At 70.7% G+C, this 107,371-nt stretch carries 80 protein-coding genes, 2 tRNA genes and 3 pseudogenes (1 of these 85 running past the window's edge); 30 read left to right on the top strand and 55 right to left on the bottom strand.

The features are described 5' to 3' along the window. Nucleotides 1-124 precede the first annotated feature (124 nt). Nucleotides 125-994 carry a GntR family transcriptional regulator gene (locus tag ACH4ZA_RS28335; protein WP_398432198.1) on the bottom strand — a complete coding sequence of 290 codons (870 nt, stop codon included), beginning with the start codon at nucleotides 992-994 and terminating at the stop codon, nucleotides 125-127. Nucleotides 995-1,172: 178 nt separating this feature from the next. Here ACH4ZA_RS28335 and ACH4ZA_RS28330 point away from each other — a divergent pair, with 178 nt between their 5' ends. The 6 genes from ACH4ZA_RS28330 (at nucleotide 1,173) to ACH4ZA_RS28305 (ending at nucleotide 6,844) form a co-directional block, all read left to right on the top strand. Beyond that, nucleotides 1,173-1,526 (top strand): hypothetical protein, encoded by a 354-nt coding sequence (locus tag ACH4ZA_RS28330; RefSeq protein WP_398432197.1) that lies wholly within the window; start codon nucleotides 1,173-1,175, stop codon nucleotides 1,524-1,526. Next, nucleotides 1,523-2,929 (top strand): cell division protein FtsK, encoded by a 1,407-nt coding sequence (locus ACH4ZA_RS28325; protein ID WP_398432196.1) that lies wholly within the window; start codon nucleotides 1,523-1,525, stop codon nucleotides 2,927-2,929. The genes ACH4ZA_RS28330 and ACH4ZA_RS28325 overlap by 4 nt, the downstream gene beginning before the upstream one ends. Before the next feature lie 36 nt (nucleotides 2,930-2,965). Beyond that, nucleotides 2,966-3,727: a DUF2637 domain-containing protein gene (locus tag ACH4ZA_RS28320; RefSeq protein ID WP_398432195.1), complete on the top strand. Its 762-nt coding sequence runs from the start codon at nucleotides 2,966-2,968 to the stop codon at nucleotides 3,725-3,727. Between the two features lie 152 nt (nucleotides 3,728-3,879). Next, nucleotides 3,880-5,325 carry a replication initiator gene (locus tag ACH4ZA_RS28315; RefSeq protein WP_398432194.1) on the top strand — a complete coding sequence of 482 codons (1,446 nt, stop codon included), beginning with the start codon at nucleotides 3,880-3,882 and terminating at the stop codon, nucleotides 5,323-5,325. Next, nucleotides 5,325-5,537: a helix-turn-helix domain-containing protein gene (locus ACH4ZA_RS28310; RefSeq protein ID WP_398432193.1), complete on the top strand. Its 213-nt coding sequence runs from the start codon at nucleotides 5,325-5,327 to the stop codon at nucleotides 5,535-5,537. The genes ACH4ZA_RS28315 and ACH4ZA_RS28310 overlap by 1 nt, the downstream gene beginning before the upstream one ends. Beyond that, entirely contained in the window at nucleotides 5,537-6,844 is a 1,308-nt protein-coding gene (locus tag ACH4ZA_RS28305) for a tyrosine-type recombinase/integrase (RefSeq protein WP_398432192.1), read from the top strand. The genes ACH4ZA_RS28310 and ACH4ZA_RS28305 overlap by 1 nt, the downstream gene beginning before the upstream one ends. Nucleotides 6,845-6,996: 152 nt before the next feature. On the opposite strand, the gene ACH4ZA_RS28300 is transcribed toward ACH4ZA_RS28305, so the two are convergent. The 8 genes and pseudogenes from ACH4ZA_RS28300 to ACH4ZA_RS28265 all read right to left on the bottom strand — a co-directional run bounded on the left by ACH4ZA_RS28300 (nucleotide 6,997) and on the right by ACH4ZA_RS28265 (nucleotide 21,332). After that, on the bottom strand, nucleotides 6,997-7,335 hold the full coding sequence (locus ACH4ZA_RS28300; protein WP_398432191.1) for a hypothetical protein: 339 nt from the start codon (nucleotides 7,333-7,335) through the stop codon (nucleotides 6,997-6,999). A gap of 92 nt (nucleotides 7,336-7,427) precedes the next feature. Continuing rightward, nucleotides 7,428-14,363 (bottom strand): polymorphic toxin-type HINT domain-containing protein, encoded by a 6,936-nt coding sequence (locus tag ACH4ZA_RS28295; protein ID WP_398432190.1) that lies wholly within the window; start codon nucleotides 14,361-14,363, stop codon nucleotides 7,428-7,430. A 92-nt stretch (nucleotides 14,364-14,455) separates the two neighbouring features. Next, entirely contained in the window at nucleotides 14,456-15,619 is a 1,164-nt protein-coding gene (locus ACH4ZA_RS28290; RefSeq protein WP_398432189.1) for a LamG domain-containing protein, read from the bottom strand. Continuing rightward, the gene (locus ACH4ZA_RS28285; protein WP_398432188.1) at nucleotides 15,544-17,364 is read right to left on the bottom strand and encodes a hypothetical protein; all 1,821 of its coding nucleotides are present in this window, start codon (nucleotides 17,362-17,364) and stop codon (nucleotides 15,544-15,546) included. Before ACH4ZA_RS28285 ends, ACH4ZA_RS28290 begins: the two co-directional genes overlap by 76 nt. A 36-nt stretch (nucleotides 17,365-17,400) precedes the next feature. Beyond that, the gene (locus ACH4ZA_RS28280; protein WP_398432187.1) at nucleotides 17,401-18,021 is read right to left on the bottom strand and encodes a hypothetical protein; all 621 of its coding nucleotides are present in this window, start codon (nucleotides 18,019-18,021) and stop codon (nucleotides 17,401-17,403) included. A gap of 143 nt (nucleotides 18,022-18,164) precedes the next feature. After that, entirely contained in the window at nucleotides 18,165-18,602 is a 438-nt protein-coding gene (locus ACH4ZA_RS28275; RefSeq protein ID WP_398432186.1) for a hypothetical protein, read from the bottom strand. 21 nt (nucleotides 18,603-18,623) lie between these two features. Then, on the bottom strand, nucleotides 18,624-19,667 hold the full coding sequence (locus ACH4ZA_RS28270) for a hypothetical protein (protein ID WP_398432185.1): 1,044 nt from the start codon (nucleotides 19,665-19,667) through the stop codon (nucleotides 18,624-18,626). Nucleotides 19,668-20,113: 446 nt separating this feature from the next. Beyond that, nucleotides 20,114-21,332, bottom strand: a pseudogene (locus tag ACH4ZA_RS28265) (RNA-guided endonuclease InsQ/TnpB family protein). Between the two features lie 16 nt (nucleotides 21,333-21,348). On the opposite strand from ACH4ZA_RS28265, the gene ACH4ZA_RS28260 reads away from it, so the two are divergent. Both ACH4ZA_RS28260 and ACH4ZA_RS28255 read left to right on the top strand, forming a co-directional pair. Further along, a complete protein-coding gene (locus ACH4ZA_RS28260) occupies nucleotides 21,349-21,507 on the top strand; it encodes an Arc family DNA-binding protein (RefSeq protein WP_319278740.1) in 159 nt (52 codons plus the stop codon). Between the two features lie 111 nt (nucleotides 21,508-21,618). Then, a complete protein-coding gene (locus ACH4ZA_RS28255) occupies nucleotides 21,619-22,218 on the top strand; it encodes an acyltransferase (RefSeq protein WP_319278739.1) in 600 nt (199 codons plus the stop codon). 97 nt (nucleotides 22,219-22,315) lie between these two features. On the opposite strand, the gene ACH4ZA_RS28250 is transcribed toward ACH4ZA_RS28255, so the two are convergent. The 22 genes from ACH4ZA_RS28250 to ACH4ZA_RS28145 form a co-directional block, all read right to left on the bottom strand. Beyond that, nucleotides 22,316-23,467 (bottom strand): acyltransferase, encoded by a 1,152-nt coding sequence (locus ACH4ZA_RS28250; protein ID WP_319278738.1) that lies wholly within the window; start codon nucleotides 23,465-23,467, stop codon nucleotides 22,316-22,318. 253 nt (nucleotides 23,468-23,720) lie between these two features. Continuing rightward, nucleotides 23,721-25,004: a nucleotide sugar dehydrogenase gene (locus ACH4ZA_RS28245; protein ID WP_398432184.1), complete on the bottom strand. Its 1,284-nt coding sequence runs from the start codon at nucleotides 25,002-25,004 to the stop codon at nucleotides 23,721-23,723. A gap of 9 nt (nucleotides 25,005-25,013) precedes the next feature. Continuing rightward, nucleotides 25,014-26,660 carry a glycosyltransferase family 2 protein gene (locus ACH4ZA_RS28240; protein WP_398432183.1) on the bottom strand — a complete coding sequence of 549 codons (1,647 nt, stop codon included), beginning with the start codon at nucleotides 26,658-26,660 and terminating at the stop codon, nucleotides 25,014-25,016. Further along, nucleotides 26,657-28,240, bottom strand: a complete 1,584-nt coding sequence (locus ACH4ZA_RS28235; RefSeq protein ID WP_398432182.1) for a glycosyltransferase family 4 protein — start codon at nucleotides 28,238-28,240, stop codon at nucleotides 26,657-26,659. Before ACH4ZA_RS28235 ends, ACH4ZA_RS28240 begins: the two co-directional genes overlap by 4 nt. Nucleotides 28,241-28,260: 20 nt before the next feature. Further along, nucleotides 28,261-30,849 (bottom strand): glycosyltransferase, encoded by a 2,589-nt coding sequence (locus ACH4ZA_RS28230; RefSeq protein WP_319278730.1) that lies wholly within the window; start codon nucleotides 30,847-30,849, stop codon nucleotides 28,261-28,263. A 103-nt stretch (nucleotides 30,850-30,952) separates the two neighbouring features. Continuing rightward, on the bottom strand, nucleotides 30,953-31,924 hold the full coding sequence (locus ACH4ZA_RS28225; protein ID WP_398432201.1) for a Gfo/Idh/MocA family protein: 972 nt from the start codon (nucleotides 31,922-31,924) through the stop codon (nucleotides 30,953-30,955). A 44-nt stretch (nucleotides 31,925-31,968) separates the two neighbouring features. Beyond that, complete coding sequence (locus tag ACH4ZA_RS28220) at nucleotides 31,969-33,084, bottom strand: DegT/DnrJ/EryC1/StrS family aminotransferase (RefSeq protein WP_319278816.1); 1,116 nt, start codon at nucleotides 33,082-33,084, stop codon at nucleotides 31,969-31,971. Nucleotides 33,085-33,518: 434 nt separating this feature from the next. Continuing rightward, nucleotides 33,519-37,727, bottom strand: a complete 4,209-nt coding sequence (locus tag ACH4ZA_RS28215; protein WP_398432181.1) for an Rne/Rng family ribonuclease — start codon at nucleotides 37,725-37,727, stop codon at nucleotides 33,519-33,521. Between the two features lie 277 nt (nucleotides 37,728-38,004). Next, the gene (locus ACH4ZA_RS28210) at nucleotides 38,005-38,769 is read right to left on the bottom strand and encodes a TIGR03936 family radical SAM-associated protein (protein ID WP_319279236.1); all 765 of its coding nucleotides are present in this window, start codon (nucleotides 38,767-38,769) and stop codon (nucleotides 38,005-38,007) included. A 48-nt stretch (nucleotides 38,770-38,817) separates the two neighbouring features. Beyond that, nucleotides 38,818-39,969 (bottom strand): hypothetical protein, encoded by a 1,152-nt coding sequence (locus ACH4ZA_RS28205; RefSeq protein WP_398432180.1) that lies wholly within the window; start codon nucleotides 39,967-39,969, stop codon nucleotides 38,818-38,820. A 113-nt stretch (nucleotides 39,970-40,082) separates the two neighbouring features. Then, nucleotides 40,083-41,234 carry a glycosyltransferase gene (locus ACH4ZA_RS28200; protein ID WP_398432179.1) on the bottom strand — a complete coding sequence of 384 codons (1,152 nt, stop codon included), beginning with the start codon at nucleotides 41,232-41,234 and terminating at the stop codon, nucleotides 40,083-40,085. A 245-nt stretch (nucleotides 41,235-41,479) separates the two neighbouring features. Then, a complete protein-coding gene (locus tag ACH4ZA_RS28195) occupies nucleotides 41,480-43,420 on the bottom strand; it encodes a TIGR03960 family B12-binding radical SAM protein (protein WP_398432178.1) in 1,941 nt (646 codons plus the stop codon). A 129-nt stretch (nucleotides 43,421-43,549) separates the two neighbouring features. Then, nucleotides 43,550-45,097: a CHAD domain-containing protein gene (locus tag ACH4ZA_RS28190; RefSeq protein ID WP_398432177.1), complete on the bottom strand. Its 1,548-nt coding sequence runs from the start codon at nucleotides 45,095-45,097 to the stop codon at nucleotides 43,550-43,552. A gap of 91 nt (nucleotides 45,098-45,188) precedes the next feature. Then, nucleotides 45,189-46,388, bottom strand: a complete 1,200-nt coding sequence (gene rodA, locus ACH4ZA_RS28185; RefSeq protein ID WP_398432176.1) for a rod shape-determining protein RodA — start codon at nucleotides 46,386-46,388, stop codon at nucleotides 45,189-45,191. Continuing rightward, complete coding sequence (mrdA, locus tag ACH4ZA_RS28180; RefSeq protein ID WP_398432175.1) at nucleotides 46,385-48,634, bottom strand: penicillin-binding protein 2; 2,250 nt, start codon at nucleotides 48,632-48,634, stop codon at nucleotides 46,385-46,387. The genes rodA and mrdA overlap by 4 nt, the downstream gene beginning before the upstream one ends. A gap of 142 nt (nucleotides 48,635-48,776) precedes the next feature. Then, nucleotides 48,777-49,448 (bottom strand): rod shape-determining protein MreD, encoded by a 672-nt coding sequence (gene mreD, locus ACH4ZA_RS28175; RefSeq protein WP_319279228.1) that lies wholly within the window; start codon nucleotides 49,446-49,448, stop codon nucleotides 48,777-48,779. 15 nt (nucleotides 49,449-49,463) lie between these two features. After that, nucleotides 49,464-50,402 (bottom strand): rod shape-determining protein MreC, encoded by a 939-nt coding sequence (gene mreC, locus ACH4ZA_RS28170; RefSeq protein ID WP_319279227.1) that lies wholly within the window; start codon nucleotides 50,400-50,402, stop codon nucleotides 49,464-49,466. Between the two features lie 205 nt (nucleotides 50,403-50,607). After that, nucleotides 50,608-51,627: a rod shape-determining protein gene (locus ACH4ZA_RS28165; RefSeq protein WP_020127820.1), complete on the bottom strand. Its 1,020-nt coding sequence runs from the start codon at nucleotides 51,625-51,627 to the stop codon at nucleotides 50,608-50,610. A gap of 230 nt (nucleotides 51,628-51,857) precedes the next feature. Further along, nucleotides 51,858-52,271: a nucleoside-diphosphate kinase gene (gene ndk / locus ACH4ZA_RS28160; protein WP_107443950.1), complete on the bottom strand. Its 414-nt coding sequence runs from the start codon at nucleotides 52,269-52,271 to the stop codon at nucleotides 51,858-51,860. Nucleotides 52,272-52,377: 106 nt separating this feature from the next. Further along, the gene (locus ACH4ZA_RS28155; protein WP_319279225.1) at nucleotides 52,378-52,743 is read right to left on the bottom strand and encodes a DUF4233 domain-containing protein; all 366 of its coding nucleotides are present in this window, start codon (nucleotides 52,741-52,743) and stop codon (nucleotides 52,378-52,380) included. Nucleotides 52,744-52,751: 8 nt separating this feature from the next. Next, nucleotides 52,752-54,284, bottom strand: coding sequence for a bifunctional folylpolyglutamate synthase/dihydrofolate synthase (locus tag ACH4ZA_RS28150; protein ID WP_398432174.1), 1,533 nt, complete (start codon nucleotides 54,282-54,284; stop codon nucleotides 52,752-52,754). 100 nt (nucleotides 54,285-54,384) lie between these two features. Continuing rightward, nucleotides 54,385-57,009 carry a valine--tRNA ligase gene (locus ACH4ZA_RS28145; RefSeq protein WP_398432173.1) on the bottom strand — a complete coding sequence of 875 codons (2,625 nt, stop codon included), beginning with the start codon at nucleotides 57,007-57,009 and terminating at the stop codon, nucleotides 54,385-54,387. A gap of 136 nt (nucleotides 57,010-57,145) precedes the next feature. Between ACH4ZA_RS28145 and ACH4ZA_RS28140 the strand changes: the two genes are divergently transcribed. Then, nucleotides 57,146-58,159, top strand: a complete 1,014-nt coding sequence (locus tag ACH4ZA_RS28140) for a hypothetical protein (RefSeq protein ID WP_319279220.1) — start codon at nucleotides 57,146-57,148, stop codon at nucleotides 58,157-58,159. A gap of 79 nt (nucleotides 58,160-58,238) precedes the next feature. Here ACH4ZA_RS28140 and clpX read toward each other — a convergent pair whose 3' ends face one another. From clpX to ACH4ZA_RS28115, 5 genes are all read right to left on the bottom strand, one after another. Beyond that, a complete protein-coding gene (gene clpX, locus ACH4ZA_RS28135) occupies nucleotides 58,239-59,528 on the bottom strand; it encodes an ATP-dependent Clp protease ATP-binding subunit ClpX (RefSeq protein ID WP_057574661.1) in 1,290 nt (429 codons plus the stop codon). 181 nt (nucleotides 59,529-59,709) lie between these two features. Further along, a complete protein-coding gene (locus ACH4ZA_RS28130; protein WP_319279219.1) occupies nucleotides 59,710-60,390 on the bottom strand; it encodes an ATP-dependent Clp protease proteolytic subunit in 681 nt (226 codons plus the stop codon). A gap of 234 nt (nucleotides 60,391-60,624) precedes the next feature. Further along, the gene (locus ACH4ZA_RS28125) at nucleotides 60,625-61,233 is read right to left on the bottom strand and encodes an ATP-dependent Clp protease proteolytic subunit (RefSeq protein WP_057574659.1); all 609 of its coding nucleotides are present in this window, start codon (nucleotides 61,231-61,233) and stop codon (nucleotides 60,625-60,627) included. Nucleotides 61,234-61,551: 318 nt separating this feature from the next. After that, nucleotides 61,552-62,946 (bottom strand): trigger factor, encoded by a 1,395-nt coding sequence (gene tig, locus ACH4ZA_RS28120; RefSeq protein ID WP_319279218.1) that lies wholly within the window; start codon nucleotides 62,944-62,946, stop codon nucleotides 61,552-61,554. Nucleotides 62,947-63,146: 200 nt separating this feature from the next. Beyond that, a tRNA-Pro gene (locus ACH4ZA_RS28115) sits at nucleotides 63,147-63,223 on the bottom strand. Between the two features lie 166 nt (nucleotides 63,224-63,389). On the opposite strand from ACH4ZA_RS28115, the gene ACH4ZA_RS28110 reads away from it, so the two are divergent. After that, nucleotides 63,390-63,460 (top strand) — tRNA-Gly (locus ACH4ZA_RS28110). Nucleotides 63,461-63,558: 98 nt separating this feature from the next. Here the strand turns inward: ACH4ZA_RS28110 and ACH4ZA_RS28105 are convergent. Then, the gene (locus ACH4ZA_RS28105; RefSeq protein WP_030779494.1) at nucleotides 63,559-63,753 is read right to left on the bottom strand and encodes a hypothetical protein; all 195 of its coding nucleotides are present in this window, start codon (nucleotides 63,751-63,753) and stop codon (nucleotides 63,559-63,561) included. Between the two features lie 411 nt (nucleotides 63,754-64,164). On the opposite strand from ACH4ZA_RS28105, the gene ACH4ZA_RS28100 reads away from it, so the two are divergent. Then, a complete protein-coding gene (locus tag ACH4ZA_RS28100) occupies nucleotides 64,165-65,424 on the top strand; it encodes an acyltransferase family protein (protein WP_398432171.1) in 1,260 nt (419 codons plus the stop codon). Nucleotides 65,425-65,484: 60 nt separating this feature from the next. On the opposite strand, the gene ACH4ZA_RS28095 is transcribed toward ACH4ZA_RS28100, so the two are convergent. Beyond that, the gene (locus ACH4ZA_RS28095) at nucleotides 65,485-65,961 is read right to left on the bottom strand and encodes an HD domain-containing protein (protein WP_319279216.1); all 477 of its coding nucleotides are present in this window, start codon (nucleotides 65,959-65,961) and stop codon (nucleotides 65,485-65,487) included. Nucleotides 65,962-66,009: 48 nt separating this feature from the next. Then, nucleotides 66,010-67,194, bottom strand: a complete 1,185-nt coding sequence (locus tag ACH4ZA_RS28090; protein WP_398432170.1) for a PP2C family protein-serine/threonine phosphatase — start codon at nucleotides 67,192-67,194, stop codon at nucleotides 66,010-66,012. 163 nt (nucleotides 67,195-67,357) lie between these two features. On the opposite strand from ACH4ZA_RS28090, the gene ACH4ZA_RS28085 reads away from it, so the two are divergent. Then, nucleotides 67,358-68,626: a GNAT family N-acetyltransferase gene (locus ACH4ZA_RS28085; protein ID WP_319279212.1), complete on the top strand. Its 1,269-nt coding sequence runs from the start codon at nucleotides 67,358-67,360 to the stop codon at nucleotides 68,624-68,626. A gap of 22 nt (nucleotides 68,627-68,648) precedes the next feature. On the opposite strand, the gene ACH4ZA_RS28080 is transcribed toward ACH4ZA_RS28085, so the two are convergent. Continuing rightward, entirely contained in the window at nucleotides 68,649-69,455 is an 807-nt protein-coding gene (locus ACH4ZA_RS28080) for a DNA-formamidopyrimidine glycosylase family protein (protein WP_319279210.1), read from the bottom strand. A gap of 96 nt (nucleotides 69,456-69,551) precedes the next feature. After that, a complete protein-coding gene (locus tag ACH4ZA_RS28075) occupies nucleotides 69,552-70,037 on the bottom strand; it encodes a ribose-5-phosphate isomerase (protein WP_319279209.1) in 486 nt (161 codons plus the stop codon). A gap of 217 nt (nucleotides 70,038-70,254) precedes the next feature. Between ACH4ZA_RS28075 and ACH4ZA_RS28070 the strand changes: the two genes are divergently transcribed. After that, the gene (locus ACH4ZA_RS28070) at nucleotides 70,255-71,754 is read left to right on the top strand and encodes an amino acid permease (RefSeq protein ID WP_319279208.1); all 1,500 of its coding nucleotides are present in this window, start codon (nucleotides 70,255-70,257) and stop codon (nucleotides 71,752-71,754) included. A gap of 158 nt (nucleotides 71,755-71,912) precedes the next feature. Here the strand turns inward: ACH4ZA_RS28070 and ACH4ZA_RS28065 are convergent, their stop codons facing one another. Then, the gene (locus tag ACH4ZA_RS28065; protein ID WP_398432169.1) at nucleotides 71,913-73,736 is read right to left on the bottom strand and encodes a serine/threonine-protein kinase; all 1,824 of its coding nucleotides are present in this window, start codon (nucleotides 73,734-73,736) and stop codon (nucleotides 71,913-71,915) included. Between the two features lie 265 nt (nucleotides 73,737-74,001). Between ACH4ZA_RS28065 and ACH4ZA_RS28060 the strand changes: the two genes are divergently transcribed. After that, on the top strand, nucleotides 74,002-74,724 hold the full coding sequence (locus ACH4ZA_RS28060; protein ID WP_398432168.1) for a hypothetical protein: 723 nt from the start codon (nucleotides 74,002-74,004) through the stop codon (nucleotides 74,722-74,724). 111 nt (nucleotides 74,725-74,835) lie between these two features. Here ACH4ZA_RS28060 and ACH4ZA_RS28055 read toward each other — a convergent pair whose 3' ends face one another. Beyond that, a complete protein-coding gene (locus ACH4ZA_RS28055; protein WP_319279205.1) occupies nucleotides 74,836-75,414 on the bottom strand; it encodes a biotin transporter BioY in 579 nt (192 codons plus the stop codon). Between the two features lie 429 nt (nucleotides 75,415-75,843). Here ACH4ZA_RS28055 and ACH4ZA_RS28050 point away from each other — a divergent pair. The 8 genes and pseudogenes from ACH4ZA_RS28050 (at nucleotide 75,844) to ACH4ZA_RS28015 (ending at nucleotide 83,002) form a co-directional block, all read left to right on the top strand. Then, nucleotides 75,844-76,536 (top strand): annotated as a pseudogene (locus ACH4ZA_RS28050) (hypothetical protein). Nucleotides 76,537-76,801: 265 nt separating this feature from the next. Continuing rightward, a complete protein-coding gene (locus ACH4ZA_RS28045) occupies nucleotides 76,802-77,857 on the top strand; it encodes an ABC transporter substrate-binding protein (RefSeq protein WP_319279204.1) in 1,056 nt (351 codons plus the stop codon). Nucleotides 77,858-77,862: 5 nt separating this feature from the next. Continuing rightward, nucleotides 77,863-78,705, top strand: coding sequence for an ABC transporter permease (locus ACH4ZA_RS28040; protein WP_319279202.1), 843 nt, complete (start codon nucleotides 77,863-77,865; stop codon nucleotides 78,703-78,705). Further along, nucleotides 78,681-79,418: an ABC transporter ATP-binding protein gene (locus tag ACH4ZA_RS28035; RefSeq protein ID WP_398432167.1), complete on the top strand. Its 738-nt coding sequence runs from the start codon at nucleotides 78,681-78,683 to the stop codon at nucleotides 79,416-79,418. Before ACH4ZA_RS28040 ends, ACH4ZA_RS28035 begins: the two co-directional genes overlap by 25 nt. A gap of 149 nt (nucleotides 79,419-79,567) precedes the next feature. Beyond that, complete coding sequence (locus ACH4ZA_RS28030) at nucleotides 79,568-80,908, top strand: LLM class flavin-dependent oxidoreductase (protein WP_319279200.1); 1,341 nt, start codon at nucleotides 79,568-79,570, stop codon at nucleotides 80,906-80,908. A gap of 14 nt (nucleotides 80,909-80,922) precedes the next feature. Continuing rightward, on the top strand, nucleotides 80,923-81,813 hold the full coding sequence (locus ACH4ZA_RS28025) for a TauD/TfdA dioxygenase family protein (RefSeq protein WP_398432166.1): 891 nt from the start codon (nucleotides 80,923-80,925) through the stop codon (nucleotides 81,811-81,813). A gap of 145 nt (nucleotides 81,814-81,958) precedes the next feature. Further along, a complete protein-coding gene (locus ACH4ZA_RS28020) occupies nucleotides 81,959-82,600 on the top strand; it encodes a superoxide dismutase (RefSeq protein WP_319279198.1) in 642 nt (213 codons plus the stop codon). 168 nt (nucleotides 82,601-82,768) lie between these two features. After that, nucleotides 82,769-83,002 (top strand): hypothetical protein, encoded by a 234-nt coding sequence (locus ACH4ZA_RS28015; RefSeq protein ID WP_319279197.1) that lies wholly within the window; start codon nucleotides 82,769-82,771, stop codon nucleotides 83,000-83,002. 53 nt (nucleotides 83,003-83,055) lie between these two features. Here ACH4ZA_RS28015 and ACH4ZA_RS28010 read toward each other — a convergent pair whose 3' ends face one another. Continuing rightward, nucleotides 83,056-83,700 (bottom strand): DsbA family protein, encoded by a 645-nt coding sequence (locus ACH4ZA_RS28010; protein WP_319279196.1) that lies wholly within the window; start codon nucleotides 83,698-83,700, stop codon nucleotides 83,056-83,058. A 151-nt stretch (nucleotides 83,701-83,851) separates the two neighbouring features. Here ACH4ZA_RS28010 and pepN (ACH4ZA_RS28005) point away from each other — a divergent pair, with 151 nt between their 5' ends. Both pepN (ACH4ZA_RS28005) and ACH4ZA_RS28000 read left to right on the top strand, forming a co-directional pair. Then, complete coding sequence (pepN, locus tag ACH4ZA_RS28005) at nucleotides 83,852-86,443, top strand: aminopeptidase N (RefSeq protein WP_319279194.1); 2,592 nt, start codon at nucleotides 83,852-83,854, stop codon at nucleotides 86,441-86,443. A 233-nt stretch (nucleotides 86,444-86,676) separates the two neighbouring features. Continuing rightward, the gene (locus ACH4ZA_RS28000; protein WP_319279193.1) at nucleotides 86,677-87,735 is read left to right on the top strand and encodes a hypothetical protein; all 1,059 of its coding nucleotides are present in this window, start codon (nucleotides 86,677-86,679) and stop codon (nucleotides 87,733-87,735) included. 93 nt (nucleotides 87,736-87,828) lie between these two features. Here ACH4ZA_RS28000 and ACH4ZA_RS27995 read toward each other — a convergent pair whose 3' ends face one another. Together ACH4ZA_RS27995 and ACH4ZA_RS27990 are read right to left on the bottom strand one after the other, a co-directional pair. Continuing rightward, a complete protein-coding gene (locus ACH4ZA_RS27995) occupies nucleotides 87,829-88,050 on the bottom strand; it encodes a hypothetical protein (RefSeq protein WP_398432165.1) in 222 nt (73 codons plus the stop codon). Between the two features lie 321 nt (nucleotides 88,051-88,371). After that, a pseudogene (locus ACH4ZA_RS27990) lies at nucleotides 88,372-88,812 on the bottom strand (NUDIX hydrolase); the annotation flags it as partial. Nucleotides 88,813-89,063: 251 nt separating this feature from the next. Between ACH4ZA_RS27990 and ACH4ZA_RS27985 the strand changes: the two are divergent. Beyond that, nucleotides 89,064-92,378, top strand: coding sequence for a S8 family serine peptidase (locus ACH4ZA_RS27985; RefSeq protein WP_319279192.1), 3,315 nt, complete (start codon nucleotides 89,064-89,066; stop codon nucleotides 92,376-92,378). 75 nt (nucleotides 92,379-92,453) lie between these two features. Here the strand turns inward: ACH4ZA_RS27985 and ACH4ZA_RS27980 are convergent, their stop codons facing one another. Together ACH4ZA_RS27980 and ACH4ZA_RS27975 are read right to left on the bottom strand one after the other, a co-directional pair. Further along, nucleotides 92,454-93,305: a hypothetical protein gene (locus ACH4ZA_RS27980; protein ID WP_398432164.1), complete on the bottom strand. Its 852-nt coding sequence runs from the start codon at nucleotides 93,303-93,305 to the stop codon at nucleotides 92,454-92,456. A 1-nt stretch (nucleotide 93,306) separates the two neighbouring features. Further along, nucleotides 93,307-93,849: a sigma-70 family RNA polymerase sigma factor gene (locus ACH4ZA_RS27975; protein WP_307042973.1), complete on the bottom strand. Its 543-nt coding sequence runs from the start codon at nucleotides 93,847-93,849 to the stop codon at nucleotides 93,307-93,309. Between the two features lie 316 nt (nucleotides 93,850-94,165). Between ACH4ZA_RS27975 and ACH4ZA_RS27970 the strand changes: the two genes are divergently transcribed. Next, nucleotides 94,166-95,182 carry an aspartate-semialdehyde dehydrogenase gene (locus ACH4ZA_RS27970; protein ID WP_319279190.1) on the top strand — a complete coding sequence of 339 codons (1,017 nt, stop codon included), beginning with the start codon at nucleotides 94,166-94,168 and terminating at the stop codon, nucleotides 95,180-95,182. A 61-nt stretch (nucleotides 95,183-95,243) separates the two neighbouring features. Here ACH4ZA_RS27970 and ACH4ZA_RS27965 read toward each other — a convergent pair whose 3' ends face one another. Next, on the bottom strand, nucleotides 95,244-95,591 hold the full coding sequence (locus tag ACH4ZA_RS27965) for a type II toxin-antitoxin system PemK/MazF family toxin (RefSeq protein WP_398432163.1): 348 nt from the start codon (nucleotides 95,589-95,591) through the stop codon (nucleotides 95,244-95,246). Then, nucleotides 95,578-95,808 (bottom strand): ribbon-helix-helix domain-containing protein, encoded by a 231-nt coding sequence (locus tag ACH4ZA_RS27960; RefSeq protein WP_319279188.1) that lies wholly within the window; start codon nucleotides 95,806-95,808, stop codon nucleotides 95,578-95,580. Before ACH4ZA_RS27960 ends, ACH4ZA_RS27965 begins: the two co-directional genes overlap by 14 nt. Before the next feature lie 100 nt (nucleotides 95,809-95,908). Here ACH4ZA_RS27960 and pepN (ACH4ZA_RS27955) point away from each other — a divergent pair, with 100 nt between their 5' ends. Then, entirely contained in the window at nucleotides 95,909-98,476 is a 2,568-nt protein-coding gene (gene pepN, locus ACH4ZA_RS27955; protein ID WP_398432162.1) for an aminopeptidase N, read from the top strand. Between the two features lie 168 nt (nucleotides 98,477-98,644). Here pepN (ACH4ZA_RS27955) and ACH4ZA_RS27950 read toward each other — a convergent pair whose 3' ends face one another. Further along, nucleotides 98,645-99,589: an EamA family transporter gene (locus ACH4ZA_RS27950; RefSeq protein ID WP_319279186.1), complete on the bottom strand. Its 945-nt coding sequence runs from the start codon at nucleotides 99,587-99,589 to the stop codon at nucleotides 98,645-98,647. Nucleotides 99,590-99,698: 109 nt separating this feature from the next. Between ACH4ZA_RS27950 and ACH4ZA_RS27945 the strand changes: the two genes are divergently transcribed. Next, on the top strand, nucleotides 99,699-100,265 hold the full coding sequence (locus ACH4ZA_RS27945) for a MarR family winged helix-turn-helix transcriptional regulator (RefSeq protein WP_398432161.1): 567 nt from the start codon (nucleotides 99,699-99,701) through the stop codon (nucleotides 100,263-100,265). 15 nt (nucleotides 100,266-100,280) lie between these two features. On the opposite strand, the gene ACH4ZA_RS27940 is transcribed toward ACH4ZA_RS27945, so the two are convergent. The 4 genes from ACH4ZA_RS27940 to ACH4ZA_RS27925 form a co-directional block, all read right to left on the bottom strand. Continuing rightward, nucleotides 100,281-102,167: a hypothetical protein gene (locus ACH4ZA_RS27940; protein WP_398432160.1), complete on the bottom strand. Its 1,887-nt coding sequence runs from the start codon at nucleotides 102,165-102,167 to the stop codon at nucleotides 100,281-100,283. A gap of 344 nt (nucleotides 102,168-102,511) precedes the next feature. Next, nucleotides 102,512-102,796, bottom strand: a complete 285-nt coding sequence (locus ACH4ZA_RS27935) for a hypothetical protein (RefSeq protein WP_319279183.1) — start codon at nucleotides 102,794-102,796, stop codon at nucleotides 102,512-102,514. A gap of 68 nt (nucleotides 102,797-102,864) precedes the next feature. Then, complete coding sequence (malQ, locus tag ACH4ZA_RS27930; RefSeq protein WP_398432159.1) at nucleotides 102,865-105,033, bottom strand: 4-alpha-glucanotransferase; 2,169 nt, start codon at nucleotides 105,031-105,033, stop codon at nucleotides 102,865-102,867. Further along, nucleotides 105,034-105,255 (bottom strand): hypothetical protein, encoded by a 222-nt coding sequence (locus ACH4ZA_RS27925; RefSeq protein WP_319279181.1) that lies wholly within the window; start codon nucleotides 105,253-105,255, stop codon nucleotides 105,034-105,036. 430 nt (nucleotides 105,256-105,685) lie between these two features. Here ACH4ZA_RS27925 and ACH4ZA_RS27920 point away from each other — a divergent pair, with 430 nt between their 5' ends. Together ACH4ZA_RS27920 and ACH4ZA_RS27915 are read left to right on the top strand one after the other, a co-directional pair. Further along, nucleotides 105,686-106,111 carry a hypothetical protein gene (locus tag ACH4ZA_RS27920; RefSeq protein ID WP_319279179.1) on the top strand — a complete coding sequence of 142 codons (426 nt, stop codon included), beginning with the start codon at nucleotides 105,686-105,688 and terminating at the stop codon, nucleotides 106,109-106,111. A 315-nt stretch (nucleotides 106,112-106,426) separates the two neighbouring features. Then, on the top strand, nucleotides 106,427-107,371 hold the 5' portion of the coding sequence (locus tag ACH4ZA_RS27915; RefSeq protein WP_398432158.1) for a hypothetical protein. 99 nt of this gene lie beyond the right edge of the window; 945 of the gene's 1,044 nt are visible here — the first part of the coding sequence; the start codon lies at nucleotides 106,427-106,429; its stop codon lies beyond the right edge, outside the window.

The following is a 107,371-nucleotide window of genomic DNA, read 5'->3' as shown; positions in this document are numbered from 1 at the left end:
AAGCCAACAAGCCCCGTGAAGTCTTCGATGTTGTCTAGGCCCACCGTCAAGCATCATCTGGGATCAGAACGTCAGGCATCACCTGGGACCCGACAACCCACTCGTCCATCTGTCAGACTGTGGATCAGGGGCGCTGCTGCCGGCGCTTCCTCGACTCGGCCAGTGCGGCCTCCAGCTTCTGGCTCGGCGACACGTCTGATTCGGTGTCATCGTCATGGAGGGGTGGCAGGAACAGGCCGCGTCGGCTCTTCTCGCGTTTGACCTTCCGGCGCTCGTTGAAGACTCGCTGGTGTTCCTCGCGGATCGTGACCCATCGCCGGTCCAGGTCCGCTTCCCGTTCCAGCAGCTCGTCATCAGTGAGGTCGGCGAACTCGGCGGCAGCCGCACGGGCCTCGCGGGCGATTTCGTCTCGCAGCAGGTAGTTCGTGATCGGCCCGTGGTGCTTGCCTGGCTCCGGGGCCTCGCGCACGAAGACACCACGCCCCTTGACCGCGTACACGAGTCCAGCCTGCTTGAGATGCCGGTAGGCGTTCTGCGCGGTGGAGTTGGCGACCTTGAACCGCTCCTGGATCTCACGGGCCGGGGGGAGCTGGGAGCCCGGAGGGTAGGTGCCTTCCGTGATCTCGCGGCGGAGGATGTCGGCAACCTGGGCGTATGGAGGGCGGCCGTCGTCGTTGCGGATGACGTCGAGCGGCCAGTCCGGGCCTTCGGACTCGGTATCGCCGTAGTCGTCGTCAGCTGAGCCGGCGTTCTGGCCGGCTGAGGCGCTGACGTAGCTGCCTCGCCCGAGCTGGGAGTAGACGAGCCCTTCCTGCTTGAGCACGCGCAAGGCGTTCTGGACGGTGGAGCTGGAGACACCGAACCGCTCCCGCAGCACATTGGCTGAAGGCAGGCGCTCGCCGGGGCGGAACTCGCCGTTCAGGATCGCGTCCCGCAGAGCCTCGGCGGCCTGGAGGTACGGCGGCCGGGAGTCCTCGTCCAAGGGCAGGGTCATGGCCCCACGGTATCGCCAGCAAGCCGTAGCGCTACAGGCACATCCGCGCGTTCCCCACCTGACCGCCTACCAACCTGATCGATCTCACGACCTAATCGACCTTGCAAGTTGAGCGATCATCTCCTTATGCTCCTTGCGAGTCGATCAAGCGGCTCCATCGATCCAGGGATGTGATGGCATGGCCATGTCTCGAATCCGTGTTGCTCTGCTGCCGTCGGCGGTGTGCATCGCGGGCACCGAGCCGGTGCTGAAGATCAAGGATCAGCAGACCGGGGAGGTCGCCACCGACCGGGAGACCGGGCAGTCGCTGTACACGGTGACCGTGATGCTCATGGAGGACGGCCGGGCCGAGGTCCTGAAGATCACGGTTCCGGAGTCGGGCCTGGCGGCTGGGCTGAAGCCGGGCGTGATGGTGCGGCCGGTGGAGCTGTTCGCGACCCCGTGGGCGCGGATCTTCAACGGTCAGCTCTCCGACGGCGTCGCCTACCGCGCCGCCCGCCTGGAGCTGGTCACGGCGGAGGCGGCCCAGTGACCGGCCTCGACGCGGGGAGCCTGACCGGTCACGCGCCGCAGGTGCTGCTGGTCGCGGCCGTGCTGGTCAGCGTGTGGCTGCTGTGGAGGGTGGTGCGCTACGTGCGGGCCGACCGGGGCACGCGGGTCAGCATGCGGCAGGCCGTCCGAGTCCGCTGGGGCTGGGTACGGCTGGCTCGGATGGCCGGGCTGACGGTCACCGACAAGACCCCGAGTCTGCTCGCTCAGATCACCGCGCAGAAGGACGGCCCCGCCCCCGCGCCGCGAGTGCTGACTCCGAAGATCAAGGTCACGCCGGACCGGTTCGGCGTGATCGTTCGGGCCCGCACCCTGCCACGGGTCGGGCTGGAGGAGTACCAGAACGCGGCGCGGTTCCTGGCCGACGCCTGGCGGTGCACGCGAGTCTCCGTGCTGCCGGACGGCCCCGGCAAGGTGGTGATCCGGGGCGTGCGCTCCGACCCGCTGACCACACCTACCGAGCACCGCCCGAGCGGCCGCCCGCCTACGGACCTGACGCGCTGGGAACTGGGCGTGGACGATTACGCCGCCCAGGTGTGCGTGTCCCTGGCCAACGTTCCCGGCGTGACCATGGCCGGCACCCCAGGTGCGGGCAAGACCTCGGCGGTCAACAAGTTCGTCTGTGACTTCGCGCCGTCCCCGTCCGTGCAGATCGCGACTGCGGACGGCAAGGTGTCGCGGGCCTCGGAGGGCGACTACGCCGACCTGGTCAAGCGGATGTTCGCGTTCTGCGGGGACGACCTCGACGAGGCCAACGCGCTGTTCAAGCGCCTGGTGGAGCTGCGTCGGCGGCGTTCATCGGTGATACGTGACGTGCTGGGCGTGAAGAACATGTGGCACGTCGGCCCCTCACCACAGTGGCCGCTCACGGTCCTGATCATCGATGAGGCGCACACGTTCTTCCGCGAGTACAAGGGCAGCGACGCCGAGACGAAACGTTTGGCCGCGCTGACGGCGGAGAACGCCCGACTGATGGAAGACCTGGTCAAGAAGGGCCGCAGCGTCGGCATCCTGGTGATCCTGATCAGCCAGAAGACCACCGGCGACGCCATCCCGACCTTCATCCGCGACGTGTGCCCCATCGGGCTGTCCTTCGCGCAGAAGACCGTAGAGGCCGCGGTGGCCGCACTCGGTGACGACATTCGCAACTGGCCCGACGCCAGCCCGGTGACCTTGCAGGACCCCGCCTACGTCGGCGTTGCGGTGATGGCGATGCAGGGCCGCCCCGGCTACACCCGCATCCGCACCCCCTACGTCTCGGATGCCGACGCCGCCCGCGTCGCGGACGCCACTTCGCACCTGCCCGCTGACCCGGACCTCTGCCTGGACGCCCTCCTGCGCTCGACCGGCCGGACGACACCGCCCGCGCCCTCACTCACCAAGTGATCCCGAAAAACCCACACCAGAAGGGAGGTTGAGATCATGGCGGAGGAACGGTTCACCCGGCGCACCGTGACCGTGGTCATGACGGTCATCGCGGCCCTGGCCTTCGTCTTCTCTTTCGGCAACGTCTGGGCGCTCGCCCTGCGGCTCGGTGTTCCCCGTCCGATCGCGCCGCTGATCGCCCCCATGGTGGACCTGTCGGTCGTCGGGCTCCTGGTCGCGCTGCGGTTCCTGGCTCTGCGCGGGGTGTCCAAGGCGGAGTTGCGGGCCGGTACCAGGCTGCTGCACCTGTGCGGGCTGCTCACCCTCGCGCTGAACACCGCCGAACCGCTGCTGACCGGAAGCTACGGACGGGCCTGCCTGGACACCGTCGCCCCGCTCCTGCTCCTGGGCTGGGGCCACGTCGGCCCCACCTTCCTCGCCCACTTCCACACCGCCGCACACCAGGAGGACGCCACCACAACCACCCCAGCCCCCGCGCCCATCGCCGAGCCGGTGCCCACTACCGCGCCCGCTCCCGAGACCGCGCCCCTGGCCCCTGAACCGGTCCCCACCGCGACACCTGCGCAACCTTTGGCCGAAGCACCCGCCGTGATGGAGGCGCCCGGCTCCGCCCCGGCCGTCGCCAAGGCCCCTGCCACCGGCCCTCGCCCGACCCTGCCCGCCGCACTGCTGAGTGCGGCCCGGCGCATCGCGGACACCCACCACGCCGAGCACGGAACACCGGTCACCGCCGCCCAGCTCGCAACCCGCATGGGCATCGCCCTGCCGGTGGCCACCGCCGCCCTCGGTCAGCTCTGAGCCACCCCGGCCACCGGCCGGATCACCCCTCCCTGAAATCCACGCCCACCCCATGGGCCTGGTTCGTCATGCCCCGAGCAGCACCAACACGCCTCCTCGCCTGCTTGGTTGCTGCTCGGGGGCACCCACCCGACAGAAGGGACACGCCCCGAATGGTCACCCTGGACCTGCGCCACGTGGCAAGCCCCGCCGTGCGGGACCTGCTCCACCTCGTCAACCACCCCGACTTCGACCGCACCCAGCAGCAGATCGAACGCCTCGGGGGCTGCACCGAACCCGTCCGCCTGACGGGGCAGAGCACCACCGTCAACACCGCGACCGGTGAGGTCCTGCGCTCCTACACGACGACGGAGGAGCCCACGGGCAGCCTGCTCACCGCGTGCGGGAACCGCCGCGCCTCCCGCTGCCCGGCCTGCTCCCGCCTCTACGCCGCTGACACCTACCACCTCATCCGCGCCGGCCTCTCCGGCGGCAAGAACGTCCCCGACACCGTCCGCACCCACCCCCGCGTCTTCGTCACCCTCACCCCACCGTCCTTCGGCCCCGTCCACAACCGCCCCACCAGCCCCGGCGGCGACATCCGCCCCTGCCGCTGCCGCAAGCTCCACGAACCCACGGACCCCCTGCTCGGCACGCCGCTGAACCCAGCGACGTACGACTACGCGGGCGCGGTCCTCTTCAACGCCCACGCCGGAGCCCTGTGGGCCCGCTTCACCACCTACCTGCGCCGCGAGCTCGCCGCCCGGCTCGGCATGACCCAGAAGGCCGCCCACGCGGTTCTGCGGATCTCCTTCGCCAAGGTCGCCGAGTACCAGCAGCGCGGCCTGGTCCACTTCCACGCCGTGATCCGACTCGACGGCCCGGACGGCACCAGCCAGCCCCCGCCGCCGTACGCCACCGTCGCCGTGCTCACCGATGCCGTACGCGCCGCCGCCGCACGGGTCCGCGTCACGGTCGCGTCGGACGCGGTCGGGGAACGCGAACTCGCCTGGGGCGAACAGCTCGACGTAAGCGAGATCACGGCCTTTGGCGCTGACACCAAATTCACCGACCAGGCCGTGGCTGCCTACGTGGCCAAGTACGCCACCAAGTCCGCCGACGCCTCCGGCGCCCTCGACCGCGCATTGTTCTGCCGCCCCTGCCAGGGACGCGGCGCCACCCTCCTGCCCCACGGAACACCGCTCCCCTGCACCGCCTGCGACGGCACCGGACAGGCCCACCCACTGCCACGGCTCGCCGTCGCCCGACACGTGCGGCAGATGATCCGCACCTGCTGGGAACTGGGCAAGCTGCCCGAGTTCGCCCACCTCAAGCTCTGGAAGTGGGCACACATGCTCGGCTTCCGCGGCCACTTCTCCACCAAGTCCCGCTCCTACTCCACCACCCTCGGCGCGCTGCGCGCCGCCCGCCGCGCCTGGCGCACCGAACAGGCCCGCGCCCACGCCGGCCTGCCCGCCTCCGACCCGGACACCACCCTCGTCATCGGCCACTGGGACTACCTCGGCACCGGCTACAGCCCCGGCGCCGCACTCCTCGCCGCCGCCGTCTGGCACCGCAGAGAACTCGCACGGCAGTTCATCGCGGAAGGGGGCTGCTGATGACCGCACATGACCCGGTCGCGCCCTGCGAGGAGGAGATGCTGACGGTTCCCCAGGTCATGGCCCGCCTCCAGCTCGGCCGCTCCGCCGTCTACGACCTGCTCCGCACCCGCCAGCTCGCCTCGATCACCCTCGGCCGCGCCCGCCGCATCCCCACCCACGCCCTGACCGACTTCATCCGCACCCGCCTCGACCAGGAAGCCGTCGCCTGATGACCACACCCCGCGACAACCCCGCCTCCCGCCGCAGCCGTGCGAACGGCGACGGAACCGTTTACCAGCGCAAGGACAGCCGTTGGGAGGCCGCTGGATACGTCCTCGCCCCCGGTAACACTCGCAAGCGCGTCCGCGTCTACGGCAGCACCCGCAAGGAAGCGCTGGCCAAGCTCACCGAGAAGATCGCTGCCAGCAACCGCGGACTCCCCGTCCCCTCCGCGCAGGGCAGCCTGGCTGCGTACCTGACGTACTGGTTGGGGAACGTCGCCGTACACCACCTCCGCGAGAACACCCACACCCGCTACACAACCTGCGTCAACCGCTACCTCATCCCCGGCCTCGGCAAGAAGAAGCTCACCAAGCTCACCGCCAAGGACGTCCGCACCTGGCTCAACCAGCTCCGTGCCACATGCCAGTGCTGTGCGCGAGGCATCGATGCGGGGCGTGATGAGCCCCGTTGCTGTGCCGTCGGATCGTGCTGCCGCAAGCTGCTCTCCCCGCTGACGCTCACCTACATCCACTCCGTGCTCAAGTCCGCCCTGGAGCACGCCGTGTGCGAGGAGGAGAACCCTCGCAACGTGGCTCGTAATGTCAGCACCGGCACCCCACGGCCCCGGCGCTTCGAACCCCTCACCGCCGACGAAGCCCGCCGATTCCTCACAGCCGCGCGTGGACACCGGCTCCATGCCCTGTTCGAACTCGCGCTCCACACCGGACTCCGCAAAGGCGAACTCCTCGGCCTCCTCTGGGAAGACCTCGACCTCGACCGGAGCACGGCTGCCATCCGCCGCACCTTGCAGCGCACCAGCACAGGCGGACTCACCACGCTGCCCACCAAGACCCGGGCCTCCGAGCGCCGCATCGCCCTCCCCGCCGGCTGCCTCCAGTCGCTGAAGCACCATCATGAGGAGCAGCAGCGCGACCGTCATATGGCAGGCGCCGAGTGGCAGCACAGCGGGTACGTGTTCACCACACCGCAGGGCAGGCCGATCGACCCGACCAACCTCACCCGCACCTTCACTACGCTCCTCTGCAAGGCTGGCCTCCGCCGCATCCGCTTCCACGACCTCAGACACTCCACCGCCACCCTGCTCCTGGAACAGGGCGTCGAACTCGTCGTGATCAAGGAACTCCTCGGCCACGCCCACATCGGCGTCACCGCTACCGTCTACGCCCACGTCCGCCTCCGACTCCAGCGAGACGCCATCGACACCCTCAGCACCGCGCTCAGCAGTGGTGGGATCACCGATACGGCCAGCTCCGAGGGCGACGAACCGCCGCCTTGCACCGTCCTCGTCCACTGACGTTGCCGTCAACTACTGCCGTCAGGCGGTCTCACTGGGCACCACCCACCAAGTGGCGATTCGCGAGTGAAATCAAGGTCGCGGGCTATAGGAAGAGGGGGCAGGTCATCAACCTGCCCCCTCTCGTGATTTACCGCACCCGGCCGCGGAGGTTATTCACCCACCGCGAATCGCCAATCCCACAGAGGTTCCCTCTGGAACCGCGCTAGAACCTCTCCATATTCGATGAGTTCGCCGTAATTCGTATCCAGCAAGCCCGATAGCCCCTGGATTACTTCACCCAGGAGATCGCGAATGCAAGACACTCCCGAGTACTCAAGCGTGATCGCCTGAAACTCGCCGATCTTCTGGCGAATCTCATCCACTTCTTCCTGATCGAATTCGTCGAGGACATCCCCGGACGCGTCTACGCCGAAGCTGCATTCTCCTCGATCTAGCCGATCAAAGATTTCACCCTCACTGTACGCGCCAGCCTGCTGCAGACGGGCCACGATGCGCTGATGACTCCCTTGGGGACTGAGGAGAACGATGGTAGGCCGCATGGATCTTCCTGTCGTGACGGGCGCTTATGTCGCATCTTGGACTACGGAGCCAAGACATCCAGCAGGACATTCTTGTCGCGAGTGACCATGATGCCGGCCTGCTCAAGACTCTTGATCACACTTCCTCGCCCTTGCGGGAGGTAAACGATGACCGGGTAATCCGTCAGACTCTGAGTTCTCAAAGCCTGTTTCAGCGCTCCCTTACCCGAGCCCGTCTTGACCTGAACCACGGCGTTCCTGGTCACGATGTCGAAATCCGTGAGCACTTGGCCGTCTGCGCCCACGATGTCGACTCCCTGCGCCCGGACATGCCCCGGATAACGTGCGTTGATGTCGTCAACCAGTTCGGGAACGAGGGGATCGTCTCCCTTTCCGATCACGTGCGTCGGACACCCATTACTGTTGTGAACGAGTACTGGGGTAGCCCCCGCCAGCACATAGTACGTATGCACGTCGCTGACCGTGAGGTCGTGCGTGCGCTGGCGCTTGCCGAAGGCGCGGACGTCCGTGAGGTCGACCGACTCGCCCTGCACCGTGTGCAGTCGCATGCCGGGCTTGAGGTCGCCGGCCTCGATCCACGCCTTCTCGGAGTCCACCCAGAAGGGGTGGGTTGTAGTGGAGACCAGGGCTTCGGCCTTACCGGACTTGCCCTTGATCGTCAGGTCGACGAAGTGCTTGTCGTCCTCGGTGACGATCGTGCCGACGACCTCGCGAACGGTCGTCACGCCCGACTTCGGGTCGGTTGCCTTGATCTTGTCGCCGAGCTTGACCTTCTCGATCGGCTTGGTCTTGCCGCTGGCCAGCAGGACTTTGGTGCCGGGCAGGAAGCTGTGGGGTACCTCGCAGGAGCCCTTGTTCCTCCGAAGAGCCGCTGCTGCTTTCTTCCGCGCCTCAGCCAGTTTCTCCGTCGCCTTGGCCAGGCCCAGCCTCGCATTGCCCAGTGCCTTGTTGGCCTTGAAGAGGCCCTTCACGCCGCCGATCAGGTCCTCGACGAGGCCTGCCACGCGTTTGACGAGCCTGAGGCCCTTGGCCCATTTCCACGGGGCGCCGTACCTCGCGAGGATCTTGCCCGCGAGGCCTCCCGCGAAGCTGCCCGCGACGTTCAGAAGGGTTTCGCCGCATGCTCCGACGTCGCCGCTGGAAATGCAGTCCAGGGCCGCGTCCACACCCAGGATGTCCCGGGCGATCTTGACCAGCGCCTTGCCGGCGGACTGGATGCGCTTCTTGGCCGCGGACTGCTCGTTCTGCGCGGCCGACAGGTTCCTGCCAGCCTGATCCTGCTCCTGCGCCGCGTTGTTGACGGCGTTGTCTGCGACAGGCCGGCCGCCGCTGCACCTGACCACGCGGTCCAGGCACTCCTGGAGGATCAGGCCGCTGGGGTCAGCGTTCGTGACCGGCGAGTTGTTGGCGTAGGCGTAGCCGTTGATCTGCTGGGGTTGGGTGTAGTCGATGATCGGGTCGACGGATATGAACTTGCCGATCTCGGCGTCGTACTCGCGCGCGCCGAGGTGGGTCAGGCCGGTCGAGGCGTCGATCGTGCCGCCGACGTAGCCTCTCTCTCCCGGCCAGGGGCCGAACTTCTCGCCCCGCTCGACGCCGTAGGGGTCGAAGCGTCGCTGGGAGATCGCCCCGGTGGCAGAGTCGATCGCCAACTCGCCCGTTCCGTGGTGGTCGGCGGCCACGAAGGAGAGCTTCGCGGCTGTGCGGACCGCGACGGTCTGGCCCGCGAACTCGTAGTAGCGGGTGGCTGACTTCTTGGTGCCGTCGGCCGACAGCTTCAGTTCGGTGCCCGGCAGGTAGAGGGTCGTGCCGGAGGGGTCCTTGCGTACGAGACGGTTTCCGTCGGCGTCGTACACGTAGCTGGTCTTCGAGCCGTTGGCCTCGGTGACCTCGTTGACCTTGCCGGAGTCGGTCCAGGTCAAGGACTGGGCGTTGCCGCCGATGGTGCGCTTGGTGGTGTTGCCGGAGTCGTCGTACTCATACGCGGACTGCTTGTCCCCGGTGGGGGTCTTCTCCGTGATTTTGGTGACCTGGTGCGGACCGTCTCCCAGAGTGCCCGCGCCGCCGTACTCGTAGGTGCGGGTGATGTCGTTCGCCGCGTTCCGGCCGGTGTCGTGGTTGGTCTCCGAGACGCGGTTGCCGATGGCGTCCGTCTCGTACGACTTCCAGTACGGGGCCGGCCCGCCGAGCGCGCCCGAACCGGCGGCGGTGTCACAGGCGGTGGGTCCGGTGCCGTCCAACGGTGTGGTGGAGCCCCGGGTCCCGGAGCCCGCCGCGGTCGTCGCGACGGCCGAGGGGGTCCAGGCGTTCTGCAGGCGCCGGCGGCCGTCGTAGGCGAAGCACTGCACGTCCGGGGAGGTGGCGTTCGCCGTGTCCGCGATGGACAGGATGTTGCCCGCCTGGTCGTAGGAGTACCGCGCGTCCCTTGCCGGAACGGCCACGCCCAGGACGTCGACCACGGAACGGGTCAGCCGGTCGGTGCCCTTCTCGTAGAAGAAGGTCTGCTGGACCTTCTTGCCCCCTGAGGACAGTTCCAGTTGCTGGAGCCGGCTTTCCTTGGAGTAGACGGTGTTGGTGACGTAAGGGTTGGCGCTGCCCGTCATCGCGACCGGGCGCTGCAGGGCGTCGTACGTGTAGGCCAGGCTCTCCGCGGGCAGGTCGCCGACGGCCGGCATGCCCGTGGTCCCGACGGTTCCGTCCCTGTTGTACGTGGTCGTGAAGGCGTACAGTCCGGCCAGTGAGCCCTGCGAGGCAGGCACCTGGTAGGCGGTCTTGAGCGGACGGTAGAACGCGTCCATCGACTGGATGATCGTCGCGAAGTACTCGGTGGGCGAGACGTAACTGAGGAAGCCGTAGGCCTGGCCAAGCCAGCCCGCTTTGTCGTACCGGGTCTCGCTCAGCTGGGTGCCGCTTCCGGCGTCGCCCTGCCAGGTCGTCAGTACGCGCCCGAGCTTGTCGTAGACCGTGGAGGTCTTCTTGCCGCGGCCGTCGTAGGCCGCGATCGGGCGATCCAGTTCGTCGTACTCGGTGCGCGAGGTCCCCGCGTCGGGGTCGACCGACTTCGTCCTGCGGCCCAGCTGGTCGTACTCGTAGCGCCATACGTTGTTCTTGGCGTCGGTGACCGTCTCCAGCAGACCGGCCGTGTTGTACGTGTACCTCGTCGAGTCGTAGGGCACTCCGACACCCGGCGAGGCGCCCTGGTAGTGGCGGATCTCGGAGACGTTGCCCTGCTCGTCCGTGACGGTTGTCGTGGGTACCCCGCCGACCGGCGGGTCGACGTGCGTCAGCTCACCGTCGTACGTGGATGTGGTCCGCCACTGCTCGGCGCCCGAAACGGCGAGGATCTCGGCGGTCGTCCGTCCCAGTCCGTCGTACTCCATCAGGCTCTGCGAGCCGACCTGGGCGTCGCTCACAAGGAGCAACTCGTCGGAGGCCGCGCCGGCCGCGTTGTAGGTCGCGTTGGTCTTCCGGAGGTTGCCGGTGGGGCCGTACCACGTGTCGGCGACCATGCGGGTGCCGTCGGGGCCTTCGGTCTGGATCTGGCGGGCCCTGAGCAAGCTGTCGTACAGCTGGTACTCGGCGCCGTAGGAACCGTCGTTCTCGATCTTCTCCGTCTTGATCGCGGTGACCTTGTCCTTGCGGACGTTGTACGAGTACTTGATGCTCGGCGTCCGGGTCGACGCCCGGTCCGCGAGCCATACGGAGGTCAGTCGGCCCAGCGCGTCGTAGGCGAGGTCCGTCCGCCTGCCGTTCGGGTCGGTCTGGCCCGAGGACATGCCCCACGCCTGGGCGTAGTCGGTCGTGGTGACGTGCTCGGCGGCGTTGGTGACGACGGTCCTCGACAGCAGACCGTTGGTCTCTACGTATTCGGTCCTCGTCCGGTCCGTCGTCCCGTACTGCTTGGCGTCCTGCTGGGACGTCGGACGGCCGAAGGCGTCATAGGTCGTGGCACCGGTGACCTGGTACGTGGCCGTGGTGCCGTCGTGGGACGTCAGCCGCTCGGTCCTGGTGGCGTCACCCTTGGTGGGCGCCGCGCCGAACGCACCGTCGTCGTACGAGGTGCGCTCGTCGGCCAGGACCTGCGTCGCGCGGTCGGGCGTGGTCGCGCACTTGACGGTGACGCTCTCGCTGCGTGCAGGGAGCGTCAGGATGTTCTTCGCCGTGTTGTCCGCGTAGGTGGTGCGGGTGCAGGTGTCGTCCTTGGTGGTGGAGAGGTCGCCCTGGTCGTCGACCTGCAGGACACGTCCCGTGCCGTTCGACGTGTCGTACGTGGTGGTGGACTTCGTCTCACGCCACGTGCCGTCGGACTGCAGGTTGAAACCGCGGGCGGTCTGGGTGCGCACGATGGACGCGCGGGTGGTGTCCCAGCTTCTGGTCTGGGTCGCCGTGTAGTGCCTCCACGGAACGTCGACCGTCTTGGAGATCAGCTTCGCGCCGTCGTAGGTGGCCGCTTCCAACTGGTGGCCGGTGAACTCCTCGGAGTCCGTGTAGGACGCCCCCGTGGAGTCCTTGACCGTCACGGAGCGGGTGTCTCCGTCGGCGTCCTTGTCGCCGTCCATGCCCTGCAGATACGTGTATTCGACACGGGTGGTCTGCTTGTCGGAGCTGCCGCTGGTGACGCTGACCTTGCCGTAGCCCTGCCAACCACCCCAGGTGAGGTACTTCGCGTCGGTGATGCCGTCCGGCTTCGCCTTCCGCCAGGCGGCGTCGCCCTGGTATTGGTAGCGGGTGACCATCGAGTCACTGCCGCCCGTGCGGTCGGTCTCGATGATCGCCGACACCACGTACTTGTGGAACCAGTCCGTGATCGGCTCAGTGTGGCCGGGCGGCGCCCACTTCACCGGATAACAGCGCTTGACCGACTCGCCCGGCCTGGGCAGCGAGCCCTTCGCACAGTCCACGGGGGCGTAGGTGACGTCGAGTTGGGCACCAGTCTCGCTGACGACTGCGGACAGGCGGAATCGGTGGAACGGAGCGATGTTGTCGCCGACCGCGTCCACCCCGTTGGCGAGTTGCTCGCCGACGAGATCGACGGACGGGAGCTTCACCGTCGTCCCGACGCGGCCCTCGTGATCGATCTTCGACAACCACAGCGTCTTGGAGTCGTCACCGTTGTCCGTGAAGAGATGGGTGAAGCTCCAGGCGTCCACGTCCTGGTAGGTCGTGGCGTCCTTGCGCATCTGCGTGACGATCGACGTCAGCCGCTTGGTCGTCCAGAACGTCTGAACCGGTGACGTGCACTTCGTGCCGGCTTTGCACTCCTGGTCGATCGGGACGTCCGGCCAGTGAGAGGCGTTCGCCTTGGTGCGCTTGCTCTCCGCACAGTCGAAGTCGGAGGACGTCAGGCAGCGTTCGGCCGTGTTGAAGGCGATCCGGGCGGGAGCCTTCGCGGTGTAGACGCTGCCGTCCCGCTGACCGTAGTCGATGCGCTTGAGGTAGCCGCCGCGGTGGTACGCGGTGCCGTTGACGTCCGTCTTGCCGTTCAGCGCGTAGTAGTTGGTCTCGCGGTCGTAGAAGTAGGACATCACGTTGCCGTGGGTGTCCTTGACGTAGTCCAGGCTCCAGCGCCACGCCTGCTGGCAGTGCGCGCTGGTGAAGGCGGCGTTGTAGCAGGGCTCACCTGAGTCGTCGCCGAAGATCGGGGCGGTCCAGACCGAGTTGGTCTCCTCGTTGCCGCCAGCCCAGCCTGGCAGACGGTTCAGCCCGAAGTAGTACTCCGTGCCGTCGGAGGTCGTGACCTTCCAGTGCTCGCCCTTGTCTCCGGCGCTGCCGTCGTCACCGTTCACGGCGCCCGTCAGCCGCTCGATCCTGGAGCCGTCGTCGGACGACAGGTGCCACTTGCCCGTGGTGTCGTCCTTGATCAGCTCACCGGACGAGCCGTTGAGCATGATCGTGGCGTTCTCGAAGGCCCAGCACTGCTCAGCGGAGCCGGTGTGACCGTCATCGGAGCAGGGCTTGTACCGACGCTCGATGTAGCCGGGGTCGTATGAGAAGCCCTCGCCTATCCATGAGCCCTGATTGTTCGTGACGGAGGTTCGCCCGTCCGCCGACTGTGAGGAGTAGCCGAGGCCCACGGTGGGGGTCAGGCCGCCCGGCGTGGGAACCGAGGTGAACGGATAGTTCCAGCTGAACCCGCCGGACGACGGCGCGACGCTCCAACTGGACGACGGGGAAAGGGCCGTCGCCTTGTACGTGCCCTGAGCGCTGGAAGGGCCCGCGGCAACCGCGACGAGCGAGGTCGCGTCGGCCGCCATCGTGGACACGCCTTCGGCGGCAGCCGGCGCGGCGGTCACGTCGGCGGAGATGGTGCCCGCCTCCGCGTCGTTCGCCGTCGGCAGTACGACCGGCTGCTCGGGGCAGGCCTTGCTGCCCGGTATCGCGGCGGTTGCACAGGCCGGGAGTTGGACCATGCGAAGGCGGGAGGCGTAGGAACCGCCGAAGCCCTCCGCGAACTCCGAGTAGTCGATGGTGAGACGGACTTTCGCGGCCTTGTCGGATCCGTCGGCACGCGTGACGTCGAGCAGGACCCCGGCACCGATCCGCTCGGCGCGCTTCGGGTCGAGGACATCGACACGGACCTTGTCCGCGGTAGACGTCGCTCCGCCCTTGGCGTCGGCCTTCGCCGTGGCCCTGGCCTGCGTCTTCCCGACCGTGACCGGCAGACCGCCGGCTTCAGCGGTGGCCCCCAGCTTCATCTCGACGCCGCCCTGCTTCGGCCATACCGCCTGGTCCAGGCCCTTGACGGCAGCCTTGCGCGCGGGGTCGGAAGGGCGCGACTTCGCTGCTTTGGCGGCGGATCCCTTTGCGGGTTCTCCGTCGTCCTGCACGCCGAGGCGACTGGTCCGGCCCCGGTCGACGTCGTCGAACGCCAATGCCTGCACCGACGACGCGGACAGTGTGAGCGTGAGCCCGAGCACTGTCGCGGCGCGCGCCGGCCCGGGCATGCGGCGGCTCAGTGAGCGGCCACGAAGGAACATCGAACAACTCCCTGTTCGAAGAGAAAGTCTCGGAGAGGCGGTGGTGCCGGGCCTCAGTAGGCCCGGCACCAACTGATAGATGCGATGTACCGTCACATGTCGGGCTTCGCTGTCAGATCGGACAACAGCTGCACCGCGATCTGGTCCGCTGCGCCGCTGTAGACCCGTACCTCGTCGATCGCGCCGGCGAAGTACTCGCTCGCCCCGCGCAAGGAGCGGCCGACCTGCAGACCACCGGTGGCCGGCCAGAGGGTCGCGTCGCTGCCATAGGCACCGGCGGCGAGCTGACCGTCCACATACAGGCGAATCGAGTTGGCGACGGCGTCATAGACCACGGCCAGGTGCTGTCCGGAGCCGCCCGGGTCAGGCACTTGCTGGTCATTGGTGAAGGTCACGATGTCGGGTACGGCAACGTCCGATCCGGCGACGGCCAACTCCCACTGCCTGGTCGCTGCCTGGTAACGGACCTGGACGCGATTGGCGTTGGCACCCGGCAGCGACAGCACGGTCTGTGACGTCTCCGCCTCCGGTGAGGTGAGCTGTGCGCGGGCGGTGACGGTGAAACTGCTGTCACCGGACACCGGCGGCGTGGCCGTGGACGCGTAATCTCCGTCGCCGTCCAGGACCAGATGGCCGTCGCCGACCAGAGCCGGTGCGTCGAACCCGTCGGCGGGCTTGTAGATCTTGGCGTCACCCGTCAGCGTCAGCGCCTGACCGCCGCCCGTCCCGACCGAGACGCCGCCGCTCGCCTCGTCCAGTTGCCAATAACCCTTGCGTTCCGGCTTGACGGTCATCAGCTCGGCGACGTCAGCCGCCGGCAGGACCCGGTCGAACACACGGACCTCGGCGAGGTCGCCGGCGAAGTTGTCCCGGTAACCGCTCTTGGCGGTTGCGCGGCCGATCTGCAGCGGGCCGTACGACTTCCAGGACGAGAGCCGTTGGCTCACGCCCTTGAGCTCTTTGTTGATGTAGAGCTGGAGCTGTGGGCCGCCGCTCCTCTGCGCGTCGTACACGCCGGTCAGCAGCACCCACTGGTCCTTGACCACGGACACTCCGGTGGAGACGGCTTTCCATTCGCCGATGGAACTCACGTCGTTGACCGGGACGGCGAACTTCCAGGTCCGCGCCGACGCGTCATAGCCGAGGGTGAACCCGGGCTCGCCCGTGCCGTCCTGGCTGATCAACGCCATGCTCTTGTCCAGCGCCGTGGGCCGTGCCCACGCACTGACACTGAAGCTCTTGGCAGTGTCGAGCACGCTTTCACCGGCGTCGAGGTAGGACTCGGCCGTGCCGTCGAAGCGTGCGGCTTTGTCAGCCTTTCCTCCCGGGCCGTCCACCCCGAAGGTGACAGCGCTGCCTGCGGTCGCTGAGAAGTCACCGCTTTCGTCGTGGGCTTCGGAACCGGGCTTGTCGGCCAGGTCCACTGGGCGACGACCGGCCGTCCTTCGTCCACCAAAAAGTCGTAGTAGTTCTCGCTCGAGTGCGTCGCCTTGTCGATGGCGAGCACCTTGACCACGTGTCGTCCGGCACGGGTCGGCGCCCACTGCACCGAGACCGAGCCACCCGTCTTGGCCGGGGTGAGGGTGGTCAGGGCGGCGCCGTCGAAGGAGTACTGGTACTTGACGACGTCGGTGTCCGGAATCGCGTCGTTCGGGTTGGGCGAGAACGTGAACGTGCCGTAGGTGCCCACACCGTCGTGAGGAATCGTGTCGGACGGGTACTGAGTCGACAGCACGTTCGGTTTGCCCGGCCAGGTCTTGTCGTAGACGAACTCACAGCGCTGTGTGCCCGCCGAGCTCCACGGGCCGTAGCCGTCGCCGTCGTAGGCGCGGGCGCTCCAGGAGATGACGGTGTTCTGCGGGATAGACGGCTTCACGGTGTGGGTGAACTTGGTGGCGGCCGTCGGGGAGAGCCAGTCCGGGCTGGTGTACGTGTACGAGCCCCCGCTCCACTCGACCTTGAACTCGACCTTCACCTTGTCGGTCTGGCCGTTGCCGTGATCGGGGTCGGCGGCAATGACCTGAAGCTTCGGCGGGACGTCCGTGTAGGTGACGTCGGTTCCCCACTTGCAGAGGCCGCCGGGGTCGGTGAACATGTCGGACGTCTTGATCTGCCGCGGCAGGGTGTTGTACGAAACGGACAGATACGCGTTGCCGCAGATCCGCTTCCACTGTGCGAAGCGGGACTCGTCGGCAGCGCGCAGACCCAGTGTCATCGAGTTCCAGCCGCCGGCCGCGGCCGCCTTGATCTCGCTCGTCAGCTCACCGGACGCACCGCTCTCGAAGTGCAGGTTGGCCTGGCTCGAGCAGGAGGTCGGGGAGATGGCCTTGTCGACGGTCTGCAGGTGGTCGTCCCAGTCGTCCGAGGTGTTGGACCAGTTGCTGGACGACGTGAGTGCGTAGTTCTGTCCGCCGATCCGGTAGAGCTGGATGGGCTCGGCGGTCGGCGAGGCGCTGTAGATGTGCTCGACCCGGGCCGAGAACGTCGCCCCCAGGATCTGCTTCCCCTTGTAGAAGGACAGCGGCATGGTGAACATCACGCGGCGCGTGCCCACGCCGTTGCAGGACACCGGGTTGAAGTCGGTCGGGCATTTGCCCACGCCCGCGCTGCCCGAGTACTTCCAGTCCTGCTCGGTGGGCATCCCCGACATGACGCCGGTCCAGGACGTACGCGAAGTGGTCCGCTGGATGGGGTCGATGACCACAGGGAACACGGTGCCCGCACCCTTGAGGAGCGTTTGATCAGGGATGAGACGCAACGTGCCCTGGCCGACCTCCACGCCCAGCGGAGTGACCCGTCCGCCACCACCCGGGCCTTCGAGGGCGGGTTCGACGGCGACCTCGGGTGCGGGCGTGGCTGCGGCGCTCGTGTCCGCGGCGGCGGATGTGACCTTCAGTGCTTTGGCAACGGCCTTGGGGCCCTGCTTTTTGGCAGCGGCCTCCCGGGCGGCTGCCGAGTCCCACATCGCGGGCTTGCCCGCCTGAAACACGGTGCCGCCCACCTCGGCGTCCTCCGCGACGATCGCCCCGGTGGCGTCCTAGGTGACCTTCAGCCCGTCGGCCGCCATGCCCAGGTCGATCTGCGCAAGCCTCGGATCGGCCGCGGCCTGCGGCGTCTTGATGACGAGCAGATGGCCAAAGCCATCGGCCTCTGCCCGCACCGTGAGGTCGACGCCGGGAAGCGCGTCGACGTAGGTGGCGGTGTCCCCGTCGACCTGCGGCGTGGGCAGTGCACCGTAAGGCCAGCTCAGGGAGAAGGCACGCCCGGCCCGTCGCAGTGTCACAAAAGGCCGGCCCGTCTGACCTGCCGAGAAGCTGAGGTCGACGGTAGCAGCCCTCGGCCCCCAACTGCCGTCGGTCCTCTTCACCAGCGTGCCGTCGACCGTGACCCACTTGCCGCCCTGCACGGTGCGCACCGGCTCGGTGTACTCACGGGCGGTGAAAGTGCCGTCGGGTTCCGCGAAAACCTCACGGCGCTCGGTGCGCAGGCCCACGACCTCGGTCGACTTGCCGCTGTCCTTCGCGACAGCCACCGCCTGCTGCTCGGTCACCATCGGTTGAGCTGCCACGGTCCTCGTGTGGTCCTGCGCCGAGGGGCCGCCATCGTCGGGCAGGGCTACAAGCCCGGCCACCACCCCACTGGTGACGGTGGCAGCCACGGCCGCACGCAGCATCAGGCTGCGCCGTATCGATCTGGGTCTGCCTGCGGACACGTGTCCTTGCTCCAGTCGGTTCGTGCCTGTCGGGAGTGACCGGTCGCCGGAACGTCGCCTCCGGCGAGGTGCGGAAAATTCACGGGAGGTCATCGGACGGCCGTCCCGAAGGACGCGCCGCCGGCAGGGATGCCGCCTTCGCCGGGCTTCCACGTCTGGGTCGGCGCGCCGCCCGACGCCGCGTTCCACGGGAAGCCGTGCACGGCGCGCCCGGCTGTCGGGCCATAGGGCACACCCACGTACAGCAGCGACGGACTGGATCCGAGGCTGATGCCCGCATACGTGCGGGCCGACGGCCCGGAAGGTATGCCGTTGCCCGGCTCGATCCATGCGTCCGAGAGACCGGGGTCCCCGATCATCGGGAAGACCTGGACACCACCGGCCTCCGGAGCGTCTCCGGTCGCCTCTTCGCCGGGGACACCCACCGCGAGGCGCATCGTGGCCGCCGTACCGACCACGTCGGTGGTGGTGTTCACCGCCGCGAGTTGCTGGCCAAAGAAGTCGCCGGCCTCGGCATCGCCTTCCACGCCTGCCAGGTTCTGGTCGATCTAGGCGAGCGGGGCGACAGTGCCGTCCGCCTTCAGGTGGTAAGTGTGGACCGCCCCGGCGTCCACGGTGGTGTCGAGATCCTCCCCTGGTACTCCGACGGCGAGCAGCGAGTCGGTGGTCGTCGCGGCGCCTGTCGGGCGATAGGGAGCCATGGCGAGAGCGGCACCGTACCGGTCGTCGGTCTGGACGGCACGGTCCGGGTTCGTTCCGACGGTGCGGGCCTGACCCATGCCGAAGAGCGGATCCGGGACACCGTTCACGTTGATCGACGGCCTGAAGCCGACGACACCCCCGGCGAAGGTCGCCGTGCCGATGCTCTCGCCGGGGGCACCGACCACGAAGTGCCGGTCGGTGGCGGCGACCGAGGCGCCGAATCGATCGTAGGGCTCGGCCTCCTCCCACACACCTGTGGTGTCCTGCCCCACGGACGCGGCCTGGTAGTTGGTGCCGTAAACGTAGCCGAAGAGGCCGATGTCGACGCCTGCCGCGCCGTCTTCGCCCGGAACTCCGATGACGAGGAAGGGGGAGCCAGTGCTGGAGGTGCCGGCTGCGACCGCGAAGCCGAGCCAGTCGTCGATCTCGGGACCGCCGCCCAACGGCTGGGTTGCTCCCTGGACGAAGTCCTTGCTCTTGAACTCGGACCCCACAGCTGTCGTCGAGCCGTAGATCACCTGGACATAGCCCGCGTCCTTGATCGTGCCGACGTCCTCGTAAGGGATGCCCACTGCCAGGTCGCTGCAGCCGTCCTTGTTGGCGTCGTACACCGCTAGCGAGAAGCCGAACTGGTCCCCGTCCTCCGCGGTGTCAGCCACGTTGGCGGTGTCCTGGGAGATTTCCACCACCCCTTTGCCGCCACCGAGCACCACGTGCACCGAGCCGGCCCGCTCATGTCCGGAGACAGTCGCGTCCGGATCGGCTATGGCCGTGTCGCGGATGCCGTCGCCGTTGAAGTCGGACGAGGTACCGGCCGTGCAGGCGCTGGCTGCCGTGGCCCGTGTGCCGCCCAACCCGACTTCCAGCGCGAGCAAGGCCGTTACGAGCATTCCGGCAGCGACACGACGCCATGCGCGTTCCCCCCGTAACACCCGACTTCCTTCAGGCGTGGCATCACGCCTCGTCGAACCCTGTCCCTTTGCGGGCATGGGTTCCCCCCTCCCCCTGTGGTGCGCGGGGCAGCGAGTGCAAGACAGCCCCGCTTTCCCCGCTCTTGACGCAAACCCCTTTGAATAAAGGGGAGTTAAAGAAAGTTCAAGCGATCCTCCCCTCGCCTGGCGTGTACACGCAATGCGCACAGCGGCCCCCGCGAAGTGACATCGGTCACAGGGATCGCACAAGCCTCACCAGAAAGGCACTCGGGCTCGGCCCCCGCGGCTCGAACCCCGTCCCGGCGGGTCGGGGTGGGCACCGTATGCTCGCCGGGTCAGGACGTGCACACCGGAAGGCAGCAGAATTGACATCCTCCCTTCCCTGAAGGGAGGGGATTCCTGGCTCAGGCCGCCTCCGGGAGCGGCGCCCCCGGAGGACTTCCACCATCAGCACCAGCCGGGTTGAGACCAGCCCGGACGATCATCACACGGGCGGAGTTCTTGTCCCTGGGGGACACAGCTCCGCACGCGGTGCATGCGTACGTTCGTTCAGAGAGGGGGAGTGCGTGCTTGGTTCTCGCACCGCACTCGGAACAGTCCATCGTGGTATGGGCCGGGTGCACGAGGTGCACGATGCGGCCGTGTTTGCGGGCCATCTCGGTCAGCGCGGTCTTGGTCGCGCCGATCGCAGCGTCCGCCGCCTTACGGGCCATCGTCGACTTCGCGAGGAACTTCGGCTTGAAGTCCTCGACGGCGAGCTGGTCGAAATCGCGCACGACCGTCTTGGCCCACTTGCGGGCGGTGTCCTGACGCTGACGGGCAACCTTCTTGTGGACCTTGGCCGCCGCGCGGGATGCCGTCCGGTAGCCCTTCGACGCGGCCTTCCCGCGCGCAGGCTTACGACGCGCCATCTGCTTCTGGTACCGGGCCAACTTCGCGGCGGCGGTGCGGCCGTGCTGGGCGTGGGGGAGGTCGTGCGCGTCCGAGGTGGTGGTCGCGGTCTCCTTCACACCCCAGTCGACACCGATCACCGCGCCGGTCGAGGGCAGCGGCTCGGCGGCCGTCTCCACGACGAACGAGGCGTACCAGTGGCCGAGAATGTCGCGGTACACGCGCACGTTGGTGGGGTCGGCAGGCAGGTCGCGGGACCACACCACCGTCAGGGCGATACCGCCCGCGAGGTGCAGGCGGCCGTCCTTCAACCGGAATCCGCGCCGGGTGTAGTTCAACGAGGGCAGCGCGTCACGCTTGCGTTTGATGCGGGGCATCCCGGCGCGCTGCCGCATCGGCAGCCCCGCCTTGATGTCCTTCAGGGCTGGCGCGGGACTTGCCGAAGTCGCGGATGGTCTGCTGCTGTGGAACCGAAGCCCCTTCGCGCAGCCATCCCGTGGCGGTGCGGGCTTCGGTCAGCATCTTGTCGAGCTGCGCCGGGCCGCACGTCGTCTTCTCTGCGGCGTCCCGGTTCGCGGTGTGGACCTTGCGGGACATGGCCACGCATTCGTTCCACACCCACCGGCAGCGCGCCCACTCGGCCATCAGGTCCGTGCGGGCGGTCGACGACACGCGGAGCCGGTAGGTGTACCGGACGTGGCCGGACCCTTCGGCTATCGCCGGTGTCATCATGCTCCCTAATAGCACCATGGATAGCGAAGTGCGGATCACGCTCCGCCTCCCCGAAGAACTCCGTGACTGGCTGCGTGACCACGCTCAGCGCGAGCGTCGGTCCCTCAACTCCGAGATCGTCTACATGCTTGAGGTCGCCCGCACCGCCGTGGGCGGAGACGACCAATCGCCCTGACGGCGATTGCTCTATCCCGTGCCCCGCTACGCGGGAGCTTCGATTCTCCCCCGCAAGCGGGAGGTACCCCCACCCCGGCCTGAAGGCCGGGGCACCCTCGAAGGAGACAAGGTGAACTACAGGGTCCAGCCGAGCGCGCAGGTCGACGAGCGTGCCGAGATCGGCGCCGGCAGCAGTGTCTGGGACCTCGCGCAGATCCGCGAGGGCGCGCGCCTCGGTGAGGGCTGCGTGGTCGGCCGCGGCGCGTACGTCGGCTCGGGTGTGCGGATGGGCGACAACTGCAAGCTGCAGAACTACGCGCTCGTCTACGAGCCCGCGGAGCTCGGCGACGGTGTCTTCATCGGCCCGGCCGTGGTCCTCACCAACGACCACAACCCCCGTTCCGTGGACCCCGACGGCAAGCAGAAGCGCGGCGGCGACTGGGAGGCCGTCGGCGTGAAGATCGCCGACGGCGCGTCGATCGGGGCCCGTGCCGTGTGCGTCGCGCCGATCACCATCGGCCGCTGGGCGATGATCGCCGCCGGCGCGGTCGTCACCAAGGACGTCCCGGACTTCGGCCTGGTCGTCGGCGTCCCGGCCCGGCAGGTCGGCTGGGTCGGCCGGGCCGGCGTCAAGCTGGTCGAGCGCGCGGGCGAGGCGGACGTCTGGGAGTGCCCGAAGACCGGCGAGCTGTACGACGAGAAGGACGGCGTGCTCACCGAACGCGTCTGACGCGCCGCGCGTCCCAGAGCCCGGGGAGGGCGGCCGGTGTGCAGCCGGCCGCCCTCCCCTGCTCCGTCGGGGCGCCGGGGGACCGTGAGGCCCCGGGTCAGGCCTCGGCCGTCGCGGCGCGCTTGCGGGACTCCTTGTCCAGACGCTCGCGCAGCCAGCGCTGGGCCGGCTTCTCGACGAACCGGTGGACCAGCCACGCCAGCACGATCAGCGACACCGTGGTGATGGCCAGCGTGGCCCACGCACCGACATGCCCGTACAGGGTGCGGATCATCGCCCATCCCAGCTCCTCGTGGAGCAGGTACAGCGGGTAGACCAGGGCGCCGGCCGTGGACAGCCACTTCCAACTGATCCGGTCGAGCTTGTGCAGCGCGACCGCGAGCACCAGCAGGTAGAAGACGGTGACCAGGGCGAGGGCGACATACGGGGAACGGTCCATGCCCTTGTCGTGCCGCAGATGGTCGGCGTGCTGGACGAGGTCGCTCTGCATCACCAGCCAGCTCGCGCCCAGCAGCCCCCACAGCTTGAGGTCCGGGCCGAACCGGTACATCAGGTACATCGCGATGCCGGACACGAACAGCGCGGTGTTGAGCGGCTGCGCGAAGATCCCGAGCAGCGGGAACTTCTCCTCCTGCACCAGGACGCTCGCGAGCAGCCACAGCCAGCAGAAGACCGAGACGCGGACGTAGTCGAGCCCCTTCCAGAGCACGACCAGGAAGATCAGGTAGAAGGTCAGCTCCACCCACAGCGTCCAGTAGGCGCCGACGAGGTGCCGGGCCGAGAGCGGCACCTGGAACATCGTGAGGTTGGTGAGCGAGTCACTGACGCTCGGGGCCTTGCGGGCGCCGTCGGGCAGCGCCCGCCAGACGACGACGGCGACGACGACGGAGAACCAGTACGCGGGGAAGAGGCGCAGGAAGCGGGCCTGCACGAACTGGCCCGGAGTGCGGTTCCAGGCGGACAGGCAGATGACGAATCCGCTGATGATGAAGAACAGCTGCACACCGTAGGAGCCGTACGAGGTGTACGGGAAGATCGACGGGAACAGCGCCTTGGGGTTGACGCCCCAGTTCGCCTTGGTCGCCGCGTCCACTCCGGTGAAGTGGAATATCAGCACCGAGAGCGCGGCTATGACGCGCAGCGCGTCCAGTGCGTAGAGCCGATTGCCCCGGGATTGCCGTGGCGGCACGGTTCCGGGTGCGTCGGGCGCGTCCGGCAGGGCCGAGACCTTGACGTCGGTCTGGGACATTCGTCGTCCTCGCTGTGTGTCCGTACGGAGGGGGGACCGACCGCTCGGAATTCCGCGTCTGCCCCCTTGCGGAGCCCCGCTGCCTCGCCTTCGGCGCGCCCGGCTCCCGCCCGGCGAGCATACGGGAGACACCGGAACCGCACAGGGGCAACCCCGCGGAGCCGGCCGCCTGGAGCCGCGGCCGAGAACGGCCCCACGCACGCGTACGGCCCCGGCCGCAGGGACCGGGGCCGTGGCACGACGGCGGGCTGGGTCAGCCTCCGATGACGACCCTGCGGACGCCCTTCCAGGCCTCCGGGTCGGTGGTGCGGCGGCCGTCGACGAGGACCGTGACGTCCGGCAGGTCGGCCGGGGTCAGGCTGCGGTACTCGGCGTGGTCGGCCTGCAGGATCGCCGCGGTGACCTTCTCGCCCGCGTGCGGGGTGAGGCCGTGCGCGGCGAGCTCCTCGCTCGTGTACATCGGGTCCGAGACGAACGGGACCGCGCCGCGCGCCTTCAGGGCCGCGACGGTCGGGAAGACGCCCGAGAAGGCCGTCTCCTTCACGCCGCCGCGGTAGGCGGCGCCCAGCACCAGCACGTTCACGCCGGTCAGGTCACCATAGGCGGCCGCCAGCAGGTCCACCGCGTACTCCGGCATCGCCGCGTTCGCCTCGCGCGCGGAGCGCACGACGGTGGCGGCGGGGTCGTTCCACAGGTACATCCGCGGGTAGATCGGGATGCAGTGGCCGCCGACCGCGATGCCCGGCTGGTGGATGTGGCTGTAGGGCTGCGAGTTGCAGGCCTCGATGACCTTCTTGACGTCGATGCCGTTGCTGTCGGCGAAGCGCGCGAACTGGTTCGCGAGGCCGATGTTGACGTCCCGGTAGGTCGTCTCGGCGAGCTTGGCCAGCTCGGAGGCCTCGGCGGTGCCCAGGTCCCACACGCCGTTCGGCTGCGGCAGGTCGGTGCGCTCGTCGAAGTCGAGGACCTGCTCGTAGAACTCCACGCCGCGGGCGCCGGACGCCTCGTCGATGCCGCCGACCAGCTTGGGGTAGCGGCGCAGGTCGGCGAAGACCCGGCCGGTCAGGACGCGCTCCGGGGAGAACACCAGGTGGAAGTCCTCGCCCGCGGTGAGGCCCGAGCCCTCGGCCAGCATCGGCGCCCAACGGGTACGGGTGGTGCCGACCGGGAGGGTCGTCTCGTAGGAGACGAGCGTGCCGGGCTTGAGGCCTTGGGCTATCGCCTTGGTGGCCGCGTCCATCCAGCCGAAGTCCGGGACGCCCTCGGCGTCGACGAACAGCGGGACGACCACGACGACGGCGTCGGACTCGGCCACCGCGGAGGCGGTGTCCGTGGTCGCGCTCAGCAGCCCGGCGTCGACCGTCTGCTTCAGCTTGACGTCCAGGTCGTGCTCACCGGGGAACGGCTCGACGCCGGCGTTGACCAGCTCGACGACCTTCTCGTTGACGTCCGCGCCGATGACCCGGTGGCCCTTTGCGGCGAACTGGACCGCCAGCGGGAGCCCGATCTTGCCGAGCGCTACTACACAGATGTTCATGGAGGGTCGCTACTTCCTTCTCAAACGGGACTTCAGTTTCCTGACGGCGCCCCCCAGCGCCCGCCGGATGACCGTCCTCTTCGGGGGGTGGAGCTGGGCCGTGTCGACGACGACGCGTCCCTTGGGGTTCACGAGCGCCGACGCCCGGTACGGGTCCGCCTGCGGACCCCACAGCCTGGCCAGCGGCATGGGCAGCCCCTCGCCGCGCACGGGTATCTCGTAGGTGAACCCTGCCACGTCCAGGTATACCCGCACACCCCGGCCGGCGGTGGCGAGCTTCAGCGGGACCCGTGCGTGCAGCGCCGTGCCGGCGCCGTCCTCGGTGGGCTCCAGCGTCGTCTCGCCCGTCACGTCGGGCAGGGCGTGGCCGGGCTTCAGCCGGCGGGCGCCCGCCTTGTCCGCGGACTTCGGCATGGCCCCCTTGACGAGGCGCAGCGCGCTTCCGCCGACGTCGCCGACGACCGGCACCCGTACGGACGCCGTGTACGTGAGCGCCTCGCCCTGCTGCTCCCAGGCGGAGGCCAGCAGCTCGGTGCCCTCGGCGAGCGGGGCCGGGACGGATTCCCCGAGCAGCTCGTACACCCGGTCGGCCAGGCCGATGCGCGGGTCGCGGAAGCCGGGGTAGCGGGCGAAGGCGCGGTCGCCCTCGAGGACGAACGGGGTCGCTCCGGGCTTCTTCTCCGACGAGATCGCCTCGGCCAGCTCGTCGATCGCGCCGATGCGCGCGAGGGCGATCCGCACCCGGCGCTTGACGTCCATCGCGTCGCGGATGCCGTCGGTGAAGTAGGCGTCGGCCAGCCGCGCTATGCCCGCGCAGATCTGCCGCTGCAGCTCGCGGTCGAGGGATGGGAAGTCGTCCTGGACGAGCTTGGCCAGCTCCCAGGTGAAGTGCCGGCGCAGGACCGCGTCGCGCTGCGGACCGGCCTCGACGAGGCCGGCCGTGAAGTCCATGATCTCCGCGGTGGCCCGCAGCCGGGCCAGGTGGTCGGCGCGGTACGTGATGTTGCTGGCGTCGCCCCGCTTGACGGCGTAGTAGCAGACGTAGTCGGCCACCACCGAGATCTTCGCCGCGCGCACGCACGCCTCGATGGTGAACGGCTGGTCGCTGCCCACCGGCAGGTGCTCGGGGAAGCGCAGCTTGTACTTCTCGACCAGCTCCCGACGGAACAGCTTGGTGTTGGCGAGGGTGAACGGCAGCGCCGAGTCGTACAGGCTGACGTCCGGGTCGTTCTTCTTGTACAGCGCCTGGTGCACGTACCGGCCGTTGGTGCCGACCATCTTGCCGACGACGACGTCGGAGCCGTGCTTGTCGCCGCACTTCACCATGCGCTCCAGGGCTTCCTCGCCCAGGTAGTCGTCGGAGCCGATGAAGTACACGTAGCGGCCGGTGGCCACCTCGAGCGCGCGGTTGCTGGGCGCGGCCGGGCCGCCGGAGTTGGGCTGGTGGAGCACCTTCACGGTGTCCGGGTACAGCGCCGCGAAGCGGTCCAGCTCGGGACCGCTGTCGTCGGTGGAGCCGTCGTCGACCGCGACGATCTCGAGACGTTCGCGGCCTATGCTCTGCCCGAGGAGCGAGTTCAGGCACTCCGTCAGGTAGGGCATGGTGTTGTACACCGCGATGACGACGGTGACGTCGGGAGCCGCAGCCGCCCTCATGATCCCGCCTTCGGGTTTCTGGGGACGAGACGCGTGTACAGCCCGTCGAGGACCTCGGCCTGCGCCTCCCAGGTCCAGGTGTCCAGCAGACCGGGCTTGTCGTAGGCCGCCCGGTACTTCTCGGGGTCGGCCAGCACGGCCTTGATCGCGCGCGCCAGGTCGTCGACGTCCTCGGCCCGGCAGACCTCGCCCTGGCCCGTGGCACGGGTGACCTCGGACATGGTCTTCACGTCGCTCACCACCAGCGGCAGCCGGGCGTGCGAGTACTCGAAGAACTTCGTGATCAGGGCGATCTCGTGGTTCGGCCAGTGGTGGATGGGAATGCAGCCGACGTTCGCCGCGGACAGGAAGCGGACCACCTGCCAGTGCTTGACGTACGGCACGGCGTGCAGCCGGTCGCCGACGCCGAGCTCCCGGGCGCGGGCCAGCAGGCCCTGGATGTAGCCGGCCGCCGGCGCGGGCACGACGAACGCCATGTGGACGCCGTCCAGCTTCGGCAGGGCCTCCACCATGTCGCCGAGGCCGCGCTGCGCGCCGGGCGAGCCGCTGTAGACGACCAGCGGGACGTCCGGTCCGATCCCGCACAGCTCGCGCAGGTCCGGCTCCGGCTCGGTGTCCTCGATCGCCGGGTCCCGCTCGACGGGGCGGTCGGGGGCGTTGAGGACCACGGTCGGCTGCTCGGCGAGGCCGTGGCGCTCGCGCAGCAGGTCGGCCAGGCCCTCGGAGACGGTGACCACGGCGTCGGCGAACGGGGCGTACTCGCTCTCGTGCGCGGTGTTGCCGGGGATCCAGTGGGCGTTGTCCTCCCACGGACGCACGCCGGGCAGGAACTCGTGGGCGTCCCACACCAGCTTCACCGTGCGGCCCTTGGCGCGGGCGCGGACGGCGGCGCGGGCGCCGACGCCCAGCATGCGGAAGTCGTTGGCGTGGATGAGGTCGGGCTCCAGCGCGTCGATCTCCGCGCCGTACGTCAACTCGTAGTCCCACAGCACCGGTTCGAGGCGGCGCCAGGCGCGCTTGCCCTTGACGGCCTTCCAGGTCGCGGTGAAGGCCCGGTCGACCGGGCCGTGCAGGGCGCGGCCGGCCTTCTGGGCCTGGCTGCTCTGACGGGCGCGGAACCCGACCCACTTCTGCATGAACTTCGACACCGGTCCGGCCACCGTGAGGCGGGCCTTCTCGGCCTTGCGGAACATCGGGGAGCCGACGGCCTTCGGCGCGACCTTCAGCGCGGCGCGGCGGGTGGCCACGTCCGCGCGCCAGGCCTTGACCCACTGGCGGCGGTAGGCGGCCATCGGGCCCGGCGGGTAGGCGAGCGGACGGCGCAGCGGCGAGCGGTGACGTTCGGCGTGCCGCTTGGCCAGCGGGGTCTTCAGCGGCAGCAGTCGGACCTCGGCGTCGCCGAGCTTCCAGCTGCGGCCGTTGCCGGAGCGGACGAGACCGAGCAGCACCACGTCCCAGCCGGCGGCCGCGGCGGACTCGGCTGCCTTCTGCACCCGCGAGTCGCCGTCGACCTTGTTGTCGACCAGCATGACGACGCGACCCTTGACGGGGCGGGGTGCGCCGGCACTCTGCGCTTCCATTAACAGCCTCTCTAAACCGGTCACTTGAGGAAATCGCTGAGGACCTGCACGGTCCAGGTCCCGTCGTGGTACATACGGGCGAACGCGGCGGACTCCCGGCCGATCCTGGCCGTGCCCTCGCGGTCGTCGACGAGGGACTTCACGACCTCGCCGAGGGTGTCGGGGGTGGCCGAGACGATGGGCAGGGCGCCGTCCGTCGCGGCCTTCACACCATCGCTGATGTAGGCGACCACAGGCTTACCGGCAGCCATCGCCTCGACGGCGAACGTGCCATAACTGCCGGTGGTGAACTGGTCGAGCACCAGGTCGCAGCTCTGCACCAGCTCGCGCATCTCGGCCCACGGGATGCCCTCGGCGAGCCGGAACTCGATGAGTCCCTGGTCGTGGAGCTCGGTCATCACGGGGATGATCCGGTCGGTGCCCTTGGTCCACCGCTTCGAGGGGGCGTGCAGCACCAGCGGCCGCTCGCGCTCCATCACGGGACGGTCCGTGGCCCAGGCCAGGACGTCCACGACCAGCGGTGCCCACTTCGCGGTGGGCAGGTCCTCCAGCAGGTCCGGCGTGGTGACGTACAGCGGCAGTCCGGCCTCGGTGGCGATCCGCTTGTTCCGCTCGGCCTTGGCCTGGAGCTTCTTCGCGATGCCCTTGGGGGCGTCGTGGAAGAGCGAGAACGGGTGGCGGGCCATGTGGTTGGCGGGGTGCCGGATCTCGCTGCCGTGCGCGAGCAGCGCCACCTTGATGCGGGCCTGCTTGAGCGCGTCGAGGTCGCCGGCGATGGTGGAGCCGTTGAGGTTGCCGAAGACGGGCATGAACGCATCCACCAGCAGATGCGTATAACGTCCGACGATCCGTTCCACCTGCTGGAACTGGACGGGCAGCTCACCGAGCGCGGTCGCGTCGACGTAGACGTCGGCCGGGTAGTCGAAGGACTCCGGTTGCTTGTTCATGACGACCTCGACCGACACGTCCGGGTTGACGCGCGTGATGGCCTGGGCGTACGCGGCGCCCTGGCCCGCGTAGTTGGCCGGGCCGAGGCCCAGCCGGACGCGGGTCTCGCCGAGCTTCTTCCAGGTCGGCTGGCCGTCGCCGTCCGTGATCTCCACGGTACGCACGGCGTCCGGGGTCTCCTGCACCGTCCAGGACAGCTCGGGCCGCGGGCCGGGCGGGGTCTTCTTCGACAGCTCGCGGTACAGCTTCATCAGCTTGGCGCTCTGCGTCTCCCAGGACAGGTCCGTGCGGACCTCCTCGGTGATCGCCTCGGCGAGCTCGGCGCGGTGCTCCATGGCCCGTGCGGCGGCCGTGGCGAACGTCTTCGGGTCGTCCCAGGTCCACACCTCGCCCAGGCCGCGCTCCTCGACGTACGCCTTGATGACCTTCACGTCGCTGGTGACCAGCGGCAGGCCGGCCTGCAGGTACTCGGAGACCTTCGTCGGCAGCGACACCTCGCAGTTGGGGACGCGCCGGAACGGGGTGAGGCCGAGGTCGGCGGAGGAGAGGTAGTCGGCGACCTCGTGCTGCGGCACGTACGGCACCAGGTGCACGCGGTCGCGCACGCCGAGGGCCTCCGCCCGGGCGAACAGCTGCTCGAGCAGGGGCGTCATCCGGCCGTGGACCAGGGCGAGATGGAAGCCCGGGAGGTCCGGCATGCCGTCGATCACGGCGTCCACACCGCGCTCGGGGCCGATCCAGCCCGCGTAGACCATCAGCGGCGTCTCGGGGCCGAGGCCGCAGGCCTTACGCACGGAGACGGTGGACTTGCTGCCGCCGATCACCTCACGGACCGGCGAGTTGCCCACCACCAGCGGCGACTTCGCCAGCTTGTGGTCGTTCTTCAGCAGCTCCGCCATCTGCGGGGACACGGTCACGACCGCGTCGGCGCGGCCGATGAACTCCGCCTCCACCGCGGGCAGCGCGGAGGCCTGGCGGCGGTTGGGCCACTCCACGCCGCGGATGTACTCGTGCGCGTCGTACAGCCAGACACAGGAGCGGCCGCGGGCGCGCAGCCGGGCCGCGCTGAGGGCCGCCGTGGCGATCATCGTCACGTCGTTGGCGTGGATGACGTCCGGCTCGACCTCTTCGATCACCGGTCCGAAGGCGAGGTCGAGGTCGACCACCTGCGGCCAGTCGCGGCGCCAGTCGCCGACCGGCGCCGGGTCCTTGGACTTGCGCCGCTGCTCCCACTTGAAGGCCTTGACCCGCAGCCGGTGCACCGACCGGCGGGCCCGCAGCGCGGCCTTGATCGACGCCCGGCGCGGGGAGCCCGCGTACGCGGTCTCGGCGGACTTCTGGCGGACCCACGCCCGGTAGGCCGCGGTGTAGCGGTTCAGCGCCGCCTGGTCCTGCAGGTTGAACTGGGTGGCGGCCGCCCGCAGGGGGCGCGCCTTGCGGGTGTTCACCTCACGCAGGTAGTCCACGCCCACCGGGACGCGGATCACCTCGATCGGACCCATCTTCGACCGCTGGACGCGCTTGCTGTCGCTCCGGCCGATGAGGGTCACGTCCCAGCCGTCCCGGGCCGCGGCGACAGCGGTCTTCTGTACGCGAGAGTCGCCTGTGATGCCGTTGGCGACAATCACGGCAAGGCGCGGCCGGCGGGCAGGGGATTCCATGTGTGAGTTCCTCCGAGTGGAAGACAGAAGTTCGGCGTCCCCGGTTCCACGATCGGGTGGGAACCGGGGACGGGCGTTGTCGGCGACCCGCCACGCGGGTGTGTCAGGCCGCTCCGCTGCGGCTGTCGTCGAACCGCAGGGTCGTGCCCTGCGCCGCCGATTCCAGCACCGCGGCCGCCACCTCGACGGTGCGCATGCCCTGGCGGAGGGTGCAGATGTCGGCGGGCTTGCCGAGCACCGCGTCCCGGAAGAGCTCGTGCTCCACCTGCAGCGGCTCGCGCTTCGCGATGGCGTACCTGATCATGTCGCCCTCGGAGACACCGCGGAAGGCCCGCAGGGCCTCCCACTCGGTGGTCACCGCGGCGTTGGAGTGGAACGTGAGATCGGCGGTGAGGGTGTCGGCTATGAAGCAGCCCCGCTCACCGGTGACCGAGGTGAACCGCTCCTTGAGCGGGCTCAGCCAGTTCACCAGGTGGTTGACCATGGTGCCGTCGTCGAGACGGCCCACCGCGGAGACCATGTCCTCGTGCTCACGACCGCTCTTGGAGACGGTGTGCGCGGCGATGGACACGTACTGCCGCCCCGTCACCCATCCGGTGAGGTCGATGTCGTGGGTGGCGAGGTCCTTGACGACGCCGACGTCCGCGATGCGGTGCGGGAAGGGGCCCTGGCGGCGGGTGACGACCTGGTAGACGTCGCCCAGCTCACCGGCCTCCAGCCGCGCCCGCAGCGACATCAGCGCCGGGTTGCAGCGCTCGATGTGACCGACGCCGGCCACCAGACCCCGCGACTCGAATGCCTCGACGAGACGGCGGGCGCCCTCGACGGTGTCGGCGACGGGCTTCTCGACCAGGGCGCAGACCCCGGCCTCGGCGAGCGCCAGGCCGACCGGCTCGTGCAGGGCGGTGGGGCAGGCCACGACCGCGTAGTCCACGCCGAGGGCGATGAGCTCCTCGACGGTGTTCAGGATCGGCGCCCCCTGGGCGGCGCCGAACTTGTCACCCATCGGGTCGACGACGCCGACGAGCTCGACGCCGTCCAGACCGGACAGGACGCGGGCGTGGTGACGCCCCATGGAACCGAGGCCGACGAGTCCCGCTCGCAGCGACTTCCCGGTACTCACAGTTGCTCCCCCAGAGCATTGACAGCGGTGACGATGCGCTCCAGGTCCTGCGTGGACAGGGCCGGGTGCACGGGCAGCGAAACGACCTCGGCGGCCGCGCGGTCCGTCTCGGGCAGGTCCCAGTCACGACCCGCCTTCTGGTCCGGCTCCCAGTACGGCTTCAGCCGGTGGATGGGCGTCGGGTAGTACACGGCGTTGCCGATGCCGGCCTCGGTCAGCTTGGCCATGGCGGCGTCGCGGTCACCCTGGATGCGCACCGTGTACTGGTGGTAGATGTGCCGCGCGCCCTCGGCGACCTTCGGCGTGAGCACGTTCGGCGCGGTGATGTGCTCGGTGAGGTACGCGGCGTTGGCGATGCGCTGCTCGGTCCAGGCGTCCAGCTTGCCGCGCTGGACGCGGCCGATCGCGGCGGACACGTCCGTCATGCGCACGTTGGCGCCGACGATCTCGTTGGCGTAGCGCGTCTCCATGCCCTGGTTGCGCAGCAGGCGCAGGGTCCGCGCGGTCTCCGCGTCACCGGTGGAGATCATGCCGCCCTCGAGGCTGTGCATGTTCTTCGTCGGGTAGAAGCTGAACGTGCCCGCGGCGCCGAAGGCGCCTACCGGGGTGCCGTTCAGCGCGGCCGCGTGCGCCTGGCAGGCGTCCTCGACCACGGCGAGCCCGTGCTGCTGTGCGATCGCCATGATCTGGTCCATGGCCGCCGGGTGACCGTACAGGTGCACCGGCATGATCGCGGCGGTGCGCGGCGACAGGGCCGCCTCGACCGCGGCCGGGGACAGACAGAACGTCTCCGGGTCGATGTCGGCGAAGACCACGTCGGCGCCGACCAGCCGGACCGCGTTGGCGGAGGCCGCGAAGGAGAACGACGGCACGATGACCTCGTCGCCCGGGCCGAGGCCGAGGGCGAGGAGCGACAGGTGAAGAGCCGAGGTGCCGGAGTTGACCGCGACGCAGTGGCGCCCGTCGACCAGCTCCGAGAACTCCTCCTCGAAGGCGGCCACCTCGGGCCCTTGGACGACCATGCCGCTGCGCAGTACGCGTACCGCGGCCTCGATCTCCTCCTCGCCGATCACAGGCTTGGCGGCCGGTATGAACACATGGGCGTCGGTCATCGACATCCCCTCCTCTACGGCGACCTCGAAGGCGCACCACGTCTTGCCTGGTCGGGAAGGAGCCGTGTCGATGCTCAGCACGGCCGCATCCCTGGTTGTCCGCCGATGCCTGTGGGCGGGCGAACGGCTTGTACACAGGACCCGCCTCATAGGGTTCCTGGCGGGAAGTCAGCCGTGTCCGGCTGGAAGACCGGATGTGCTCCATCGGCTGTGGTCACGGTGTGCATGTCATCGGCCACCGGGACCACAGTGCACGTTACCAGCCCGCGGACGGCGATTTTCTCCAGGGTTATCGCAGTGAAACCCAGTGCGTGGGTGCGCTCTGTCACAAGCAGAACACAGAGTAACCCGCGGGTGAACGCACGGCGACGCGGACACCCGGGGTGCCGGGCGGCCGCGTCGCCGTGCGTTCACGAAGGCTCCCTCACGGGGCGTCAGTCCTCCGTCGGGGCGGAGACCGACGGCGCGCTCTGCTCCGCGGCCACCGTCTTCTTGGCCACCGTCTTCGCCGCCTTCTTGGCCGTCGTCTTCTTGGCGACGGTCTTCTTCGCGGCCGTCTTCTTGACCGCCGCCGTCTTCGTGGCGGCCTTCTTGGCCGTGGCCTTCTTCGCCGTCTTGCGGGCGGCCGTCTTCTTCGCCGGAGCGGCCTCCGCCTCCTCGGCGACGGGCGCCTCGGTCGCGGCGGCGACCGGCTCCCCGGCCTCGTCCGTGACGGCGGCCTGCGGCGCGGCCGACGGGACGACCACGACGGCCGTCTCCTCGGACGCGGTAGGCGCGGTGGCCTTGCGCACGGCCCGGCGGCGCGGGCGGGCCGGAGCCGCGCTCTCGACGACGGGCTCCGCGACGGTCGCGTCGCCCGGCACGGCCTCCGGCTGCGCGGCCTCGGGCTGCGCCTCGGCGACCGGGGCCGGCGCGGCCGCCGGCTCGGCGACTGTCACCACGGCGGCCTCTGCGCCCGCCGGCGATCCGGCCGGCGCGGACACCTTGCGGGTGGCGCGCCGGCGCGTACGGCCCTTGGGCGCTGCCTCGTCGACGGCCGGCGTGTCCGCCGCCTGCGCGGCCTCGACGACCGGGTCCTCGACCGCGACCGGCTCGGCGTGCGCCGCGGCCGCCTCGGCGGGCTGCACCGGACGCTCGGCCTCCGCCTCGGCGGTGACCTCCTGCGCGGTGGGCGCGTCGACGAGCGTCCCGGGAGCCGCGGGCGACGCGGGGGCCGCCTCGACGGTCTCCGCCGCGCCGAACGCGTCGGAGTCGCCCGTCCTGCGCGACGCGCCGCCTCGCGGCGTGCCCGCCGGGGCGGACGCCCTGCGGCTCGTCCGGCGACGGCCACGGCCACGGCCGGCGGAGGCCTCCGCCTCGGCGATGCTGCTGTACAGCTCCTCGTCCGGCGCGAACTCCGGGGCGGCGAGCGCGACCGGCTCGGCCACCTCGGCGGCGACCTCGGCCTCGCTCTCCGTCTCGTGCTCGACGCCCAGCGGCTCGACGGCGTCGACCGCCGCCTCGTGCTCGTGGACGTGTCCGTCACCGCCACGGCCGCGCTTCTTGCGCTTCCCGCCGCCGCCGACCGCGGTCGGCTGCTCCATGTGGACGATGACGCCGCGCCCGTTGCAGTGCACACAGGTCTCGGAGAACGACTCCAGCAGACCCTGCCCGACCCGCTTGCGGGTCATCTGGACGAGGCCCAGCGAGGTCACCTCGGCCACCTGGTGCTTCGTGCGGTCGCGGCCCAGGCACTCCAGCAGACGCCGCAGCACCAGGTCCCGGTTGGACTCCAGCACCATGTCGATGAAGTCGATCACGATGATGCCGCCGAGGTCGCGCAGCCGCAGCTGCCGCACGATCTCCTCGGCCGCCTCCAGGTTGTTCCTGGTGACCGTCTCCTCGAGGTTGCCGCCCTGCCCGGTGAACTTGCCGGTGTTGACGTCGACCACGACCATCGCCTCGGTCCGGTCGATCACCAGCGAACCGCCGCTGGGCAGCCAGACCTTGCGGTCCAGCGCCTTGGCGAGCTGCTCGTCGATCCGGTACGTGGCGAAGACGTCGACCTCGGAGGTCCACTTCGACAGCCGCTCGGCGAGGTCGGGCGCGACGTGCGAGACGTACCCGTGGATCGTCGACCATGCCTCGTCACCGCTGACGATGACCTTGGTGAAGTCCTCGTTGAAGATGTCGCGCACGACCCGGACGGTCATGTCCGGCTCGCCGTACAGCAGCGTCGGGGCGTTGCCGCCGTTCTTCGCCTTCTTCTGGATGTCCTCCCACTGGCCCTGCAGCCGCTCGACGTCACGGCGCAGCTCGTCCTCGCTGGCGCCCTCGGCGGCGGTGCGCACGATGACGCCCGCGTCCTCGGGGACGATCTTCTTGAGGATCGTCTTCAGCCGGGCCCGCTCGGTGTCGGGCAGCTTGCGGCTGATGCCGGTCATCGAGCCTTCGGGCACGTACACGAGGTAGCGGCCCGGCAGGGAGACCTGGCTGGTCAGACGTGCGCCCTTGTGCCCGATCGGGTCCTTGGTGACCTGCACGAGGACCGACTGGCCCGACTTCAGGGCGGCCTCGATACGGCGCGGCCCGTTGGCCATGCCGAGCGCCTCGAAGTTCACCTCGCCGGCGTACAGGACGGCGTTGCGCCCCTTGCCGATGTCGATGAAGGCGGCCTCCATCGACGGCAGCACGTTCTGGACCTTGCCCAGGTACACGTTGCCGACGTACGAGGTGGCCTGCTCCTTGTTGACGTAGTGCTCGACGAGCACGTTGTCCTCGAGGACGCCGATCTGGGTGCGCTCGCCGCTCTGGCGGACGACCATCACCCGCTCGACGGCCTCGCGGCGGGCCAGGAACTCGGCCTCGGTGATGATCGGCACCCGGCGGCGGCCCTGCTCACGGCCTTCCCGGCGGCGCTGCTTCTTGGCCTCCAGGCGCGTCGAGCCCTTGATGGACTGCACCTCGTCGGACGGCTCGGAGGGCTTGCGCGGCTCGCGGACCTTGACGACGGTGCGCTCCGGGTCCCCGTCGCCGGGCTCGGCCTCGGTGGACGAGTCGCCGGCGCGACGGCGACGACGACGGCGACGACGGCTTCCGGCGGTGGAACCGCCCGCCTCCTCGTCCTCCGCGTCCTCGTCCTCCTGCTCGGCGGTGTCCTCGGCGTCCTGCGCGGACTGCTCGGCGGCGAACTCGTCCGAGTCGGCGTCGGCGGAGTCCCCCTCGCCGTCGGCGGAGTCGCCACGGCGACGGCGACGGCCGCCCCGACGGCGACGGCGGCGCGAACCGGTCTCCTCGGTCTCGTCGTCGCCGTCGGCGACGTCCTCGGCCTCGTCGGCGTCCTCCGGCTCGGTCTCCGGCTCGTCCTCGACGGCGGGGGCGGCGGCCCGGGGCGCGGTGGTGCGGTCGGCCTCGCTCTCGTCGCCGGATCCGGCGGTCCGGCGGCGGCGGCGACGGCGCGAACCGGCCTGCTCCTCCACCGGCTCCTGCACCTCTTCGTGCTCCTCGGCCTCCGGCTCACCGGCGCCGGCCTCCGCGGCGGCGGCCTCCGCGGCCGCCCGCTGCGGGGTCTGGAACTGCGGCTCGGCGAACACGGGCGCCTGGAACACGGCGACCGCGGGCCGCGCGGGGCGGCTCGGCGCGTCGGACTCGGCACGCTCCTGGGCGGGCGCGGTGAAGCCGCCGGCGGCCCGGCGGACCACGCGCCGGCGGCCACGGCGGGAACCTGCGTCCTCGTCGGCGGGCGCCTCGGCGGCGGCCTCCGGCGCCGTCTCCCCGGTCACGGCGGCGCGGGACGGCTCGACCGGCTCGGAGACCGGCTCGGAGACCTTCACTGCCTCGTCGACCGCGGGAACCTCGGCCTCGGCGGGCGCGGTGGCACGGCGGGTCGCGCGGCGGCGGGCGCGGGGGGCGGGCTCGGCGGGCGCCTCGGCGGCGACGGCGGGCGTCTCGGGCTCCGGAGCCACGGCGGGCGTCTCGGCCTCGGCGGCGACTGCGGGCGTCTCGGCTTCCGGGGCCCCGGCGGGGGCGGTCGCCCGGCGGGTGGCCCGACGGCGGGTACGGGGGGCGGCCTCGGCGGGCGCCTCGGGCGCGGGCTCCGGCTCGGGCTCGGGCTCGGACTTCGCGAGGACCTTCTCGGAGGCCGGCTCGACGGCGGGCTCGACGAGCTCGGCCACGGCCTCGTCGGCCGGCGCGGACACGCGGCGCGTGGCCCGGCGGCGGGCACGGCGAGGAGCGGCGTCCTCGGCGGGGGCCTCCTCGGCCTCGGCCACGGCCTGCTCCGCGGGGGCTTCCTCCGCCGCGGCCGCGGGCACGACGGTCTCGGCGGCCTCGACGGCGGCCGGGGCTCCGGCGGGCGCGGAGGCGCGACGGGTGGCCCGGCGGCGCGCACGGGGCGCTGCCTCGGGCTCCGGCGCCGCGGCGTCCGTGGAGACGTTCTCCTCCGGGACGGTCACGTCCTGGAGGTCCTCCTCCGCCAGCTGCTCGGCGGACTCCACTGCCGGTATGGCCGGCGTGGTGATCTCGGCCGGGGCTTCGGCGGCGGCGACCGGCGGACCCGCCGGGCGGGAAGCGGCACGGCGCCGACGACGCGGCGGCAGTGTGTCGCTGGGGGTGTTCGCATCGGAGTCCGGAACGGACTCTGTGGATTCGGTTGGCTCGAGCATGCGGGCGTTTCTCCCGTCAGGCTCCCGGGCGCCGCGCCTGGTCCGGCGGCGATCACGAAGGATCGGCCGCCGTTGACGTCCGCGGCTCGCGCGATGCGCGGTGCCGCCGTCCGGGGCGCGGGCGCCGCACGGGAGCTCTCTGTGTCCTGTCTCGCCGGTTCCGTACGCCTCATGCGCACGGCCTGGCGAAAGTCTTCTGGTCGGTTCGCCGCCCGACCCAGGTGGCTCCCGAGTACGAGGGCGGCGCTACGGCGTACGTTCCTTCGCGGAACCTTCCCTACGCGGGCGCCTTCGCGGCGGCAGCGGATCCGGCCGTTGTGGGGGCCTGCACTGCCTCGCGGTCGGGCGCGAGCGGGTCGGTCACCGTGCCGGTCTCTGCGTCGAACAGCCCCTGCGCCAGCCTGGTCACCGCTGCGGGGACCGGCGGCGCCAGGTCGGCCACGGCGCGAAGACCGGACAGGACGTCGTCGGGTCGTACGGCAGGCGTCACGTGCCGAACAACCAGCCGCAGTATCGCACAGGGCTGGTCGGTCGGCCTATCAGCGGGTTCACTGTGCGTTTCCAGCCGGGCGACCGCGGCACGGGCGTCGAAGGTGCGGACGCCGTTCTTGGTCATGCGCTGGACCTCGACGGCGTCGGCCTCGTTGAAGGCGTCCACCGCCCGGTCGGCGTCGGCCGGGTCCACGCCGTCCAGCCGCAGCTCCCACACGGAGGCCGTCAGCCGGTCGGCGAGGCCCGAGGTCCGGGCCTCGACCGCGTCGACGACGTCGAGCCCGGCGGGCAGCGACTCGTCGAGGAGGACTCTCAGTTTCTCCGGGTCACGCGCCGCGGTGAGCGCGATCTCCAGATACTCCGCCTCACTGCCCGTGCCGGTGGGTGCGGCATTGGCGTACGACACCTTCGGGTGCGGCGTGAACCCCGCCGAGTACGCCATCGGCACCTCGGCACGGCGCAACGCACGCTCGAAGGCGCGCTGGAAGTCACGGTGGCTGGTGAACCGGAGGCGGCCGCGCTTGGTGTAGCGCAGTCGGATGCGCTGCACCGCGGGTGCGGGCGGCGGGCCTTCGGGCTGTCGCTTGCCCAGTGTCGTTCAGTCCTTCGTGAGAGCGGTCGTACTGCTACCAAGAGTACGTGCCTCGCCCGTCGATGGTTCCCGCCGGCCGATCCCCGCCGGCTGCCGCTGTTCGCCGAAGAGCAGCCGCCGCACGTCGACGCGGGCCTGCCGGGCCGTCTCGCGGGCCGCGGCCAAGGCCTGCCGGGTGGCCCGGCCCACGCTGCGCGCGGCACGGGCTGCGGGTTGCAGCACGGCGTCGCGGACGACGTGCCCGACCGGGGTGAGGACGGTCCGGTACGCCCAGCGCACCGGCTCGACGAAGATCCACCGCAGGAGGGTCCCGAGGAACCGTCCGACCGTCAGTGACAGGCGTCCGGCGATCCGCCAGGCGTGCCCGAGCGCGTCCCCCACCTCCCGTGCGACCACCACGAGGAAGCGGCCGACGGGGGCGAGCACGCAGCGCCACAGGGCGGCCGCGGGCAGCACGACCAGGATCCTGGCGGTCCAGTACAGGACCGCCCCGACGCCGCTGACCAGCACCGCCAGGAGGCGCCCCACCCCGAGCGCGCACCAGGCGACGGCCCGGCCGACCGGCGCGAGGAGCCACGTGTGCAGCCACCGGGCGGGGATGACGACGACGTACCGCAGCAGCCAGGCGACGGCCGTGCACGAGCCGATCCCGACGGCGGCGAGGACGGCCGCGCACCCCTTGGCCAGCCACGCGAGCGCGTGCCCCACCGGAGTCAGCACGCGCGCGTACACCCACACGAGCCCGGTCCGGGCCGTACGCGCCAGCCAGGCGACGCCCTGCCCGAGGGGCGTGAGGACGTACCGGTACAGCCAGAGCGCCGGAACGACCAGCAGCACCCGCCCGAGCCAGGCGAGCGCCCTGCCCGCGGGGGCCAGGACGTACCGCCACAGCCCGATCAGCGGCAGAACGAACAGCGCCCTCCCCAGCCAGAGCAGGGCCCGCCCGAACGGCCGCAGCACGGTGTCCCGGAGCAACCGTCCCGCGACGACGAGGAGGTCCCACGCCATCCGCACGGGCACGACCAGCACGAGCACCACGATCCGCACGGGCAGCCGGATCGCGACGACCAGACACCCCTCGGGAGCCCGGCCGCCCGGCGCGGACGGCTGCACGGGCGGTTCGGCGGGCGGTTCGGCGGTCCGTTTCTGCAGGTCCATGTGGACGTAGACGCCACAACGGGCTCCACGGATGCGCCGACGCGAGCACGCCGACCCGAACGGCCCCTCACGGCCCGGACCCCGCCGGCGTCGACCGCACGTGATCGGCGCACCTAGGGCTTGCGGTCCCGTGCCGCCTTTGCGGCCCGGGCCGACCTCGGACGGCGTGCCGGGGCCGCCGGCTCCGGCCCGTCCTCGGCGTGGCGAAGGGAGAGCTCCCGGTTGCTCTCGACCTGCCGGCGGACGGCGTGGGGCAGGTCCGGCATCGCCAGCAGCGCGTCGCAGGACCGGACGGCGGCCGTGTGGTCGCCCACCGCGTAGGCGCAGACGGAGAACTCGAAGAGCAGTCCCCACCGGTACACCCAGGACCTGGTGAAAAGCAGATCGTCCGGCTCGTGACGGCCCACGACCGCGCCCAGCAGGGAGAACGCCGTGTGGTAGCGGCTTCGCAGGCGCAGCCGCGAGGCCAGTTCGTAGACGGCCTCGAGCCGGGTGGGGCGGGACTCCCAGGCGCGGGAGAACGCGTCCATCGCCCCGGGCCAGTCGTCGGCTTGCTCCGCCCGGAGGATCCCCGTCTCCAGGAGCGAGCAGTACACCTCCTCCCCCCAGCCGCCCATTCCGGCCCGCCGCTCGTACAGCGCGATCGCCTCGTCCGCATGCCCCAGATCACGTTCGGTGTTGGCGAGGTAGAAGACCGTGCGCGGGTTGGCCGGGTCGCGCTCGAACTCGGCGCGCAGCAACCGCGCGTCGCGCTCGGAGCCGCCGCTGCGGCAGCCGCCGTCCGCGTGGTCCTCGATGACGAGGGCGTCCAGGTTCTCCTGGCGGTCGGGACCGTCGGTGCAGGGGTACTCGTGGGTGACGCCCTCGTACCGCCAGGACCGGTCGCCCCGCATGAGGTGCTTGAAGCGGTGCTGGGAGCCGGGGGTGTCGTAGCGCAGCATGTACGAGTCCGCCGTCAGCCGGGGCAGCGGGGCGTCCTGCCGCAGGACGTGGTCGGCGTCGAGCGTGAGCAGGTAGTCGGCCTTGCCTAGGGCGTGCCGGATGTTCCGTGTCCGGTTGTGCCCGAAGTCGACCCAGGGCTCGTCGTGGAGCTCTCCCGGGATGCCGTCGAGCACCTCCCGGATCACTTCCCGCGTCCCGTCGGTCGAGCCGGTGTCGGAGATCACCCAGTAGTCGATGAGGGGGCGCACGGACTCCAGGCAGCGGCCGATCACCTGCGACTCGTCCTTGACGATCATGCACAGGCACAGGGTCTGGTGTTTCACGGGCGTCAAGGTGGCACAGGGCCCGCACCCGGCCGTCCGTCCCACGCGAGGCGTACCCCGTCAGAAGGCGGCGATTGGTCCGATGCGCCGACGTGGGCCGCGCCGCCGGGGCCGCGGCGCGAGAGGGGAGCACGCTGTGCCGCGGGCCGGTCGCCGCCGCGACGGCGAGCGAAGGGGCCCTCGACAGTGTCGAGGGCCCCCTTCCCGTCTCGGCCCGTCGAGGGCCCCGTGACGTCTCGGCCGGCTCAGCCGGCCGGCGCGGTCTGCTTGACCTCCAGCGGCAGCAGCTTCCTGCCCGTCGGGCCGATCTGGATGTGGGTGTCCATCGCCGGGCAGACGCCGCAGTCGAAGCAGGGGGTCCAGCGGCAGTCCTCGACCTCGGTCTCGTCGAGGGCGTCCTGCCAGTCCTCCCAGAGCCAGTCCTTGTCGAGGCCCGAGTCCAGGTGGTCCCAGGGCAGGACCTCCTCGTACGTCTTCTCGCGGGTCGTGTACCAGTCGACGTCCACGCCGAAGGCGGGCAGCGTCTTGTCGGCGCAGCTCATCCAGCGGTCGTAGGAGAAGTGCTCCCGCCAGCCGTCGAAGCGGCCGCCGTCCTCGTAGACGGCCCGGATGACCGCGCCGACGCGGCGGTCGCCGCGCGAGAGCAGTCCCTCGACGATGCCGGGCTTGCCGTCGTGGTAGCGGAAGCCGATGGAGCGGCCGTACTTCTTGTCGCCGCGGATCTTGTCCCGGAGCTTCTGGAGGCGCGCGTCCGTCTCCTCGGCGGAGAGCTGGGGGGCCCACTGGAAGGGGGTGTGCGGCTTGGGCACGAACCCGCCGATGGAGACCGTGCAGCGGATGTCGTTCTGGCCGGAGACCTTGCGGCCCTCGGCGATCACGTTCATCGCCATGTCGGCGATCTGCAGGACGTCCTCGTCCGTCTCCGTGGGCAGGCCGCACATGAAGTACAGCTTCACCTGACGCCAGCCGTTGCCGTACGCGGTGGAGACGGTGCGGATCAGGTCCTCCTCGGAGACCATCTTGTTGATGACCTTGCGCATGCGCTCGGAGCCGCCCTCGGGGGCGAACGTCAGGCCGGAGCGACGGCCGTTGCGCGTCAGCTCGTTCGCCAGGTCGACGTTGAAGGCGTCCACGCGGGTGGAGGGGAGGGACAGGCCGATCTTGTCCTCCTCGTAGCGGTCCGCGAGTCCCTTGGCGACCTCGCCGATCTCGCTGTGGTCGGCGCTCGACAGCGAGAGCAGGCCGACCTCCTCGAAGCCGGTGGCCTTCAGGCCCTTCTCCACCATCTCGCCGATGCCCGTGATGGAGCGCTCGCGCACCGGGCGGGTGATCATGCCGGCCTGGCAGAAACGGCAGCCACGGGTGCAGCCGCGGAAGATCTCGACCGACATGCGCTCGTGGACCGTCTCGGCCAGGGGGACGAGGGGCTGCTTGGGGTACGGCCATTCGTCCAGGTCCATGACCGTGTGCTTCGACACGCGCCACGGGACGCCCGACCTGTTGGGGACCACGCGCGCGATACGGCCGTCCGGCAGGTACTCGACGTCGTAGAACCGCGGGATGTACACCGCTCCCGTCTTCGCGAGGCGGAGGAGGACCTCCTCGCGGCCGCCGGGGCGGCCCTCGGCCTTCCACTCGCGGATGATCTTCGTCATGTCGAGCACGGCCTGCTCGCCGTCGCCGATGACCGCCGCGTCGATGAAGTCGGCGATCGGCTCGGGGTTGAAGGCCGCGTGGCCGCCGGCCAGCACGATCGGGTCGTCGAGACCGCGGTCCCGGGACTCCAGCGGAATGCCCGCGAGGTCCAGCGCCGTCAGCATGTTGGTGTAGCCCAGCTCCGTGGAGAAGGACAGGCCGAAGACGTCGAACGCCTTCACCGGACGGTGGCTGTCCACGGTGAACTGCGGGACGGCGTGCTCCCGCATCAGCGCCTCCAGGTCCGGCCACACGCTGTAGGTGCGCTCGGCGAGGACGCCCTCCTGCTCGTTCAGCACCTCGTAGAGGATCATGACGCCCTGGTTGGGCAGGCCGACCTCGTACGCGTCCGGGTACATCAGCGCCCAGCGGACGTCTGAGGACTCCCAGGGCTTGACCGTGGAGTTGAGCTCGCCGCCCACGTACTGGATCGGCTTCTGCACATGCGGGAGCAGTGCTTCGAGCTGCGGGAAGACCGACTCGACAGACATCGCGGGGGCACCTTCGTGAGCGGACCGGGGGTCCCCCCGGGCGGAGGCTGGGGGGTGACCATCTAGCCTAACCCGGCCGAGGACCTCCCCCACCCCGAGAGAACCGCCGCGGTCCGCCGCGGTCCGCCGCTAGACCTCCGCCGCGCCGCTGATCCGCTCCCAGGCCTTCGGCAGCTCCTTCTCCACCAGCTCGGCCCGCCGCTCCTCCCGCCCGTACAGCAGCCCGTACGTGAACGCGCTCTCCCCCGCCGCGTGCGCCACGGCGGACAGTTCGCGCAGGGTCTGCCGGGCCATGACGCTGTCCTGGTGCTCGCCGAGCAGGCTCTGCAGCGACTTCATGGACTTGGCCAGCGCCTTGGCCCGGCCGCCGATCGCCGGGGTCGCCGTCTCCGCCGCGTACCGGGTCCGCTTGGTCTTCTTGCGTGCCTCGTGCAGGCCCTCGTCCCGGTCCCGGCCCGGCGGCTCCGCCATGGCCCGCTCGACGAGGTCGGACACCTTTCCGAGGTCCTTGCGCACGGCCTTGGCGAGCACCTTGGCCGGCTCGCCCTCGGCCGCCTTCCGCAGCGGCGGGTCGGCGACGAACGCGTCGAGGGCGTCCAGCAGGGTCAGGTAGCGCGCCGAGTCGAGGACGCCCAGCAGCCGGCTGCGGGAGCCGTGGTGCTGGGCCTTGGCCCAGGTCTGCAGCCGCTCGGCGACCGGGCCGGAGACGAGCGTGTGCGGCACGTCCTCCAGACCTGCCCCGAGGCGCTCGGCCAGCACCTCCTGATCGCGGCCCACGCCCAGCTCGCCGGCCAGCCACTTCAGCTCGACGCCGATCGGGTCGGTGACGCCCCGGTCGAGGACCTTGCGGAACGAGCGGAAGGTGCTGCGCAGGCGGCGGGTGGCGACGCGCATGTCGTGCACCGCGTCCTCGGCGTCCTGGCGCACGGCCGGATCGAGCGCGAGGATCGCGTCCCGCTGCGCTCGGACGTACGCCAGGACATGGTCGCCCGCGGTCACGGGCTCCCTGTCCGAGCCCTTGCGCCCCGCCCCCGCCGCCTCGGCCGCCGCCTTCGTCCTCGCCTTGGCCCGCTTCTTCCGGGGCGCCGTCTCCGCCAGGGCCCGCGCCAGCTTCGACGCCGACTTCGAGGGCCGCACGCCCGCCTTGCGCAGCCTCTTGTCCAGCTTGTCGAGCAGGGCGGGATCGCCGCCGTCGGCGAGCTCCACCTCGATCTCGGTCCACTGGGCCCGGCCCTCGCCGCCGAACAGCCGGTCCGCCCGGACGGCGTCCACGCTGGCCTCGGCGAGCAGCCGGCCCTCGGCGTCGAGGAGAAGGCGGACGTCACGCGCCGAGCGCAGTCGCACCACGGGCACCAGCTGTCCCTCGCGGACGCGGGAGCGAACCAGCCCGGCGAGCTCGTCGGGCACGGTGTCGGAGAGCGGGGCCCTGATCTCGTCGCGGACGCCGACGGCGACGGGGAGTTTCAGGTGCCAGCCGGCGTCGGAGCCCCCGGTGCGACGGCGCAGGGTGATGGAGGCCGCCGCCAGTCGCAGGTCGGACGTGTCGTAGTAGGTCGCGTCCAGCTCGGCGACGCCTTGGTCGAGGACGGACGCGACCCCGGCCGCACCGGTCAGGTCAGGCAGTCCACTGTCATCGGATTCGTACTTGCGCTCGATCTCGCGTTTCGTCTCCGCCATGAATTGAATCTAGTCGCAGTCGGGCCCGTACGGCAGTGCGTACGGGCCCGGATGCCAACCCCACGCGGATGAACCGCGAGGTCTCCGCGATTTACGCGGACATCGGCCGCTGCACCCGGATGGACTGCAGCAGCCCCACGGCCACCCAGACGGCGAACATCGACGTGCCTCCGTAGGAGACGAAGGGCAGCGGCAGACCCGTCACGGGCATGATCCCCAGGGTCATCCCGATGTTCTCGAAGGACTGGAAGGCGAACCAGGCCACGATGCCCGCGGCGACGATCGTGCCGTACAGCTCCGTGGTCTCACGCGCTATGCGGCACGCGCGCCAGAGGACCACCCCGAGCAGGACGATGATCAGGCCCGCGCCCAGGAAGCCCAGCTCCTCGCCCGCGACGGTGAAGACGAAGTCCGTCTGCTGCTCCGGGACGAACTGGCCCGTCGTCTGGGAGCCGTGGAACAGACCGGCGCCGGAGAGACCTCCGGAACCGATCGCGATGCGGGCCTGGTTGGTGTTGTAGCCGACGCCCGCCGGGTCGAGGCTGGGGTTGGCGAAGGCGGCGAACCGGGCGATCTGATAGTCGTCCAGAATGTGCAGCTGCCACACGGCGACGGCGCCCGCCGCGCCCGCGCCGAGCAGTCCGAAGACCCAGCGGTTGGACGCCCCGGAGGCCAGCAGCACCCCGAGCACGATCATCACCATGACCATGACGGAGCCGAGGTCGGGCATCAGCATCACGACCAGCATGGGGACGGCCGCGAGTCCGAGGGACTGGAGCACCGTGCGCTGGTCGGGGTAGAGCTTGTCGCCCGCGTCGACCCGGGCCGCGAGCAGCATGGCCATGCCCAGGATGATCGTGATCTTCACGAACTCGGAGGGCTGGAGCGAGAAGCCGCCGCCGATGACGATCCAGGAGTGCGCGCCGTTGACCGTCGAGCCCAGCGGGGTCAGCACGGCCAGGATCCCGAGGAGCGAGAGGCCGTAGAGGACCGGCACCGCGTTGCGCAGGGAGCGGTGGCCGAGCCAGACCGTGCCGATCATCAGGCAGAGCCCGATGCCGGTGTTCATGAGATGCCGGATGAGGAAGTAGTACGGGTCGCCCTGGTTGATCTCGGTGCGGTTGCGGGTCGCCGAATAGACCAGGAGCGAGCCGATCAGTGACAGAGCGACCGCCGACGCCAGAATCGGCCAGTCCAGCCGCCGGGCCAGCGAGTCACGGGCGAACACCCGGGTCCAGCCGGCCCGCTCGGGCCCGTATCCGGAGACGGAGAAACCGTTCGCGCCGCTCATGTGCACATCCTCCGGCTTCCTCTCCTGCGCCGTCGCCTGCGGGTGTCGCGGTTGGGGTCGGTGTTCTGCTGGACGGTGGCCGCGGGCTGCGTCTCGTTCGGCTCCGGAGCGGTCTGCTGGCTGGCGCGCTGCTCCTTGGCCGGGTCCTTGGAGACCTTCGGGGACTTGATCGTGCCGTCCGCCTGGACCTTCGGCAGAGCGACCTGCGGGGTGGGCAGCAGGGCGTTCTTCTTGTCGATCTTGCCGTCGTCCGAGACGCCGTACATCGCGTTGTAGATGTGCCGCACGGCCTCACCGGAGGCGCCCGAACCGGTGCCGGCCTGGGCGATCGTCATGACGACCGTGTAGTCCTTGCTGTACGTGGCGAGCCAGGACGTCGTCTGCTTGCCGTAGACCTCCGCGGTACCGGTCTTGGCGTGCAGCGGGATCTCCTTCTGCGGCCAGCCGCCGAACTTCCAGGCGGCGGTACCGCGGGTGACCACGCCCTCCAGAGCGGCGTCCATGCCCTTGAGCGTGGCCTTGTCGACCGGCAGCCGGCCCTTGGGCCTGGGCTTGATCTCGTGGACCGTCTTGCCGTCGGCGCTGACGATGGCCTTGCCGATGGTCGGGGTGTACATCGTGCCGCCGTTGGCGAGCGCCCCGTAGATCACGGCCTCCTGGACCGGGGTGACGAGGGTGTCGCCCTGGCCGATGGAGTAGTTGATCGAGTCGCCCTCGCGCATCTTGTTGCCCTCGAGGCAGTTCTCGTACGCAATCATCTCGACGTAGGTGCCGCCCTTTTTGCCGTACTTGCACCAGGAGTCCTTGTTGGCCTTCCAGTAGGACTCCTTCCACTGACGGTCGGGGACGCGGCCGGTCACCTCGTTGGGCAGGTCGACGCCGGTCTCCTTGCCGAGGCCGAACTGGTGGGCCGCCTTGTAGAAGTAGTCCTTGGGCTCACCCTTCTTCGGGTTGATGCCGCCGTCCTTCTTCCACTCCCGGTCGGCGAGGCCGTAGAAGACGGTGTCGCAGGAGACCTCGAGGGCCCGGCCGAGCGAGATGGGGCCGAAGCTCTCCCCCTCGAAGTTCTTGAAGACCTGGCCGCCCACCGAGTACGAGCTGGTGCACGGGTAGCCGCCGTCCCACTCGTAGCCCGCCTCGACCGCGGCGGCCGTGGAGACCACCTTGAACGTCGAGCCGGGCGCCGACTGACCCTGTATGGCCCGGTTGATCAGCGGGTAGTCGGAGTTCTTGCCGGTGAGCTTCTTGTAGTCCTTGGCGGAGATGCCGCCGACCCAGACGTTGGGGTCGTAGGCCGGGGCGGACGCCATGGCGACCACCCGGCCGGTCTTGGCCTCCATCACCACGACCGCCCCGGAGTCGGCCTTGTAGTTCTCGCCGGTGATCTTGTCGAACGCCTGGCGGGCCACCTTCATCGCGTTGTTCAGCTCGTACTCGGCGACCCGCTGCACGCGGGCGTCGATGCTGGTGACGAGGTTGGCGCCGGGCTGTGCCTCGTCGGCCTCGGCCTCGCCGATGACGCGGCCGAGGTTGTCGACCTCGTAGCGGGTGACGCCGGCCTTGCCGCGCAGCTGCCTGTCGTACTGGCGCTCCAGGCCGGAGCGGCCGACCTGGTCGGAACGCAGGTAGGGCGAGTCGCTGTCCTGGGCCTTGGTGATCTCTTCGTCGGTGACCGGCGAGAGATAGCCGAGCACCTGGGCGGTGTTGGCGTTGCCGGGGGCCGCGTAACGACGCACGGCCTCGGGCTCGGCGGTGATGCCGGGGAAGTCCTCGGCACGCTCACGGATCTGGAGCGCCTGCTTGGCGGTCGCCTCGTCGGTGATGGGGATCGGCTGGTACGGCGAGCCGTTCCAACAGGGCTGGGGGGTCTGGGCGTCGCACAGCCGGACCTTCTGCGCGACCTCGTCCGGCTTCATGCCGAGGACGCCCGCGAGCTTGGCCAAAACCGCCTTGCCGTCGTCCTTCTGCTTCAGCAGGTCGGTGCGGGAGGCGGAGACCACGAGCCGTGTCTCGTTGTCCGCGAGGGGCACGCCGCGCGCGTCCAGGATCGAGCCGCGCACGGCGGGCTCGACGACCTGCTGGACGTGGTTGCCGGAGGCCTCCTTGGCGTACGCCGCGCCCTCGCGGATCTGGAGGTACCACAGGCGGCCGCCGAGGGTGCCCAGCAGGGAGAGGACGAGGATCTGGATCACGACGAGCCGGATCTGGACCCGTGGGGTCCGACCGGTCTCGGGGATGTTGGTCACTGCGGCTGCTCCCCCTCTCGGTGCGCGAACGTGTGTGCGCGGACGAATGATGAACGATCGGCCTGTGAGGCCTCGTTCCGCCTGGCCTTGCCCCGTTCGGGTGATTCCTGCACGGACGCGCTCCGCGCGCGGGCGCCGGCGCTCACAGCCGCTTGACCCCCTTGATGCGACCCGCCCGGGTCGCCCGTGATCTGGCCGCCTTCAACTTGAGTCCGCCGCGCTGCCCGCCGATCCGCAGGCCCGTCCCGGAGGAGAGCCAGCCGGAGGAGATGTCGGGGCTCTTGGCGGCGGAGTTGGTCTCCGCCAAGGGGTCGTTGTCGGCGCGCCGGGCGAGGAACATGATCGCGGGAACGACGAACGGGGCGAGCAGCAGGTCGTACAGCGCGGCCGTGAACAGCAGCCCGGTGAGGCCGACATGGCGGGCGGTGGTGTCCCCGACCAGGGCGCCGACCCCGGCGTACAACAGGGTGGAACCGATGGCGGCGCCGACCACGACGACCATCGGACCGGTGGCCGACTTGATCTGACCGGTCTCGGGCTTGACGAGCCCGGCGAGGTAGCCGATCACGCACAGCACGAGGGCGTAACGGCCGGCGGCGTGGTCCGCCGGGGGCGCCAGGTCGGCGAGCAGGCCGGCGCCGAAGCCGATGAGCGCGCCGCCGACGTGGCCGTACACCATGGCGAGGCCCAGGACGGTGAGCAGGAGCAGGTCGGGGACGGCCCCCGGGAGGTGGAGCCGGGCGAGGACGCTCACCTGGATCACCAGGGCGACCACGACCAGCGGAACGGAGAGCAGGATCCGGTTGACGCGCATGGGGGTTGTCAGCTCCTACTGCTGCTGGCCGTCTTCGGGTGCGTTCGCGCTCGGCGTGACCGTGACGGTCACCGTCGGCGTGGGGACCGGTTTGGGCTTCGAGGGGAGCACGGTGTCGCGCGGATCCTTCTTCGGGGCCTCGACGACGACGCCCACGATGTCGAGCTTGGTGAAGCTGACGTACGGCGTGACGTAGAGGGTGCGGGTGAGGTCGCCGCCGGAGGGGTCGACACGGGAGACGATGCCCACGGGGACGCCGGGCACGAAGGGCTTGTCGGCCTGCGAGCCGAAGGTGACCAGCCGGTCGCCCTTCTTCACGTCGGCCTTGCCGTTGAGGAGTTCGACGCGCAGCGGCCGGTCGCCCTGCCCGGAGGCGAAGCCGAGTTCGTCGGACGCCTCCATCCGGGTGCCGACGGTGAAGTCGGGGTCGTTGGCCAGGAGGACGGTCGCGGTGTTCGGGCCGACGGTGGTGACGCGTCCGACCAGCCCCTCCCCGTTGAGGACCGTCATGTCGCGCCTGACGCCGTCCTGAGCGCCGATGTCGATGGTGATGGTCCAGGAGAAGCCCTGGGCCGCTCCTATCGCGATGACCTCCGCGCCCTTGATGCCGTACTGGCCGGCGCCGGCGATCTTCAGCGTCTTGTCGAGCTGCGCCAGCCGGCTGCGGTTGCGGTCGTCGCTGCCGAGCTTCGCCTTGAGAGCCGCGTTCTCCTGCTCCAGATCGGTGAGCCGGTCATGGCGTTCGCCGGAGTCGCGGACGGCGGAGACGGCGTTGCCGACGGGATCCACCGCCGACGCCACGCCGTTCTCGATCGGGCCGAAGGCCGCGGCCGCGGCCTGCCGGGCGCCGTCGACCGGGGAGTCCTCCCCGCCGCGGATGTCCACCGTGATCAGCGCGAACGCGATGGCGATCAGCAGCACCAGGAGCAGCCGGCTCTCTCGTGTGTCCCTCACGTGCGGCGGCCGTGCCCTTCCTCGAGTGAAAAAACCAAGAACAGGAATCAGGAAGCAGGTGTCGGGTTTCCGGGAAACGACATCGGTAATTCGGGTAGCCCCGGGCCAGGATGGCCAAGGGCGCTTTGTCGGAGCTTATGCCTCTGGATCAACGATCCGCCGCACGAGAGGAGATCATCCCGTACGGCGGAATCGAAGCGTTACGTCATCTGCGCGGCGCGGCGTCCAGCACCTGCTGGAGCGCCTCGAACTCCTCGACGCACTTGCCGGAGCCGAGCGCCACGCTGTCCAGCGGGTCCTCCGCGATGTGGATGGGCATGCCGGTCTCCCGGCGCAGCCGCTCGTCCAGCCCGCGCAGCAGCGCTCCGCCGCCGGTCAGAACGATTCCGCGGTCCATGATGTCGCCGGACAGCTCCGGCGGACACTTGTCGAGCGTGGTCTTCACGGCGTCGACGATCGCGTTGACCGGTTCCTCGATCGCCTTGCGCACCTCGGCGGCCGAGATGACGACGGTCTTGGGCAGCCCGGAGACGAGGTCCCGGCCACGGATTTCGGTGTGCTGGTCGTCGTCGAGGTCGTACGCCGATCCGATCGTGATCTTGATCTGTTCGGCTGTCCGCTCACCGAGGAGGAGGCTGTACTCCTTCTTGATGTGCTGGATGATCGCGTTGTCCAGTTCATCGCCCGCCACGCGGATGGACTGGGCGGTGACGATGCCGCCGAGCGAGATGACCGCGACCTCCGTGGTGCCGCCGCCGATGTCCACCACCATGTTGCCCGTGGCCTCGTGGACCGGCAGGCCGGAGCCGATGGCCGCGGCCATGGGCTCCTCGATGATGTGCACCTGGCGCGCGCCGGCCTGCGTCGACGCCTCGATGACGGCACGGCGCTCGACGCCCGTGATGCCCGACGGCACGCAGACGACGACCCGCGGCCGAGCCAGATACCGCCGCTTGTGGATCTTCAGGATGAAGTAGCGGAGCATCCGCTCGGTGATCTCGAAGTCGGCGATCACGCCGTCCTTCAGCGGACGCACGGCAACGATGTTGCCGGGCGTGCGCCCGATCATCTTCTTCGCTTCGGCGCCGACCGCGAGGATGCCACCGGTGTTGGTGTTGATCGCGACGACGGACGGCTCGTTGAGTACGATCCCGCGACCCCTGACGTACACCAGCGTGTTGGCGGTCCCGAGGTCGACAGCCATGTCACGGCCGATGAACGACATTGAGTTCCCCATCAGGATTCGACTGGCCTTCCATGAGCTTTGAGGGCTTTTCAGGTCGGCGAGGTGGGTGCTGTGACGTGAAGGCTTCCATCGTAAACGCGCCTGCACGGACACTGCGGAGCGGTCTCCGCCATTGTTTGCAGATGCTGTGAGGGTTCGCTTCCGGAGACGGGCGTTCGGGGGCTCAGGTTCCCTCGATCGCCCGCTCGGCCGCCGCGAAGGCCCCCGGATCAGGCGCGACCGGGGAAGAAGATCTTCACCTCGCGCTCGGCGGACTCCTCGGAGTCGGAGGCGTGGATCAGGTTCTCGCGGACGATCACACCGTAGTCGCCGCGGATGGAGCCCGGTGCGGCGGCGATCGGGTCGGTCGGGCCGGCCAGCGCGCGCACGCCCTCGATGACCCGCTCGCCCTCGACGATCAGCGCGACGACCGGGCCGGAGGCCATGAACTGCACCAGCGGCTCGTAGAAGGGCTTGCCCTTGTGCTCGCCGTAGTGCTGCTCCAGCGTGTCCTGGTCCAGGGTGCGCAGCTCCAGCGCCGTGATCCGCCAGCCGGCCTTGCGCTCGATACGGCTGATGATCTCGCCGGTCAGGCCACGACGAACGGCGTCGGGCTTGAGCAGGACGAGGGTGCGCTGGCTCACGAGGTGACTCCTTCTACTACCGGTGTGCGGTGCCGATGCTCCGGCGCCGGGTGGCGGCGCCGGCGTGTGCGGTGGGATGAGGTTACAGGGCGGGTCCCGGCGTTTGTCACACAGCGTCAGCAGGGTCCGCGGAGGGGCCGGCCGCCTGCGCCGCGAAGCGGGCCTTCGCCTCGTCGACCTTTCTGCCGTAGTGCACCGACGCCCACCACAGGGCCCCGAAGAGCACTCCCATGAAGAACATGATCGGGACGAAGAACCCGGACGCGACGAGAGCGATCTGCAGCGCCCAGCCGAGGGCGATGCCGCCGGGCCGGGTGACCACACCGCACAGCAGCACGCTGAGGAGCATGGCGATGCCGCAGACCGTCCACACCGTGGACGTGGACAGGTCGGCGTCCTTCATGGCGACCAGGCCGGCGAAGCCGATGACGAAGAACTCACCGATCAGGGTCGACGAACAGAGCGTGCGCATGGTGGTCCTCAGCCCTTCCCGAGGAGCAGTCGGGCCTCGCCGACGGTGATGACGGAACCGGTGACGAGCACGCCGCCGCCGGCGAACTCGCCCTCCTCCTCGGCGAGCGTGATCGCCGCCTCGAGGGCGTCCGGCAGCCGGGGCTCGACCTGGACGCGGTCGTCGCCGAACACCTCGACGGCGATCGCGGCGAGCTCGTCGGCGTCCATCGCGCGATGGCTCGTGTTCTGGGTGACCACGACCTCGGCGAAGATCGGCTCGAAGGCCTCCAGCAGCCCCCGGACGTTCTTGTCCGCGCTGGCCCCGACCACGCCGATCAGCCGGGAGAAGTCGAAGGCCTCACCGACGGCCTCGGCGGTGGCGCGGGCGCCGGCCGGGTTGTGCGCGGCGTCCAGGACGACCGTCGGGGAGCGCCGGACGACCTCGAGGCGGCCCGGCGAGGACACCGCCGCGAACGCCTTGCGGACGGTGTCGATGTCGAGCGGTTCGGGCCGCTGGGAGCCGACGCCGAAGAACGCCTCGACGGCGGCGAGGGCGACGGCCGCGTTGTGCGCCTGGTAGGGGCCGTGCAGCGGCAGGTACACCTCGGGGTACTCGCCGCCCAGGCCGCGCAGGGTCACGAGCTGTCCGCCGACGGCGACCTGACGGGAGACCACCCCGAACTCCAGCCCTTCCCGGGCGACCGTGGCGTCGACCTCGACGGCCTTCCTCAGCAGCACCTGCGCCGCGTCGACGGGCTGCTGGGCGAGGATGACCGTGGCGTCCTGCTTGATGATCCCGCCCTTCTCCGCGGCGATCGCCCCGGGCGTCTCGCCGAGCCGGTCGGTGTGGTCGAGATCGATGGGCGTGACGACGGCGACATCGCCGTCGATCACGTTCGTGGCGTCCCACGAGCCGCCCATGCCGACCTCCACCACGGCGACGTCGACGGGGGCGTCGGCGAACGCGGCGTAGGCCATGCCGGTCAGCACCTCGAAGAACGACAGCCGGTACTCCTGCATGCCGTCGACCATCTCGACGTACGCCTTGATGTCGTCGTACGTCTCGATGAACCGCTCGGCGGAGAGAGGGGCTCCGTCCAGGCTGATCCGCTCGGTGATCGACTGGACGTGGGGGCTCGTGTAGCGGCCGGTGCGCAGTTCGAAGGAGCCGAGCAGCGCCTCGATCATGCGGGCGGTCGACGTCTTGCCGTTCGTCCCCGTGATGTGGATGGAGGGGTACGAGCGCTGCGGCTCGCCCAGCACGTCCATCAGCGCGGCGATGCGGTCGACGGAGGGCTCCAGCTTGGTCTCGCCCCAGCGGGTGGCCAGCTCGGCCTCGACCTCGCGCAGGGCCTTGTCGACCTCCGGGTCCGCGGGGCGCGCGGGCGTGTCGGACTGCGGCGCGCCGCCCTGGGTGCGCAGGGTGCGACTGCCGGCCTCGATGACCGCGAGGTCGGGGTCGCGGTCGGTCTCCTCGGCGATGATCTCGTCGAAGGGATCGAGGGGGTCGAAGGGGGCGGGCAGGTCGTCTGGGTTGCCGTTCGGGGGGAGCTCGCTCACGGGGCCAGTCTACGGACGGGCGGTGACAGACGTGGGCGGAGGTGGGCGAGGGCCCCCGGAAGCCGTACGGCTTCCGGGGGCCCTCGCCCGTTGCGGTGTCCTAGGCCTGCGGCAGACGCTCCAGCTGGGCCTGGATGCGGGCGATGTCCTCGTCCGCCTTGGCGAGCCGGGTGCGGATCTTGTCGACCACGTTGTCCGGGGCCTTCGCCAGGAACGCCTCGTTGCCGAGCTTGGCGACCGCCTGCGCCTTCTCCTTCTCGGCGGCCGCCAGGTCCTTGGCGAGCCGCTTGCGCTCCGCCGCCACGTCGATCGTGCCGGACAGGTCCAGCGCGACCGTGGCGCCCGCGACGGGCAGGGTCGCCGTGGCCGAGAAGCTCTCGCCCTCGGGCTGCAGGCGCAGCAGCTGCCGGATGGCGGCCTCGTGGGACGCCAGCGCCGTGCCGTCGAGCGTCAGGCGGGCGGGGACCCGCTGGCCCGGCTGGAGACCCTGGTCGGCACGGAATCGGCGGACCTCGGTGATGACCGACTGGAGGCTCTCGATCTCCCGCTCCGCGCCGGCGTCGCGGAAGCCCGAGTCGGTCGGCCACTCGGCGATGACGACGGACTCGCCGCCGGTCAGCGTCGTCCAGAGGGTCTCCGTCACGAACGGGACGATCGGGTGCAGCAGCTTCAGCGTGACGTCGAGGACCTCGCCGAGGACGCGGCCGGAGACCTTCGCCGGTTCCCCGCCGGCCATGAACGTCGTCTTGGACAGCTCGACGTACCAGTCGAAGACCTCGTCCCAGGCGAAGTGGAACAGCGCGTCCGAAAGCTTCGCGAACTGGTAGTCCTCGTAGAGCGCGTCGACCTCGGCGACCACGGAGTTGAGACGGGAGAGGATCCAGCGGTCGGCCGCGGACATCTGCGAGACGTCCGGTAGCGGGCCGTCGACCGTGGCGCCGTTCATCAGCGCAAAGCGCGTGGCGTTCCAGATCTTGTTGGCGAAGTTGCGCGAGCCCTGGACCCAGTCCTCGCCGATCGGGACGTCGACGCCGGGGTTGGCGCCGCGCGCGAGGGTGAACCGGAGCGCGTCGGAGCCGTACTTGTCCATCCAGTCCAGCGGGTTGACCGCGTTGCCGAAGGACTTCGACATCTTCTTGCCGAACTGGTCGCGGACCATTCCGTGCAGGGCGATGGTGTGGAACGGAGGCGTGCCGTCCATCGCGTAGAGGCCGAACATCATCATCCGGGCGACCCAGAAGAAGAGGATGTCGTAGCCGGTGACCAGGACGGAGTTCGGGTAGAACTTCGCGAGCGACTCGGTCTGCTCGGGCCAGCCGAGCGTGGAGAACGGCCACAGGCCGGAGGAGAACCAGGTGTCGAGGACGTCGGTGTCCTGCCGCCAGCCCTCGCCGGTCGGCGCCTCGTCGTCAGGACCGACGCAGACGACCTCGCCGTTCGGCCCGTACCAGACCGGGATGCGGTGGCCCCACCACAACTGCCGCGAGATGCACCAGTCGTGGAGGTTGTCGACCCAGTCGAAGTAGCGCTTCTCCATCTCCTGCGGGTGGATCTTGACGCGGCCGTCGCGGACGGCGTCGCCGGCGGCCTTCGCCAGCGGCCCGACCTTGACCCACCACTGCATGGACAGGCGCGGTTCGATGGTGGTCTTGCAGCGGGAGCAGTGGCCGACGGAGTGGACGTACGGGCGCTTCTCCGCGACGATCCGGCCCTCGGCGCGCAGGGCGGCGACGATGGCGGAGCGGGCCTCGAGCCGGTCCAGGCCCTGGAAGGGGCCGTGTGCGGTGATGACCGCGTGCTCGTCCATGACGGTGAGCGACGGCAGGTCGTGGCGCTGGCCGATCTCGAAGTCGTTCGGGTCGTGCGCCGGGGTCACCTTGACGGCGCCGGTGCCGAACTCGGGATCGACATGGGTGTCCGCGACGACCGGGATGGAACGGTCCGTCAGCGGCAGCCGGATCAGCTTGCCGATGAGGTGCTGGTAGCGCTCGTCGTCGGGGTGGACGGCGACGGCGGTGTCGCCGAGCATCGTCTCCGCGCGCGTGGTGGCGACGACGATCGTGTCGTCGCCCTCGCCGTACTTCATGGAGACGAGTTCGCCGTCGTCGTCCTGGTACTCGACCTCGATGTCCGAGATCGCCGTCAGACAGCGCGGACACCAGTTGATGATGCGCTCGGCGCGGTAGATCAGCTCGTCGTCGTAGAGCCGCTTGAAGATGGTCTGGACGGCCTGGGACAGACCCTCGTCCATGGTGAAGCGCTCACGGGACCACGCGACGCCGTCGCCGAGGCGGCGCATCTGGCCGCTGATCTGGCCGCCGGACTCGCCCTTCCACTGCCAGACGCGCTCGACGAACGCCTCACGGCCGAGGTCGTGACGGGACTTGCCCTCCTTGCCCAGTTCACGCTCGACGACGTTCTGGGTGGCGATGCCGGCGTGGTCCATGCCGGGCTGCCAGAGCGTCTCGAAGCCCTGCATGCGCTTGCGGCGGGTGAGGGCGTCGATGAGCGTGTGCTCGAAGGCGTGCCCGAGGTGCAGGCTGCCGGTGACGTTCGGCGGGGGGATGACGATGGTGTACGGAGGCTTCTCGCTCTTGGCGTCCGCCTCGAAGTAGCCCCGCTCCACCCAGCGCTCGTACAGCGGCCCCTCTACATCGGCCGGCGCGTACTGGGTCGGCAGTTCGGTGTGGGGCGCTGATGGCTGCTGCTGAGCGTTCTCGGTCACGCGCCCAGTTTAGGGGTGTCACGGGGCCGTCCCGAAACGTGTTTGCCGTGTAACGGTGGGGCCCCCGCCGCCGTGCAGGCATCACCTTTGAGCCAGGATGTGAAAATCACATAAGTATCTGGAGGGGAACCCAGGAATGAGTCACAACCAGCCGGGCCCGTACGGCGGGCAGCCCCAGCAGCCCGGACCGTACGGACAGCCCGGTCCGTACGGCCAACCGCCGCAGGCGCCCCAGCCCGGCTACGGCTACCCCCAGCAGCCCCCCGCCCCGCAGCCCGGCTACGGCTACCCGGCCCCGCCCCCGCAGGGCGTTCCCCCGCAGAGCCCGCCCTACGGCCAGCAGCCGGCGTACGGCCAGCCTCCCACCCCGCCCTACGGCCAGCAGCCTCCCTACGGCCAGCCGCCCTACGGCGTCCCGCAGCCCCCGCCCCCCAGCGGCGGCGGCAAGAAGGCGGGCCTGATCATCGGCGCGGTGGCGGTCGTGGCGGCGATCGGCGTGGGCGCGTACTTCGTGATCGGCGGAGGCGGCGGCGCCGGCGGCCTGAAGGACGACGGCCCGCACAAACTGGACACCCCGGCGACGGCGCTCACCGACTACAAGCGGGTCGGCAAGGGCGGCGAGAGCACCGATCCGGACACCGCCAAGTACCTGACGGCCAGCGGCGTCAAGGACGGCAAGGCCGTCATAGGGCAGTGGTCGACGGCCGACTTCGGCGACTACGACCCGCAGAACCCCGACCCCGCCGACCTGCCGAGCCAGGCCGAGCTCCTGACGGCCAGAGGGTTCTCGATGCTGGGCGGCTACGGCAAGATCGCGAACCCCGAGTCGTCGCTCGACACCTATTTCGCCGTCATCCAGAAGGAACTGCAGAGCAACAACTCCTCCACGTCGTCCAGCAGCACCCAGGGCAAGACCGAGCTGATCGGTCAGCCCGAGGAGGCCGACATCGACGGCGCGGTCATGAAGTGCCAGTCGCTGAAGAGCACCAACTCGCTGACCAAGAGGGAGTCGACCGACTGGTTCTGCGTCTGGGCCGACTACAGCACGATCGCCATGGTGTCCCCGGGCGACAACACCAAGAGCATCACCAAGGACGTGGCGGTCGACATCACCACGAAGCTGCGCGACCAGGTCCGCGTCAAGGCCTGAAAAACCCGGAGCGGCGCTCCGTACGACGCGAGGGGCCCCGGTCGGTCGACCGGGGCCCCTCGCGTCGTACGGGTGCGGATCAGGCGGTCTTCTGCTCGCCCGGGCCTCGGCCGCCGCGGGCGTCCCGCGGGATCAGGGTCGGGTTGACGTTGGAGAGGACGACGTCCGCCGTGATGACCACACGGGCCACGTCCTTGCGGGAGGGGACCTCGTACATGACCGCCTGGAGGACCTCCTCCATGATGGCGCGCAGGCCCCGGGCGCCGGTCTGGCGCAGGATGGCCTGGTCGGCGATGGCCTCCAGCGCCTCACGCTCGAAGTCCAGCTCCACGCCGTCGAGTTCGAAGAGCCGCTGGTACTGCTTCACCAGGGCGTTGCGCGGCTCGATCAGGATCTGCAGGAGCGCCTCGCGGTCCAGGTTGTGGACCGAGGTGATCACGGGCAGACGGCCGATGAACTCGGGGATCATGCCGAACTTGACCAGGTCCTCGGGCATGACGGCCTCGAACTGGTCCTTGGACTCCAGCTCGCGCTTGGAGCGGATCGTCGCGCCGAACCCGATGCCCTTGGCGCCGGCCCGGGTCTCGATGATCTTCTCCAGGCCCGAGAACGCGCCGCCCACGATGAACAGCACGTTCGTGGTGTCGATCTGGATGAACTCCTGGTGAGGGTGCTTGCGGCCGCCCTGCGGCGGCACCGAGGCGGTGGTGCCCTCCAGGATCTTCAGCAGGGCCTGCTGCACGCCCTCGCCCGACACGTCGCGTGTGATGGAGGGGTTTTCACTCTTGCGCGCGACCTTGTCGATCTCGTCGATGTAGATGATCCCGGTCTCGGCCTTCTTGACGTCGTAGTCGGCCGCCTGGATCAGCTTGAGCAGGATGTTCTCGACGTCCTCGCCGACGTATCCCGCCTCGGTCAGCGCCGTGGCGTCGGCGATGGCGAACGGGACGTTCAGCATGCGGGCGAGGGTCTGCGCGAGGAGCGTCTTGCCCGAGCCGGTGGGGCCGAGCAGGAGGATGTTGGACTTCGCCAACTCGATGGCGTCCTCACGGCCTTGGCCGCCGCCGTTCTCGCCGGCCTGGACGCGCTTGTAGTGGTTGTACACCGCGACCGACAGGGCCTTCTTCGCGGGCTCCTGGCCCACCACGTAGCCCTCGAGGAACTCGTAGATCTCGCGAGGCTTGGGGAGTTCCTCCCAGCGGACCTCGCTCGTCTCGGCGAGCTCCTCCTCGATGATCTCGTTGCAGAGATCGATGCACTCGTCGCAGATGTACACACCGGGCCCTGCGATGAGCTTCTTGACCTGCTTCTGGCTCTTGCCGCAGAACGAGCACTTGAGCAGATCGCCGCCGTCACCGATGCGTGCCACGGTGTGCTTCCCCTTCGCCTGGGAGACGACTGGACGCTTTCGAGTCCAGCGGCTCCTGGTGCTGCCTTATTCCGACGGTACCTTGCCTGGCCCCCCGTTCGGGCCCCCCTTGGCACGGTTCACTGCGACGTGGAGCGTGTCACACCGTACCGAGGGGGGCCGGACCGGACGACCTCGTGCGTCAACGCAGGTTGTCGTTGTTCATCTTCCGGGTGGAGATGATCTGGTCGATCAGGCCGTACGACAGCGCGTCCTCGGCCGTGAGGATCTTGTCGCGCTCGATGTCCTCGCGGATCTTCTCGATCGGCGTGGTCGAGTGCTTGGCCAGCATGTCCTCCAGCTGACCGCGCATCCGGAGGATCTCGTTGGCGGCGATCTCCAGGTCGGAGACCTGACCGCGGCCGGTCTCGCTGTACGGCTGGTGGATCAGCACGCGCGCGTTCGGCAGCGCCATGCGCTTGCCCGGCGTGCCGGCCGCCAGCAGGATCGCGGCGGCGGAGGCCGCCTGGCCCATGCAGACCGTCTGGATGTCGGGCTTCACGAACTGCATGGTGTCGTAGATCGCGGTCAGCGCCGTGAAGGAGCCGCCGGGGCTGTTGATGTAGACGGAGATGTCGCGGTCCGGGTCCATCGACTCCAGGCACAGCAGCTGCGCCATGACGTCGTTGGCGGAGGCGTCGTCGATCTGCACGCCGAGGAAGATCACGCGCTCCTCGAAGAGCTTCGCGTACGGGTCGTACTCGCGGATGCCCTGGGAGGTGCGCTCGACGAAGCGGGGGATGACGTAGCGGGACTCGGCCCGGGGGCCGGTGTATTCGGCCTCGGTGCGGGCGTGGATGCCGCTGCCGGGGAAGTGGTTCACGGTGTCTCCTGGAGAGAGGGCTGGGGCGGTGGGCTGAAGGGGCTGGAGAGGGGCGCCGACGGCTTCCGAGGGGCTCCGGGCCCCCGCTGGGAGGCTCCGGGTGGCCCGGGGGCCCGACAGGGCTTCCCGGGCCTCCGGGAGGCCTCAGCGGGCTCCTGGAGCCTCGGAGGGGTCAGGGGCTCAGGGGGCTCCGGGGAGCGCCCTGGGCGGCCCTGCCGCCGTCAGCGGCGACCCTCAGGCCGCCCCGGTACCGCCGCCGCCCGGCATGCCGGCGGCCGTGGGGATGACGTCGTCGATGAGGCCGTACTCCTTGGCCTCGAAGGCGTCGAACCAGCGGTCGCGGTCCGAGTCGCGGGTGACCTGCTCGACCGTCTGGCCGGTGTGCTGCGAGGTCAGCTCGGCCATGCGCTTCTTGGTGTGCAGCAGCCGCTCGGCGTGGATCTTGATGTCCGAGGCCGATCCGGCCAGACCCGCGGAGGGCTGGTGGATCAGGATCTCGGCGTTCGGCAGCGCGAAGCGCTTGCCGGGGGTACCCGCGCTGAGCAGGAACTGGCCCATGGAGGCGGCCAGGCCCATGGCGATGGTCACCACGTCGTTCTTGATGAACTGCATGGTGTCGTAGATCGCCATACCGGCCGTGATGGAGCCGCCGGGGCTGTTGATGTAGAGGTAGATGTCCTTGTCCGGGTCGGCGGCAAGGAGCAGCAGCTGTGCGGTGATCTTGTTGGCGATGTCGTCGTCGACCGGCTGGCCGAGGAAGATGATCCGCTCGCCGAGCAGCCGGTTGTAGACCTGGTCGCCGAGGCCACCACCGATGGAAGGCTCGCCGGCGGCGGAGGGCATCAGATTCGTCACGTATCCACCTGCTCGTCTTACGACGGCGCCGGGCCGTCTCACGTGTACTGCCGGGGGCAACGGGGACTCCCCTGCCCTCGTACTCATGGACCCTAACGCGCGGGTCCCTTCGGGGAATCCCGGAGAGCTGGGTGTTCGCCGGGGGCGTAGCCCGGGGACTCCGGCGACGAGGCGGGCACCGGTCGTGTTCCGGCCGCGCGCAGGCGTCGGCCGCTCGCGCGCCTCCCTCGCCCCCCGGGGAGGACGACGGGCCCCGGGACAGAAGTCCCGGGGCCCGTCGCACCTGCTTCAGGAACTGCGCGAGGCTCAGGCCTCGGGCTTCTCCTCGGTCTCGGCGGCGGCCTCGGCGGCCTCCGCGGTCTCCGGGGCGTCCTCGGCCTCGTCCTCGTCGTCGTCCAGGTCGATGACCTCGCCGTTGGTGTCCTTCACCGTGGCGGACTCGACGACCGTGGCCAGCGCCTTGCCGCGGGCGACCTCGCCGACCAGGAGCGGAACCTGGCCGCCCTCGACGACCGCCTGGGCGAACTGGTCGGGGGACATGCCGGAGGAGGCGGCACGGCGCATGAGGTGCTCGGTGAGCTCCTCCTGGTTGACGTTCAGCTTCTCGCGCTTGACGAGCTCGTCGAGCACGAACTGGGTCTTGATGCCCTTGACCGCGGCCTCACGGGTCTCGGTCTCGAACTCCTCGGCGGTCTTGCCCTGGATCTCCAGGTACTTGTCGAGGTCCAGGCCCATCTGACCGAGCTGGTGGTGCTCCAGGTTGTGCTTGCGGGTGTTGACCTCGTCCTCGAGCAGCTTCTCGGGGACGGGCACCTCGACGAGCTCCAGCAGCTTCTCGAGGACGCGCTCCTGCGCCTGCGTGGCCTGGTCGTACTGCTTCATGTTCTCGAGGCGCTTGCGGCTGTCCGCCTTGAGCTCGTCGAGGGTGTCGAACTCGGAGGCGAGCTGCGCGAACTCGTCGTCCAGCGCGGGGAGCTCGCGGGCGGCGACCTGGGTGACCTTGACGGTGACCTCGGCCTCCTTGCCGGCCGCCGAGCCGCCCTTCAGCTCGGAGGTGAAGGTGGTCTCGCCACCGGCCTCCAGGCCCTTGACGGCGTCGTCGATGCCGTCCAGCAGCTCGCCCGAGCCGATGGTGTAGGAGACGCCGCTGGCGACGCCGTCCTCGAGGACCTCGCCGTCGACCTTGGCCTCCAGGTCGACGGTCACGACGTCGCCGTCCTCGGCGGCGCGCTCGACCGGGGAGGTCGAGGCGAAGCGCTCGCGGAGCTGCTCGACCGACTTGTCGATGTCCTCGTCCGTCACCTCGACGGCGTCGACCTCGACCTCGATGGAGGAGAAGTCCTCGGGAAGCTCGAGGGCGGGACGGACGTCGACCTCGGCGGTGAAGTTCAGCGTCTCGCCGTCCTTCAGCTCCGTGATGTCGACCTCGGGCTGGCCGAGGACGTCGATCTCGGCCTCGTTGACCGCCTCGGTGTAGAACTTCGGAAGCGCGTCGTTGACGGCCTCCTCCAGCACGGCGCCACGGCCGAAGCGCTGGTCGATGACCCGGGCGGGAATCTTGCCCTTGCGGAAGCCCTTCACCGTGACCTGCTGGTTGATCTTCTTGTACGCCGCGTCGAGGCTGTCCTTGAGCTCCTCGAAGGGCACCTCGATGCTGAGCCGAACCCGAGTCGGGTTCAGGGTCTCCACGGCGCTCTTCACGGTTCGGTCTCCTTGGGGGCTGACATCTTGGTTTCCGCCGGAGCCAGACCGGCTCCCGCAAATTCGCCGCCCGGAGGACTTCAGGAAGAGACACACGGGCGTGCAGCTTGCATAGTAACGGCAGCAGGGACACGCCCCAAAGGCGATCAAGCGAGGTGGTCACGGAGACGGCCGGCGAGAGCGGACGAGAACCGCGGTACTGGTCGGGGTGGCGGGATTTGAACCCACGGCCTTCCGCTCCCAAAGCGGACGCGCTACCAAGCTGCGCCACACCCCGTCTGGTGCGACACGTAGGGTACATGCCCGCAGGCCGTCTGACCGCCGCATTTGCCGGGCGTCGGGGCGGCCCGCGGGGCCGCGCGGAAAGGCGGTGTGCGACAGGGGGCGTCGACCCGCTACGATGCGTGCAGTGCCGCGGTCGGCTGACCTGCGGCGCGACGTGTGCGGGCGTAGCTCAATGGTAGAGCACTAGTCTTCCAAACTAGCTACGCGGGTTCGATTCCCGTCGCCCGCTCTGTACGACGAAGGCCCGGGTGAGAGGTTTCCTCTCCCCGGGCCTTCGGCGTGCCCGCTCCGATGCGCGACAGGGCGGCTCGCGGCCGCTCGCCGATGTCAGAAGCTGATCGAGTTGATCGTGTCGGCGAGCGAGTCGAGGAAACGATTGATCGACGGGGCCATGCCGGTCGAGGCGAGGAAGAAGCCGAACAGGATGGCGACGATCGCCGGGCCCGCCTTGATCGACCCGCCCCGGATGAGAACCACCAGGATGATCGCCAACAGCAGCACCACTGACAGTGAGATGGCCACAACTGATCACACACCCTCGGTCGGTCCGCACTCCCGAGACCATCGTGCCACCAACCCGGCCCACCTATGCGGCCCGTGACGCATCATCGCGGGCCGCGTCGGCCGGCGGCCGGACGCGGGTCATTCGGATCACTTGTCGGCACACGTGTGGGCAGCGGGAATTGGGGAACTCGGTTTCCGTGTCCACACAATGCCTGCGCAGTTATTTCGAATTGCGGTCGACGCGATGACGGTTTGCGTCAACTGGCGGGCAACAAGCGGCGTTATGCACCTTTTAGTCGGGATGAAGAGTGACATCACGGACAGCCCTACGCCTCATCCCGTTTCGCCGGCCGTGCCATGCAAGAGCTATAACGAGGAATGACCAGGGGCGTTTTACGAATTGCCGCGCACGACGCTAGGGTGCCTCAAATGTTCCACGCCGCCTCGTCTCTCGTTCCGAGCACGCGCTCGTCCCCGAACCAGAACGACCAGCACGACCGGAACGGTCCAACGGGTGGACGCGACCGTTCGCGGGACAGATCCGCCGAGCGGCCGGCCCCACGGCCCCCCGCGCGGCGCGACGCGTTCTTCGACAACGCCAAGTACCTGGCGATCGTGCTGGTGGCCGTGGGGCACGCCTGGGAGCCGCTCAAGGGCGGCAGCCGGGTGCTGCAGGCCGCGTACATGTTCGTGTACGCGTTCCACATGCCGGCGTTCATCGTCATCTCCGGCTTCTTCTCGCGGAGCTTCGACGGCAGCCCCGCCCGGCTCAAGCGCCTGATCACGGGCGTCGCCGTGCCGTACATCGTGTTCGAGACCGCCTACCCGGTCTTCCGGCGACACATCGACCACAACCCCGCCCAGGAGATCAGCCTTCTCGACCCCTGGTACCTCACCTGGTTCCTGGTGGCGCTGTTCGTCTGGCGGCTCACCACGCCGGTCTGGAAGCTCGTCCGGCATCCGCTGCCGCTGGCGCTCGGCCTCGCCATGCTGGCGACGGTCACCCCGTCCATCGGCGACGACCTGGACCTCCAGCGCGTCCTGCAGTTCCTGCCGTACTTCGTGCTGGGCCTGTGCCTCGAGCCCGAGCACTTCCGCCTGGTGCGCCGGCGCTCGGTGCGGATCGCGGCGGTGCCCGTGCTCGCGTTCGCCCTGGCCTTCGCCTACTGGGCGGTGCCACGGATGAACGTCTCCTGGCTCTACCACCGCGACTCCGCCCAGGAGCTGGGCGCCCCCTGGTGGGCCGGGCCCGTCATGCAGCTCGCCCTGTTCGGCTGCTCGCTGCTGCTGACGGCCTGCTTCCTCTCCTGGGTCCCCGGCCGCACGATGTGGTTCACGGTCCTCGGCGCCGGCACGCTGTACGGCTATCTGCTGCACGGCTTCCTCATCAAGACCGCCGACTACCGCGGCTGGTTCGCGCACCCCTCGCTGCACCGGCCGCTCGGGGAGATCGCCGTCACCGTCGCCGTGGCGGCGGCCGTCACCCTGTTGTGCACGCCGCCGGTACGGCGGGTCTTCCGGTTCGTGATCGAGCCGAGGATGGAGTGGGCCTTCAAGCCGGACGCCGCACTTCTCGCCCGCGAGCGCGAGAACGGCGAGAAGCCCGCGCGGCTCGAGAAGGGCGACGGGCGCGGGGAGAGCCGCGGGCGTGCGGGCGACGAGAAGGCCGCGGGCGGCGTCGGGGGCTGAACACCCGCCCGCCCGGGGCCCGTCGCGGAACGCCCGTTCCCGAAGGATCGCCCCAGGGGCTCATCCCGGGGCGACGGTCCGGGGAGGTCGTCGAGCGGACGCGGTGAGGCCGAGGAGTGCGCGCATGTGCGCGTACTTCTCCGTCAGTCGTGCGCGGGTGGGCGCGTCCAGGACCGCCAGCCGGGCCGGGTCCGCGTTGTGGGCCAGGTCCGCCTCCTTCACCAGCAGGGCGCCCGGCGTGGCCAGGACGCGGGCCGCGTACGCCTCGGGCGTCTCCCCTGCCCGCTTGGTCACGGCGAGGACGACGGCCTTCGTGCGGTCGCTCAGCGCGGCCGCCGCCAGCCAGGCCTCGGTGAGGGCGTGGTCCTCGACGGCGTCGTGCAGCCAGGCGGCCGCGATCTGCTCGGCGTCGCCGCCACGCACGCGTACCCCCTCCGCGACCGCCTGGAGGTGTTCGGCGTAGGGGCGGCCCGCCTTGTCGGTCTGGCCCTCGTGGGCGGCGCGGGCGATGGCCTCGACCTCGGACACGGTCAGCACGGCGTTCCCCTCTCGGGAGAGCTCACCGCTTCGGGGGAGCTCACGGGTTCAGGACAGCGCCGCCGACTGGGTCGTCGGGCCCTCGTGGCAGATCAGCAGCAGGGCGCGGTCGTCGTTGACGTCCTTGGCGACGGCCTCGATCAGGTGCCAGGCGGCGCCCTGGAAACCGCCGGCGACGTAGCGGTCTGCCGCGCCGGTGAGGCGGTCGATGCCCTCGACGATGTCCCGGTCGGAGGTCTCGACCAGGCCGTCGGTGAAGAGCATCAGCACGTCGCCGGGGCGCAGCGAGCCCTTCACCGGGTCGAACTGGGCGCCGTCGTACACCCCGAGAAGGGGGCCCTCCGCGGCCTTCTCCTCCCAGCGGCCGCTGCCCGCGCTGAGCTGAAGGCCCGGCGGGTGACCCGCCGAGTAGAGCTCGTAGTCGCCGGAGTCGAGGTCGAGCACGAGGTGGATGGAGGTCGCGAAGCCCTCGTCCCAGTCCTGGCGCAGCAGGTAGCCGTTGGCCGCCGGGAGGAAGGCGTGCGGGGGCAGCGAGCCGAGCAGGCCGCCGAAGGCGCCCGACAGCAGCAGCGCGCGCGAACCGGCGTCCATGCCCTTGCCGGAGACGTCGGTGAGGACGACCTCCAGCGTGCGGCCGCCGTTGGTGCGGGCCGCGACGACGAAGTCCCCGGAGAACGACTGGCCGCCCGCGGGCCGCAGCGCCATCTCGTGGTGCCAGCCCGGCGGCAGACTCGGCAGCTTGCTCTGCACACGGATGCGTTCGCGCAGGTCGAACAGCATGGTTCCGCCGCGTCGCCAGGGCACGCCGACCCGGCTGCGGAACTGGGCGATGAGCAGCCCGAAGAATCCGCATGCAGCGACCACGAGAACCACGCCGGGCGTGACCCGGCTGGGGCCCTCCGTGTACGGGCCCAGCCGCACCGACTCCACGATGAGGGCCGTCGCGGCCGCCGCGTACAGCCCGAGCAGACTCGACGGACGCAGCAGCAGGCCGCCGGTGACGATCGGCAGGACGAGGGCGGCCGGGGAGCACCACACCGAGTTGGCGAGCGTGGTGGCGGCGATCAGCGGGACGGTGAGCAGCAGGAAGGCGAGTGCGATCCAGTCCGAGCCGTCACCGCGGAAGTAGTCGACGGCGCTTCTGCGCACGCCGGTGCGGACCCGGTGCATCAAGTGCTTCAACCGGGCCGTCAACGTCTCGGCTTCCGCGCGCCGCTGTCGTCCTGCTGCCATTAGTTCGGGACCTTATCCATCCGACCCGCCGCTTGGCACGGGAGGTCCCACTTGTCCCCCGTCCGAGGTTCAACTTCACAGTGAACGTCATGGAAAGCGCTGCCGCCGCAAAGAGGGCGAAATTCCCTGGCCCGGCCCTCGTGGGCCTGCTACCCATGAGCCCATGACGAGTGAGGCGGGTCACGACGGAACGGCGCGGGTGACGGCGACGGACATGCGGGTACTGCGGCCGGAGGAATGGGACACCTGGTACGACGCTCTGCTGCGCGCTTTCGGCGGGGTCCCCGAGTCGGTCGAGGAACGGGAGCTTTACCGGTCGCTCACCCCGTACGACCGCTGCCTCGGCGTGTGGGACGGCGACGCGTGCGTGGCGACGGCGGGAGCGTACGACTTCCGGCTGACGGTGCCCGGCGGGACGTCGACGCCGGCCGCGGGCGTCACGATGGTCGGGGTGAGCGCGACGCACCGGCGGCGCGGGATTCTGACGTCGATGATGCGGCGGCTGCTGGACGACACGCGCGCGGAGGGGCGGTCGCTCGCCGTTCTCACCGCCTCCGAGCCGGACATCTACGGACGGTTCGGGTACGGCGCGGCGACCTTCGCGCTCCAGGCGGAGATCGACACCAGCCGGGTGCGGCTGGCCGTCCCGGACGGCGCGGACGAGGTCCGGCTGCGGTACGCCGACCCCGGCGCGCAACTCGCGGTGTGCGAGGCGGTGTACGCGCGCACGGTGCCCGGCCGGGCCGGGATGCTCGCGCGGCAGCCCGGCTGGGAACGGCTGGGACTGCTCGATCCGGAGAGCGAGCGGGGCGGGGCGTCGCCGCTGCAGTGCGTGCTGGCCGAGCGGGACGGCGAGGTCACCGGATACGTCCGGTACCGGGTGCGTCCCGAGTGGGGGCACAGCGGGCAGAACGGGCGGGTGCTGCTCCAGGATCTGACCGCGGTCGACGCGCCGTCGCAGGCCGCGTTGTGGCGGTTCCTGTTCGGGATCGACCTCACTGCCTCGCTCGAGGTGCGGGGGCGGCCGGTGGACGACGGGTGGCAGCATCTCGTGTCCGACGTCCGGCGGTGCGAACTGCGGGTGCGGGACGCGTTGTACATGCGGCTCGTGGAGGTCGGCGCGGCGCTGGAGGCGCGGACGTACCAGGCGCCGGTGGACGTGGTACTGGACGTCGAGGACGCGTTCTGCCCCTGGAACTCGGGGCGTTGGCGGCTCTCCGGCGACGTCAAGGGCGCGGTGTGCTCGCGGACCACCGACCCTGCCGATCTCGCCCTGTCCGTACGGGAGTTGGGCGCGGCCTACCTCGGCGGGGTGAGCCTGGCGGCGCTGGGCGCGGCCGGGCGGGTGCGGGAGGTCCGGCGAGGGGCGCTGACGGAGGCGGCCCTGGCGTTCGGGGCGGTCACGGCCCCGTGGCTGCCGCACGGGTTCTAGTGCCGCGCCCCGAGGTGGCCGGTCAGCTCTTCTGGCAGGTCGGGCACCAGAAGAGGTTGCGGGCGGCGAGGTCGGCGGTGCGGACGCCGTCGCCGCACAGGTGGCAGGGCTGGTGGGCGCGGCGGTAGACGTACACCTCGCCCCCGTGGTCGTCGACCCGCGGCGGGCGGCCCATCGCCTCCGGAGTGTGCTCCGGGCGGACCGTGTCGATGCGGTTGTCGCGGACGCCCTGACGCATGAGGGCGACCAGGTCGGACCAGATCGCGTCCCATTCGGCGGGGGTGACGGTCCGGCCGGCGCGGTAGGGGTCGACACGGTGCCGGAAGAGGACTTCGGCGCGGTAGACGTTGCCCACCCCGGCGATGACCTTCTGGTCCATGAGGAGCGCGGCGATCGTCGAACGGCTGCGGGAGACGCGGGCGTAGGCGGCCTGCGGGTCGGCGTCGGCGCGCAGCGGGTCGGGGCCGAGCCGGGCGTGCACGGCCCTCTTCTCCTCGTCCCCGATGAGGGCGCAGGTCGTGGGGCCCCGCAGGTCGACGTAGGACGTCGGGGCGGCGAGGCGGAGCCGGACGGTGTCCGTGGGCGGCGGCGCGGGGGCCGGCCCGAAGGTGACCTTGCCGAAGAGGCCCAGGTGTATGTGGATCCACCGGTCGGCGGTGAAGCCGAGGAAGAGGTGCTTGCCGTGGGCCTCGGTGCGGGTCAGCGGGGCGTCGGCGAGGAGGGCCGCCGCGGCGGCGAACTTGCCCTGCGGGCTGCTGACTTGCAGGGGACGGCCGGTGAAGCGGGCGTAGTCCTGCGCCAGTCGGTGGATCGTGTGGCCTTCCGGCACCGGTGTGTCCCTTTCCCGCGCCGGGCTGTCCGGCGCCCGTCTCGCCCACCCGTCCGTCCAGGTCGGGTGGGCGGCGCCTTCCGCCTCGGCCGGAGGTTACTGCTGGGGGTGGTGGGGCGGGACGGGGGGCAGGTCGCCCGTCGTCTCGTAGTCCGCCAGCATGTCGATGCGTCGGATGTGACGCTCGTCCTGGGAGAACGGGGTGGCGAGGAAGGTCTCGACGAACTTCGTCACCTCGTCCTGGGTGTGCATGCGGGCGCCGACCGCGACGACGTTGGCGTTGTTGTGCTGGCGGCCGAGGGACGCGGTCTCCTCGCTCCAGGCCAGCGCCGCACGCACGCCCTTCACCTTGTTCGCGGCGATCTGCTCGCCGTTGCCGGAGCCGCCGATCACGATGCCGAGGGAGTCGGGGTCCGCGGCCGTCTTCTCCGCCGCGCGGAGGCAGAAGGGCGGGTAGTCGTCCTGGGCGTCGTAGATGTGGGGCCCGCAGTCGACCGGGTCGTGACCCGCCGCCCTGAGCCATTCGACGAGGTGGTTCTTGAGTTCGAAGCCGGCATGGTCCGAGCCGAGATACACGCGCATGGGACGAGTGTGACATGGGGGCCGCGGGGTAGCAGCCCCGGGTGCCGCGTCGGGAAACGCCCCGCAGCACCGCGGAAGCTCAGGAAAACCTCAAGTAACAATTCCAAATCAAAGGTTCCTGAATCCATTTGCCTCGGATTCACTGGACCGGCTCATACGCCCCCCACAGCACGATCCCCCTGATTCCCCTCACGCGGCGCAAAGGAAAGACATCCCCATGACTTCGCAGCCGACCCTCACCAAGGCCTCGTCAGGCCCCGGAGGCGCCGGAGAACCCGGCTCCGGACTTCAGGCAGGTCTCAAGAACCGCCACCTGTCGATGATCGCCATCGGCGGCGTCATCGGCGCCGGACTGTTCGTCGGTTCCAGCTCCGGCATCGCCACCGCCGGGCCCGGCATCCTGCTCTCGTACGCGCTCGTCGGCACGCTCGTGGTGCTGGTGATGCGCATGCTGGGCGAGATGTCCGCGGCCAATCCGACCTCCGGCTCCTTCTCCGCGCACGCCGACCGCGCGCTCGGCCGCTGGGCCGGGTTCTCCATCGGCTGGCTGTACTGGTTCTTCTGGGTCGTCGTGCTGGCCGTGGAGGCGACCGCCGGGGCCAAGATCCTCGAAGGGTGGATGCCCGCGGTCCCCCAGTGGGGGTGGGCGCTCATCGTGATGATCGTGCTGACCGCCACCAACCTCGTCTCCGTCGGCTCCTACGGCGAGTTCGAGTTCTGGTTCGCCGGCATCAAGGTCGTCGCCATCGGCGCGTTCATCGCGGTGGGCGGTCTCGCCGTGTTCGGCGTGCTCCCCGGCGTCGACGACGACAAGGCCGGGCTGGGCAACCTCACCGGGCACGGCGGCTTCCTGCCCAACGGACCCGGCGCGATCCTCACCGGCGTCCTGCTCGTCGTCTTCTCGTTCATGGGCAGCGAGATCGCGACCCTCGCGGCGGGCGAGTCCGAGAACCCGCAGCGGGCCGTGACCAAGTCGACCAACAGCATCATCTGGCGCATCGGCGTCTTCTACCTCGGCTCGATCTTCGTCGTGGTCACGCTGCTGCCCTGGGACGACCCGTCCATCAAGGAGCAGGGCTCCTATGTCGCCGCCCTCGACTCGCTGGGCATCGCGCACGCCGGTCAGATCATGAACTTCATCGTGCTGACGTCCGTGCTGTCCTGCCTCAACTCCGGCCTCTACACGGCCTCCCGCATGGCCTACTCGCTCGGCGAGCGGGGCGACGCCCCGAAGGCCTTCGCCCGCACGACCAGCCGTGGCGTCCCCCTGGCGGCGATCGTCTCCTCCGTGGTCTTCGGATTCGTCGCCGTCTTCTTCAACTACCGGTTCCCGGACTCCGTCTTCCTCTTCCTGGTCAACTCCAGCGGCGCCGTGGCGCTGTTCGTCTGGCTGGTGATCTGCTTCTCGCAGCTGCGGATGCGGAAGATCATCCAGGCCGAGGCGCCCGAGAAGCTGGTCGTGAAGATGTGGCTCTACCCGTATCTCACCTGGGCGACCGCCGCACTCATCGTCTTCGTGCTCGGCTACATGCTGACCGACACGGAAGGGGAGAGCAGCGGGCGGACGACGGTGCTGCTGTCGCTGCTCGTCGCCGCGGTCGTGGTCGTCATCGCCGTGGTGAGGCAGCGGGGCGCGGGGGCGCGGACCGGCCGCTCCCCCGCCGAACCCGCGGCGGAGTCCTCCGCCGCTGCCGGCTCCCCGGCCGAGAAGGTCTAGCGGGGGCGGAGCGGCAGGCGTACAGGGGGTCGCTTCGGCGGCCCCCTGTACGCCGAATCCGGGCGGGATCCGGATCGAATCCGGGCCGTCCCGGCCGCGCGCGGCTCCGCGCCGTTCCCTCATCCCTCTCTCCGGCCCGACCTCTCCGCTCGGCTCTCTCACAACACCGTGAAGCTGTCCTTCACGGCCTCGTACGTCTTCAGGGCCTGCGTCTCCGTCCCGGGCCGGTACCAGGTGTTGACCTGGTAGGACTTCCCCCTCTCGTCGAAGCCCAGCAGCCGGGCGTGCCAGGAGGCGCCCCGGAGGGTGAAGGCGTACTCCCAGACCACCGCCGGCCGACCGCGGAACGTCGTCCGTTCCAGGCGGATCTTGCGGTAGTCCCGGCCCTGGCGGGCGTTCTCCTCGGAGGTCCGCCACGCGTCCATGAGGTCGCCGTGGGCCAGGGACGACTTCGCGACGAGTTCCTGGGCACCGTCGGGGGACGTGTAGTGCACCTCGGCGCCCGTCTTCACGTCCCGCCGCCAGCCCTTGGGCGTCGACCATGCGTAGCCGCCCGCCTCCGCGTGCGCGCCCGGCGGCAGGCTCGGCGGACGGGACGTCCCGCGCACCGTGGGGGACGCCGACGCCGAGCCCGGCGGTGAGCCGGCCGCGGATCCGGTGGCAGCGGCGGTGCCGGCGGACTGTCCGGAGGCGCTGCCGCCGGCCCGGTCCGCGCCGTCCGGTCCGCCGGGGAGCGTCGCCAGCGCGAGCGCGACGGCCGCACCGACGACGGCGACGCCGAGGGCGGCGAACAGGGCGGTACGCCGACGGCCCGCCCGTCCGTGCGTCCGCGCCTGTCCGTGTTCCCGCCCCTGCCCGTTCTCCTGCCCCTGCCGGTGATCCCGCGCCTGCGTCTGTGCCTGTGCCTGTGCCTGCACCTGTGCCTGCTCGGGTTCGTGTGGCCGCCGCCGGGTCCGTTCCCGTGCGCGCCCCGGCGCGCGTTCCGCGCGAGGTCCGTCGGGCGGCGGAGCGGCGTGCCCGTCCGGGACGGGCCTGCGTTCCGTCACCGCCTGGGAACGGGCCAGGGAGATGCCGGAACGCGCAGGCGCGGCGTCGGCCGCCGCCGCAGTCGCGCGGGGGAAGGCGATGGGGACGAGGAGGGACTCCAGCGCGGGGAGCGTGGGTCGGGCCGCCGGGTCCTTCTCCAGCAGAGCGGCGAGTACGGCCCGCAACGGGCCTGCTCCGGTGGGGAGTTCGGGTTCCTCGTAGAGCACCGCGTGCAACGTCGCCAGTGTGGTGTCGCGGGCGAAGGGGGAGTGTCCGGCCAGCGCCGCGCAGAGCGTCGCGCCCAGGGACCACACGTCGGAGGGCGGGCCCTGCGGGCGGCCGGAGACGCGCTCGGGGGCCATGTAGTCGGGGGAGCCGACCAGCATGCCGACCATCGTCAGCGCCTTCGTGTCCTGGATGGCGGCGATGCCGAAGTCCGTGAGGACGATCCGGCCGCTGCCGGCGTCCCCCCGCTCCCGATCCTGCCCGCCCCTGCCGGACACCCCCGTCTCCACCAGGACGTTGCCCGGTTTGATGTCCCGGTGCAGGACACCTCTGGTGTGCACCTGGCGCAGCGCCGTGACCAGCCCCAGGCCTATGCGGGCGGTGTCGAGGGGGCTCAGCGGGCCTTCCTCGGCCATGATCCCCTCGAGCGAGCGCCCCGCGACCAGCTCCATGACGATCCACAGCCGGTCGCCCTCGTCGACGACGTCGTAGACGCGGACCACGTTCGGGTGGTCGATGCGTGCGGTGGCACGGGCCTCGCGCAGGGTGCGCTCACGGCGGGTGCGGGCGTCCTCGGCGCCGAGGCCGTCGATGCGCATCTCCTTCACCGCGACCTGCCGGTCGAGCACTTCGTCGACGGCCCGCCACACCCGCCCCATTCCCCCCTGGCCGATGCTCTCGGCCAGCCGATAGCGCCCCGCCACCAGCACCCCCGGGAACCCACCGCTCACCGCCCTCCCGGTGTTCTCCCCGCTCCCGGGAATCCCTGGATTCCCCGAATTACCCCAGCCCCCCGAACCTCCCGCGTTTCCCGAATTTCCCGCGCTTCCCCGATCTCCCGCGCTTCCCGAATTACCCGGCAATCCGCTGCACCCCCGCCCTGACCCGGCCCCTGAAACGCAATAGTCACACTTAGTGCCGTACCAGCATAGTGCGGAGAAATCTTGTGGTACCTCTTCAAGTACTGCGAATTCAGGCGCAGCCAAGGGGGCGAACATGAGTTCTCGTCGTGCCATGACCACCGTCGGATCGCTGGTCGTGGTATCCGTCTCGGCCGTACTGACCCTGCCCTTCCCCGCCGGGGCGGAGGACCAGGGGCCCGGGAGCAGTAAGGGGGGAAAGGTCGTCGACGCGGCGCCCGCGGGCGTGCGGACGACGACCCTGCTGCCGGAGAGGATCTCGGTCGACAACGCTTCCGGGAAAACGTCCATCACCGCCACGGTGAAGAACGAGGGGACCCAGGACGGCGAACAGATAAGGCTTCTGGTCGTCGGTTTCGACGGCCTTACGGTCAAAAGCGTTCAGGGCTGCGAAGCGATCACAGCGAAAGACCTACCGGAAGGATCCAACAGCGGTTTCTCCTGCGCCATCGACCACCTCGCGGCCGGCGCGTCGAAGTCCTATGCCGTCGACGCGACCTTCGACCTGAAGAAGACCGGAAAGATCTGCCTGCCGGTTCAGACGGGCGACGGCGCGAAGACGTACTGGCAACAGGGCCCGGTGCCGTTCGGCACGACGAACCCGTCGCCGAACGCACCCGCCACCCCCCTGCTCCTCGGCACCGACAACACACCCGTCGGCCCGGTCGGCGACGAACTGCCCCGGACCGGCGTCGGACGGGATCTGCTGCCGCTCGGCGCGGCCGGGGCGTCGCTGCTCATGGCGGGCGCGGCCGGGCTGTGGTGGTCCCGGCGGCCGGCCGGGCCGAGGGCGAACTGAACACGGAAGGGCCCAGAACGCGGGAGAGGTCCGCCGGGGGCGTCGTCGGACGACCCGGGCGGACCTCTTCCGCGGCGGCCGGACGCGCCGGCCGCGATCCGTCACGGACGCCTACCGCTTGAGGAGCTTCCACGCCGTCGGCAGCAGGCCCATCGCCAGGGCCGCCTTGACCGCGTCCCCGATCAGGAAGGGGGTGAGGCCCGCCGCGATCGCCTGGGAGGCGGAGAGGTCGGCCGCGTAGGCCAGGTACGGGACGCCGACGGCGTAGATGACGGCCTCGCCGAGCAGCATCGCGCCGGCCGTGCGCAGCACGGAGCGGTCGGCGCCGCGGCGGGCGAGGGAGCCCACGACGGCCGTGGCGAGGATCATGCCGAGGATGTAGCCGAAGGAGACGCCGATGCCGGAGGAGCCGTCCGCGAACCACGGCACGCCGGCCAGGCCGGCCAGCGCGTAGACGGCGAGCGAGGAGACTCCGCGGCGGGCGCCGAGGGTGGTGCCGACGAGCAGCGCGGCGAAGGTCTGGCCGGTCACCGGCACGGGGCTGCCCGGGACCGGGACCGCGATCTGGGCGGCGAGTCCGGTCAGCGCGGCGCCGCCGAGTACGAGCGCGACGTCCCGGACGCGGGAGGCCGGGAGCAGGTCGGCGAGGACCTGTCCGGGGCGTGCGGGGGTGGCGGCGGCGGTGCTCATGGGGACTCCGCGGGTATCGGGGGCGGATCGGGACACGGCGACGCTATCCCAGCGCGGTTGAGCGGCTCTCCGTCAACGCTCGACAAAGCGGGCGACCACGGCTTGGTGGCATCCGAACAAAGGATGCTGGTTACACCGGGTACGGGGTGACGCCGATCACTGAGGTGGGGATGTTTCGCTCACCTTTCCCCGTGCGACGGGATTGTGAACTCCCGCCAACGAAATCCTAGTGGTCTGGTGGGATTCACGGTCCCTGCCCTACGATTTCAGCCATGCTCGCCCTCGCCCAGTCCAGAAACCTCACGTCGCGTCGCTACGTCGACCTGCGACGCCAGGGCACGGCCACCTGTCGCCGGCCGGTCTGAGGCGCGGTCGCTGCGCGCCTCGGCTCCCGAGACGTGTCAGCCCCGTTCCCAAGGACGGCCCACCGTGCCCGCTTCCCCCGCCCTTCTTCCCGTCTCCACCCCCTCCCCCGTGTCCCGGGTCGCCGACAGCGACCGGCGGCGCACCAGCGCCAGCATGATCCTGCGCTCCGTGCTGGAGCACGGGCCGGTGGCGCGCTCCGCCATCGCCCGCCTGACGGGACTGTCCCCGGCCGCCGTCACCGACCACTGCTCCCGGCTCACCACGCTGGGGCGCGGTGCCGTACACCACGGTCGCGCTGCTCGACCTGCGTGGACGGGTGCCGGCACGACGGGAGTCCGGGCACGGGGGCGCCGGCCCGTACGGGGTGCTGAGGCGCGCGGGCGAACAGCTCGCGGCGCTCCTCGGGCCCGTGCCGCGGGGATCACCGACGGGACGAACCCGATGCATGTGGTCGCGGCCGCCGGGGCCGGGGATGCGGTGGCCGTCGGGCTGCTGCGCGAGCGGTCGCGGATGACCGGACGGGCGGCGGCGCTGCTGCTCGACGTCCTGAACCCGGAGCGGGTCGTGGTCACCGAGGTGGGCGCGCTGTATCGGGCGGACTGCCTCGCCGCGCTGCGCGCGGAGGCGGGGGCCGAGCGGGCGGAGTGCGTCGCGCCCAGCGGCTTCCCGGACTCCGTGCCGGCCATGGCCGGCGGCGCGGTGGTGCTGGACGTGCTCTACCGGGACCCGTTCACCCTGTCGTCTCGAGCGACTTAATTCAGAAAATCCGAATGTTGACACGCTTCACCAGCGGACGGGAAAATCATTCCATGAGCTGTCGCACTCTCTGTTGCTGACGCCCCCGGCGCGCCGGGCGCGCCCTTTCTCACCGTTCCCCCGGCGTTTCCACACGCCGTTTCGCGCACATTCCGCGCATCGCCCGTCCATGCATGCATGCATTCCCTTGACCGGGACGACCCATCCATGACGGCGCCCTGAATTCCGCCCGTGTTTCCGCTGCTTTCCCCCTGGGGGTCCTGCTGTGCCTGCCACCTATGACCGACGCGTCTTCCTCACCTCTCTGCTCGGCGCCGCCGCCGGTGTCGCCGGTCTCAGCGGCTGCGCCGAGAGCAGCGCCGCGGCGACCGGGAAGGGCGCCTCCACGGCTCCGCTCGCGGCCGAGGTGCCCGCCGGCACGAGCCTGAAAATCTCCTCCTTCCAGAACGTCCAGCAATTGCAGTTCAAGCTGGCGAAACTTCCCGCGCTGCCGTTCGAGGTGTCGGACTGGCTGAACATCGGGGCCGGTCCCGACGTCATCAACGCATTCCGCGCGAAATCCCTGGACCTCGCCAACAACGCGGGAATACCGCCGATCCAGGCGCATTTCCAGGGTTTCGACGCGAAGATCGTCGCGATCAACATCACGCGCAAGCCGAACTATCTCTTCGCCACCAAGCCCGGCAGCGACATCCGCACGGTGGCCGACTTCCGCGGCAGGAAGCTGGCGTTCTCGCAGGGGCAGGCACAGGGCGTGGTCCTGCTGCGGGCGCTGAAGAAGGCCGGCCTGAAGTACGACGACGTGAAGCTCGTCCCGCTGACCAGCAACCAGTTCCTCACCGCGCTGCAGTCCGGCCAGGTCGACGTCGCCCCGCTCGGCAACACCCAGGCGCCCGCCTACCTCCAGCAGTACGAGTCCAAGGGCGCCCGCACCGTCACCACCGACGTCGTCGACCTGCTCAACCTGCTGTGGGCGCCGGCGTCGGTGCTGAACGACAGGGCGAAGGCGGCCGCGGTCGCCGCGTACATCCCGCAGTGGGCACAGGGCCAGGTGTGGCAGTACGAGCACCCGGACGTGTGGAACGAGGAGTTCTACGTCAAGACGCAGAACCTGAACCTCGCCCAGGCCCGGTCGATCACCGCGCTCGCCAACAAGCCGCTCTTCCCGCCCAGCTGGGCGGAGGCCGTGCGGTGGGAGCAGGAGACCGCCGATCTGCTCGCGGAGGGCGGCTTCGTGAAGAAGTTCGACGTCTCCTCGCTCTTCGACCACCGCTTCGAGGGCATCGCCGCGAAGTCCGTAGCCGCCGAGTACCGGAAGTGACCGCCATGACCACCACCACGCTGAGCACGGCGCCCGTCGCCGCCGCCGGTCCGGCGCCCCGCCGACGGCGCCGCCGCAGCCTCTCCCCCGGCAAACGCCTGCCCGCCGCCCGCATGGTCGGACCGCTCGTCGTCCTCGCCCTGTGGGCCGCCGCCTCCGCCGCCGGGCGGCTCGACCCCGCGGCGATCCCCGCGCCCTGGACCGTGCTGGAGACCGGCGCCCGGCTGTGGAACGAGGGCACGCTCACCACCGACGTCCTCACCTCGCTGGAGCGCGCCGGATACGGCTTCGCGATCGGCCTGACCGCGGGCGTCGCGCTCGCCCTGGCGTCCGGGCTGTCCCGTACCGGGGAGGCCCTGATCGACGGGACCGTGCAGCTCAACCGGGCGATCCCGACCCTCGGCCTGATCCCGCTGTTCATCCTGTGGCTGGGCATCGGCGAGACCTTCAAGATCGCGATCATCGCGATCGTCGTCTACATCCCGATCTACCTCAACACGCATGCCGCGCTGTCCGGCATCGACCACCGGTTCGTCGAACTCGCCGAGGTACAGGGCCTGTCCAGGGTGCGGTTCATCCGGGAGATCGTGATCCCCGGCGCACTGCCCGGATTCTTCGTGGGACTCCGGCTCGGCGTCACCGGCTCCTGGCTCGGTCTGGTCGTCCTGGAGCAGATCAACGCCACCAGCGGCCTCGGCTACATGATGTTCCAGGCGCAGAACTACGGCCAGTCGGACGTCATCCTGGTCGGCCTCCTCATCTACGGCGTCTTCGGTCTGATCTCCGACAGCGCGGTCCGTCTCGTCGAACGGAGGGTGCTGTCATGGCGCCGCACACTGAGCAGCTGACCCGTGCCTCCGCCGTCCGGCTGCGCGGTCTGACCCGGTCGTTCGACGGGCGCACGGTCCTCGACGCCGTCGACCTGGACATCCCCGCCGGACAGTTCGTGGCCCTGCTCGGGCACAGCGGCTCCGGCAAGAGCACCCTGCTGCGGGCGGTCGCGGGCCTGGACCACGCGGTCGCCGGGAGCGGGGAGCTGACGGCGCCGGAGCGCGTGTCCGTCGTCTTCCAGGACTCGCGGCTGCTGCCCTGGCGGCGGGTGCTGGAGAACGTGCTGCTGGGCCTCGACGGCGGGGAGGCCGACCGCAAGGGACGCGAGGCGCTCGCCGAGGTCGGGCTGAAGGGACGCGAGCGGGCCTGGCCCAACGAGCTGTCCGGCGGCGAGGCACAGCGCGCCGCGCTGGCCCGCTCCCTGGTCCGCGAGCCCGAACTCCTTCTGGCCGACGAGCCGTTCGGGGCGCTGGACGCGCTCACCCGGATCAAGATGCACACCCTGCTGCGCGAACTGTGGGAGCGCCACCGGCCCTCCGTGCTGCTCGTGACGCACGACGTGGACGAGGCGATCGTGCTCGCCGACCGTGTCCTCGTCCTCGAGCACGGCCGAATCGGGCTCGACCTGACCATCGAGCGGCCGCATCCGCGCTCGTACCGGGATCCGCTGCTCGGCGAGTACCGCGAGCGCCTGCTGGCGGCGCTGGGCGTGACGGCGGATGTCGAATGAGTCCGGCCGGCGCCGGCCGGTCCGTCCGCCTCCCGGGGGCCGTCGCCTCCGGGCCACCGCTCCGGCCCTGAACGGGCCCCGTCCGCGAACGCCGGACGGCTGCGTCCCGCGCGTTCCACCCCTCCCCCGACCGTCTGTAAGGACACGCCATGCCCCGCCGGCTTCACCTCAACGCCTTTCTCATGAACACCGGTCATCACGAGGCCTCGTGGCGGCTGCCCGAGAGCGATCCGTACGCCCATGTCGAGCTGAGCCACTACGTCCATCTGGCCCGGACCGCCGAACGCGGCGCCTTCGACTCGCTGTTCCTCGCCGACGGACCGCAGCTGTGGAGCGACCTGGCACAGCGGCCGGCCGGCTCGCTGGAGCCGCTCACCCTGCTCACCGCGCTCGCGACGGCGACCGAGCACATCGGCCTGATCGCCACCGCGTCGACCTCCTACAACTCCCCCTACAACCTGGCCCGCAAGTTCGCCTCGCTGGACATCATCAGCGGCGGCCGGGCCGGCTGGAACATCGTCACCACGGCCGGCGCGGAGGCCGCCCGCAACTTCGGCCTCGACGCCGAACCCGCGCACGCCGAGCGGTACGCCCGGGCCGCCGAGTTCCTCGACGTGGCGCTGAAGCTCTGGGACAGCTGGGAGGACGACGCGATCGTCGCCGACAAGGCCGCCGGCGTCTGGGGCGACGACCGCAAGATCCACCCGCCCCGGCACCGGGGGACGTACTTCAGCGTCGAGGGCGCGCTCAACGTGCCGCGTTCGCCGCAGGGTTACCCGCTGCTGGTGCAGGCGGGCTCGAGCGAGGACGGCAAGGTGTTCGCCGCCCGGTACGCGGAGGCGGTGTTCACGGCCCAGCAGACCCTCTCCGACGCGCAGGCCTTCTACGCCGACCTGAAGGCCCGCACGGCGGCGGCCGGCCGCGATCCGGAGCACATCAAGGTGCTGCCCGGGATCGTGCCGGTGATCGGCTCCACGGAGGCGCAGGCGCGAGCGCACGAGCGTGTCCTCGAGGACCACATCGTGTACGCGCACGGCGTCGGACGACTGGAGTCCCTGCTGCAACTGGAGCCCGGCACACTGGAGTTGGACGCCGAGCTGCCTGCCGCCCTGCCGTCCGAGGAGGCCATCGAGGGCGCCAAGAGCCGCTACACGCTCGTGGTGGAGCTGGCCCGGCGCGAACGCCTCACCGTGCGGCAGCTGATCGGGCGGCTCGGCGGCGGCCGCGGGCACCTCACCTTCGCGGGGACGCCCGAACAGGTCGCCGACAAGATCGAGACCTGGTTCCGGCAGGGCGCCGCCGACGGTTTCAACATCATGCCCGCCGTGCTGCCCTCCGGCCTCGACGCCTTCGTCGACCACGTCGTCCCGATCCTGCGCGCCCGGGGACTGCTGCGCACCGAGTACGGCCCGCGCACGACCCTGCGCGAGCGGTACGGGCTGCCTCGTCCCGCCAACCAGTACGTCGTCCCCGCACTCGCCACCGCCTGAAAGGACTCACCCCCATGTCCCTCCACCTGCGCAAGCTCTCCGCGAACATCGGCGCCCACGTCAGCGGCGTCGACGTCGCCGGCCCCCTCGACGAGGCCACCCGTGCCGCCCTGCGCGAGGCGCTCAACGTCCACAAGGCGCTCGTCTTCGACGACGTGAACCTCGACGACGAGAGCCAGCAGGCCTTCGTCCGTCACTTCGGCGACGTCACGACCGCCCACCCGACCGTGCCCGCCGTCGACGGCGCTCCGAACGTGCTGCCCGTCGACAGCGAGCGGGGCGTCGCCAACCACTGGCACACCGACGTCACGTTCGTCCTCAACCCGCCGCAGGCCAGCACCCTGCGCAGCATCACCGTCCCGCCCTACGGCGGCGAGACCCTGATCGCCAGCTCGGCCGCCGCCTACCGCCAGCTGCCCGAACCGCTGCGCGCCCTGGCCGACACCCTGTGGGCCGAGCACACCAACGACTACGACTACGCGGTGCCCGCGGAGGACGTCGACGAGGAACGGGACGCCCAGCGCGCCCAGTTCACCTCCATCAAGTACCGCACCGCCCACCCCGTGGTCCGGGTCCACCCGCTGACCGGCGAACGCGGCCTGTTCATCGGCGGGTTCGCGCAGCGGATCGTGGGGCTGTCGGTGGGCGAGTCGCGCAGGATCCTCGACCTGCTCCAGTCGTACGTGGTCCGTCCGGAGAACGTCCTGCGCCACCGCTGGTCGCAGAACCAGCTGGTGCTGTTCGACAACCGCATCACGCAGCACTACGCCGTGGACAACTACGACAAGCAGCCGCGCCGGCTGCACCGGGTGACCGTCGCCGGTGACATCCCGGTCGGCATCGAGGGCAAGGAGAGCTACTCGATCGAGGGGGACGCGGCGCACTACACGTCCGTCGCGGCGTGAGCGCGCCGCGCGCCCGGCGGCCGCGCCCCGCCGGAGACTGACCGGCTCGACCCCGAAAGGCCCTCACGGTGTACCCGTGAGGGCCTTTTTATTGCTAGCGTGCAGTTGCAAGTCACTTGCAACAAGAGGTTCGAGGGGACCACGCATGCCCGTCTACACGCTGCCCGAGCTGCCCTACGACTACTCCGCGCTCGCCCCCGTGATCAGCCCCGAGATCATCGAGCTGCACCACGACAAGCACCACGCGGCGTACGTGAAGGGCGCGAACGACACGCTGGAGCAGCTCGCGGAGGCCCGGGACAAGGAGTCGTGGGGCTCGATCAACGGCCTGGAGAAGAACCTGGCCTTCCATCTGTCCGGGCACATCCTCCACTCGATCTACTGGCACAACATGAGCGGCGACGGCGGCGGCGAGCCGCTGGAGAAGGACGGAGTGGGCGAGCTCGCGGACGCCCTCGCCGAGTCGTTCGGCTCGTTCGCGAACTTCAGGGCCCAGCTCACCAAGGCCGCCGCGACGACGCAGGGATCCGGCTGGGGGGTCCTCGCGTACGAGCCGCTCAGCGGCCGGCTGATCGTCGAACAGGTCTACGACCACCAGGGCAACGTGGGCCAGGGCGCCACGCCGATCCTGGTCTTCGACGCCTGGGAGCACGCCTTCTACCTCCAGTACCGGAACCAGAAGGTCGACTTCATCGACGCCATGTGGGCCGTCGTCGACTGGCAGGACGTGGCCCGGCGCCACCAGGCGGCGAAGTCCCGCCCGGACGTGCTGCTGCTCGCTCCCTGAGGCAGCGTGAAGCGTCCCGCCCCGTGATCGTCTTCTCACCCTTCACGACGGCGGGCGGAAGGAGACAGCGGCCCCGCGAGGACACGACTCGCGGGGCCGCTGCGCTGTGCGGTGCGGTGTGGGCGTGGGGGCTTCCCAACGGGGGCGTCGCGGGCGAAAGTGGCCCGCATGGGTCTTCCGAAGCGGCGCTGCCCCAACTGCGGGGACACCGAGCAGCACTTCCGGCTCCTGCGGGGCGACGAGCGCGCCTTCGCCCTGACGCAGGCTCAGGTGCACAGGGCGGATCTCGACAAGTACCGGCGCTGCACCCGCGAAGGCTGTGTGCGGGTGCAGTCCTACTTCAGCTGGAAGTCCGGCTTCGATCTGCCGGAGGAGTTCCGCACGCCTGCGCGGACGCCGTAGCACCGTGCGGTCGCGTGAAGCCCCGCGAGCACGGCCCGCGGGGCGTCACGGCCTCACAGGTTGCTGAAGTCGGGACCCTTGGTCCGGGTGCGCTTGATCTCGTAGAAACCGGGGACCGAGGCCACCGCGAGGGTGCCGTCCCACAGACGGGCGGCCTCCTCGCCCTGGGGGGCGGGGGTGACGACGGGGCCGAAGAAGGCGATCTGCTCGCCGTCGGGTCCGGGCACGGCGATGACAGGGGTGCCGACGTCCTGGCCGACCTTGTCGATGCCCTCCTTGTGGGAGGCGCGCAGCTGGGCGTCGAACTCGAAGTCCGACTGCTCGGCGTAGTCGATCAGGGAGGCGGGCAGACCGACGTCCTCGAGCGCGCCGGCTATGGCCTCCACGGTCGGGCCCTCGCCGTTGTTGTGGATGCGGGTGCCGAGAGCGGTGTACAGCGGGCCGAGGACGTCCTCGCCGTGCAGCTGCCAGGCGGCGGTGACCACGCGCACGGGCTGCCAGGCCTTGACCGCCAGCATCTCGCGGTACTCCTCGGGCAGCTCGTCGAGCTTGTTCTCGTTGAGCACGGCGAGGCTCATCACATGCCAGCGGACCTCGATGTCCCGGACCTTCTCCACTTCCAGCACCCACCGGGAGGTCATCCAGGCCCACGGGCACAGCGGGTCGAACCAGAAGTCGACGGGGGTCTTCTCCGACATGTCTCTCCCTAGAGATCCTCAGCAGACACAGCTTGCTCCCTCAACGCCGCGACCCGTGCCGCACATTCCCTGCTGCCCCGCGTCAGGGGCGCATGACAGGATCGCTCCTGTCCGCCAGACCCATGCGCCACCCAGTGAGGGAGTACCGCCCGTGCCCGGTGAGAACCTGTCCCGCGACGAGGCCCGGGAGCGGGCCGCCCTGCTGTCCGTCGACGGGTACGACGTGTCCCTCGACGTCCGTTCGGCGGTCGGCGACCGGTCCGGGGACGCGCCGCGCACCTTCAGGTCGGTCACGACGATCCGGTTCCGCTGCAACGAGCCGGGGGCGTCGAGCTTCGCCGACCTGATCGCGCCGAGTGTGACGTCCGTCTCCCTCAACGGCCGCGATCTCGACCCCGGCGAGGTCTTCGACGGCGCCCGGATCCTGCTGGAGGACCTGGCGGCGGAGAACGAGCTGGTGGTGGACGCCCTGTGCGCCTACTCCCGCACCGGTGAGGGCATGCACCGCTTCGTCGACCCGGAGGACGGCGAGGTCTACCTCTACACCCAGTACGAGCCCGCCGACGCGCGCCGGGTCTTCGTCACGTTCGAGCAGCCCGACCTCAAGGCCCCGTTCCGTTTCGAGGTGCGCGCGCCCGAGGAGTGGACGGTGTGGAGCAACGGCGCCGGCGAGCGCGCCGACGGGGTCTGGCGGTTCGCGGAGACGAAGCCGATCTCGACGTACATCACCTGTGTCGTGGCCGGTCCGTACCACTACGTGACGGACACGTACACGCGCGACCTCGGCGACGGCACGACGCTGGAGATCCCCCTCGGCGCGATGTGCCGCAAGGGACTGGCGCCCTACTTCGAGGCCGACGACGTCTTCCTGATCACACGACAGGGCCTGGACTTCTTCCACGACCACTTCGACTACCCGTACCCCTTCGGCAAGTACGACCAGGCGTTCGTGCCCGAGTACAACCTCGGCGCGATGGAGAACCCGGGCCTGGTGACCTTCCGCGAGGAGTACATCTTCCGCGGGAAGGTGACGCAGGCCTCCTACGAGGCGCGGGCCAACGTCATCCTGCACGAGATGGCCCACATGTGGTTCGGCGACCTCGTCACCATGGTGTGGTGGGACGACCTGTGGCTGAAGGAGTCCTTCGCCGACTTCATGGGCACCTTCGCCAACGTCGGCGCGACGCGCTTCCGGGACGCCTGGATCACCTTCGCCAACCGCCGCAAGGCCTGGGCCTACCGCGCGGACCAGCTGCCCTCGACGCACCCGATCACCGCGGACATCCGCGACCTGCAGGACGCCAAGCTCAACTTCGACGGCATCACCTACGCCAAGGGCGCCAGCGTGCTCAAGCAACTGGTGGCCTACGTCGGCCAGGACGCGTTCCTGGAGGGCGCCCGCCGCTACTTCAAGCGGCACGCGTACGGCAACACCGGCCTCGGCGACCTGCTGTCGGTGCTCGGCGAGACCAGTGGCCGGGACATGGGCGCGTGGGCGCGGTCCTGGCTGCAGACGGCGGGCGTGAACTCGCTGACCCCGCAGGTCCTGCTGGACGCGGCCGGCCGGGTCGCCGAGCTGGCGGTGCTCCAGGAGGCCCCGGAGTCCCACCCGGAGCTGCGGCCGCACCGGGTGGCCGTCGGTCTGTACCGCCGGGAGGAGGGCCGTCTGGTGCGGTACGCGCGCGCCGAGGCGGACGTCGACGGTCCGCGCACGATCGTGCCGGACCTGGCCGGCCAGGAGGCCCCGGAGCTGGTCCTGGTCAACGACGACGATCTGACGTACTGCAAGACCCGCTTCGACGAGACCTCGCTGGACGCGCTGCGCTCCTCCCTGGGCGACATCGCCGACCCGCTGGCCCGTGCGCTGTGCTGGTCCGCGCTGTGGAACATGACGCGGGACGCGCTGCTGCCCGCGCGGGACTTCATCGGGCTGGTGCTGCGCTTCGCGGGGCGCGAGTCGGACATCGGCGTGCTGCAGATGCTGCACGCGTGGGCGGAGTCGGCGCTGGTGCACTACGTGGCGCCGCCGCTGCGGGAGACCGGCGCGCGGCTGCTGGCCGAGGGCGCCGAGCGCGAGCTGTACGCCGCCGAGCCGGGCAGCGAGCACCAGCTGGCCTGGGCGCGGTTCTTCGCCGGCACGGCCGAGAGCCCGGCCGGATTCGAGCTGTTGCAGGGCCTGCTGGACGGCACGACGACCGTCGAGGGGCTGGAGGTCGACCAGGAACTGCGCTGGACGTTCCTGGAGCCGCTGGCCGCGCACGGGTACGCGGACGAGAAGGCGCTGGAGGCCGAACTGGCCCGCGACGACACCGCGTCCGGCCGGCGCCACCAGGTCCGCTGCCTCGCCGCCCGCCCCTCGGCGGCGGTCAAGGCGCAGGCGTGGGCGCAGGTGGTGGAGTCCGACGCCCTGTCCAACGCCCTGGTGGAGGCGACGATCGCCGGGTTCGGCCAGCCCTCGCAGCGCGAGCTGCTGGCGCCGTACCGGGACAAGTATTTCGCGGCGATCGCGCGGGTGTGGTCCGAGCGTTCCATCCAGATCGCGATGACCATCGTCAAGGGCCTGTTCCCGTCCCTGCAGGACTCCCCGCAGACCCTGGTGGAGACGGACATCTGGCTGGCCGCGCACGACTCGGCGCCCCCGGCGCTGCGCCGGCTGGTCCTCGAGGCGTGGGACGACCATGCGCGGGGCCTGCGCGGACAGGCGTGCGACGCGCGGGCCGAAGCGGGGACCGCGGCCGACTAGGGATCCGCCGGGCGGTTCCCGGACCCTATCTTTGGCCATGAATTCTGCCGACGGTCACCGTTACGGAATTCAGCCGATCCGACCCGTAACCCCTGGCCCCCTCATCCGGGACCAGGGGTTTTCGGCGCCTACTCGGCATCCGAACACCCGTCCTTTAGGGCGAACTTGTCCTGATTTGTCGACGGGCGTGTAACAGCGGTTAATCGGCCCGGTGAGCGCGGAATCCCCGTTGCATGACCCACAACACCCCGCTCCCCCGCGTCCCCTCGGCGTCCCCCCGCCCCGTCCGCCACCTCTCCGACGTCCACCGCCGGGTCGCCACTCTCGCCCGTCTGCGCGCGCAGGGCGTGGCGCCCGCCGAGGCCGACGAGCAGTGCCGTCCCGGCGGGCCCTGGCAGCAGGTGCTGCCCGGCGTGTACCTGCTCCACCCGGGGCCGCCCACCAGCGAGGAACGGCTGCACGCGGTGCTGATGTACGCGGCCCGCGCGACGTCGGCGCCCGGGGTGCCGTCCCAGCCCGCCCCGGGGGACCCGCACCGGCCGGTGTACCGGGACGCGATGATCACGGGTCTGGCGGCGCTGAACCTGCACGGTCTGGCGTCCGCCCCGCCGCTGACGTCGCTGGAGCACGTCGACGTCCTGGTGCCACGGCTGCGCCGGCTGCGCTCCACGGGCTGCGCGCACATCGTCCGCACGGCCTCGCTGCCGGCTCCGGAGCAGGCGACCGGCGTCCCGGTGGCGCCGGTGCCGCGCGCGCTGGCCGACGCGGTGGCCGAACTGACGGACGCGGGCGTGGTGCGGCGGCTGCTCTCGGAGGCCGTGCGCGGGGGGCACTGCGAACCGACGGCCGTGGTGCGGGAGTTGACGGACGCCAAGCTGCTGGGCCGGCCGCATGTGGTGGACGCCGTGGACGCCCTGCTCGCGGAGGGCCGCGCGATCGCAGAGGGCCGCCTGTACGCGATGGTGCGCGAGCACGGCCTGCCCGACCCGGTCTGGAACGTGGACCTGCGGCTGCCGGGCGGCCCCCACCTCGGCGGTCTGGACGCCTACTGGCCGGATCAGGCGGTGGCGGTGGAGCTGGACACCCGGGCCCCGCGCCAGGACGAGGACGCGCTGTGGTCCGAGTACGCGCGCAAGCGGGAACACCTGGAGCGTCTGGGTATCACCGTCGTGTACGTCCCGCCGAGGAAACTGCGGGACGCGAGCGCGCAGCAGGCGGCGGTGGTCCGCACGGCGCTGATGGCGTCGGGCGACCGCGACCCGGCCGCGTATGTCGTGGTGCTTCCCCGGTAGGGACGGAGCGGGGAGGCATCAGGAGGGGAGAGGAGGGGCCGCCGGCGCCGGACCGGCGGCCCCTCCTCGCACGACTGCGGCGCCGGGCCGCCGTCACGGTGAGGCGGGCGGCCCGGCGCGGACGACGGCCTGATCGCCCCGGGGGCCGAAGAGGTGGAGGATCTCCACCGCGCGGTCGTCCGCCGGACCGGACCAGTGCGGTTCGCCGGTGTCGAACTCGGCCACTTCGCCCGGACGCAGGACGAGTTCGCGCGCACCGAGGATCAGGCGCGGCTCGCCCGCGAGGACGTCGACCGCGGCAGCTCGGCGCCGCACTGGGCGTCGCCGCCGGTGGGGGTCTGGTCGCGGCCGCCGCCGGTCCCGCGCAGCTCGCGCGCGTCCCGGCCGGGATGGGTCCTGGTGTCCGTCTGCGGACTGTGCCTGCTGCCGGTGAGCCGTCTCGCCGGACGCCGATGAGGCACGCCGCGCGGCCGGCGTCCCCGGCCGACGGAGGGCGCCCGGCCGCAGGACCGCCGGGCCGCCCTGTCATTCCGCGGGCGGCGCCGCTTCCCCCGACGGCGCGGCCTCCGCGGACGCGACGGTCCCGGCGGGCGCGGTCCCCTCGGGCGGCAGGGCTTCCTGCGGGGCCAGGGACCGGCGGCCGTTCACCGGGCGTTCCCGCCACAGCGCGAGCGCGGTGTCGACCAGGCGGACCCGGGTGAGGGAGGGCACCGCGTCCAGTTCGTGCCAGGCGGCCATGTCGGTGGAGCCGTTCACCTCGTGGCGCAGCTCCCCGCCGACGACACGCGCCTCGTAGACGACGCGGACGCCGTGGTGGTCCACGGGACCGCGCAGGCCCTCGCGGCCGACGGTGCGGCGGGAAGAGTCGATGCCGAGCAGGCCGGTCACCTCGACGCGGTAGCCGGTCTCCTCGTCGAGTTCGCGCACGACGGTGTCGAGGGGGTCCTCGCCGTGCTCCATCCCGCCGCCCGGGAGCACCCACTCGAGGGTGCCGTCGGGAGCGGGCGAGCGGGCGAGCAGCAGCCGTCCGTCGCGGACACAGACGGCGTAGGCCGCCACCCTCAACTTCTTGCGCATACGGGGACGGTAGCCGGACCCGTCCGCCCGGGCACGGGATTTGCCTGCCGCACAGCCGCCGGACAGGGAGTGCACAGGAGGCTCGTAGAGGGTTTTCCCCATACATCCATATCGATTCGGTCAACTGTCCCCAAATAACTGACTCTTAGGCAAAACTTTGCGGTCATCCGGGAGCGCATTCCGGAGGCCCGTGAGCAGGCAGGAACGGCCTGATCACGCGCTGCTCGTTCCTTTACCTACAAGGGATGCCGATGACCCTCACCCCCGAGCGTGAACCGATATCGGGCGCCAGACGCGTGGCCCGGACAGCAGTGGCGGCGGGCCTCGTGGCCGCGCTGTCCGCGGCCGGACCGATACCCATGGCCTTCTCGGCCGACGCCGGCCGGACCCCGGTCGCGGCCGACCCGGGCGTGAAGTCCGCCCATGACAAGCTCGGCTCCGACGACGCCGACCTCCTCGCCGAGGCCAAGGCCGCCGGCGACAAGAACGTCACCCTCATGGTCGCGACCGCCCCCGGCCAGACCGAGAAGGTCGCCGAGGAGCTGGACGCGGTCAAGGGCGGCTCCGTGGGCCAGTCCTACGACAAGCTCGGCTACGTCCGCGCCACCGTCCCGACGGGCAAGGCCGACTCCGCGATCGCCGCGGCCGCCAAGCTGTCCTCGGTGCACGCCATCGACCTGCGCCAGAACATCGTCCTCGACGACCCGGCGCCCAGCGCGGACACCGCCAAGGCCGGCAGGTCCGCCGCGAAGACGAAGACCTACCCGGCGCCGAGCCGTAAGACGCCCGCCGAGAACCCGTACAACCCGTCCTTCGAGACGGGCGCCGTCGACTTCGTGAAGAAGAACCCGAAGGCGGACGGCCGCGGCGTCACCATCGGCATCCTGGACTCCGGCGTGGACCTCGGCCACCCGGCGCTGCAGAAGACCACCACCGGCGAGCGCAAGATCGTCGACTGGGTGACGTCCACCGACCCGATCCTCGACAGCGACGCCTCCTGGCGCCCGATGACGACCTCCGTGTCCGGCCCCAGCTTCACCTTCGGCGGCCGCACCTGGACCGCGAAGCCCGGCTCGTACCAGGTCAACCTGTTCCGCGAGTCCGCCACCGCCGGCGGCGACGCCAAGGGCGACGTCAACCGCGACGGCGACACCACCGACGTGTGGGGCGTCCTGTACGACGCGACGGCCGGCACGGTCACCGTCGACGTGAACGCCAACGGCGACTTCACCGACGACACCGCGATGAAGCCGTACAAGGACGGATACCAGGTCGGCTACTTCGGCACCGACAACCCGGCGACGGACGTCGTCGAGCGCCAGCCGTTCGTCGTGCAGATCCGCAAGGACGTGCCGATGGACCCGTTCGGCGGCGACTGGGTCGGCAAGAAGGCAGACTTCGCCAACATCGGTCTCATCGCCAGCGAGCACGGCACCCACGTCGCCGGCATCACCGCCGCGAACGGCCTGTTCGGCGGTGCAATGAACGGCGCCGCGCCCGGCGCGAAGCTCGTCTCCGCCCGCGCCTGCGTCTTCGGCCCGGGCTGCACCAACGTGGCCCTCACCGAGGGCATGATCGACCTGGTCGTCAACCGCGGCGTCGACATCGTCAACATGTCGATCGGCGGGCTGCCGGGTCTGAACGACGGCAACAACGCGCGCGCCGAGCTGTACACGCGCCTCATCGACACCTACGGCGTCCAGCTCGTGATCTCCGCGGGCAACGAGGGCCCCGGCGCGAACACCATCGGCGACCCCGGTCTGGCCGACAAGGTGATCTCGGTCGGCGCGGCCATCTCCAAGGAGACCTGGGCCTCCAACTACGGCTCGCAGGTGACGAAGAAGTACGCGCTGCTGCCGTTCTCCTCGCGCGGCCCGCGTGAGGACGGCGGCTTCACGCCGACGCTCGTCGCGCCCGGCGCCTCGATCAACACCACCCAGACCTGGCTGCCGGGCTCCCCGGTCGCCGACGCGGGCTACCCGCTGCCGGCCGGCTACTCCATGCTGCAGGGCACCTCGATGGCCTCCCCGCAGGCCGCGGGCGCCTCGGCGCTGCTGATCTCGGCCGCCAAGCAGCACAAGGTCGCGCTCACCCCGGCGATCCTGCGCACGGCGCTGACCTCGACCGCCCACCACATCAAGGGTGTGCAGGCGTACGAGGAGGGTGCGGGCGCCATCGACATCGTGGACGCCTGGAAGTCCATCAGGAAGGGCGCCACCGCCCACGACTACACCGTCAAGGCTCCGGTCGACACCGCGCTCGACCAGGCTCTGAAGACCCCGGGCTTCGGCACCGGCGTCTACGACCGCGAGAGCGGTCTGAAGGCCGGGCAGAAGAAGACGTACGACGTCACCATCACCCGTACGTCCGGCCCCGACAAGGCGGTCCGCCACGAGCTGGAGCTCGAGAACAACGCGGCCGGCACCTTCCGGATCGTCGGCGACGACGAGGTGAAGCTGCCGCTGAACAAGCCGGTGACCGTCAGGATCCAGGCCCAGCCGAAGGCCGCGGGCATCGCCAGCGCCATCCTGGAGGTGGACGACCCGAAGACCGAGGGCGTCGACAAGCAGATCCTCAACACGGTCGTCGTCTCGACGCCGGTGAAGCACACGTTCTCCGTGTCGAACACCGTGCAGCGCAACAGCTTCCAGTCGTACTTCCTGACCGTGCCCGAGGGCGCCAAGTCGTTCGAGGTCGCGATCGGCGGGCTGAAGGACAAGAGCCAGACCCGGTTCATCTCGATCCACCCGTACGGCGTCGCGGTCGAGGACAGCTCCACGATCTACTGCTACAGCAACTACCCGAACACCAACGGCTGCCGGCCGGACGCCCGTTCGTACCCGAACCCGCAGGCCGGCGTCTGGGAGATCGAGGTCGAGTCGCGTCGTACCTCGCCGCTGCTGGACAACCCCTACAAGCTGGACGCGACCGTCTACGGCGCGGTCTTCGACCCGGCGACCGTGACCGTGCCCGAGGCGAAGGTCGGCACCCCGGCCCCCGTCTCCTGGAAGGTCAAGAACAACTTCGCCGCGATCGACGGCAAGCTGGTCGGCGGCCCGCTCGGTTCGTCCAAGGCGACCCGTCCGACCATCGCCAACGGCGCGACCCAGACCACCACGGTCGAGGTCCCGGCCGGCGCCAAGTCGCTCGACGTCTCCATCGGCAACGTCTCGGACGCCTCCGCCGACCTGGACCTCACGGTCTTCGACGCGTCCGGCAAGCAGGTCGCGCAGCAGGCCGACGGTGACGCGGAGGAGGCGGTCTCCATCCCGTCGCCGGCCGCGGGCACGTACACCATCGAGGTCGCGGGCTACTCCGTCCCGGCCGGCACCACGGCGTACGACTACCTGGACGTGTTCTTCTCGTCCGCCCTCGGCACCGTCGGCGTCGACGAGTCGACGCCGGTGAAGCTCGGCACGGGCGCCACGGCGTCGGTCAGCGCGACCGTCACCGCCGCGGCCGCCGCTCCCGAGGGCCGGGCCTTCTTCGGCCAGGTCCAGCTGGTGAACGCGCGGGGCACCGTCGCGGGCTCCGGCAGCGTGGCGATCGAGAAGGTCACTCCGTAACACCGTGCACGGCAGCAGGGGCGGGCGTCCGAAAGGGCGCCCGCCCCTCGCCGTTCCCGCCCCCGCCCCGGCCGGTCAGCCGGGCGGGGATTCGTCGCAGGTGAGGCCGGCCGTCTCGGGCAGCGCCCGGGTGAGGGCGGTCCGCTCGGGGGCGATGTCGGCCTCGCCGACCGCCCAGACGTCGGGAGTGGCCGACCCCCGCCCCAGCGCGACCAGCACATGGTCGCCCTCCGTCAGCAGCGGGTCCATGTCGTGCTCCATCTCGAAGGCGGCCTCCGGCGTGCTCGCGGCCGGCCGGTAGGCGTGCGTGACGCGCAGCGTGACGCGCTCGCGGGTCGTGCCGGGCAGCGGGCGGACGTCCGTCACCTCGCCCTCCACCACGAGCCGCGCGCAGACGAGGTACCCGGGGTCGCCGAGGGGGCTGCCGGAGTCCCCGGCGCCCTCGGACCCCTTCCGGCCGGCGCCCGTGCCCTCGTCGCTCGCGGAGCTCGCCTTCGCGTCGGCGTCGTCGGACGCCCCGTGCCCCACCTGGAAGACCGCCCAGCCGACCCCGAGGACCATCGCTCCGGCGGCGGCGACGCCCGCGGCGCGCAGCACCAGCGGCCGCAGCCGGGCCGCAGCCGTGGGCCGGGACGACGGGAACCGGGACGGACGGGAGGACCGGGGGCGCCGCACCCGTCCGGGCCGGTGTGCCGGAACGCCCCGTCGCCCGGCCCGGTCCGCCCGGTCCGCCGGTCTCGCCGGCTCCGCCGTGAGGGCGTCCGCGAGGGCGCCGAGCTGTTCGCGCAGCAGCGCGAGGTCGGCCGTCGCCGAGCGGTGCTCCGCCATGAAGGCGTCGTCGGCGCGGCTCTCGTCCGGCAGCGGCTCGTCGACGATCGCGGCCATCAGCGCGTCCAGACCGGCGCGGCCGTCGTGTTCCGCGGTCACGTCACACCACCTCGTCCTCGTGCAGGCGGGCGCGCAGGGCCCGGACCGCCGTGTGCAGACGGCTCTTGACGGTGCCCTCGGGGACGCCCAGCTCCCGGGCTATCGAGCGCACCGGCAGGTCGGCGTAGAAACGCAGGACGAGGACCTGCCGCTGGGCGTCGGGCAGCTCGTCCAGTCCCTGGGCCACGGCGAGCGAGAGCACGCTGGTGTCCTCGCCCGAGGCCGGCTCGTGCTGGCGCAGCGAGGCCAGCCGCTCCCCCAGCCGCTCCTGACGGCGCTTGGCGCGATGCCAGTCCATCGCCAGGTTGGAGGCCACGACCGCCGCCCACGCGGAGACGTCGCGCGGCGCCTCGTAACCCTTCGCCGCGCGTTCCAGCAGCCGCAGACGGACCTGCTGCACCCCGTCCGGCAGGTCCGCCTGCGGCACTCCGCCCAGCGCGAGCACCGCCCGCACCCGGCGTTCCTGCGCCGCGTCCAGAGGGTCGTCGCCGGACACGGTCCCGTCCCCCTGGACGCGGTGGGCTCTTCTGCGCAGCACAGCCACCCCTCCCTGCCGCGTTTCCTCTACGACGCCGTGGGCCGCGGAAACGTTCGGCGGAGCCGTGAGGAATGGCGCAGAGGCGTACGTCACACCGGCGCGCGCGGCAGCACAGCTTGCGGTGCGGGGCGGGCACAGGGCGAATTCCTCCAGCTCAGCGGGGTGTGGGAGGGAGTTCCGCGGGCGGCGGCCCCGGCGGGGCGTCCCAGCCCTCGGGCATGGGGGGCAAAGAATTGGACAGGCGGGCCGGGGTCGGCCGCATCATGGAAATGGCCTCGGCCAGGCAACACGCACGTAAATGGGACGGACAGAGGGAGTCGCCGTGAGGGTCGGAATCGTCGGAGCCACCGGTCAGGTCGGCACGGTCATGCGCAGGATCCTCAAGGAACGGGACTTCCCGGTCACGCAGCTGCGCCTGTTCGCGTCGGCCCGCTCGGCGGGGACGGTCCTGGACGGCGTGACGGTGGAGGACGCGGCGACGGCCGACTACGCGGAGCTGGACATCGTCCTGTTCTCGGCGGGCGGCGCGACGTCGAAGGCGCTCGCGGAGAAGGTCGCCGCGCAGGGCGCGGTCGTGATCGACAACTCCTCCGCCTGGCGCAAGGACCCCGAGGTCCCGCTGGTCGTCTCCGAGGTGAACCCGCACGCGATCGCGAACCGCCCCAAGGGCATCATCGCCAACCCGAACTGCACCACGATGGCCGCGATGCCGGTCCTGAAGCCGTTGCACGCGGAGGCCGGCCTGGAGGCGCTGGTGGTCGCGACGTACCAGGCGGTGTCCGGGTCGGGCGTGGCGGGCGTGGCGGAGCTGCACGGCCAGGCGCAGAAGGTGGTGCCGGACGCGGACAGGCTGACCCACGACGGCGCGTCGGTCGACTTCCCCGAGCCGCAGGTCTACAAGCGTCCCATCGCGTTCAACGTGGTCCCGCTGGCGGGCTCGATCGTCGAGGACGGCCTGGGCGAGACGGACGAGGAGCAGAAGCTCCGCAACGAGTCCCGCAAGATCCTGGAGATCCCGGACCTCAAGGTCTCCGGCACCTGTGTCCGGGTCCCCGTGTTCTCCGGGCACTCCCTGCAGGTCAACGCCCGCTTCGCCCGCCCGCTGTCCGCGGAGCGCGCGACGGAGCTGCTGTCCGAGGCCGCCGGCGTGGTCCTCACCGACATCCCGACGCCCCTCGAGGCGGCCGGCAAGGACCCGTCCTACGTGGGCCGCATCCGCCGGGACGAGACCGTGGAGCACGGCCTCGCCCTGTTCATCTCCAACGACAACCTGCGCAAGGGCGCGGCGCTGAACGCGGTGCAGATCGCGGAGCTGGTGGCGGACGAGCTCAAGCGCTGACGGCCTCACGCACGTACTGAGGGGTGGCCGCCGGTCTTCGGCGGCCACCCCTTCGGTGCACTCAGAGAGCGAGGTGCCGCCGGAGTGCGCCGTCGATCTCCGCCATGCGCGGTCGTGGTACCGCACCGATCCGCACGAGGATCCGCTCCGGAACCACGGCTCGCACCTGCTCGCACTGAGCCTTCGTGTCCTTGGGCAAGTGGCACTCGTCCGCGCCGAGGAACACCTGGAACGTCAGGACGCGCGTCGTGTTCGACGTGAGGGGCACCACGGTGATCACCCCTCGGCCGTGGCGCTCGACCGACCGGTTGGCGGCGTCGTTGGACACGATCACCGAGGGGCGCGCCTTGTTCGCTTCGCTGCCCCGCGTCGGCTCGTAGTCGACCAGATAGATGTCACCTCGCCTCATCGGCCAGCCCGTCGCCCGCGAACCTGTCCCAGAAACCGGCGTCCTCGCTTCCGTCCCACTCCTGGAAGGCCTCCGCGTACTCGGCCTCCAGCTGGTCGGCACGCAGCAGTTCGATGGCAGCGTGTATCACGGCGGACCGCGAATCGGCCTCGGTTCTGGCCGCGTACTCATCGACGAAGGCGACGTCCTCCTGTGGCAGGCTCACACTGATCTTCATACCCTGAATACTACCCACGGTAGGCAACCAGTGGCTACTCCAGCGTGGGCGGACTTCGTGGAAGGATGGCGCAACCGACACATATCGAGGAGATGACCGCGTGCCTGGCACAAACCTGACTCGCGAAGAGGCGCAGCAGCGGGCGAAGCTGCTGACCGTTGACTCGTACGAGGTCGATCTCGACCTCTCCGGCGCGCGGGAGGGCGGCACCTACCGGTCCGTGACCACGGTGCGCTTCGACGTGGCCGAAAACCACGCCACGTCCTTCATCGACCTGGTGGCGCCGGCCGTCCACGAGGTGACGCTCAACGGGGAGGAGCTGGCCCCGGAAGAGGTGTTCCAGGACTCCCGGATCGCCCTGCCCGGCCTGCTGGAGGGCCGCAACGTCCTGCGGGTGGTGGCGGACTGCGCGTACACCAACACCGGTGAGGGTCTGCACCGGTTCGTCGACCCGGTCGACGAACAGACCTACCTCTACACCCAGTTCGAGGTGCCTGACGCCCGTCGTGTGTTCGCGTCCTTCGAGCAGCCCGACCTGAAGGCGACCTTCCAGTTCACCGTGAAGGCGCCGACCGGCTGGACCGTCGTCTCCAACTCGCCGACGCCCGAACCCAAGGACGACGTCTGGGTCTTCGAGCCGACGCCGCGGATCTCCAGCTACATCACCGCGCTCGTCGTCGGCCCGTACCACAGCGTCCACAGCGTGTACGAGAAGGACGGGCAGTCGGTGCCGCTCGGCATCTACTGCCGGCCCTCCCTCGCCGAGTTCCTCGACTCGGACGCGATCTTCGAGGTCACGCGGCAGGGCTTCGACTGGTTCCAGGAGAAGTTCGACTACGCGTACCCGTTCAAGAAGTACGACCAGCTGTTCGTGCCGGAGTTCAACGCGGGCGCGATGGAGAACGCGGGCGCGGTCACCATCCGCGACCAGTACGTGTTCCGGTCCAAGGTGACCGACGCGGCGTACGAGCTGCGCGCGGAGACGATCCTGCACGAGCTGGCGCACATGTGGTTCGGCGACCTGGTCACCATGGAGTGGTGGAACGACCTGTGGCTGAACGAGTCGTTCGCCACCTACACCTCGATCGCCTGCCAGGCCTACGCGCCGGACTCGCGCTGGCCGCACTCGTGGACCACGTTCGCCAACTCCATGAAGACCTGGGCCTACCGGCAGGACCAGCTGCCCTCGACGCACCCGATCATGGCCGAGATCGGCGACCTGGACGACGTCCTGGTCAACTTCGACGGCATCACCTACGCCAAGGGCGCGTCCGTCCTGAAGCAGCTCGTGGCGTACGTCGGCATGGACGAGTTCTTCGCGGGCGTGCAGGCCTACTTCAAGCGCCACGCCTTCGGCAACACACGGCTGTCCGACCTGCTCGGCGCGCTGGAGGAGACCTCGGGCCGCGACCTCGCCACCTGGTCGCGGAAGTGGCTGCAGACGGCCGGCATCAACGTCCTGCGCCCCGAGATCGAGACCGACGCCGAGGGCGTCATCACCTCGTTCGCCGTCCGGCAGGAGGCCCCGGCGCTCCCGGCCGGCGCGAAGGGCGAGCCGACCCTGCGCCCGCACCGGATCGCCGTCGGCCTGTACGACCTCGACGCCGACAGCGGCAAGCTGGTGCGCGACGAGCGCGTGGAGCTGGACATCGACGGCGAGTTGACGGAGGTGCCGCAGCTGGTCGGCAAGCGCCGTCCGGACGTCGTCCTGCTCAACGACGACGACCTCTCGTACGCGAAGGTCCGCCTGGACGAGCGCTCCCTCGCCTTCGTCACCGAGCACCTGGGCGACTTCGAGGCGTCCCTGCCGCGCGCGCTGTGCTGGGCCTCTGCCTGGGACATGACCCGGGACGCCGAACTGCCCGCCCGCGACTACCTGTCCCTGGTGCTGTCCGGCATCGGCAAGGAGTCGGACATCGGCGTGGTCCAGTCGCTGCACCGCCAGGTCAAGCTCGCCGTCGACCTGTACGCCGACCCGACGGCCCGCGAGGCGCTGCTGACCCGCTGGACGGACGCCACGCTCGCACATCTGCGGTCCGCCGCCGCCGGCAGCGACCACCAGCTGGCCTGGGCGCGCGCGTTCGCGGCCACCGCCCGCACGCCCGAGCAGCTGGACCTGCTGGACGCCCTGCTGGACGGTTCGCAGACGATCGAGGGCCTGGCCGTCGACACCGAGCTGCGCTGGGCCTTCGTGCAGCGGCTCGCGGCGGTCGGCCGGTTCGACGAGGCGGAGATCGCCGCCGAGTACGAGCGCGACCGCACGGCCGCAGGCGAGCGGCACGCGGCGAGCGCGCGGGCGGCGCGTCCGACGCCGGAGGCCAAGGCGGAGGCGTGGTCGCAGGTCGTCGAGGACGACAAGCTGCCCAACGCCCTGCAGGAGGCGGTCATCGGCGGTTTCGTCCAGACGGACCAGCGTGAGCTGCTCGCGCCCTACACCGACCGCTACTTCGAGGTCGTCAAGGGCATCTGGGAGTCCCGTTCGCACGAGATCGCCCAGCAGATCGCGGTCGGCCTCTACCCGGCGGTCCAGGTCTCCCGGGAGACCCTGGACAGCACCGACGCCTGGCTGGCCTCGGCCGAGCCGAACGCGGCCCTGCGCCGCCTCGTCTCCGAGGCCCGCTCCGGCGTGGAGCGCGCGCTGAAGGCCCAGGCGGCCGACGCGCGGTAGCCGGCACAGCGGTATCGCGCGGCACGGCGAGCACGTCCGCGCGAGGACGACGGCGAGGGCGCCCGGTGATCACACCGGGCGCCCTCGCCGCACGCTCGCCTCACGTCACGTCACGTCACCACGTCACGTGACATCCGTTCGGGTCCCTGCGCGTTCCTTCGCGTCCCTTCACTTCCCCGCGGCCGTCCGCACGGGAGCGCGGTCGGCGGCCTCGACGCCCTCCCGGGAGCGGGCCGCGGCCGGTGCGGTCCGTGCGGCCGGTCGCCGCGGACTCAGCTGACCCGCCACCGTCGCGGCGAACGCCAGCGCCATGCCCGTCAGCTGCACCGGGGTGAGCGACTGGCCGAGCGCCGCCCAGCCGACGACGGCCGCGGTCAGCGGCGAGAGCGGGGCGAGGAAGGTGACCTGGGTGGCGCTGAGGCGGCCGATGCCGCGGAACCAGAGCCAGTAGGAGACCGCCGTGTTCGCCAGGGCCAGGTAGAGGTATCCGGCGACCGCACGGCCGTCCAGCGCGGGCGGGGCGCCCTCGACGAGCAGGGCGAGCGGGGCGATGAGGAGACCGCCCACGGTCAGCTGCCAGCCGGTGAGAGCGAGCGGGCCGACCCCTTCGGGACGGCCCCATTTCTTCGTCAGGACCGTCCCGGCCGACATCGACGCCGTGGAGGCCAGCGCGGCGAGCACCCCGAGCGCGTCCGGCGCGCCGGCGGCCTTCAGTACGACGAGGCTGACGCCGAAGACGGCCGCCACCCCGGTGAGCAGGGTCCGCGCGGTGGGCTTCTGCCTCAGCAGCACCGCCGACAGGCCGACCACGAACAGCGGGCCGACCGAGCCGACGATGGCCGCCATGCCGCCGGGCAGCCGGTAGGCGGCGAGGAAGAGAAGGGGGAAGAAGGCGCCGATGTTCAGCGCGCCGAGCACTGCGGCCTTCCCCCACCAGGCGCCGCGCGGCAGCACCCTGCCGAGCGCGAGCAGCAGCAGCCCGGCGGGCAGCGCCCGCATCAGGCCGGTGAACAGGGGCCGGTCCGCCGGGAGGAACTCCGAGGTGACGGCGTAGGTGGTGCCCCAGGAGACCGGGGCGAGAGCGGTGAGCAGGACGGTGGCTGACCTCTTCATGAAAGTAGCTTAGCACTAAGCTACTTACTTACAAGCATCTTGTCGGTCATCCGCTGGTCCGCGAGCCACTTTCTTGCGGGTCACCGAAAGGCGACGGATACTCACCCCCATGAACAGCCAGCCCCCCACGCCCGCAGACCCCCCGCCCGCGGCGCCCCCGCACAGGGAGCCCTCGCGCAAGGACCCCGTCGACGCGATCGCCGAGCAGTGGGCGGCGGTGCGGCCGGACCTCGACACGGCCGCCATGCAGGTGTTCGGCCGCATCGGCCGGATCGCCCGCGCGATGGGCGACCGCACGGAGCAGGCGTACGCGGCGTTCGGCATCGCCCGCGGCGAGTTCGACGTACTCGCCACCCTGCGCCGCTCCGGCGAGCCCTACACCCTCTCGCCACGTCAGCTGTCGGCGACGCTGATGCTGACCACCGGCGGTATGACGGGCCGCCTCGACAAGCTGGAGCGGGCCGGGCTGCTGCGCCGCTCCCCCGACCCGCACGACCGCCGGGGCCTGCAGGTGACGCTGACCGAGCGCGGGCTGGAACTCGTCGACGGCGCCGTCGTCGCGGGCCTCGCCGTCCAGACGGACTCCCTCGCCGCGGCCCTGAACGCCGAACAGGCCGGCCGACTGGCCGACCTGCTGCGGGAGTTGCTGCTGTCCACGGAGACGCCCCGGAACTGACGACGCCCGGTCCGGTCAGGTGTCGAAGGGCCAGGCGAAGCCGAGTTCCTCGGCCCGCTCGCGGGTGCCGCCGCTGACCCGGCCGTAGCGCTTCGGGTCCTCCTCGGCCAGCCGGCGCAGGACTGCCGCGGCCTGCTCCTCCGGTGGCGCGCCGTCGTCCGCGACGGCCCACTGGAACACCAGGGGGTCCCCTTCCGGGTGCCCGGCGGCGAGGCCCGGCTGGTACCAGAAGTTCACCTTGACGGTGTCCGGGTCGTCGAAGCCCGTGCCGACCCAGCCCCGGCGCGCGTCCCACCGGGCGAGCAGTTCCGGACGTGCCGTCAGCCCGGCCTTGACCAGACGGGCCGTCCTGCGAGCCCGCCAGGACCAGTCGCCGTCGGTCTCCGCCCGGATGATCTCGGCGTCGTAGGCGGTCGCGTCGAAGCGGAGGGCGGGGACCGCGGGCGCGGGCCCACGGCTGCCCGGCAGCGTCGGACGCCGCCAGTCCTCCCACACCACCTCGTCGCCGTCTCGGCGGACGGTGACGTGCAGCGCGCCGCAGCACCCCTGCGTGCACCAGGCCTCCGCGAGCTGCACCCGGCGGGGCGCGAAGTCCGCCCGCAGCAGCCCCTCGTCCAGCAGGATCTCCGGACCGTGCGCCGGACCGAACGGGAACAGCGCCGGGACGAGCGGCCGTCCGTCCACGAGGATGCGGGTCTCCAGGCAAGCCCGGTCGCCCTCCGGGTCGCCCGCCACGATCTCGATGCGCAGCCCGCCGCCGGCCGGGGCCGCAACGGTGAACGGCCGCCGTCCGGTACGCCCGATCCAGCCGGCCCGCCGCCGCCAGGAGGCAGCGGTGTCCGGATCCACGCCGGCCGCACCGGTCCCGGCGGCCTCAGGAGACCCGCCGGCGGGATCGGACGTGCTGTCGGGGTCCGTCACGGCGGTCCACGCCGGTCGGGCCAGCAGCCGGCCGAGGGCTGCCAGCAGGCTTTCGCGGCGGCCGGGCGGCCAGTCCAGCAGCACTCCGGTCCCGCTGCTCAGGCTCAGCGCGAGCGAAAGCAGCATGGCGTGGTGGTCGAGGGTCGGCGTCAGCAGAGCGGCCCGGCCGACGACGGTCTCGTACACGCCCTGCGCGTCCCGGTAGTCGAGGAGTTCGCCCGGCGCGTCGCCCGCGCACGCGATCCGCACGAGCAGCAGACCCGCCCGGGCGAGCAACTCCGGGTCGTCGGAATGCGCGGCCAGCAGGTCGTGCAGCCGGGCGGCCTCCGCGATGTGCCGGGCGGTCCTGGCGCCGACGAAGCGCGGACCGGCGGGGAAGGCCGTCAGCTCCCGGCGGACGGCCGGCTCGTCCGCTGTCGCCAACGCCCGCACCAGCGGCCGCAGCTCGCCGCGGCCGACCGACGACACCAGATTGACGACGGCGCCGGCCCGGCGGTCGAGGACGTCCAGAGCCTGCAGAGCCGCGCCGGTGAGGGATCGCACCAGACCGAGCACGAAGACGTGCGGGACGTCGCCGGGTTCGCCCACGCGGGCGAGCAGGGCGAGCCCGACGGTGACGGCGGGGACGGTGGTGCCGGTCATGGTCAGCTGCCGGGCCAGCGAGCGGGCCGCCGGGCGCTGTTCGGCCGGCAGCGGCAACGCCGCGACGGCGTACAGGACCGCCCTGCGGTGGCAGGCCCGGACGCCGAGTTCGGCGAACCAGCGGTGCAGGTCGGCCGCGTCCGCCGGCAGCGGCTCCAGTGCCCGGGGGACGACGACCGCCGCCTCTTTGTGGGACAGCGTGGGCTCCCCTGCACGGGCTTCGCCCGGGGAGCCGGGAAGTTCGAACCCGCGGCCCGGCGGCAGCCCCTGCGGGAACTGTCGCCGCAGGGTCAACGCCTGTTCGTACAGCGCGGGCGGGAGAGCGTCCGGGGCGCTCACCGGGCGGTGGGGGACTCGATTCCGTAGGTCATGCGCACCAGCCTGCCCGCCGGGTTCCGGGCCTGTCGACGGATTTTCCCGGACTGTCGACGGATCTCCCGTCCCGACCGGGGCCGTCCCGACCGGGGCCGTTCCGACCGGGGCCGTTCCGACCGGGGCCGTCCCGACCCGGCTGTCCCCACCGACCCGCCGGCCCGCCGATCCGGCCGACGGCCGGCGCCTGCCCGCTACCGTCCCGGGCGAGCGCGGGTCCGACACAGCGAGGGCGCCGGTCCCGCCGGGTACGGACTGTGCGTACGCGCGGTGGGACCGGCGCCCTCGAGGAGCGTGCCGAGAACGGGAGCCTAGGCCTGGCCGGCCCTGGCCTTCCCCCGGACGGAGATGTTGGAGCTGGTGTCGTCGCCCCTGTCCTTCGACCTGTCCAGGACCCACACCAGTCCGGCGATCAGCACGAACAGCGCGAGAGGGGCCACGACGAAGAGACCCAGCGTCTCGACGACGCTGAGACCCGGGCCGGGGTCGTCGCCGTCGTCGCGGGTCACCGCGAGCGCGGGGGACGACATGAGCAGCATCATCAGCGTCGTACCGGCAGCCAGGGCGCCGGCGCGCAGGGCGTTCTTCTTGTCCACGGTGCCCAAGTTAGCGAACGGCGCCGGGGCGCGCGCGCCCGGGGTGCCGTCCGGGACGCGGGCAGCCCTCACGCCCTCTCCCCGGCGTCGCCGGACGCTCCGCCCCGCACCCCGCCGAACGGCTGGCGCACGGTGCCGCCGGACGGCTCGCCTCCCGCGTCCCCGGCCGGTTCGCCCGGTTCCCGCAGGACGTCCATCAGCGCGTGCAGTCGCGGGGAGGCGGCCAGCTGTTCCAGGGTGACCGGCCGGCCCTCGGCGTCCGCGATCGGCAGGCGCCAGTTGGGGTACTGGTCCCAGGTGCCGGGCAGGTTCTGCGGGCGGCGGTCGCCGACGCCGTCCGGCAGCCAGACGCCGACCATGCGGGCCGGACTGCGCACCAGGAAGCGGTGGACGGCCTGGACCTCGGCCTCCTCCGAGGAGGCGTCACCGCCTCCCCCGGTGCCGGCCAGGAGGCCGAGTCGGCTGAGCTCGGCCAGCCATTCGGCGGTGTCGTTGGCGGCCGCGGTGCGCTCCTCCTCCAGCGGCCGGGTCAGCAGGCCCAGCCGGTCGCGGAGTTCGACGTGCTCGCCGGTGAGCCGGGCGGCCGTGGACGGCAGGTCGTGGGTGGTCGCGGTGGCCAGGCAGTCGGCCCGCCAGCGGCCGGGTGACAGCGGGCGTCCGTCGCCCTCCCAGTCCCGCTCGAACCACAGGACGGACGTGCCGAGCACCCCGCGCTCGCGCAGCGCCTCCCGCACCCCCGGCTCGACGGTGCCGAGGTCCTCGCCGATCACCGCCGCGCCGGCCCGGGACGCCTCCAGCACCAGGACGGCGAGCATGGCCTCGGCGTCGTAGCGGACGTAGGCGCCCTCGGTCGGCAGCTCGCCCTGCGGGACCCACCACAGGCGGAACAGGCCCATGACGTGGTCGATGCGCAGCGCGCCCGCGTACCGGAACAGCGCCCGGAGCAGCCGTCGGTAGGGGGCGTAGCCGGAGTCGGCCAGCCGGTCGGGACGCCAGGGCGGCAGGCCCCAGTCCTGCCCGCGGGCGTTGAAGGCGTCCGGCGGGGCGCCCACCGACATCCCGGCGGCGAAGTACTCCTGCTGCGCCCACGCGTCGGCGCCCTCGGGGTGCACGCCGACCGCCAGGTCGTGCACGACCCCGACGGGCATGCCGGCCTCGCGCGCGGCGCGCTGGGCGGCGGTGAGCTGCTCGTCGGTGAGCCACGCGAGCCGCGAGTGGAAGTCGACGCGGTCCATCAGCTCGCCCCGCGCGCGGGCGGTCTCGGCCGAGCGGGGGTCGCGCAGTGCGGACGGCCACTGCCGCCACTGCGAGCCGTGCACCTCGGCGAGGGCGCACCAGGTGGCGTGGTCCTCCAGTGCCCGGCCCTGCTCGGCGAGGAAGTCGCAGTAGGCGGCGCGGCGGCCGGGGCCGAGCGGCACGCGGGCGACGAGTTCCAGGGCTTTCCGCTTGAGCTGCCACACCGCGTCCCGGTCGATCAGCTCGCCCTCGTCCAGGACCGCCTCGCGCAGTCGGCCGGCCCGTTCGAGCAGCGCCGCGCGCAGGGCGTCGTCGGGGACGTACGCGTACTCGGGGACGTCCTCGACGCGCAGGTGCACCGGATCGGGGAAGCGGCGGGAGGAGGGCCGGTAGGGGGAGGGATCGGTCGGGGAGCCAGGCACGGCCGCGTGCAGCGGGTTGACCTGCACGAATCCTGCGCCGAGCGTCCGTCCCGCCCAGCCGGCGAGCTCCCCGAGGTCGCCCAGGTCGCCCATGCCCCAGGAGCGGCGCGAGAGCAGCGAGTACAGCTGGACGAGGAGCCCGTACGACCGTCCCGCGGGCGTGGGCAGGCGCGCCGGGGCGACGACGAGGTGGGCCCGGCCGGTCCGCCCGTCCGGCGCGGTGACCGTCAGCCGGTGCACCCCGAGCGGGAGTTCCCCGACGCCCTCCCGGCTCTCGCCCTGCTCGGTCTCGACGTGCAGCCGGCTGCCCTCGGGGAGGGCCGCGAGCGCCTCGGGCGGGCTGCCGCTCCAGCACACCACGGTCGGCGGCAGCAGTCGCTCGCGCAGCTCCGCCTCCCGGGCCGCGAGCGCGGCCCGCACGGCCTGCCGCGCACTCGCGTCGACGCCGAGGGCGGCCAGGACGCGGGTGACGGCGGCGGCGGAGGCCGTGACCGTGCGGTCCGCCGAGGGCTGGTAGGAGGTGGCCACGCCGTGCAGCGCTGCGAGCCGGGCGAGATCTTCCCCGGGGGGTGCGGTCATCTACGGCCTCGTGGAGTCGGAGTCCGCGGCGGCGAGCGGCGGCTCGCTGGTCAGGGGCTCGGCGTCGGGCAGTGGGGGTTCGCTGGTCAGCGGGGGTTCGGCACAGGTTCCTTCGGCGCTGAAGGCGCACAGCAGGACGTCTTCGGTGGCGGCGGAGAGCTCCGCCGGGCGTTTGGACCGGGGCGGCGCGATCACGGGTGGCCTCCTCATCGGATACGACATCGGTTACCGCAGCCCTACCCAGCGAACGCCGGGCCAGACGTCCCGTCGAACGACCCGCCGCCGCCGCACCGCGTCACACGCTGCCACATCCCCGCGTCTCGGCGGCGGACGCGTCGGGTTCACACCTGCGACGCGGCGAACCCTGGGGCGAGCCGCGCTGTCGGCGTCGGCGAAATCAATGGGCGATTCGGAGCACCCCCCCACAATCCAGACAGTGAAAAATCGCCCCACTTTAGACAACTCGACGACGGTGATGGGGCCAACCGCGCAGCCTTTGAAAGAAGTTGACCTTTCACGAAGTGGACTGATACTTTCCAGACGCAGGCTGAAAGGCCCTCAGCTGCACGGGGGACGGGGATGTGGGGGAAGTGTGTCCTTAACTTCACAAGTGCCTGACCCCGTGCTTCACGCGCAAAGAACAGGGGAAAGCATGAAGCGCGGTACGCGTATTTCCACGATCGTCGGCACGGCCGCCGTGATCACTCTGGCGATGGCCCCCATCGCCGAGGCCAACTGGAGCAGCTCCATAACCGGCGCGAGCGTGGGCTTCGAGTCCCGTCGCTGGTCGGACGAGCTGTACTCGCAGGTGAAGTTCACCGGGTGCACCACCGACCCGGGCGTCACCAAGAGCACCGACGTGCAGATCTGGAACGACATCTCGTTCCAGCCTGACGAGGCCTACGACAACAAGACGTTCACCGCGTGCTTCAACGGCGGTACGAGCAACGGCGAGTGGACCGACCTGCCGTCCGGCATGCGGGACTACTACTTCCAGATCAAGAAGATCGCGGGCTCCACCTTCGGCCCGCAGCTGAGCGTGCGCTCGGTGTCGGTGGACACCACCAAGGCCGACTAGACGGCTGACAGACCAGCCCCGAGGGGCGTCCCGCACGGGGCGCCCCTCTCCGGCCGACAAGTGGTTCGGTGAGACTGCATGAAATTCAGCACCACTCTGCGCAGCGGCAGTGTGCGATGGGCTGCACCCATCGTTCTCCTACTGACATCGTTTTACTATGTCGTAGGCCAGAAAGCATCCTTCTCAAGTTATTTCCATTACGCGCCGAGTATTGTCGCAGAGCCGTTGACGACACTTTATTCGCTGGCTTATGCGACGGCTGCTGGATTTTCCTGCTGGGAGAGTGGCCGTCTAAAAAGCGCACGGATATGGGCCTTGGCTCCGGCCCGTTCCCGCTATCGGATCGCGGCCAATGTCCTGGCCCCGGTGATCGTGCTCTCGTGGCTGGTCATCCTTCTTCCCCCCGCGGCTTCCCTCGCCTGGTCGGCGACCATGCCCAGCCTCGACAGCCTGCGCCTGCCGCTCGCGGCGATGGCGATATGCGTCGCACACGCGATCGTGGGATTCGCCGTGGGCTGCTGGGCTCCCCGCATCATCGCCACGCCGATCCTGGCTGTGGGCGACTGGCTCCTCGTCTCCTTCACCCGGGCGATGCTGCCGTACTGGCCCCGTCACGTGTCCGGGCAGTTCGGCACGATCGGCTTCGGCGAGGTGCCCCGGCTCGTCACGACGGCGGCCCCGATGCTGCTGGCCGGCGGCATCGCCGTCGGACTGCTCCTCCTCTGGCTGCCCTTCGGGTGGCGCCTGCTCCGGGTCGCCCTCGCCGCCGCGGTCGCCGTGGGCGGCGCCTTCGGGGCCTACCGGCTGACCGCCGACTGGTCGGCCACTCCGCCGATCACCACCGGGAACGTGGCGATGGCGTGCACCGGCAGCGCGCCGCGCATGTGCGTGCCGGAGTTCAACGAGCGTTATCTCTCCAAGGCGCAGAGCGCCAGCGCCAAGGCGCTCAGCGTGCTACGGGACGCCGGAGCGACCTCCGCCCAGCCTCAGCTGATCACCGACGGCTACGTCGACGGCCGCCACCAGAAGGCGTCCACGGACACCGAATGGCGCATGATGCTGACCGTGCCCATGCAACGGGGCGACGCGGTGTACCAGGTCGTCGTGCGCTCGCTGAAGTTCCGCTGCAAGGAGGTCGACGTCCGGACCGCGCACTCGGCATGGCTGTGGGCCGCTACGAAGACCGGGCAGGCGGAGGCCTACCAGATGCGCCGGGAGCAGGAGGGCATGAACCCCGAGGACCGGCAGCTGGAGAAGCAG

The organism is Streptomyces sp. NPDC020597 (assembly GCF_044335095.1).
Lineage (GTDB): Bacteria > Actinomycetota > Actinomycetes > Streptomycetales > Streptomycetaceae > Streptomyces.
The sequence above is the reverse complement of the archived record's forward strand: the minus strand, read 5'-3'. Positions and strand labels throughout refer to the sequence as shown.

Bases quoted from the DNA above. Each gene is read 5' to 3' on its own strand.
- malQ (WP_398432159.1), bottom strand. From the start codon at position 105,033: ATGACCGCACCCCCCGGGGAAGATCTCGCCCGGCTCGCAGCGCTGCAC.
- ACH4ZA_RS28195 (WP_398432178.1), bottom strand. From the start codon at position 43,420: ATGTCTGTCGAGTCGGTCTTCCCGCAGCTCGAAGCACTGCTCCCGCAT.
- ACH4ZA_RS28015 (WP_319279197.1), top strand. From the start codon at position 82,769: ATGGGTCTTCCGAAGCGGCGCTGCCCCAACTGCGGGGACACCGAGCAG.
- ACH4ZA_RS28315 (WP_398432194.1), top strand. From the start codon at position 3,880: ATGGTCACCCTGGACCTGCGCCACGTGGCAAGCCCCGCCGTGCGGGAC.
- ACH4ZA_RS27925 (WP_319279181.1), bottom strand. From the start codon at position 105,255: ATGTCGTATCCGATGAGGAGGCCACCCGTGATCGCGCCGCCCCGGTCC.
- ACH4ZA_RS28100 (WP_398432171.1), top strand. From the start codon at position 64,165: ATGTTCCACGCCGCCTCGTCTCTCGTTCCGAGCACGCGCTCGTCCCCG.
- ACH4ZA_RS28230 (WP_319278730.1), bottom strand. From the start codon at position 30,849: ATGGAATCCCCTGCCCGCCGGCCGCGCCTTGCCGTGATTGTCGCCAAC.
- mreD (WP_319279228.1), bottom strand. From the start codon at position 49,448: ATGCGCGTCAACCGGATCCTGCTCTCCGTTCCGCTGGTCGTGGTCGCC.
- ACH4ZA_RS28320 (WP_398432195.1), top strand. From the start codon at position 2,966: ATGGCGGAGGAACGGTTCACCCGGCGCACCGTGACCGTGGTCATGACG.
- ACH4ZA_RS28240 (WP_398432183.1), bottom strand. From the start codon at position 26,660: ATGAGGGCGGCTGCGGCTCCCGACGTCACCGTCGTCATCGCGGTGTAC.
- rodA (WP_398432176.1), bottom strand. From the start codon at position 46,388: ATGAGCGGCGCGAACGGTTTCTCCGTCTCCGGATACGGGCCCGAGCGG.
- ACH4ZA_RS27985 (WP_319279192.1), top strand. From the start codon at position 89,064: ATGACCCTCACCCCCGAGCGTGAACCGATATCGGGCGCCAGACGCGTG.
- ACH4ZA_RS28040 (WP_319279202.1), top strand. From the start codon at position 77,863: ATGACCACCACCACGCTGAGCACGGCGCCCGTCGCCGCCGCCGGTCCG.
- ACH4ZA_RS27920 (WP_319279179.1), top strand. From the start codon at position 105,686: ATGAAGCGCGGTACGCGTATTTCCACGATCGTCGGCACGGCCGCCGTG.
- ACH4ZA_RS28250 (WP_319278738.1), bottom strand. From the start codon at position 23,467: ATGTCCCAGACCGACGTCAAGGTCTCGGCCCTGCCGGACGCGCCCGAC.
- ACH4ZA_RS28140 (WP_319279220.1), top strand. From the start codon at position 57,146: ATGAGTCACAACCAGCCGGGCCCGTACGGCGGGCAGCCCCAGCAGCCC.
- ACH4ZA_RS28000 (WP_319279193.1), top strand. From the start codon at position 86,677: ATGACCCACAACACCCCGCTCCCCCGCGTCCCCTCGGCGTCCCCCCGC.
- ACH4ZA_RS28220 (WP_319278816.1), bottom strand. From the start codon at position 33,084: ATGACCGACGCCCATGTGTTCATACCGGCCGCCAAGCCTGTGATCGGC.
- ACH4ZA_RS28010 (WP_319279196.1), bottom strand. From the start codon at position 83,700: ATGTCGGAGAAGACCCCCGTCGACTTCTGGTTCGACCCGCTGTGCCCG.
- ACH4ZA_RS28020 (WP_319279198.1), top strand. From the start codon at position 81,959: ATGCCCGTCTACACGCTGCCCGAGCTGCCCTACGACTACTCCGCGCTC.
- ACH4ZA_RS28330 (WP_398432197.1), top strand. From the start codon at position 1,173: ATGGCCATGTCTCGAATCCGTGTTGCTCTGCTGCCGTCGGCGGTGTGC.
- ACH4ZA_RS28225 (WP_398432201.1), bottom strand. From the start codon at position 31,924: ATGGGGCGTCACCACGCCCGCGTCCTGTCCGGTCTGGACGGCGTCGAG.
- ACH4ZA_RS28125 (WP_057574659.1), bottom strand. From the start codon at position 61,233: ATGCCCTCCGCCGCCGGCGAGCCTTCCATCGGTGGTGGCCTCGGCGAC.
- ACH4ZA_RS28055 (WP_319279205.1), bottom strand. From the start codon at position 75,414: ATGAGCACCGCCGCCGCCACCCCCGCACGCCCCGGACAGGTCCTCGCC.
- ACH4ZA_RS28310 (WP_398432193.1), top strand. From the start codon at position 5,325: ATGACCGCACATGACCCGGTCGCGCCCTGCGAGGAGGAGATGCTGACG.
- ACH4ZA_RS28215 (WP_398432181.1), bottom strand. From the start codon at position 37,727: ATGCTCGAGCCAACCGAATCCACAGAGTCCGTTCCGGACTCCGATGCG.
- ACH4ZA_RS28060 (WP_398432168.1), top strand. From the start codon at position 74,002: ATGAGTTCTCGTCGTGCCATGACCACCGTCGGATCGCTGGTCGTGGTA.
- ACH4ZA_RS28085 (WP_319279212.1), top strand. From the start codon at position 67,358: ATGACGAGTGAGGCGGGTCACGACGGAACGGCGCGGGTGACGGCGACG.
- ACH4ZA_RS28025 (WP_398432166.1), top strand. From the start codon at position 80,923: ATGTCCCTCCACCTGCGCAAGCTCTCCGCGAACATCGGCGCCCACGTC.
- ACH4ZA_RS28035 (WP_398432167.1), top strand. From the start codon at position 78,681: ATGGCGCCGCACACTGAGCAGCTGACCCGTGCCTCCGCCGTCCGGCTG.
- ACH4ZA_RS27945 (WP_398432161.1), top strand. From the start codon at position 99,699: ATGAACAGCCAGCCCCCCACGCCCGCAGACCCCCCGCCCGCGGCGCCC.
- ACH4ZA_RS28260 (WP_319278740.1), top strand. From the start codon at position 21,349: ATGGATAGCGAAGTGCGGATCACGCTCCGCCTCCCCGAAGAACTCCGT.
- ACH4ZA_RS27960 (WP_319279188.1), bottom strand. From the start codon at position 95,808: ATGAAGATCAGTGTGAGCCTGCCACAGGAGGACGTCGCCTTCGTCGAT.
- ACH4ZA_RS28090 (WP_398432170.1), bottom strand. From the start codon at position 67,194: ATGGCAGCAGGACGACAGCGGCGCGCGGAAGCCGAGACGTTGACGGCC.
- ACH4ZA_RS28155 (WP_319279225.1), bottom strand. From the start codon at position 52,743: ATGCGCACGCTCTGTTCGTCGACCCTGATCGGTGAGTTCTTCGTCATC.
- ACH4ZA_RS28190 (WP_398432177.1), bottom strand. From the start codon at position 45,097: ATGGCGGAGACGAAACGCGAGATCGAGCGCAAGTACGAATCCGATGAC.
- ACH4ZA_RS28295 (WP_398432190.1), bottom strand. From the start codon at position 14,363: ATGTTCCTTCGTGGCCGCTCACTGAGCCGCCGCATGCCCGGGCCGGCG.
- ACH4ZA_RS28205 (WP_398432180.1), bottom strand. From the start codon at position 39,969: ATGGACCTGCAGAAACGGACCGCCGAACCGCCCGCCGAACCGCCCGTG.
- ACH4ZA_RS28245 (WP_398432184.1), bottom strand. From the start codon at position 25,004: ATGAACATCTGTGTAGTAGCGCTCGGCAAGATCGGGCTCCCGCTGGCG.
- ACH4ZA_RS27950 (WP_319279186.1), bottom strand. From the start codon at position 99,589: ATGAAGAGGTCAGCCACCGTCCTGCTCACCGCTCTCGCCCCGGTCTCC.
- ACH4ZA_RS28165 (WP_020127820.1), bottom strand. From the start codon at position 51,627: ATGTCGTTCATCGGCCGTGACATGGCTGTCGACCTCGGGACCGCCAAC.
- ACH4ZA_RS28030 (WP_319279200.1), top strand. From the start codon at position 79,568: ATGCCCCGCCGGCTTCACCTCAACGCCTTTCTCATGAACACCGGTCAT.
- ACH4ZA_RS28270 (WP_398432185.1), bottom strand. From the start codon at position 19,667: ATGCTCGTAACGGCCTTGCTCGCGCTGGAAGTCGGGTTGGGCGGCACA.
- ACH4ZA_RS28305 (WP_398432192.1), top strand. From the start codon at position 5,537: ATGACCACACCCCGCGACAACCCCGCCTCCCGCCGCAGCCGTGCGAAC.
- ACH4ZA_RS28235 (WP_398432182.1), bottom strand. From the start codon at position 28,240: ATGGAAGCGCAGAGTGCCGGCGCACCCCGCCCCGTCAAGGGTCGCGTC.
- ACH4ZA_RS28335 (WP_398432198.1), bottom strand. From the start codon at position 994: ATGACCCTGCCCTTGGACGAGGACTCCCGGCCGCCGTACCTCCAGGCC.
- ACH4ZA_RS28070 (WP_319279208.1), top strand. From the start codon at position 70,255: ATGACTTCGCAGCCGACCCTCACCAAGGCCTCGTCAGGCCCCGGAGGC.
- ACH4ZA_RS27965 (WP_398432163.1), bottom strand. From the start codon at position 95,591: ATGAGGCGAGGTGACATCTATCTGGTCGACTACGAGCCGACGCGGGGC.
- ACH4ZA_RS28075 (WP_319279209.1), bottom strand. From the start codon at position 70,037: ATGCGCGTGTATCTCGGCTCGGACCATGCCGGCTTCGAACTCAAGAAC.